100 protein-coding genes, 1 pseudogene and 2 riboswitches (2 of these 103 running past the window's edge) are annotated in these 114,559 nt (G+C 71.5%); of the genes and pseudogenes, 37 read left to right on the top strand and 64 right to left on the bottom strand.

Features of this window, described 5'->3' with window-relative positions; translation table 11 throughout:
• Positions 1-632 carry the 3' portion of a maleylpyruvate isomerase family mycothiol-dependent enzyme gene (locus AB0I89_RS07085; RefSeq protein ID WP_357121515.1) on the top strand. The gene continues 160 nt to the left of window position 1, outside the view, so the window shows 632 of its 792 coding nt (coding positions 161-792); the start codon falls outside the window, past its left edge; it ends in the stop codon at positions 630-632.
• A 44-nt stretch (positions 633-676) separates the two neighbouring features.
• On the opposite strand, the gene AB0I89_RS07080 is transcribed toward AB0I89_RS07085, so the two are convergent.
• The 3 genes from AB0I89_RS07080 to AB0I89_RS07070 all read right to left on the bottom strand — a co-directional run bounded on the left by AB0I89_RS07080 (position 677) and on the right by AB0I89_RS07070 (position 4,236).
• A complete protein-coding gene (locus tag AB0I89_RS07080; protein WP_357121512.1) occupies positions 677-1,876 on the bottom strand; it encodes an RtcB family protein in 1,200 nt (399 codons plus the stop codon).
• Positions 1,877-2,572: 696 nt separating this feature from the next.
• Entirely contained in the window at positions 2,573-2,737 is a 165-nt protein-coding gene (locus tag AB0I89_RS07075) for a hypothetical protein (protein WP_357121509.1), read from the bottom strand.
• Positions 2,738-2,913: 176 nt separating this feature from the next.
• On the bottom strand, positions 2,914-4,236 hold the full coding sequence (locus AB0I89_RS07070; RefSeq protein WP_357121506.1) for an RICIN domain-containing protein: 1,323 nt from the start codon (positions 4,234-4,236) through the stop codon (positions 2,914-2,916).
• Positions 4,237-4,395: 159 nt separating this feature from the next.
• Between AB0I89_RS07070 and AB0I89_RS07065 the strand changes: the two genes are divergently transcribed.
• Positions 4,396-5,583, top strand: a complete 1,188-nt coding sequence (locus AB0I89_RS07065; protein ID WP_357121504.1) for a spore photoproduct lyase family protein — start codon at positions 4,396-4,398, stop codon at positions 5,581-5,583.
• An 8-nt stretch (positions 5,584-5,591) separates the two neighbouring features.
• On the opposite strand, the gene AB0I89_RS07060 is transcribed toward AB0I89_RS07065, so the two are convergent.
• Together AB0I89_RS07060 and AB0I89_RS07055 are read right to left on the bottom strand one after the other, a co-directional pair.
• Positions 5,592-6,464: a M15 family metallopeptidase gene (locus tag AB0I89_RS07060; protein ID WP_357121501.1), complete on the bottom strand. Its 873-nt coding sequence runs from the start codon at positions 6,462-6,464 to the stop codon at positions 5,592-5,594.
• A gap of 78 nt (positions 6,465-6,542) precedes the next feature.
• A complete protein-coding gene (locus tag AB0I89_RS07055; RefSeq protein ID WP_357122178.1) occupies positions 6,543-7,562 on the bottom strand; it encodes an acetylxylan esterase in 1,020 nt (339 codons plus the stop codon).
• Between the two features lie 214 nt (positions 7,563-7,776).
• Between AB0I89_RS07055 and AB0I89_RS07050 the strand changes: the two genes are divergently transcribed.
• Positions 7,777-8,799 (top strand): LacI family DNA-binding transcriptional regulator, encoded by a 1,023-nt coding sequence (locus tag AB0I89_RS07050; protein WP_357121498.1) that lies wholly within the window; start codon positions 7,777-7,779, stop codon positions 8,797-8,799.
• Positions 8,800-8,925: 126 nt separating this feature from the next.
• Here AB0I89_RS07050 and AB0I89_RS07045 read toward each other — a convergent pair whose 3' ends face one another.
• The 3 genes from AB0I89_RS07045 to AB0I89_RS07035 all read right to left on the bottom strand — a co-directional run bounded on the left by AB0I89_RS07045 (position 8,926) and on the right by AB0I89_RS07035 (position 11,870).
• Positions 8,926-9,774: a peptidylprolyl isomerase gene (locus AB0I89_RS07045; protein ID WP_357121495.1), complete on the bottom strand. Its 849-nt coding sequence runs from the start codon at positions 9,772-9,774 to the stop codon at positions 8,926-8,928.
• Between the two features lie 91 nt (positions 9,775-9,865).
• Positions 9,866-11,098: a D-alanyl-D-alanine carboxypeptidase gene (locus AB0I89_RS07040; RefSeq protein ID WP_357121492.1), complete on the bottom strand. Its 1,233-nt coding sequence runs from the start codon at positions 11,096-11,098 to the stop codon at positions 9,866-9,868.
• 10 nt (positions 11,099-11,108) lie between these two features.
• Positions 11,109-11,870 (bottom strand): MerR family transcriptional regulator, encoded by a 762-nt coding sequence (locus AB0I89_RS07035; RefSeq protein WP_357122175.1) that lies wholly within the window; start codon positions 11,868-11,870, stop codon positions 11,109-11,111.
• Positions 11,871-12,043: 173 nt separating this feature from the next.
• Here AB0I89_RS07035 and AB0I89_RS07030 point away from each other — a divergent pair.
• Positions 12,044-14,325: pseudogene (locus AB0I89_RS07030) on the top strand (excinuclease ABC subunit UvrA).
• 167 nt (positions 14,326-14,492) lie between these two features.
• On the opposite strand, the gene AB0I89_RS07025 reads toward AB0I89_RS07030, so the two are convergent.
• The 3 genes from AB0I89_RS07025 to AB0I89_RS07015 all read right to left on the bottom strand — a co-directional run bounded on the left by AB0I89_RS07025 (position 14,493) and on the right by AB0I89_RS07015 (position 17,403).
• Positions 14,493-14,912 carry a protein-tyrosine phosphatase family protein gene (locus AB0I89_RS07025; protein ID WP_357121489.1) on the bottom strand — a complete coding sequence of 140 codons (420 nt, stop codon included), beginning with the start codon at positions 14,910-14,912 and terminating at the stop codon, positions 14,493-14,495.
• Between the two features lie 328 nt (positions 14,913-15,240).
• Entirely contained in the window at positions 15,241-15,825 is a 585-nt protein-coding gene (locus AB0I89_RS07020; protein WP_357121486.1) for a hypothetical protein, read from the bottom strand.
• A gap of 786 nt (positions 15,826-16,611) precedes the next feature.
• Positions 16,612-17,403: a DedA family protein gene (locus AB0I89_RS07015; protein ID WP_357121483.1), complete on the bottom strand. Its 792-nt coding sequence runs from the start codon at positions 17,401-17,403 to the stop codon at positions 16,612-16,614.
• An 85-nt stretch (positions 17,404-17,488) separates the two neighbouring features.
• Here AB0I89_RS07015 and AB0I89_RS07010 point away from each other — a divergent pair, with 85 nt between their 5' ends.
• From AB0I89_RS07010 to AB0I89_RS07000, 3 genes are read left to right on the top strand one after another with little or no spacing between them, the layout of a single operon-like run.
• On the top strand, positions 17,489-18,169 hold the full coding sequence (locus AB0I89_RS07010) for a carbon-nitrogen hydrolase family protein (protein ID WP_357122172.1): 681 nt from the start codon (positions 17,489-17,491) through the stop codon (positions 18,167-18,169).
• A 44-nt stretch (positions 18,170-18,213) separates the two neighbouring features.
• On the top strand, positions 18,214-18,657 hold the full coding sequence (locus AB0I89_RS07005; protein WP_357121480.1) for a VOC family protein: 444 nt from the start codon (positions 18,214-18,216) through the stop codon (positions 18,655-18,657).
• 48 nt (positions 18,658-18,705) lie between these two features.
• Complete coding sequence (locus tag AB0I89_RS07000; RefSeq protein WP_357121477.1) at positions 18,706-19,203, top strand: DinB family protein; 498 nt, start codon at positions 18,706-18,708, stop codon at positions 19,201-19,203.
• A 26-nt stretch (positions 19,204-19,229) separates the two neighbouring features.
• Here the strand turns inward: AB0I89_RS07000 and AB0I89_RS06995 are convergent, their stop codons facing one another.
• From AB0I89_RS06995 to AB0I89_RS06965, 7 genes are all read right to left on the bottom strand, one after another.
• A complete protein-coding gene (locus tag AB0I89_RS06995) occupies positions 19,230-19,874 on the bottom strand; it encodes a histidine phosphatase family protein (protein WP_357121474.1) in 645 nt (214 codons plus the stop codon).
• Between the two features lie 58 nt (positions 19,875-19,932).
• Positions 19,933-20,808, bottom strand: coding sequence for an alpha/beta hydrolase (locus tag AB0I89_RS06990; protein WP_357121471.1), 876 nt, complete (start codon positions 20,806-20,808; stop codon positions 19,933-19,935).
• Positions 20,809-20,822: 14 nt separating this feature from the next.
• A complete protein-coding gene (locus AB0I89_RS06985; RefSeq protein WP_357121468.1) occupies positions 20,823-22,277 on the bottom strand; it encodes a serine/threonine-protein kinase in 1,455 nt (484 codons plus the stop codon).
• Positions 22,278-22,370: 93 nt separating this feature from the next.
• Complete coding sequence (locus tag AB0I89_RS06980; RefSeq protein WP_357121465.1) at positions 22,371-22,565, bottom strand: hypothetical protein; 195 nt, start codon at positions 22,563-22,565, stop codon at positions 22,371-22,373.
• A gap of 2 nt (positions 22,566-22,567) precedes the next feature.
• Positions 22,568-23,611: a LacI family DNA-binding transcriptional regulator gene (locus tag AB0I89_RS06975; RefSeq protein ID WP_357121462.1), complete on the bottom strand. Its 1,044-nt coding sequence runs from the start codon at positions 23,609-23,611 to the stop codon at positions 22,568-22,570.
• A gap of 126 nt (positions 23,612-23,737) precedes the next feature.
• Complete coding sequence (locus AB0I89_RS06970; RefSeq protein ID WP_357121459.1) at positions 23,738-24,625, bottom strand: helix-turn-helix transcriptional regulator; 888 nt, start codon at positions 24,623-24,625, stop codon at positions 23,738-23,740.
• Positions 24,626-24,763: 138 nt separating this feature from the next.
• On the bottom strand, positions 24,764-25,003 hold the full coding sequence (locus AB0I89_RS06965; RefSeq protein ID WP_355050003.1) for a DUF397 domain-containing protein: 240 nt from the start codon (positions 25,001-25,003) through the stop codon (positions 24,764-24,766).
• A gap of 269 nt (positions 25,004-25,272) precedes the next feature.
• Between AB0I89_RS06965 and AB0I89_RS06960 the strand changes: the two genes are divergently transcribed.
• Positions 25,273-25,920 carry a GGDEF domain-containing protein gene (locus AB0I89_RS06960; RefSeq protein WP_357122169.1) on the top strand — a complete coding sequence of 216 codons (648 nt, stop codon included), beginning with the start codon at positions 25,273-25,275 and terminating at the stop codon, positions 25,918-25,920.
• 4 nt (positions 25,921-25,924) lie between these two features.
• On the opposite strand, the gene rox is transcribed toward AB0I89_RS06960, so the two are convergent.
• The 4 genes from rox to AB0I89_RS06940 all read right to left on the bottom strand — a co-directional run bounded on the left by rox (position 25,925) and on the right by AB0I89_RS06940 (position 29,385).
• Entirely contained in the window at positions 25,925-27,352 is a 1,428-nt protein-coding gene (rox, locus tag AB0I89_RS06955; RefSeq protein ID WP_357121455.1) for a rifampin monooxygenase, read from the bottom strand.
• Positions 27,353-27,495: 143 nt separating this feature from the next.
• The gene (locus AB0I89_RS06950; protein ID WP_357121452.1) at positions 27,496-28,434 is read right to left on the bottom strand and encodes a phosphotransferase; all 939 of its coding nucleotides are present in this window, start codon (positions 28,432-28,434) and stop codon (positions 27,496-27,498) included.
• Between the two features lie 149 nt (positions 28,435-28,583).
• Positions 28,584-29,057, bottom strand: coding sequence for an SRPBCC family protein (locus tag AB0I89_RS06945; RefSeq protein ID WP_357121449.1), 474 nt, complete (start codon positions 29,055-29,057; stop codon positions 28,584-28,586).
• Entirely contained in the window at positions 29,041-29,385 is a 345-nt protein-coding gene (locus tag AB0I89_RS06940) for a metalloregulator ArsR/SmtB family transcription factor (protein ID WP_355050007.1), read from the bottom strand. The genes AB0I89_RS06945 and AB0I89_RS06940 overlap by 17 nt, the downstream gene beginning before the upstream one ends.
• 152 nt (positions 29,386-29,537) lie before the next feature.
• Between AB0I89_RS06940 and AB0I89_RS06935 the strand changes: the two genes are divergently transcribed.
• On the top strand, positions 29,538-30,188 hold the full coding sequence (locus tag AB0I89_RS06935) for an NAD(P)H-dependent oxidoreductase (protein ID WP_357121445.1): 651 nt from the start codon (positions 29,538-29,540) through the stop codon (positions 30,186-30,188).
• Positions 30,189-30,215: 27 nt separating this feature from the next.
• On the opposite strand, the gene AB0I89_RS06930 is transcribed toward AB0I89_RS06935, so the two are convergent.
• Positions 30,216-30,707 carry a type II toxin-antitoxin system PemK/MazF family toxin gene (locus AB0I89_RS06930; RefSeq protein WP_355050009.1) on the bottom strand — a complete coding sequence of 164 codons (492 nt, stop codon included), beginning with the start codon at positions 30,705-30,707 and terminating at the stop codon, positions 30,216-30,218.
• Between the two features lie 64 nt (positions 30,708-30,771).
• On the opposite strand from AB0I89_RS06930, the gene AB0I89_RS06925 reads away from it, so the two are divergent.
• Complete coding sequence (locus AB0I89_RS06925; protein WP_357121441.1) at positions 30,772-31,287, top strand: NUDIX domain-containing protein; 516 nt, start codon at positions 30,772-30,774, stop codon at positions 31,285-31,287.
• Positions 31,288-31,336: 49 nt separating this feature from the next.
• The gene (locus tag AB0I89_RS06920) at positions 31,337-32,650 is read left to right on the top strand and encodes a hypothetical protein (RefSeq protein WP_357121438.1); all 1,314 of its coding nucleotides are present in this window, start codon (positions 31,337-31,339) and stop codon (positions 32,648-32,650) included.
• A gap of 22 nt (positions 32,651-32,672) precedes the next feature.
• On the opposite strand, the gene AB0I89_RS06915 is transcribed toward AB0I89_RS06920, so the two are convergent.
• The 5 genes from AB0I89_RS06915 to AB0I89_RS06895 are packed head-to-tail and all read right to left on the bottom strand — an operon-like array spanning position 32,673 to position 36,889.
• A complete protein-coding gene (locus tag AB0I89_RS06915) occupies positions 32,673-33,176 on the bottom strand; it encodes a DUF2267 domain-containing protein (protein ID WP_357121435.1) in 504 nt (167 codons plus the stop codon).
• Positions 33,177-33,236: 60 nt separating this feature from the next.
• The gene (locus tag AB0I89_RS06910) at positions 33,237-33,635 is read right to left on the bottom strand and encodes an NUDIX domain-containing protein (protein WP_357122166.1); all 399 of its coding nucleotides are present in this window, start codon (positions 33,633-33,635) and stop codon (positions 33,237-33,239) included.
• 57 nt (positions 33,636-33,692) lie between these two features.
• Positions 33,693-35,033 (bottom strand): hypothetical protein, encoded by a 1,341-nt coding sequence (locus AB0I89_RS06905; RefSeq protein WP_357121432.1) that lies wholly within the window; start codon positions 35,031-35,033, stop codon positions 33,693-33,695.
• A complete protein-coding gene (locus tag AB0I89_RS06900) occupies positions 35,030-35,851 on the bottom strand; it encodes a sugar phosphate isomerase/epimerase family protein (RefSeq protein ID WP_357121430.1) in 822 nt (273 codons plus the stop codon). The genes AB0I89_RS06905 and AB0I89_RS06900 overlap by 4 nt, the downstream gene beginning before the upstream one ends.
• A complete protein-coding gene (locus AB0I89_RS06895; RefSeq protein ID WP_357121426.1) occupies positions 35,852-36,889 on the bottom strand; it encodes a zinc-binding alcohol dehydrogenase in 1,038 nt (345 codons plus the stop codon).
• A 116-nt stretch (positions 36,890-37,005) separates the two neighbouring features.
• Here AB0I89_RS06895 and AB0I89_RS06890 point away from each other — a divergent pair, with 116 nt between their 5' ends.
• The 4 genes from AB0I89_RS06890 (at position 37,006) to AB0I89_RS06875 (ending at position 40,880) form a co-directional block, all read left to right on the top strand.
• The gene (locus AB0I89_RS06890) at positions 37,006-38,400 is read left to right on the top strand and encodes an extracellular solute-binding protein (RefSeq protein WP_357121423.1); all 1,395 of its coding nucleotides are present in this window, start codon (positions 37,006-37,008) and stop codon (positions 38,398-38,400) included.
• Positions 38,397-39,347 carry a sugar ABC transporter permease gene (locus AB0I89_RS06885; RefSeq protein ID WP_357121420.1) on the top strand — a complete coding sequence of 317 codons (951 nt, stop codon included), beginning with the start codon at positions 38,397-38,399 and terminating at the stop codon, positions 39,345-39,347. Before AB0I89_RS06890 ends, AB0I89_RS06885 begins: the two co-directional genes overlap by 4 nt.
• A complete protein-coding gene (locus AB0I89_RS06880) occupies positions 39,347-40,213 on the top strand; it encodes a carbohydrate ABC transporter permease (protein ID WP_357121417.1) in 867 nt (288 codons plus the stop codon). The genes AB0I89_RS06885 and AB0I89_RS06880 overlap by 1 nt, the downstream gene beginning before the upstream one ends.
• 61 nt (positions 40,214-40,274) lie before the next feature.
• Complete coding sequence (locus tag AB0I89_RS06875; protein ID WP_357121414.1) at positions 40,275-40,880, top strand: class I SAM-dependent methyltransferase; 606 nt, start codon at positions 40,275-40,277, stop codon at positions 40,878-40,880.
• A 45-nt stretch (positions 40,881-40,925) separates the two neighbouring features.
• On the opposite strand, the gene eccB is transcribed toward AB0I89_RS06875, so the two are convergent.
• A complete protein-coding gene (gene eccB, locus AB0I89_RS06870; protein ID WP_357121411.1) occupies positions 40,926-42,296 on the bottom strand; it encodes a type VII secretion protein EccB in 1,371 nt (456 codons plus the stop codon).
• Between the two features lie 126 nt (positions 42,297-42,422).
• On the opposite strand from eccB, the gene AB0I89_RS06865 reads away from it, so the two are divergent.
• Positions 42,423-43,136 (top strand): spermidine synthase, encoded by a 714-nt coding sequence (locus AB0I89_RS06865; RefSeq protein WP_357121408.1) that lies wholly within the window; start codon positions 42,423-42,425, stop codon positions 43,134-43,136.
• 240 nt (positions 43,137-43,376) lie between these two features.
• Positions 43,377-43,553 (top strand): hypothetical protein, encoded by a 177-nt coding sequence (locus tag AB0I89_RS06860; RefSeq protein WP_357121405.1) that lies wholly within the window; start codon positions 43,377-43,379, stop codon positions 43,551-43,553.
• 3 nt (positions 43,554-43,556) lie between these two features.
• Here the strand turns inward: AB0I89_RS06860 and AB0I89_RS06855 are convergent, their stop codons facing one another.
• Positions 43,557-45,359, bottom strand: coding sequence for an acyl-CoA dehydrogenase (locus tag AB0I89_RS06855; protein WP_357121402.1), 1,803 nt, complete (start codon positions 45,357-45,359; stop codon positions 43,557-43,559).
• 236 nt (positions 45,360-45,595) lie between these two features.
• Here AB0I89_RS06855 and AB0I89_RS06850 point away from each other — a divergent pair, with 236 nt between their 5' ends.
• The 3 genes from AB0I89_RS06850 to AB0I89_RS06840 all read left to right on the top strand — a co-directional run bounded on the left by AB0I89_RS06850 (position 45,596) and on the right by AB0I89_RS06840 (position 47,843).
• Entirely contained in the window at positions 45,596-46,633 is a 1,038-nt protein-coding gene (locus AB0I89_RS06850; RefSeq protein ID WP_357121400.1) for an L-dopachrome tautomerase-related protein, read from the top strand.
• 94 nt (positions 46,634-46,727) lie between these two features.
• Complete coding sequence (locus AB0I89_RS06845; RefSeq protein ID WP_357121397.1) at positions 46,728-47,108, top strand: VOC family protein; 381 nt, start codon at positions 46,728-46,730, stop codon at positions 47,106-47,108.
• A 39-nt stretch (positions 47,109-47,147) separates the two neighbouring features.
• The gene (locus AB0I89_RS06840; protein ID WP_357121394.1) at positions 47,148-47,843 is read left to right on the top strand and encodes an alpha/beta hydrolase; all 696 of its coding nucleotides are present in this window, start codon (positions 47,148-47,150) and stop codon (positions 47,841-47,843) included.
• A 192-nt stretch (positions 47,844-48,035) separates the two neighbouring features.
• Here AB0I89_RS06840 and AB0I89_RS06835 read toward each other — a convergent pair whose 3' ends face one another.
• Genes AB0I89_RS06835 through AB0I89_RS06825 form a run of 3 tightly spaced genes read right to left on the bottom strand, consistent with a single transcriptional unit; the run spans position 48,036 to position 51,518 of the window.
• Positions 48,036-49,292, bottom strand: coding sequence for an MFS transporter (locus AB0I89_RS06835; protein WP_357121391.1), 1,257 nt, complete (start codon positions 49,290-49,292; stop codon positions 48,036-48,038).
• Positions 49,289-49,885: a helix-turn-helix domain-containing protein gene (locus AB0I89_RS06830; RefSeq protein ID WP_357121388.1), complete on the bottom strand. Its 597-nt coding sequence runs from the start codon at positions 49,883-49,885 to the stop codon at positions 49,289-49,291. Before AB0I89_RS06830 ends, AB0I89_RS06835 begins: the two co-directional genes overlap by 4 nt.
• Positions 49,886-49,925: 40 nt before the next feature.
• Positions 49,926-51,518: an LLM class flavin-dependent oxidoreductase gene (locus tag AB0I89_RS06825; RefSeq protein ID WP_357121385.1), complete on the bottom strand. Its 1,593-nt coding sequence runs from the start codon at positions 51,516-51,518 to the stop codon at positions 49,926-49,928.
• Positions 51,519-51,631: 113 nt separating this feature from the next.
• Between AB0I89_RS06825 and AB0I89_RS06820 the strand changes: the two genes are divergently transcribed.
• Positions 51,632-52,156 carry a MarR family transcriptional regulator gene (locus AB0I89_RS06820; RefSeq protein ID WP_357121382.1) on the top strand — a complete coding sequence of 175 codons (525 nt, stop codon included), beginning with the start codon at positions 51,632-51,634 and terminating at the stop codon, positions 52,154-52,156.
• Positions 52,157-52,229: 73 nt separating this feature from the next.
• Here AB0I89_RS06820 and AB0I89_RS06815 read toward each other — a convergent pair whose 3' ends face one another.
• From AB0I89_RS06815 to AB0I89_RS06805, 3 genes are all read right to left on the bottom strand, one after another.
• Positions 52,230-53,738, bottom strand: a complete 1,509-nt coding sequence (locus AB0I89_RS06815) for a phosphoesterase (RefSeq protein WP_357121380.1) — start codon at positions 53,736-53,738, stop codon at positions 52,230-52,232.
• Positions 53,739-53,909: 171 nt separating this feature from the next.
• Positions 53,910-55,862, bottom strand: coding sequence for a Xaa-Pro dipeptidyl-peptidase (locus tag AB0I89_RS06810; protein WP_357121377.1), 1,953 nt, complete (start codon positions 55,860-55,862; stop codon positions 53,910-53,912).
• Positions 55,863-55,946: 84 nt separating this feature from the next.
• Positions 55,947-56,609 carry a hypothetical protein gene (locus tag AB0I89_RS06805; protein ID WP_357121374.1) on the bottom strand — a complete coding sequence of 221 codons (663 nt, stop codon included), beginning with the start codon at positions 56,607-56,609 and terminating at the stop codon, positions 55,947-55,949.
• A 367-nt stretch (positions 56,610-56,976) separates the two neighbouring features.
• Between AB0I89_RS06805 and AB0I89_RS06800 the strand changes: the two genes are divergently transcribed.
• Positions 56,977-57,939, top strand: a complete 963-nt coding sequence (locus tag AB0I89_RS06800) for an AraC family transcriptional regulator (RefSeq protein WP_357121371.1) — start codon at positions 56,977-56,979, stop codon at positions 57,937-57,939.
• Positions 57,940-58,193: 254 nt separating this feature from the next.
• On the top strand, positions 58,194-58,649 hold the full coding sequence (locus AB0I89_RS06795) for a DUF6624 domain-containing protein (protein ID WP_357121368.1): 456 nt from the start codon (positions 58,194-58,196) through the stop codon (positions 58,647-58,649).
• A gap of 30 nt (positions 58,650-58,679) precedes the next feature.
• On the opposite strand, the gene AB0I89_RS06790 is transcribed toward AB0I89_RS06795, so the two are convergent.
• The gene (locus tag AB0I89_RS06790) at positions 58,680-59,075 is read right to left on the bottom strand and encodes a helix-turn-helix domain-containing protein (protein WP_357121365.1); all 396 of its coding nucleotides are present in this window, start codon (positions 59,073-59,075) and stop codon (positions 58,680-58,682) included.
• 87 nt (positions 59,076-59,162) lie between these two features.
• Between AB0I89_RS06790 and AB0I89_RS06785 the strand changes: the two genes are divergently transcribed.
• Entirely contained in the window at positions 59,163-60,020 is an 858-nt protein-coding gene (locus AB0I89_RS06785; RefSeq protein ID WP_357121362.1) for an SDR family oxidoreductase, read from the top strand.
• A 61-nt stretch (positions 60,021-60,081) separates the two neighbouring features.
• Here AB0I89_RS06785 and AB0I89_RS06780 read toward each other — a convergent pair whose 3' ends face one another.
• Positions 60,082-60,774: a TetR/AcrR family transcriptional regulator gene (locus tag AB0I89_RS06780; RefSeq protein WP_357121359.1), complete on the bottom strand. Its 693-nt coding sequence runs from the start codon at positions 60,772-60,774 to the stop codon at positions 60,082-60,084.
• Positions 60,775-61,087: 313 nt separating this feature from the next.
• Between AB0I89_RS06780 and AB0I89_RS06775 the strand changes: the two genes are divergently transcribed.
• The 3 genes from AB0I89_RS06775 (at position 61,088) to AB0I89_RS06765 (ending at position 64,182) form a co-directional block, all read left to right on the top strand.
• A complete protein-coding gene (locus AB0I89_RS06775) occupies positions 61,088-62,347 on the top strand; it encodes an ice-binding family protein (RefSeq protein ID WP_357121355.1) in 1,260 nt (419 codons plus the stop codon).
• Positions 62,348-62,843: 496 nt separating this feature from the next.
• On the top strand, positions 62,844-63,791 hold the full coding sequence (locus AB0I89_RS06770; protein ID WP_357121352.1) for an ion transporter: 948 nt from the start codon (positions 62,844-62,846) through the stop codon (positions 63,789-63,791).
• A gap of 37 nt (positions 63,792-63,828) precedes the next feature.
• On the top strand, positions 63,829-64,182 hold the full coding sequence (locus AB0I89_RS06765; RefSeq protein WP_357121349.1) for a TraR/DksA C4-type zinc finger protein: 354 nt from the start codon (positions 63,829-63,831) through the stop codon (positions 64,180-64,182).
• Positions 64,183-64,252: 70 nt separating this feature from the next.
• On the opposite strand, the gene AB0I89_RS06760 is transcribed toward AB0I89_RS06765, so the two are convergent.
• On the bottom strand, positions 64,253-64,747 hold the full coding sequence (locus AB0I89_RS06760) for an N-acetyltransferase family protein (protein ID WP_357121345.1): 495 nt from the start codon (positions 64,745-64,747) through the stop codon (positions 64,253-64,255).
• Positions 64,748-65,155: 408 nt separating this feature from the next.
• Here AB0I89_RS06760 and AB0I89_RS06755 point away from each other — a divergent pair, with 408 nt between their 5' ends.
• Positions 65,156-66,550, top strand: a complete 1,395-nt coding sequence (locus AB0I89_RS06755; protein ID WP_357121342.1) for an enolase C-terminal domain-like protein — start codon at positions 65,156-65,158, stop codon at positions 66,548-66,550.
• An 8-nt stretch (positions 66,551-66,558) separates the two neighbouring features.
• Positions 66,559-67,254, top strand: a complete 696-nt coding sequence (locus tag AB0I89_RS06750; protein WP_355050045.1) for a FadR/GntR family transcriptional regulator — start codon at positions 66,559-66,561, stop codon at positions 67,252-67,254.
• Between the two features lie 90 nt (positions 67,255-67,344).
• Here AB0I89_RS06750 and AB0I89_RS06745 read toward each other — a convergent pair whose 3' ends face one another.
• The 3 genes from AB0I89_RS06745 to AB0I89_RS06735 are packed head-to-tail and all read right to left on the bottom strand — an operon-like array spanning position 67,345 to position 70,254.
• On the bottom strand, positions 67,345-68,154 hold the full coding sequence (locus tag AB0I89_RS06745) for an ATP-binding cassette domain-containing protein (protein ID WP_357121338.1): 810 nt from the start codon (positions 68,152-68,154) through the stop codon (positions 67,345-67,347).
• A complete protein-coding gene (locus AB0I89_RS06740; protein ID WP_357121335.1) occupies positions 68,154-69,206 on the bottom strand; it encodes an ABC transporter substrate-binding protein in 1,053 nt (350 codons plus the stop codon). Before AB0I89_RS06740 ends, AB0I89_RS06745 begins: the two co-directional genes overlap by 1 nt.
• 40 nt (positions 69,207-69,246) lie before the next feature.
• Positions 69,247-70,254, bottom strand: a complete 1,008-nt coding sequence (locus tag AB0I89_RS06735) for an ABC transporter permease (RefSeq protein WP_357121332.1) — start codon at positions 70,252-70,254, stop codon at positions 69,247-69,249.
• Positions 70,255-70,922: 668 nt separating this feature from the next.
• Here AB0I89_RS06735 and AB0I89_RS06730 point away from each other — a divergent pair.
• Positions 70,923-72,350, top strand: a complete 1,428-nt coding sequence (locus AB0I89_RS06730; RefSeq protein ID WP_357121330.1) for an endo-1,4-beta-xylanase — start codon at positions 70,923-70,925, stop codon at positions 72,348-72,350.
• Positions 72,351-72,450: 100 nt separating this feature from the next.
• Here AB0I89_RS06730 and AB0I89_RS06725 read toward each other — a convergent pair whose 3' ends face one another.
• From AB0I89_RS06725 to AB0I89_RS06710, 4 genes are read right to left on the bottom strand one after another with little or no spacing between them, the layout of a single operon-like run.
• Positions 72,451-73,605, bottom strand: a complete 1,155-nt coding sequence (locus tag AB0I89_RS06725; protein ID WP_357121327.1) for a serine hydrolase domain-containing protein — start codon at positions 73,603-73,605, stop codon at positions 72,451-72,453.
• A 3-nt stretch (positions 73,606-73,608) separates the two neighbouring features.
• Positions 73,609-74,433 (bottom strand): carbohydrate ABC transporter permease, encoded by an 825-nt coding sequence (locus AB0I89_RS06720; protein ID WP_355050051.1) that lies wholly within the window; start codon positions 74,431-74,433, stop codon positions 73,609-73,611.
• Positions 74,430-75,401 carry a sugar ABC transporter permease gene (locus AB0I89_RS06715; protein ID WP_357121324.1) on the bottom strand — a complete coding sequence of 324 codons (972 nt, stop codon included), beginning with the start codon at positions 75,399-75,401 and terminating at the stop codon, positions 74,430-74,432. Before AB0I89_RS06715 ends, AB0I89_RS06720 begins: the two co-directional genes overlap by 4 nt.
• Positions 75,398-76,753: an extracellular solute-binding protein gene (locus AB0I89_RS06710; protein WP_357121321.1), complete on the bottom strand. Its 1,356-nt coding sequence runs from the start codon at positions 76,751-76,753 to the stop codon at positions 75,398-75,400. Before AB0I89_RS06710 ends, AB0I89_RS06715 begins: the two co-directional genes overlap by 4 nt.
• 361 nt (positions 76,754-77,114) lie before the next feature.
• On the opposite strand from AB0I89_RS06710, the gene AB0I89_RS06705 reads away from it, so the two are divergent.
• On the top strand, positions 77,115-78,140 hold the full coding sequence (locus AB0I89_RS06705) for a LacI family DNA-binding transcriptional regulator (RefSeq protein ID WP_357121317.1): 1,026 nt from the start codon (positions 77,115-77,117) through the stop codon (positions 78,138-78,140).
• Between the two features lie 135 nt (positions 78,141-78,275).
• Here the strand turns inward: AB0I89_RS06705 and AB0I89_RS06700 are convergent, their stop codons facing one another.
• The 7 genes from AB0I89_RS06700 to AB0I89_RS06670 all read right to left on the bottom strand — a co-directional run bounded on the left by AB0I89_RS06700 (position 78,276) and on the right by AB0I89_RS06670 (position 88,217).
• Positions 78,276-79,952, bottom strand: coding sequence for a ricin-type beta-trefoil lectin domain protein (locus AB0I89_RS06700; protein WP_357121314.1), 1,677 nt, complete (start codon positions 79,950-79,952; stop codon positions 78,276-78,278).
• Between the two features lie 267 nt (positions 79,953-80,219).
• Positions 80,220-82,616 (bottom strand): RICIN domain-containing protein, encoded by a 2,397-nt coding sequence (locus AB0I89_RS06695; RefSeq protein ID WP_357121311.1) that lies wholly within the window; start codon positions 82,614-82,616, stop codon positions 80,220-80,222.
• A 73-nt stretch (positions 82,617-82,689) separates the two neighbouring features.
• Positions 82,690-83,541 carry a sugar phosphate isomerase/epimerase family protein gene (locus AB0I89_RS06690; RefSeq protein ID WP_357121308.1) on the bottom strand — a complete coding sequence of 284 codons (852 nt, stop codon included), beginning with the start codon at positions 83,539-83,541 and terminating at the stop codon, positions 82,690-82,692.
• A gap of 6 nt (positions 83,542-83,547) precedes the next feature.
• Positions 83,548-84,738 carry a substrate-binding domain-containing protein gene (locus AB0I89_RS06685; RefSeq protein ID WP_357121305.1) on the bottom strand — a complete coding sequence of 397 codons (1,191 nt, stop codon included), beginning with the start codon at positions 84,736-84,738 and terminating at the stop codon, positions 83,548-83,550.
• 10 nt (positions 84,739-84,748) lie between these two features.
• Positions 84,749-85,726, bottom strand: a complete 978-nt coding sequence (locus tag AB0I89_RS06680; protein ID WP_357121302.1) for an ABC transporter permease — start codon at positions 85,724-85,726, stop codon at positions 84,749-84,751.
• Between the two features lie 2 nt (positions 85,727-85,728).
• Positions 85,729-86,703, bottom strand: a complete 975-nt coding sequence (locus AB0I89_RS06675) for an ABC transporter permease (RefSeq protein ID WP_357121299.1) — start codon at positions 86,701-86,703, stop codon at positions 85,729-85,731.
• The gene (locus AB0I89_RS06670) at positions 86,700-88,217 is read right to left on the bottom strand and encodes a sugar ABC transporter ATP-binding protein (RefSeq protein ID WP_357121296.1); all 1,518 of its coding nucleotides are present in this window, start codon (positions 88,215-88,217) and stop codon (positions 86,700-86,702) included. Before AB0I89_RS06670 ends, AB0I89_RS06675 begins: the two co-directional genes overlap by 4 nt.
• A gap of 524 nt (positions 88,218-88,741) precedes the next feature.
• Here AB0I89_RS06670 and AB0I89_RS06665 point away from each other — a divergent pair.
• Positions 88,742-92,302 (top strand): ThuA domain-containing protein, encoded by a 3,561-nt coding sequence (locus tag AB0I89_RS06665; protein ID WP_357121293.1) that lies wholly within the window; start codon positions 88,742-88,744, stop codon positions 92,300-92,302.
• A gap of 84 nt (positions 92,303-92,386) precedes the next feature.
• Here AB0I89_RS06665 and AB0I89_RS06660 read toward each other — a convergent pair whose 3' ends face one another.
• The 8 genes from AB0I89_RS06660 to AB0I89_RS06625 all read right to left on the bottom strand — a co-directional run bounded on the left by AB0I89_RS06660 (position 92,387) and on the right by AB0I89_RS06625 (position 100,471).
• Positions 92,387-93,358 (bottom strand): aldo/keto reductase, encoded by a 972-nt coding sequence (locus tag AB0I89_RS06660; protein ID WP_357121290.1) that lies wholly within the window; start codon positions 93,356-93,358, stop codon positions 92,387-92,389.
• Positions 93,355-94,233 carry an amidohydrolase family protein gene (locus AB0I89_RS06655; protein WP_357121287.1) on the bottom strand — a complete coding sequence of 293 codons (879 nt, stop codon included), beginning with the start codon at positions 94,231-94,233 and terminating at the stop codon, positions 93,355-93,357. The genes AB0I89_RS06660 and AB0I89_RS06655 overlap by 4 nt, the downstream gene beginning before the upstream one ends.
• A complete protein-coding gene (locus AB0I89_RS06650; protein ID WP_357121284.1) occupies positions 94,230-94,991 on the bottom strand; it encodes an SDR family NAD(P)-dependent oxidoreductase in 762 nt (253 codons plus the stop codon). Before AB0I89_RS06650 ends, AB0I89_RS06655 begins: the two co-directional genes overlap by 4 nt.
• On the bottom strand, positions 94,988-96,016 hold the full coding sequence (locus tag AB0I89_RS06645; protein ID WP_357121281.1) for an alcohol dehydrogenase catalytic domain-containing protein: 1,029 nt from the start codon (positions 96,014-96,016) through the stop codon (positions 94,988-94,990). Before AB0I89_RS06645 ends, AB0I89_RS06650 begins: the two co-directional genes overlap by 4 nt.
• A gap of 137 nt (positions 96,017-96,153) precedes the next feature.
• Positions 96,154-97,389, bottom strand: coding sequence for a mandelate racemase/muconate lactonizing enzyme family protein (locus tag AB0I89_RS06640; protein ID WP_357121278.1), 1,236 nt, complete (start codon positions 97,387-97,389; stop codon positions 96,154-96,156).
• Position 97,390: 1 nt separating this feature from the next.
• Positions 97,391-98,218 (bottom strand): carbohydrate ABC transporter permease, encoded by an 828-nt coding sequence (locus AB0I89_RS06635; RefSeq protein WP_357121275.1) that lies wholly within the window; start codon positions 98,216-98,218, stop codon positions 97,391-97,393.
• On the bottom strand, positions 98,218-99,198 hold the full coding sequence (locus AB0I89_RS06630; RefSeq protein WP_357121272.1) for a sugar ABC transporter permease: 981 nt from the start codon (positions 99,196-99,198) through the stop codon (positions 98,218-98,220). Before AB0I89_RS06630 ends, AB0I89_RS06635 begins: the two co-directional genes overlap by 1 nt.
• A gap of 4 nt (positions 99,199-99,202) precedes the next feature.
• Positions 99,203-100,471: an extracellular solute-binding protein gene (locus AB0I89_RS06625; protein WP_357121269.1), complete on the bottom strand. Its 1,269-nt coding sequence runs from the start codon at positions 100,469-100,471 to the stop codon at positions 99,203-99,205.
• Between the two features lie 151 nt (positions 100,472-100,622).
• Here AB0I89_RS06625 and AB0I89_RS06620 point away from each other — a divergent pair, with 151 nt between their 5' ends.
• Positions 100,623-101,393 carry a FadR/GntR family transcriptional regulator gene (locus AB0I89_RS06620; protein ID WP_357121266.1) on the top strand — a complete coding sequence of 257 codons (771 nt, stop codon included), beginning with the start codon at positions 100,623-100,625 and terminating at the stop codon, positions 101,391-101,393.
• 406 nt (positions 101,394-101,799) lie between these two features.
• The gene (locus AB0I89_RS06615) at positions 101,800-103,608 is read left to right on the top strand and encodes a family 43 glycosylhydrolase (protein WP_357121263.1); all 1,809 of its coding nucleotides are present in this window, start codon (positions 101,800-101,802) and stop codon (positions 103,606-103,608) included.
• 152 nt (positions 103,609-103,760) lie between these two features.
• Here AB0I89_RS06615 and AB0I89_RS06610 read toward each other — a convergent pair whose 3' ends face one another.
• Positions 103,761-104,756, bottom strand: a complete 996-nt coding sequence (locus AB0I89_RS06610; protein WP_357122163.1) for a ribonucleotide-diphosphate reductase subunit beta — start codon at positions 104,754-104,756, stop codon at positions 103,761-103,763.
• A 50-nt stretch (positions 104,757-104,806) separates the two neighbouring features.
• Complete coding sequence (locus tag AB0I89_RS06605; protein WP_357122160.1) at positions 104,807-107,134, bottom strand: ribonucleoside-diphosphate reductase subunit alpha; 2,328 nt, start codon at positions 107,132-107,134, stop codon at positions 104,807-104,809.
• 193 nt (positions 107,135-107,327) lie between these two features.
• Positions 107,328-107,542: riboswitch (cobalamin riboswitch) on the bottom strand.
• A 186-nt stretch (positions 107,543-107,728) separates the two neighbouring features.
• Positions 107,729-107,802, top strand: a riboswitch (cobalamin riboswitch).
• A gap of 58 nt (positions 107,803-107,860) precedes the next feature.
• Between AB0I89_RS06605 and AB0I89_RS06600 the strand changes: the two genes are divergently transcribed.
• The 3 genes from AB0I89_RS06600 to AB0I89_RS06590 are packed head-to-tail and all read left to right on the top strand — an operon-like array spanning position 107,861 to position 109,451.
• On the top strand, positions 107,861-108,064 hold the full coding sequence (locus AB0I89_RS06600; RefSeq protein ID WP_357121260.1) for a CbtB domain-containing protein: 204 nt from the start codon (positions 107,861-107,863) through the stop codon (positions 108,062-108,064).
• Positions 108,055-108,858 carry a CbtA family protein gene (locus AB0I89_RS06595; protein WP_357121257.1) on the top strand — a complete coding sequence of 268 codons (804 nt, stop codon included), beginning with the start codon at positions 108,055-108,057 and terminating at the stop codon, positions 108,856-108,858. Before AB0I89_RS06600 ends, AB0I89_RS06595 begins: the two co-directional genes overlap by 10 nt.
• Positions 108,855-109,451, top strand: coding sequence for a histidine phosphatase family protein (locus AB0I89_RS06590; RefSeq protein ID WP_357121254.1), 597 nt, complete (start codon positions 108,855-108,857; stop codon positions 109,449-109,451). Before AB0I89_RS06595 ends, AB0I89_RS06590 begins: the two co-directional genes overlap by 4 nt.
• Positions 109,452-109,719: 268 nt before the next feature.
• Here AB0I89_RS06590 and AB0I89_RS06585 read toward each other — a convergent pair whose 3' ends face one another.
• Positions 109,720-114,559, bottom strand: the 3' portion of a protein-coding gene (locus tag AB0I89_RS06585) for a GH92 family glycosyl hydrolase (RefSeq protein WP_357121251.1). Its footprint extends 785 nt past the window's final position; only the last 4,840 of its 5,625 coding nucleotides appear in the window; the start codon falls outside the window, past its right edge — the gene reads right to left on this strand; it ends in the stop codon at positions 109,720-109,722.

Below are 114,559 nucleotides of genomic sequence, written 5' to 3'. Positions count from 1 at the left end.
AGATCGGCCTCGCGGGGCTGAACGCCTCCATCGAGGGCACGCCCGCCCCGGACGGCGACTTCAACCGCGGCGTGTGGCAGCGCTGGGACGCCATGTCCCCCGAGGAGCACGCCGCCGGCTTCCTGGCGTCCAACGAGCGTCTGGTCGAGGCGTACGAGGCGCTGGACGCCGAGACCCGCGAGACGCTGCGGATCAACCTCGGCTTCCTGCCCGACCCGGTCGACGTCGCCACCGCCGCCCGGTTCCGGCTCAGCGAGTTCGCCCTGCACCAGTGGGACGCCGAGGTGGCGTTCAACCCGTTCGCGGCGGTGACGCCGGAGGCGGTGCCGCTGCTCCTCGATCAGATCGGCGGCATGCTGAGCTGGACCAGCCGACCCAAGGAGCTGGCCGGCCGGGAGGCGACCCTGCTGGTACGGCTGCGGGACCCGGAACGGACGTTCGGGCTGCGGCTGGGCGAGCAGATCACGCTCACCGACGCGCCGGAGCAGCCCGACGGTGAGCTGTCCCTGCCGGCCGAGGCGTGGCTGCGGCTGGTGGTCGGCCGGCTCGGGCAGCGTTACACCCCGGATGGCGTGCGGGTGAGCGGGCCGGTGACCCTGGACGACCTGCGCCGGGTCTTCGTCGGCTTCTGAGGAGGTCCGCGCGGGCCGGTGCTCCCGGCCCGCGCGTACCCTCGTCAGCCCTTCACGCAGACGACCTGCTTGAGGTGCGCGACCACCTCCACCAGGTCATCCTGCTGGGCCATCACCTCGGTGATGTCCTTGTACGCGCCGGGGATCTCGTCGACCACCCCGGCGTCCTTGCGGCACTCCACGCCCGCGGTCTGCGCGGCCAGGTCGGCGGTGCTGAACGTCCGCTTCGCCTGCGCCCGCGACATCCGCCGCCCGGCACCGTGCGACGCGGAGCAGTACGCGTCCGGGTTACCCCGACCCCGCACGATGTACGACCCGGTCCCCATCGACCCGGGAATGATGCCCAGGTCACCCCGGCCGGCCCGGATCGCGCCCTTGCGGGTGACCAGCACGTCGACGCCGTCGTAGCTCTCCTCGGAGACGTAGTTGTGGTGGCACGAGATGGGCTCGTCGTAGCCGACCTGCGGGAACTGCTCGCGCACCACATTGCAGAGCAGCGCCAGCATGACGGCCCGGTTGCGCCGGGCGTACTCCTGCGCCCACCACAGGTCCCGCCGGTACGCCTCCATCTCCGGCGTGCCGGCAAGGAACACGGCGAGGTCCCGGTCGGGCAGGTCGGCGTTGTGCGGCAGCCGCCGGGCCACCCCGATGTGCCGCTCGGCCAGTTCCTTGCCGATGTTGCGCGACCCGGAGTGCAGCATCAGCCAGACCCGGCCCTCGTCGTCGCCGCCCTGCTCCAGGCAGACCTCGATGAAGTGGTTACCGCCGCCGAGCGTCCCGATCTGCCGCTGCGCCCGCGTCTCGAGCTGCGCCACCCGAGGGTCCAGACCGGCGAAGCGACCCCAGAAGTCGTCCCAGCCGGCCTGCTCCAGCCCGCGGACCCGACGCGGGTTGACCGCCTCGGGCCGCTGCGCGAAGCCGACCGGGATGGTGGCCTCGATCGCGGACCGCAGGCCGCCCAGGTCGTCCGGCAGGTCGGCGGCGGTCAGCGAGGTGCGCACCGCCGACATGCCGCAGCCGATGTCGACGCCGACCGCAGCCGGCGAGACGGCCTGTCGCATGGCGATCACCGAACCGACCGTCGCGCCCTTACCGAAGTGCACGTCCGGCATCACGGCGACACCCTGCACCCAGGGCAGCGCGCCGATGTTGCGCAGCTGCTTCGCGGCCTGCGGCTCGATGGCGTACGGGTCGGTCCAGACCCGGACCGGCGCCCGGGTCCCGGCGAGCGGGGTGAATCCCATGATGGTCTCCTTCTGTCGTGCGGGTGACCGATATCGATCATGCGCCGGGCGGCTGTGGTCCGGCGGCGGTACGGGGATACGAGAAGGCCGCCCGATCCCGGTGGGGATGGGCGGCCGGCGGACGCGCTACGCGTCGGCGTCACCCCGGCCCGGTGCCCCGCAAGGGGTTGCAGGCAGTGGTCGTGGCTGTGGTGAGGAGATAACCGCCGGCAGGAAGCAGACGCCGGGCGGCGTCGGTGCGGACGCGTCGCGACACGGCGTACTCCCCTCGTGGTTGCTCTCGTGGTTGCTCTCGACCTTGCACCGGTGACAGTAGGAGGATGGCGGCACGTCCGCAATGGATATCTCCGTGGGCGCGGCACCGGCGGGCCTGGCGGGCCTGGCGGGCCTGTCACCCGCAGGTCCTGTCGAGCTGCCCCAGATGTGGGGCGGCACCGAGCGACCGGCCCCGCCACCCAAACCACCGTCTGCCAAGCGGACCGGTGCCCGCGACCCGGACCGGCGGCCGGCGAGCAGATGGGCACCCGCCACGGCGACGCCGCGCCCGGCTGCGCGGAGCGCGCCCGGCTGCGCGGAGCGCGCCCGGCTGCGCGGAGCGCGCCCGGCTGCGCGGAGCGCGCCCCATTTATGGGGCAGCTCGACAGGGGCACGACACAGCGAGCGGCCCACCGGGCCGGCCCTCGTCGCTAGGCCCGTTCAGGTGTCGTAGCAGCCGTCCCACGGCGGGGCGAACCCCAGCTCGTCGGGGAGGAACTCGGCGTGGTCGTCGCCGTCGTACTCCTCGGACCAGTCGACCAGCCCGAACGCGTGCCCGTCGACCTCGACCCGGAACAGGCGGATGGCGAAGACCCGACCGGGCAACGCGTCCAGACACCCGGTGAGGCGGGCCTCCGCCCGGTCGATGGAGGCGTCCTCGTGCTCGCTCGCGCCCCTGCGGCGGTACCAGTCGTCTTCGGCTCCGGCACCGCCGGTGAGGGTGGCGGTGACGGAGCCGAAGAACTGTCGGGAATCGCCATGGCCGCGAGGCTATGGCCGACCTACGACGCGGACACCAGCCGGAACGACTGCGCCGCGGTGCCGTTGCAGGTGTACTGGATGAGCTGGACGCTGTCCGCCGTGGATGCGCCCGGCACGTCCAGGCACTTGCCGCTGCTGCGGTTGACCAGGCGGTAGTAGCCGCCGCCCTCGGACTCCGCGCGCCACTGCTGGTTGACGCCGCCGCTGTAGGACCAGAGCTGGATGGGGGCCGAGTCGGCGGTCGACCGGTCGGTCACGTCGAGCACCTGCGCGCTGTTGTTGCGGTTGTTGACCCGCAGGTAGCCGTCGCTGGTCGGGACGAACTGGTACTGCTGGGCGGTGCTGTTGTTGCAGGCGTACTGCTGGATCGCGGTGCCGTTCGCGGTGCCGGCGGCCCGCGCGTCCACGCACTTGCCGCTGCCCCGGTTGACGACGGTGTGCCAGGCGGTCGGGGAGATCGGGCCGGCGCTGCCGGTCGGGGTGGGCGTCGGGGTCGGGGTCGGCGACGTGCCGACGCCGGCGAGCCAGTGCAGCCCGTCGATCAGCAGCTTGTTCTGCTGGGCGCTGTCGAAGGTGGACGACAGGCCGGTCTTGGTGCCGTAGTCCATCCTGTTGTGCCCGAAGTTGGCGTAGATCATCTTGTACTGCCGGTTGCTCCAGACCAGCGGGTAGTAGCCGCTGTACCAGGACTGGTTGGGGTCGGTCCCGACCGGGAAGCTCGACGGGTCGACCGAGGCCAGGATGTCGATGTTCGAGTTCTGCCGCAGGTCGTTGCTCCACGAGTACCACTCGCTGAACGACGACGAGAACGTCGCCGGCAGGTTCCGGGTGGCCGCGTGGGTGCGGTTGTCGACGCGCATGGTGACCCGGGTGGGCAGCCAGGTGTTGGTCCGGAACGAGCCGGAGCCGAGGAACGTGTTGTAGTACCAGCTCCAGCTCGACGGGTTGTCGGTCCACGCGCTGACGTGGAAGCCCATCCACGCCCCGCCGTTCTGCATGTACTGCTGGAAGGCGGGGCGCTGGGCGGCGGGCGGCGCGTCGTCCAGGAACATGACGACCTTGTACTGGGCCAGGTTGGACGTGTTCAGCAGGCTCCAGTTGTTGGTGGCCTCCCAGGAGAAGCCGTACTGCGCGGCGGCCTGCGGGAACCAGGCGCGCGCGTCCTTGATGAAGTCGATGTGCGCGTCGTCCCAGGTGCCGTTGTAGAAGGCCAGGACCTTGAACGTCGGCGCGGCCTGCGCGCTGCGCGCGACGCCGAGACCGACGCCGGCGGTCACGGCGACGACGAGCGCGACGAACACCGACAGGATCCTTCTGGTACGGGAGGAAAGTTCTGCGATCACCTGATCGTCCCTTCGGTGGGGACGCGCGCCGCCGCGTCGTCGTAAATCTGTTCACAAGGTTTACAGATAGACGAAAGGTTATGCTTTTCCGACGTGCGGCGTCAATCGCCAGCCGCGTCGATCGGGTGGGATTCCTGCGGTAGCGGGTACTCCGGCCCGATGACCAGCCCGGATGCCGTCGACGTCGACAGGCCGCTGGCTGTGGACGTGCCCGCCGCGACGCACGACGCCAGCGGCGAGCGGGTGCCGATCCGCGACCTGGCCGCCCTCGCCCCGGAGGCGCGACCCGCGCGCCGGTGGACGCCGGGCCGGGTGGTGGCCACCCCCGCCGCCCTGGACCACCCGCACGGACAGCGGATCGTCGACCGGGTGCAGGCGCTCGGCATCGAGGTGGAACGGCTCCGATCCAATCGACTCAGCGGAGTACGCGGGCAGACCGACCGCGAGACCTACGCGCGGGCCAAGGCGACCATGGCGATCGTGGTGAGCCCGCCGTCCCGGCGCGACCTGCAACCCATCGCGCCCAGCGCCGACTGGCGCGTCGACCTCGCCGAGGGCTGCCCCGCGCACTGCCAGTACTGCTACCTGGCCGGCTCGCTCTCCGGCCCGCCGGTGACCCGGGTGTACGCGGACCTCGACGACATCCTCGCCGGACTGACTCCGTACGCCGGGCGCGGCACGGTGACCAGCCGCGACGCGCGTCGCGCCGACGAGGGCACCACGTTCGAGGCGTCCTGCTACACCGACCCCCTGGCGCTGGAGCACCTGACCGGCAGTTGGCAACGGGCGGTGCGGCACTTCGCCGACTGGGACGCCCCCGTGCAGTTGCGCTGGACCACCAAGTACGCCGACGTGGACAGCTTCGTCGGCCTGCCCCACCACGGCCGCACCCGGGTCCGGTTCAGCGTCAACTGCGCCCCGGTCAGCCAGCGGTTCGAGGGCGGCACCGCCCGGGTGCCGGACCGGCTCGCCGCCCTGCGCCGGCTCGCGCTCGACGGTTATCCCGTCGGGCTGACCATCGCGCCCATCATCGCGCTGCCCGACTGGCGCGAGGCGTACGGCGACCTGCTGGACCAGGTCCGCGCGGCGGTCGACGGGGTACCGGAGCTGGACCTGACCGCCGAGCTGATCACCCACCGGTTCACGCCCGGCAGCCGGGAGGTGCTGCTCGGCTGGTACCCGCGTACCCGGCTGGAGATGGACGTAGCGGCGCGCAGCCGCAAACACGGCAGGTTCGGCGCGGTGAAGTACGTCTACCCTCGGGACACGATGGCCGAGCTGCGACGGTGGTTCACCGACGAGCTGACCGCGCGGATACCCGCCTGCCGTGTCCTCTACTGGACCTGAGCCGGGTCTCAGCCGACCGACGAACGGGCGACCGGCGCGGCGAAGAACGTGTCCGGGTACGGCTCGTCGCGCAGGCGGTAGTGCCACCACTCCCGGTCGTAGTTCACGAATCCGGCGTCGGTCATCAGCCGTCGCAGCAACCGCCGGTTGTCCCGGGCGGTCCCGGTGATCCGGGGGTCGTCGGTGTGCGCTCGGGCGTCGAAGCAGTCGAAGCCCGTACCCATGTCGATGGTGTTGTCCGCGAAGCGCTGCGCCCGGGGCGCGGTGCAGGCCACCAGCGACTGGCCGGGCCGGTACGGAGGTTGGCTGGCGGCGGGCTCGTCGACGAGGGTGAGGTCCATCGTGCTGCCCCGGCTGTGCGCGGTCGGCGCACCGATGTAGCCGTCGGCGAAGAGCCTGTCCTTCGCCAGGTCCGGGTAGAACTCGGCCTTGGTCTGCTGCTCGCCGGGACGCTTCGACCAGGCGACGAAGTCGTCCACCGCCGGCTGCGGGCGGTAGCAGTCGTACACCTTGAGGCTGTGGCCCCCGGCGAGCGCGGCGTCCTGGACCCGACGCAGCGCCTCGGCCGCCGGCCGGGTGAGCAGGCACAGCGGTTCGCGGTAGCCGGCGATCGGCCGGCCCACGAAGTTGTGCGCCGTGGCGTACCGGATGTCGGCGTGGATGCGCGGGTCGACGTCGGTCAGCACCACAAAATTCGGCAACTCGCCCGCGCCCGGCGGGGTCGCGCTCGGGCGGGCGGTAGGGCCGTCAGGCGTCGGTCGAGGGCTCGCCGAGACCGGGGTGGCGACCGTCGGCGTGGGGCGCGGCGGCGAGGAGCAGCCGCCGAGCGCCGCGGCGAGCGCGAGTACGGCGACGCCACCCAACCGTCCTGACCTGCGCACAGGTCCTGTTTACCAAAGGCGGTCGGTGGCGCGCGGCGGATCGGTCGGGGCGTCCCGCGCCCGGTCCAGCGGGCCCGCTCAGTCGCCGGACGTCAGCGGAACCGGGTGGACGCCGACCCTCGTCGCCTCGGGCGTCTCGACCAACTGCGCGGCGAGGAAGCGCAGGGCCGCCTCGTCGTCGTCGATACCCCCGGCCTCGTGGCCGTTGTAGCGCCACACCGACAGCTCGGTCGGTCCCGCGTGGGAGTTGTGGGCGGCGTAGACACCCGAGGGCGGCACGATGTCGTCCATCAACGCCACCGAGTAGCGGGTGGGCCGGCGGCAGCGCCGCGCGAAGTTGACGCCGTCGACGTACGACAGGGTCGTCAGCGTCCGCTCCTCGGCGTCGCGGTGGATCGCCAGGTAGTCACGGATCTCCCGGTACGGGTGGGCGTCGGTGACCACCACGGCGCGGGGAATGTCGCACAGGAACGGCACGAGGGCCACCACCGCCCGCACACCGGGGGCCAACGCGCCGGCCGCGAGCGCCATGGCCCCGCCCTGGCTGTGCCCGAGCACCGCCAGTCGGGTCGGGTCGACCATGGGCAGGGTACGGGCGGCGTCCACGGCCCGTACCGCGTCGGTGATCAACCGTCGGTAGTAGTACGTGCGTGGGTCGGCGATGCCCCGCGTCGCCACGCCGGGCGCCTGCGCGCCGGTCGCGCCCAGGTCCGTCGTGTCGCCCCGGCTCCAGCCGGAGCCCTGCCCCCGGGTGTCCATCTGTAGATGGGTGAACCCGGCGGTCGCCCAGAGCAGGTTCTCCAGCGGGTGCCCACGCCCGCCGCCGTAGCCCACGTACTGCACGACGGTCGGCAGGGCGGTGCCGGTGCCGTGGGGAACCCGGAGCCAGGCCCGTACGGGCTGTCCGGCGAAGCCGGGGAACGTCACGTCGTACACGTCGATGGCGGTCAGACCGGTCACCACGGGTTCGAGCCGGACCGGCCACGCCGCGTCGCGCGCCTGGGCGAGCGTGCGCGCCCAGAAGTCGTCGAAGTCGGCGGGCTCGCGCACCACGCCGCGGTACTCGCGTAGCTGCTCCTCGGGCAGGTCCGTGTACATGGCGTCCTTGTCTGTCACGTGGGACGGTACGCCGAGACGCATCCGACAAATTACCGGAACATTTCCGCAACTCTGCCGAACGCTATGACCGACCTGGCGTGTCGTCAACCCCCCTCGGTGAGGCAAGATGACCCGAGGAGCGGGCGTGCCGTTCCGGGACACGGGACGGGCGACGCGGGCGGTGGCCCCTCCCGGAGCGGTGAAGGAGACACGGGTGGACGCGGACGACGGACGCAGGGTGACCATCACCGCGATCGCACGGGAGGCCGGCGTCTCGGTGCCGACCGTGTCACGGGTGCTCAACGGCCGGTCCGATGTGGCCCCCGACACCCGGGAACGCGTCGAGGAGCTGTTGCGCCACCACGGCTACCGGCGCCGCAGCAGCCGCAGCGTCCGCCGCGCCGGCCTCGTCGACCTGGTCTTCAACGACCTGGACAGCCCCTGGGCCGTGGAGATCATCCGGGGCGTCGAGGACGTCGGGCACGGCGCGGGTGTCGGCACCGTCGTCTCCGCGATCCACCGGCAGCCCACCGCGGCCCGGCAGTGGTTGCAGAACCTGCGCACCCGGGCCACCGACGGGGTCATCTTCGTGACGTCGCACCTGAGCCCGCCGCTGCACGCACAGCTGCGCCGCCTCAACGTGCCGGTGGTGGTCGTCGACCCGGCCGGCGTGCCGGCCATGGACGTGCCGACCATCGGCGCGACCAACTGGGCGGGCGGGCTCGCCGCGACCGAGCACCTGCTGGCGGTCGGCCACCGCCGGATCGGATTCGTGGCCGGACCGACACATCTGCTGTGCAGCCGGGCCCGCCTCGACGGCTACCGGGCCGGGCTGGAGGCCGCCGGAGTGCCGGTGGACGACGCGCTGATCTACCCGGGCGACTTCTACCACGCCTCCGGCTTCGCGGGCGGCACGGCGCTGCTCGACCTGGCCGATCCGCCGACCGGCATCTTCGCGGCCAGCGACCAGATGGCGTTCGGCGTCTACGAGGCCATCCGCCGCCGAGGGCTGCGGGTCCCCGACGACGTCAGCGTGGTGGGATTCGACGACCTGCCGGAGGCCCGCTGGGCGTCCCCGCCGCTGACCACCGTCCGGCAGCCCCTGGTGGAGATGGGCCGCCTCGCGGCGCGGACGGTACTGCGGCTGGCCCAGGGTGAGGGCATCGACTCCCCCCGGGTGGAGCTCGCCACCGAACTGGTCGTCCGGGACAGCGCCACCACGCCGTCGACCGGGTGACCCACGTCGTTCCAACGGCCTGAACCGGGTCGGATACCCGGTTCCACCGCTACCGGTCGGGCTCCCGGAAGTTCCGGCAACCGGTGGCGCGGTGAGCGGCCCTCGCCGCCCACCGCGCCCAGCGGATCAGTGGTGGTGTGCGCGTACGGCCCGACAGATGGTCACCGGCAGGGCGGGCGCGCCGTCGACCGGCGCGGGATCCTCGGCCGTCGGCGCGACGCCGCCGGCGGCGACCCGGTCCAGCGTGTCCAGCCCGGCCGCGTCGACCGTCCCGAAGATCGTGTAGTTGGGCCGCAGCGCCGAGTCGGCGTACACCAGGAAGAACTGGCTGCCGTTGGTGTCCGGACCGGCGTTGGCCATCGCGAGCACGCCCCGCGCGTAGAGCCGCCGTACGCCGGTCGGGTCGGTGGGCGCGGGCGGCAGGTCGGTGGGCAGCTCGTCGCGGTACCGGTAGCCCGGTCCGCCCTCGCCGGTGCCGGACGGGTCGCCGCACTGCAACACGCTGAGCGTGGGGTACGCGGTGAGCCGGTGACACGGGGTGCGGTCGTAGAACCGCTTGCCGACCAGGTGCAGGAAGCTCTGCACCGTGCACGGCGCGGCAGCCCGGTCCAGGGTCAACCCGATCGGCCCCTGGTTCGTGGAGAGCGTCACGCGGACGGTGCCCCGGTCCGGCGGGCGGCGCGGGTCGGGTGGCAGCGGCACGGGTCGGGCGGCCGGCTCGTCGGGCGTCTCGGTGTACGCGCACGGGCCGTGCGTGGTGCGCGGCGGGCGGTCAGCGGCGGGCGGCGCCGGAGCGTGCGCGACGCTGGCGACGCCGGACGCGTCGACGGTCGCGCCCGGCGCGGCCAGCGCGGTGACCGAAGAGCCGACGACCAGCGCCGCGGCGATCACCGTCACGCCCGCGAGACGGGTCAGCGCACGTACCGACGGGCGGGGTGCCGCCGCGCCGGAGGGCGTTTCGCGTTCACTCGACACAGGGATCCTCCTGGGACTCGCGCTGCCAGAAAGACCGGAGTCTATGGATGCCGGAGCCGGTTGTCGATCGCTGCGGCCGGTTGCCGACCCGTCAGGACAACCGGCGGCGGCGGTGCCACAGCAGCCCACCCAGCAGCACCAGCACCCCCGCGCCACTGAGCGCGGAAACCGACCAGAGCCAGCCGGAACCGGTGTGCGCCGGACCGCTGGCCGCCGCCGGGCGGGGCGGACCGGGCGCGGCCAGCACGGACGGGGTCGCCGAAGGCGTGGCGGTCAACTCTCCCGGCTCGACCAGGCGACCGACGCCGACGTCGCGGGGCAGCGAGAAACCCCAGTCCAACAGGGCCGCGCCCTGCTCCCAGCCCCGCTTCGGCGTCGGCTCGGCACCCAGCAACGTCACCACCAGCCGGCGACCGTCGCGTTGCGCCGCTCCGACGTACGTGTGCCGCGCCAGGTCGGTGAAGCCCGTCTTGCCGCCCAACGCGCCCGGGTACCGGTAGATGAGCTGGTTCTCGTTCTGGATCTGGAACCCCTTCGTCCGCTGTGCCGGCTGCGCGGGGATCGTCGCCAGGTCGGTGAGCGCGTACCGGCGGAACGTCGGCTGCGCGAAGCAGGACCGGGCGATCAGCGCCAGGTCGTACGCGCTGGTGAACTGGCCCTTGCCGTCCAGCCCGGACGGGGTGACGGCATGTGTCTGGAGCGCGCCGAGGTGGTGCGCCTGCTCGTTCATGGCGCGCACTCCCCCGGCCGCGCCGTCCGGGCCACCGCCGAGACGGGCCAGCGCGTTCGCCGCCTCGTTGCCGGAGTTCAGCAGCAGCCCCAGCCAGATCGTCTCGATCGTGTAGCGGCCACCCTCGACCAGGCCGACGGCGGACGAGCCGGGCTCGATGTTCATGTCCGCCGCGGTGACGGTCACCGTCTGGGCGGGGTCGAGTCGGGGCATCATCGTGGCCGCCAGCAACAGCTTCTGGACGCTGGCCGGGGTGCCGTACTCGTGCGGGCCGCAGCCGCCGAGCACCTGGCCGGAGTCGAGGTCCGCGACCAGCCACGACGTGGCAGTGATCGCCGGTGGCGCGTCCACGCCGGCCGGCACGACCAGGCCGCTGGTCGCCAGTCCGACGCCGCCGACCACCCGAGCCTCGGGCACGGTGGGCGGGGGCGACGGGCGCGGCGGCCGGGACACCGTCGGGGCCGACGCCCGCGGACACCGCACGGCCGGCGGGGCGGCAGCGGTACGCGTGGCCGCCGCCGCCGTGCCGACAGCCGGCGCGGAAGCGGGCAGGACGGCAGCCGCCGTGACCGCCAGCAGCGCAGCAGCTCTCATGTGCCCGACCCTAGCCAACAAGATCGCTCGGCGGGAGCGGTTGGCCGCTCGACCATCCGGCGGCGGACCGCTCCACCAGGTAGTCGTGCAACGCGGCACTGCCCCGCAACCGCCGCAGGCTGCGGGCGTGCAGGTCCTGCTCACGACGGGCCAGCTCGGCGCGTACCCGCTGCGCGCTGCCGGTGGTGCGCAGCTCGCCCAGCACCGCCTCGATGATCTCGAACGGGTACGCGCCCCGACGCAGGAGCGCGACGACCTGCGCGGCGCGCAGCTCGGTCTCGTCGTACACCCGGTAGTTGGTGCCGGGCGCGCGGCCCGGCCGCACCAGGTCGCGCGCCTCCCACAGGCGCAGTTGCGAGGTCCGCACGCCGACCAGCGCCGCCACCTCGCCGATGCGGACACCACGGCGCTGGGCCGGCCGGGTCGCCGGCGGGTTGGCCAGCACGGTTTCGAAGGCACCGAGCACCCGGCGGATGTCGGCGCGTTCGCGGTCCAGTTCGGCATGGCCGCCGTCGAGCGCCGCCAGGGCCGCCGGCACGTCGCCCCGGTGCACCGCCGCCATGATCTCCCGGGTACGGCCCCAGCCGTGCCCCTCGGCCAGCCGGCGGGCCACGGTCAGCGCGCGGGCGTGCGCGGTCGTGAAGATCCGGTAGCCGCTCGCGGTTCGCCGCACCGGCGGCAGGACGCCCTCCTCGACGTAATTGCGCACCTGCTGCACCGAGATCCCGACGGTGGCGGCGAGGTCCACGGCTCGCAGGCGATCCTTCGGCATGGCCTCCACCGGGCAACCGTACCGCTTGTCATGTGATTTGAGACTTTCCCGTCCTTAAGTCACAGCCGCACGCTCGATTGTTCGTCAAACCCTCTCTGTGAGGATTAATGAGACAATTTAATGCGTCCCGTGCAGGGCGGGGTCGTTCTGCCATCACTTCGTGAAGGGTTCGCATGTCGCAGCCAGCAAGGTCCGCCGCCGACAGCCACGACATGATCGAGGTACGCGGAGCGCGGGAGAACAATCTCGCGAGCGTCTCGGTCGACATCCCCAAGCGCCGGTTGACCGTCTTCACCGGTGTCTCCGGGTCAGGTAAATCGTCGCTGGTCTTCGGCACCATCGCCGCCGAGTCCCAGCGCATGATCAACGAGACCTACAGCGCGTTCCTCCAGTCGTTCATGCCGAACCTCAACCGGCCGGACGTCGACTCGCTGCGCAACCTCAGCGCCGCCATCGTCGTCGACCAGGAACGGATGGGCGTCAACTCCCGCTCCACCGTCGGCACCGCCACCGACGCGTACGCCATGCTGCGGATCCTCTTCAGCCGGCTCGGCGAGCCGTCAGTCGGTGGCGCGGGCGCGTTCAGCTTCAACCTGCCCGAGGGCATGTGCCTCACCTGTGAAGGACTCGGCCGGGTCTCCGACCTCGACGTCAACGAGCTGGTCGACGTCGAACGCTCGCTCAACGACGGCGCGATCACCGCGCCCAACTTCGCCGTCGGCTCCTGGTACTGGCAGACCATCGTCGGCTCCGGCCTGTTCGACCCCGACGCCAAACTCCAGGACTTCACCCCGCAGCAGTGGGAGGACTTCCTGCACAAGCCAGCCACGAAGATCAAGGTAGGCAGCAACAACTGGACGTACGAAGGGCTCGCGGTCAAGGTCAAGCGGCTCCTCCTGGCCAAGGACCGCGAGTCGATGCAGCCGCACATCCGCGCCTTCGTCGACCGTGCGGTCACCTTCACCACCTGCCCGTCCTGCGCCGGCACCCGGCTCAACGCCGCCGCCCTGTCGTCACGGATCGCCGGCCGCAGCATCGCCGAGTGCTCCGCCATGCAGATCAGCGACCTGGCCGCGTTCGTCCGGACCATCGACGACCCGGGGGTCGCCCCGCTGATCGGCAACCTGCGTGACCTGCTCGACTCACTGGTCGAGATCGGGTTGGGCTACCTCAGCCTGGACCGGGAGTCCGCGACCCTCTCCGGCGGCGAGGCGCAGCGGGTGAAGATGGTCCGACACCTTGGCTCCAGCCTCTCCGACGTCACGTACGTCTTCGACGAACCCACCGTCGGCCTGCACCCGCACGACATCGCCCGGATGAACGACCTGCTGCTGCGGCTGCGCGACAAGGGCAACACCGTGCTGGTGGTGGAGCACAAGCCGGAGACCATCGCCATCGCCGACCACGTCGTCGACCTGGGACCCGGCGCGGGCACGGCCGGCGGGCAGATCTGCTTCACCGGCGACGTCCCCGGCCTGCGCCGCGCAGACACGCTCACCGGCCGGCACCTGGACCACCGCGTGACCCTGCGCGACGAGGTACGCCGACCGACCGGCCAGCTCGGGATCCGCCGCGCCGACCTGCACAACCTGCGCGACGTGGACGTGGACATCCCGCTCGGCGTCCTCACCGTGGTCACTGGCGTGGCTGGCTCGGGCAAGAGTTCGCTGATCCACGGCTCGCTGCGCGGCCGGTCCGGTGTGGTGATCGTCGACCAGTCCCCGATTCGCGGGTCACGACGCAGCAACCCGGCCACCTACAGCGGGCTGCTCGACCCGATCCGTACCGCCTTCGCCAAGGCCAACGGCGTCAAGGCCGGGTTGTTCAGCGCGAACTCCGAGGGCGCCTGCCCGGCCTGCAAGGGCATCGGGCTGATCTACACCGACCTGGCGATGATGGCCGGCGTGGCGAGCGTCTGCGAGCGCTGCGCGGGGCGGCGGTTCACCGACGAGGTGCTCACGTACACACTGCGCGGCAAGAACATCAGCGAGGTGCTGGCCATGTCGGTCACCGAGGCACACGGGTTCTTCCCCAGCGGGCCGGCCCACCTGATCCTCGACCGGCTGGTCGACGTCGGGTTGGGCTACCTCAGCCTCGGTCAGCCGCTGACCACCCTGTCCGGCGGGGAGCGGCAACGACTCAAGCTCGCCATCCACCTGGCGGAGAAGACCAGCACGTACGTCCTCGACGAGCCCACCACCGGCCTGCACCTGGCCGACGTGGACCAACTGTTGGCCCTGTTGGACCGCATGGTCGACGCGGGCAACACATCGTCATCGAGCACCACCAGGCCGTGATGGCCCACGCGGACTGGCTCATCGACCTCGGGCCGGGCGCCGGGCACGACGGCGGTCGCATCGTCTTCACCGGCACGCCGGCCGACCTGGTCGCCCACGGCGACACTCTCACCGCCACCCACCTGCGCGAGTACGTCCACAAGCCCACGATGCGGTGACGGGTCGGCGGTACCCGGGCCGGGCGACTTGACCTGACGCCGCACGGAGGGCGGTCCGGGCGCCCCGGGCGGCGATGTGGGCGGGCCAGCGGCGGCCGGTGCGCGGCCGGCGCTGTCGGGTGGCCGGTGCGCGGCCGGCGCTGTCGGGTGGCCGGCGACGCCGGTGGTCAGGCGACGCGGCGCAGCCACCGCCGCTGCCAGGGTGTCTCGACCGCCTTCGGGTGGTAGCCCGCCCGGACCCAGGACACCGCCCGCTCGGCCGGCAGGTCGTCGAGGATCGCCAGCGCGGCCAGCGCCGTGCCGGTGCGGCCGATCCCGCCCCGGCAGGCCACCTCGACGCGCTCGCCGTCGCGGGCCCTCCGCAGCGCCTCGCGCAGCGCGTCGAGTGCGTCCTCCCGATCGAGCGGCACCCAGAAGTCGGGCCACCTGATCCGCCGGGATGGCCAGACCGGTTCCGGTCCAGGCGCCAGCAGCAGCGCGAAGTCGGCCGGCGGGGCGGTCGCGGCGATGCGGCGTCCCCGCACCACCGCCCCGCTGGGCAATACGAGCAACCCGGGCTGCTCGGACCAGGTCTGCGCGGCATCCATCGGCACATTGTGCCGCGAGCGCGGGCCGGTCATCGTGCCCGGTGGACACGAAAGCGCCGCCCCCGACCGTGGTCGGGGGCGGCGCCGGTGTCGGTGTGCAGGTCGCCTCTCGGCGAGTGGCGCGACGCGGCTCCAGCCGAACGGTATTCCGCGAAGGCTATGTAGGTGAGGCCCGGGGACACTGAGTCACACCGACACTGGTCTACAACCAGCCGACGCCGCCCGATGTTCCCCTCCGGCGAGGTCGTTCGGGCGACGAGTCGGGCCGGCGGTGGGGATGCCGATGGCCGGCACCCCGGGGGGCGCCGGCCATCGATGCGGTCGTGCGTCAGCTGTTCCAGTACTGGCCGACCAGGTCGGCGGCCTGCTGCTCCCACTGGGCGTACGCGTCCGGGTAGGCCGACACCTGCACGGTCTGCGCGGCCTCGGTCAGCGGCATGTCCTGCCAGCCGTCAACCTGACGCAGGCCCTTGAGGAACGCCGTCGTCGAGTACTCCGGGTCCGTGATCTGCTCCGGCGTGCCCCAACCGCTCGACGGGCGCTGCTGGAACAGACCCAGCGAGTCATGGTCGTTCATGTCGCCGAGGTGACCCAGGTTCTCCAGCTTCGACTCCTGCAGGCTCGTCGCGATCGAGATGACCGCCGCACGCTCGGGCAGGCCCGCCTTCTTCGTGGCCGCGATGATGGCCTTGGCGTTGCCGGTCTGCTCGTCGTTCAGGTCGATGTGCGACTGCGCGCCCTGGGTGCCGTGCGGGATCAGCTTGCTCGGGTCGGGCTTGTCGGCCTGCACCACGGCGACCGGCCGGGGGTCGGTGCTCGGGGCGGCGACATGGGCGATCGGGCCGGCGAAGACACCACCGGCGAACGCGAGACCGGCAACGGACAGCATGCTCTTACGGAAGATCGTGTTCATGGGGGTAGCTCCTTCGGGGGTAGGAAACACCCGCCTCACCACAGGGGAACGGCGACGCGGATGTGCGCACCTCGTCCGGCGCTGCACAAACGGGGGGTCTCGGGTCGCGGCACCAAGCGGAGCGGTGCCGGGGCGGCGTCCGACGGGCGAGGGAAGTCGCTCGTGGGCGCCGGGACCGTGTGTAACGACCGCCGGTCCGGGGTCATTCCCGGGCCCTCAGCCGTGGATCCGGAAGCGGACCCGGGGCCGTCCTGCGGTCGTTCGGGGGTCTGCAACGACCCGGTCCGGCCGACCATTCCCCGGGCGGGGTGGCCGTGGTCCTGCGATCGTCAGGGTGTGTAACGACCGCAGGTCGGCCACGATTCCGGCCCGGGGATGCACCCGGTCACACCCCATCGCCACCCGAAACCGGACATCACGCCCAAGGCGCACCACCCGGCGCTCGTCGTCGGGGCGCCCACGGCGACGCCCACCGGCAGCCGCAGGTGAGCGTGCCATGGGCCGGTCCGCCGCCACCCTGTCCACCTGGCGTCCCCTTGCGCTGTTCGGCTGTCCGTCGGGCGGCTGCGGCGGGGCATGGCCGTTGTGGGCTGTGATGCCGGTGAGTCATCAAGATGACTCACCGGCATCAACGCCGCAGGAGTGGTCGCCGCCCCCTGGCATCGGAAAGCTGCCGGGTCGCACCGCACCGGACCGGACCGCACCGGACCGGACCGCACCGGACCGCACCGCACCGGACCGGACCGGACCGGACCGGACCGGAGACATCGTGCGGGAGGCGATGGGCTAGCGCTCGTCCGAGGCCCAGGAGGCGCCCCGGTAGAGGGTGCCCCGACCGTCGGGATCCGGCGTTCCCGCCGGGGGCGCACCGCGGCGAGACAGAGCCGGGTCCGATTCGGGGTTTCGGGCGGCGCGGCGGGCCTTCAGCACCCGCGAGCCGACGAACCAGGCGACGGCCGCGACGCAGACGACGATCACGACGTTCTGGAGGGTGCCGACGTAGCCCTCGACGAGGTGCCAGTTGTCACCGAGCAGATAGCCGGCGAGCACGAAGGTGGTGTTCCAGATCAGGCTGCCCAGCGTCGTGTAGAGCAGGAAGGTCCGCACCGGCATCCGCTCCACCCCGGCCGGAATGGAGATCAGGCTCCGGAAGATCGGGATCATCCGGCCGAAGAACACCGCCTTCACGCCGTGCCGCAGGAACCACGCCTCGGTCCGGTCGACGTCGCTGAGCTTCACCAGGGGCAGTCGGGCCACGATGACACGCATCCGGTCGCGGCCCAGGGACGCGCCGATCAGATAGAGCGCCAGCGCGCCCAGCACCGAACCCAGCGTGGTCCAGAAGATCGCGCCGACCAGGCTGATCCGACCCTGCGCGGCCACGAAGCCGGCCAGCGGCAGGATGACCTCGCTGGGGATCGGCGGAAACAGGTTCTCCAACGCCACCGCCAGACCCGCGCCGGGCCCGCCGAGCCGTTCCACCAGATCGCTGACGTACCCGACGATCCCGCCCTGCGGCGGTTCGGCCGCGGCGGCGGGGGTTCCGGTGGCGAGGACGGCGTGCGACGTTCGAAGCATGCCCACACGTTACGAAGCGATCCTGAGAGCCAACCGTGAGGCGGAGACCTCGCAGGCAGCCACGGACGGGCCGGCTCGCGCTCCGTTGCGGCTCGCCGTGGCGCAGCCGCTGTGCGTACCCCTGGATGTCGGGGAGAACGCGCGGGCGCACGCCGACGCGGTCCGCGCGGCGCGCGCCCGGGTGGTGGTCTTCCCGGAGCTGTCCCTGACGGGGTACGAGTTGCAGGGGCCGGTCGTGCCGATGGACGACCGGCGGTTGACGCCACTTGTCGACGCGTGCGCCGAGGTTGGCACGGTGGCGTTGGCCGGCGCGCCGGTGCCCGGAGACCACATCGGAGTGCTGGCGGTGACCGGTGACGGGGTGACGGTGGCGTACCGGAAGATGTGGCTGGGCGGCGTGGAGGCGCGGCGGTTCCGGCCGGGCGACGCACCGGGCGTGCTCGACGTGGACGGATGGCGGATCGGGCTGGCGGTCTGCAAGGACACCGGTGTCGCCGGGCACGCGCAGGCGACGGCGGCCCTGGGGATCGACGTGTACGCGGCGGGCGTGCTGGAGTCGGCCCGGGACGCCGCTGTGCCGGACGTGCGGGCGCAGCGGATCGTCACGACGCACCGGGTCTGGGTGGCGATGGCGAGCTTCGCCGGGTCGACCGGCGGCGGTTACCGCGAGGCGGCCGGCCGCTCGGCCATCTGGACACCGCACGGTGATGAGGCCGCGCGGGTGGGCACGACACCGGGCGAGTGGGCCGCGACCTCAATCCACTGAGCACACCGGCGTTTCCTGTCGTACCGGTGCGGCAGGATCGGGCGATGAGCGCGATTCCCCCTCGACTGTCCGTGATCACCCTGGGCGCCTGCGACCTGGGCCGGCTGCGATCCTTCTACCGGTCCCTGGGCTGGCCGGAGCTGCCCGCCAGCGACGACGGCTGGTCGGCGTTCCTGCTCGGAGGCGTTCTGCTCGCCCTCTACCCGCTGCCCGAGCTGGCGGCCGAGGCGGCACCGGGTGTCGCCGATCCGGCCGGTGGCTGGTCCGGCGTGACGCTGGCCTGCAACGTCGACGACCGCGCGGGGGTCGACGCGGCCTTCGAGGCGGCTGTCGCGGTGGGGGCGTCGGTCGTGGCAGCGCCGACCGACCGTTCGTGGGGTGGCCGCTCGGCCTACATCGCCGACCCGGAGGGCAACCGGTGGGAGATCGCCTGGGCGGGTACGGCGGTCTTCGACGAACGCGGCGCGCTCGTCTCGTTCGGCGGGTGAGCCGTGCCGTGGTTGATCCCGGGCGACGCCCTTGACATGCTTCGGTCCATGACCGTTTTCCCGCCCACCTTCGCCGACGACGTCGTCGACCAGCCAGCCCAGACGCAGATCGAGGCGTTCATCGACGAGCATCGCCGCGCGCTCAACGAGGCCCTGGACGGGCTGACCGAGGAGCAGGCACGACGCTCGCTGGTGCCGTCGCGGACGACACTGCTGGGTCTGGTGAAGCACGCGGCCTTCGTGGAGAAGGTCTGGTTCGACGAGGCGATCACATGCCGGTCGCGTGCCGAGATCGGCATCCCGGCGACGCCGGACGAGTCGTTCATCCTCGACGACGGCGACACCATCGCCAGCATCCAGCAGGCCCACCGCGAAGCGTGCGAGGCGTCGCGCCGCGCGACGGCCTCGCTGGGTCTGGACGACGTGCTGCACGGCAACCGGCGCGGCCCGCTGCCACTGCGCTGGATGTACCTGCACGTCCTGCGCGAGTTGGCGCAGCACTGCGGGCACGCGGAGATCCTGCGCGAGCAGATCCTGCGCGACTGACGCGCCGACCGTCCGATGTGGACGCGTCAGAGCGCCAGCCGACCCGGGACGGTGTCCCCGAAGCGCCGCAGGGTCCAGCGGGCCGGCGGCCAGCCGCCGGTGTCGTGGTCGGTGACCCACTCGCTGATCGACGCCGGGGGCACCTCCAGGTCGAACGCCCGGAAGATGGGCTGCGCGGCGAGCGCGTGGAAGGCGCCCTCCACGGTCTCGCTGTGGCCGACCAGGACCACGGTGCCGCCCCGGTGCCGGTGCGCGATCTCCATGACGGCGCGGCTGACGCGGACGACCAACTCCGCCCAGCTCTCGTTGCCGTCCTCGAACGGGCGGAAAACTCCCCCACCGGGCACCGCGTGCTCGGTCCGGAAGCGGGCGACCGGCAGCCCGTCGGCGTACGGCGGGGTGTGCCAGGTGCAGAGGCCGCAGTCGGCCAACGGCCGGACGCCGAACGCCGCGGCGATGGGCTGCGCGGTCTCGACGGCGCGGCGCAGCACCGACGAGTACACCGCCACCGGCCCCTCGACGGCGTAGTCGTCCACGAGTCGCTTGGCCAGCCGGTCGGCCTGGTCGTAGCCGAGCGACGTCAGCCCCCGGCACCCGTGCGGGCCGCCCACGATCCCGTCGACCTGATGGACCGACTCACCGTGACGCACGAAGATCAGCCGTGTTCGCATCGGCCCATCATGCCAGCGACGTCCGCGGATAGATCAGCCGTCCGGACGGACGATGGCGTCAGTCGGCGTCCAGGACCTCGCGCAGCCGCGCGGCGAACTCCGCCGGCTTGCCCGCGTATCCGTGCTCGTCGCCGAGGAAGCCGCCGTGGTGACTCGGGAACACCACGGCCTCCTGGCCGAGGAGCGCCGCCGTGCCGAGGGCCGTACGCGCGGTGTAGGTGCCCGACGACTCCGCGCCGACCGCGATCACGATGCGGCTCGACGCGGCGGTGAGGACGGCCGCGTCGGGGCGGTAGTCGGTGATCGCCCATGAGCTGTTGGACAGCAGCGGATCGTCGCGGCTGCCGTCGTCCTCGGTCGGCAGGCCGACCATCGCGGGGTCGGGGGCGGGCTGGGCGAAGTAGGCGTCGGTGAACTCGCCCTGCCACGACGTCATCGCGATGAAGGCGGCCATGCCGGCGCCGAATCCGTTGGCCTGGTACGCCTCGTAGAAGGCGTTCCGAGCGCGCTCGGCTGCGGCGGCGTCCGGGAGCACCGCGTTGATCGGCGGCTCGTGCGCCACCAGCGTGACGACGTCGTCGGGGTGGGTCGCGACGAGTTCGAGCGCGGTCACCGCGCCACCGCTACTGGCGAACACGTCCACCGGACCGGCGGCGAGGGTCTCGATGAGCAGGTGCAGATCGGCCGACTGCTGCTGTGGCGTCTGGTCGGACCGGCCGTCGCTACGGGTGCTGCGACCGAGACCGCGCGGGTCGTACGTGATGACGGTCCGGTCCGTCAGGTGCGGGGCGAGCGCGCCGAAGCCCTCCGCCGTCATCGGCTGGCCGATGAGAAGCAACGCGCGACGCCCGCCGGTCGGAGGCAGTGGACCTCGGACGTCGTAGACCAGGTCAGCGCCGGGTACGGCGAGGCGGTGCGTCTGCGTCGTCGTCATGCCGGTGAGACTACTTAGTCGTTGGCGCGATCGGCGGGTAGCTCACGGGTCTGGGCCAGCAGCGCGTCGAGCTGGACGGCGGTCTGCCGGGGCAACCGGTCACGGTCCACCAGTTCGGCGATGGTGTTCCGCAGGTCGGCGATGCGCCGCTCGCGGTCCCGGGTCCGTCGGTTCACGTCGGCGAGGTCGTCGCGCAGGTCCTCGGCGGTTCTGCGGTCGACGTCGCCACGGGCCACCGCCGCGGCGAGCACCTGGTCGAACTCGTCGCTGACCTGCCGGAAGCTGACCGGCAACCCCTGCCCGACGGACGACGGCACGGCGCTGCTGGGGCGGGGCGACGGGGAGGCCGACGTCGCCGGCTTCGGCGACTGCGTCCGGGGCGGGGGCGCCGTGGTGGAGGGCGACGACGGGCCGGCCACCGGCCCGGGGCCGGACGTGTCGGGTGCGCCGATGCCCTGGGTGAGCAGCGCGCCGAGGCCGACCAGCACGGCGAGGCCGGCCGCGACGGCGAGCGCCACGGGCCGGCGCGGACGGCGTCGGACCGGCGCGGACACGACCGGCGCTGGCCGGGCGGCCGAGCGGTCGATCAGGGTCGGCGGGTGGGCGGCCGGGACGATCCGGAGCAGCTCGGTGGGGGGCTCGACCGGCTGGCCGGTGCCGAACCGTCGGGCGAGCTGTGCGGCGCTGGGCCGCCGGGCCGGGTCGGCGGCGAGGCAGGCGAGGGTCAGCTCGGCGATGTCGGCGGGTAGGCCGGGCACTCGCAGCGGAGGCACCGGCGTGCCCCGCTGGTGCACCTCGATGGCGTCCTCCCAGCTCTGTACGGGCAGCGGCGCCGCGCCGGTGAGCATGCGGTAGAGCACCGCGCCGAGGGCGTACACGTCGCTGGCCGGGTCGGGCGGACCGGCGGCGAGGCGCTCCGGGGCGAAGTACGCGGGTGTGCCCATCACCGGCTCGCCGGACTGGCTGTCGAGCCCACCGAGCGCGGCGATGCCAAAGTCGAGCACCTTGGCCCCGGTGTCGGTGAGCATGACGTTGGCCGGCTTCACGTCGCGGTGTACCACCCCGATGCGGTGCGCGGCGGCCAGCGCGGCGGCGATGTGCCCGGCCACCCGGACCGCCTCCGGCCAGGGCAGCGGGCCGGAGCGCAGCCGGTCGGCGAGGTTGTGGCCCTCGACCAGCTCCATCACCAGGTACGGGACGACGACGCCGCTGGCCAGGGTCGCCTCGGCGTAGTCGTACACCTGGGTGACGTGCGGGTGGGTCAGCCGGGCGGCCGCGCGGGCCTCGCGCCGGATGGTGGCCCGCAGGTGCGGGTCGGCGGCGAGCTGGCCGGCGAGTACCTTGATCGCCACCGGCCGGCCGAGCACGTCGTCGTCGGCCCGCCACACCTCGGACATGCCGCCGAGACCGATCCGCTCGTGCAGCACGTAGCGGTCGTGGAGGCGGAGGGTGGGGGTGAAGGGTGACATGGCCAGACCAGTCTGCCCGGCGAGTGCGCGATCGACCACCCTACGTGTCCGGACCGGCACCGTTCGTCCCCGGAGTGCCGGAATGGGCGGTGATCAGGAGCAGCGGGGCACCGGCCGAGGCTGGATCCGGTCGGCGAGCCGGCGCAGGGCGACGGCGGTCAACTGCCGGGTCGGGGCGAGCAGCGGCCGACGGACGCGCTCGACGACGACCGGGGCGTCCGGTCGGGCCGAGGTGACGTGGCGGTTCATCGCGTCCAGGGCGGTGACGTATCCGGTCGGGAATTCCATGGTCAACTCCTGACATGAGGTCCGGTGGAGGCCCGGACGACGAGTTCGGTGGGTAGCAGCACGTGACCCGCGGCAGCGTCCGTGGGTGGGTCGAGCAGCAGTTCGGCGGCGATCCGGCCCTTCTCCTGCGCCGGCTGCCGGACGGTGGTGAGGCCGGCCGCCGCCGCCTCGGGGACGTCGTCGAACCCGGTCACCGAGACCGGCGGGTGGGTGCCGCCCGGTCGCCGGGCCAGGGCGTCGAGCACGCCGAGGGCGAGCACGTCGGCGCCGGCCAGCACGGCCGTGGGCGGCTCGGGCCGGTCGAACAGCCCGGCGACGGCGGCCGACGCGGCGTGGCCGCTGTTGCCGGGGGCGTTGAGCAGTATCAGCTCCGACCAGGCGACGCCGACCTCGGCGAACGCGTCGGCGAAGCCGGCGAGCCGGCCACGGGTCGTCGGGTGCCGGGCGTGCTCGAACCCGGCCAGGGTCACCGGACCGGCGGGCGCGTCGGGCAGGACGGAGTCCACGAGCAGGGCGACCCGCCGGTGGCCGAGACCGGCCACGTGCGCGGCGACGCCGCGCGCGGCGGCCCGCTCGTCGATGCCGACGAACCGCTCGTCGGCGGCGGCGTCGTCGCGTACGGCCGTGCTGACGTACGGCAGGCCGCGCGCCCGGATGACGTCCAGCGCCCACTCCTCGTCGGCCACGCAGTACACGCAGAAGCCGTCGACGGCGGCATTCTCCACGGCCCGCCGGGCGTCGGCCTGCGCCTGCGGCAGGGGCACGAGCAGCATGCTGGTGCCGTGTCGCTCGGCCGCGACGCCCACGCCGGCGAGGAAGCGGACGGCGAAGGGGTCGGTGAAGGCGTACGACAGCTGCGACGTGAACAGCACCCCGATCGAGCCGACGAAGCCACGGCGCAGGGAGCGGGCGGTCGGGTTGGGTCCCGGGTAGCCGAGCTGGCGCGCGGCGGCGAGGATGCGCTCGCGCAGGGCCGACGAGAGCTGGTCGGGGCGACTGTAGGCATTGGACACGGTGCTGCGGGAGACACCGACGGCGTCCGCCACGGCTTGCAGTGTCGGCTTCACTCGACGCCCCTCTGTATCGATTCAGACTGGATCGATACAGAGACTAGCCCGCCACGTCGGCAACGGTCAATGCGAATGAACCCGCGCGCGCCCCTCAGGGCACCGTCACCGCGGGTAGGTCTCCTCCAGCAGCCGGCCCAGGATCTCCGGCGTACGCTCCGGCGGCTCCGCCTCGACGCAGAGCCGCTCCATGGCCACGGCGTAGTAGTCGAGGTCGTCGCGCTTGTCCAGGTAGAGGGCGCTGGTCAACTGTTCGATGTAGACGATGTCGGGCAGCTCCTGGTCACCGAAGCGCAGGATGGTGAAGGCGCCACCGGCCGCCGCGTGACCACCTGCGGCGAAGGGGATGACCTGAAGTCGGACGGTGGGCGACTTGGTCGCCTCGATGAGCGCGGTGAGCTGGCCCCGCATCACCTCTGGACCGCCGATCGGCCGGCGCAGCGCCGCCTCGTCCACCACGGCCCAGAGCAGCGGCGGCTTGTCCCGGAGCAGCAGTTGCTGACGCTGCATCCGCAGATCCACCCGGCGGTCGATCTCGGCGACGCCGGCGCCGCCGTGCCCGAGCAGCACGACCGCCCGGGCGTACTCCCGGGTCTGCAACAGGCCGGGGACGAACTGCACCTCGTAGCTGCGGATCAGCGCCGCCGCCGCCTCCAGGCCCAGGTAGGACTGGAACCAACTGGGCAGCACGTCGCCGTAACGGTGCCACCAACCGGGACTGTTGGCGTCCCGCGCGAGCTTGAGCAGCGCGTCGCGCTCCCCCTCGTCGCTGACGCCGTAGAGGGTGAGCAGGTCGGAGACGTCCCGTTCCTTGAAGCCGACCCGGCCCAGCTCCATCCGGCTGATCTTCGACTCAGAGGAGCGGATCTCCCACCCGGCGCCCTCCCGGGTCACCCCGCTGGACTCCCGCAGCCGACGAAGCTGGGCGCCGAGCAGCATGCGCAGCACGGTTGGCCCGGTTGTCGGGCCGCCCTCGGCGGGAACCATCGTCACGTGCGGACCTCCGGATACCGACCACGTGGCCGGGCACCGAGCCCGACCGACGTGTAAGCATGCCATGGACCGACAGTGAGGTGAACTCCTCCGGACCGGCGATTCAGTCCCATCGCTGGGACCGCCCGGCGCGGCCCTTCAGTTGATCAGATGGTCGAAGTCCCCGTCGCGGGCGCCGAGCACGAAGGCGGCGATCTCGTCCACTGTGTAGATCAGCGCCGGACCTTCCGGATGACGCGAGTTGCGGACGGCGATGCCGGCCCCTCCCGGCAGTTCGGCGAGTTCGACGCAGTTGCCGCTCGGGTTGCTACGGCGACTCTTCTGCCAGGTCAGATGGGGCAACTGAGGGATCGGAACGCCATTGGGTGGCTGCTGCATGAGAGGCGTCTTTCTGCTCACGAGCCCGCCGGTGCCCGTGGGAGGAGCGGTGACGCGGCGAGGGTGCGGTATCGGGGTCGGGCCGTATGCACGTGCATCTGCTATTGCATCTGCACCGGATGGCGAGCATGATAACGCACGTGATCGGTGCTTATCCGTTCACTTTGCGTTACCCCGAGCGGGGTGATGACCAGGGAAAACTGACACCGACGCGGCAGGCGCGCCGCGCAGACCGGAGGCGGGAGGCGGTCGCGGCGATGGGAGGTCTCCTGCCGGATCCGATGAGCGTTGCCTCCGGCGTCTGTGCGGCGGGTGCCCTGCTCTCCTCCTGGCAACTGCGTCGCCGCGCCGTACGCGCCGAGGCCGAGATCGAACACCTCCAGGCCGAGCTGGCCGCCGAACGCCACGCCGCCAGCCACGACCCGCTCACCGGGCTGCCCAACCGCCGCGCCTTCTACCGTCTCGCGGCCGCCCTGCTCACCAACGCCGACGGTGAGCCGCTGATCGCCATCGTGCTCGACCTCGACGACTTCAAGCAGATCAACGACCGGTACGGGCACGCCGCCGGCGACCAGGTGCTGATCAGCGTCGCGGAACGACTGGCCGGGTTCGCGGGCGACAACCTCGTCGCCCGCCTCGGCGGCGACGAGTTCGCGGGGCTGCTCGCCAGCCCGACCGTCGACCGACGCTGGATCGAGCACGCCACCCGACGCCTCAGCGAGACCGTCGCCGCGCCGATCCGGCTGACCGGGTGCAGTGTCCGGGTCACCGCGTCGGTGGGGCTCGCCCCGGTGACCTGTCCGGCCCAGCTCACCGACGCGCTCAGCCGCGCCGACGCGGCCATGTACCAGGCGAAGAGCCTCTCCGGCCCGCGGGCGCCGCGACAGCTCGTCGACAGCGCCCGCTTCGTGGAGTAGCGGCTCAGGTGGCGCTCGCGCCGAACCACCGGCGCAGCTGACCCACCAGGTCGGTCTGATCGTCACCGACCCACGCCACGTGGCCGTCCGGACGCAGCAGCACACCGGGTACGTCGAACCCGTCACCGACGTCGACGACGTGGTCGACCCGGTCCGCCCAACCGGCGGCCGAGAGGCGACCGGTCGCGTCGAGCAGCAGCCCGCGGCCGGCGCGCATCAGTTCGTAGAGACGTCCCCGGGTCAGCCGGACGTCCCGCAGGTGCCGCCCCAGCAGCTCGTGACCCGCGCCGAAGTCGTAGCGGACCCCGATCGCGGTGACCTTCTCGATCAGGTACCGGTTCACGTCCTCGAAGTCCATCAGCTCCGCCAACAGGTGGCGTACCGCCTGCGGCCCCGGATCCGGTGACAGCAGGAACATCTGCGCACGGGTGTTGACGAGGACGTCGGCGGCCACCGGGTGCCGCTCGGCGTGGTAGCTGTCCAGCAGCCCGTCGGGCGCCCAGCCGGCGACCTCGGCGGCCAGTTTCCAACCGAGGTTGACCGCGTCCTGGATGCCGAGGTTGAGGCCCTGCCCGCCGGTCGGTGGGTGGATGTGCGCGGCGTCGCCGGCCAGCAGCACCCGGCCGACCCGGTAACGCTCGGCCAACCGGGTCGCGTCACCGAAGCGGGACAGCCAGCGCGGCGAGTGCACGCCGAAGTCGGTGCCCGCGTACGCCCGCAGTTGCTGTTGGAACTCCTCGATGGTCGGCGGGACATCGCGGTCCTCGGCCACCCCCTCGGCGGGCACGAGGACCCGGTACACGCCGTCTCCGAGTGGCCCGAGACCGAAGCGGAGGTGGGTCCTGCGCACCTCGGCGACCACGTCCGCCACCGTCTGCGGGGATACCCCCACCTCCATCTCGCCCAGCAGCGAGTCGACCCGGCTGGGTTCACCGGGGAAGTCGACGCCGAGCAGCCGACGGACCGTGCTCCGGCCGCCGTCGCAGCCGACCACGAAGCGCGACCGCAACCGCGTCCCGTCGGCCAGCTCCACCGTCACCCCGTCGTCGTCCTGGCGCAACCCGACCACCTCGCTGCCGCGCCGGACCTCGACGCCGACCTCCACGGCGTGCTCCGCCAGCAGGCGGTCCGTGGTGGTCTGCGGGATGCCGAGGACGTACGCGTGGGCACTGTCGAGGCCGCCCGGCGGCGGCTTGGGGATCGCCGCGAAGTAGCCCCCGAGCGGATGCCGCGTACCCAGGGCGAGGAAGCGCTCCAGCAGTCCGCGCTGGTCCATGATCTCGATGCTGCGCGCGTGCAGGCCGAGGGAACGGACGAAGCGGGTCGGCTCGGCATCCCTTTCCAGCACGACAACGCGTACGTCGTGCAGTCGCAACTCACCGGCGAGCATCAGACCGGTCGGTCCGCCGCCGGCAATGATGACATCGATCACGATTCCCCCCGATTTTCCCAGGTTTGGGCTTCGGGTGACGATTCTGCGGCACGACGGGGGTCTTGCCGCAAGACCCCGGGTGCGATATACGTTAGAGGTGGCAGGGAGCCGGATCCCCCTGCCGTTTCGCGTTTCCGGGCCGCTCAGCGCCGTTCGTCGAGGTCACGCAGCGCGGTGTCGGCGAGGGTGACCAGGCCGACCGGCGACACGAGCCCACGGACGATCCGGGCGGCCGTCGCGCGATCGTCGGGGCCGCCGGTGGGGTCCAACGCCTGGCGGGTCCAGTCGCTGAGGTCGTCGAGCGCGCGTACCGCGAGGAACCAGGCCAGCCGCGCCGCGTCGATGTCGACCGCGCCGTACCCGGCGAGCACGGCCCTCTCCTGCCCGGGGGTGATCGGCGCGAAGGCGAGCACCCCGCCCACGACGAACATCAGGTCACACTCGCGCGGGGCGAGCACGGCGTCGTCCCAGTCGATCAACCAGACCTGGCCGTCCGGGCCGAGCAGCAGGTTGCCCAGATGGGGATCGCCGTGGCAGACCACCGCCGACCCCGACCGGTGGGCGGCGAGTCGCTCGACCCCGGCGAGCAGGGTGGACACCCGGTCGGCGTTCGCCGCCCAGCGTGCCGCCAGGTCGGCGACCAGCGGATCGCCCGAGTCGACCTGGTCACGGAGCCGTCCGGCCACGTCCCTGGTCGCGGCCACAATCGAGGGGTACGCGTCACCGCCGCCCGGTAGCAGCCGTTCCAGTTCGCCGGTCACCGGGACCGCGTGCACGGCGGCCAGCAGTTCCCCGTACGCACGCCAGTGCGCCTCGCTCATCGGGCCGTCCAGCGCCCGCAGGTCGGACACCCACGGGACCACGGAGAGGCGTACCCCGTCACGCTCGGCGTACAGCCGCCCGGCACGGGTGCGGACCGGCGCCGCGACCCCGGGCACGCCCCGCTCGGCCAGGTGCGCGGCCACGATCAGGCCGGCCGGCGTACCGCCACCGCTGACCTTGACGGCATACCGCCCACCGTCGCCCGTCCCACCCCGCCACAGCCGAGCCCGCACATCAGCCCCGTGCGGGATTTCGTCCACAACGGACAACCGAAGCCCAAACGCCTCCTCAACCCACTCCACAACCCCCACACCCCACACCCCACACCCCACCCTTGTTGATCAAGAGGTTCGCGTCACGATCGGCTCGTATTCTGACGCGAACCTCTTGATCAACGTGGTCCGGTCCGTCAACGCAGGGTGGACAGGTGCCGGTCTAGGGCCGCGTACGACTCGGCGGTGCCCTGCGCCATGCCGGCCTCGACCATGCCGTCTCGCTGGGCGGCGGTGTCGAAGCGAGTGGTGCTGGTCAGCAGCGTGCCGCCGTTCAGCTCGGTGAAGACAAGCGTCTCCACCGCCACCTGGCCGGGCATGCCCTCGAACTCGAAGGTCTGCACGATCCGCTCCGGCGCGGTGATCTGCCGGAACTCACCCCGGAAGGCGTAGTCGTTGCCGTCCGGAGCGTGCTCGACGATGCGATAGCGGCCACCCTCGCGGAAGTCGATCTCGACGTCCGCCGGATTGCCCCGGCACCACCATCGCTTGAGGTGCTCGGCCTGGGTGTGCGCGGCGAAGACGAGGTCTCGCGGGGCGTCGAACGAACGGACCATCGTGATGTCCCGCTCGGAGGACACGTCGACCGTCAGGTCACGGGTCTCGGTCATGGCTGGTCTCCTTCAGGTCGTGTAGATAGTCGTCGAGGGCGTCGTAGCGTTCGGCCCAGAGCCGGCGGTACTGGTCCACCCACTCGGCGACGGTGCGCAGCGGCGTCGGATCGAGGCGGCACCGCCGCCACTGGGCGTCGCGGGTCCGCACGATCAGCCCGGCGCGCTCCAGCACCCCCAGGTGCTTGGAGATGGCCTGGACGCTGATCGGGAACGGCGCGGCCAGTTCGTTGACCGTCGCCTCACCGGTGGCGAGCCGGGCCAGGATGGCGCGGCGGGTCGGGTCGGCGAGCGCGCCGAACACGGCGCTGACCGGGTCCGCTGTCATGTCGCTTTCAACCACCTAGCTAATTAACCGACAGGTTGAATCTACAGCTCGACCGCCGACTGTCAACGGTTTCACCGGACCAGGACCGTGATTCGACCCGACACACGGGTACGGGGAGAACAGCCCGATACGACCGACGAGAGGAACCCCTCGTGGTGAGCGTCCGCGCCCTGGTACTCAACTGCACCCTCAAGCCGTCGCCGGCCCCCTCCAGCTCCGAGCAACTGGGCCGGGAGGTGCTGGCCGAACTGGCCCGTCAGGGCGTGGACGGCGAGATCGTCCGGGTGGTCGACCACGACGTGCGCTTCGGGGTGTCGACCGACGAGGGCGACGGCGACGGTTGGCCCGCCATCCGCGCCAAGCTGCTCGACGCCCAGATCCTCATCATCGCCACGCCCATCTGGCTCGGCCAACCCGCGAGCGTCACCAAGATGGTCCTCGAACGCCTCGACGCCGAGCTGTCCGAGACCGACCACGAGGGACGACTGCTCACCTACGGCAAGGTGGCCGGCGTCGCGGTCGTCGGCAACGAGGACGGCGCGCACCACACCATCGCCGAGGTGCAGGGAGCGCTCAACGAGGTGGGCTTCACCGTCGCCGCCGTCGGAGCGACCTACTGGGTCGGTGAGGCCCTGCACAAGGTGGACTACCGCGACGCCGGCCCCAAGACCGACACCACCGGCCGCACCACCAGGGCCCTGGCGCTCAACAGCGCCCACCTGGCCCGGTTGCTCGCCGAACAGCCGTACCCGCCGCCGGACGCGCAGGGCGCCGCGGTCGGTCCGAGCCGCGAGCCGGCCTGACGGTCCGTCCGGCCGCCGAGGGTACGGTCAGCGCCAGCCGTAGCCGGCGCGCAGCGCCTGCCCGACCCGGTCGAACCGGGGCCGATCCAGCACGGCGCCCTCGCGGCGGATGCTGTCCTCGCGCATGGTGAGCACCCGGTCCAGCCGGACCCAGCTCGGCCGCTTGTCCCGGTCCCACTCGCCGGGGCCGAGCGCGAACCAGTGCCGCTGCCCGTCCCGCTCGCTCTGACTGGACAGCATCAGCCCGAACAGCGTCCGGCTGTGCCGCCCCACCACCAGCACCGGGCGGTCCTTGCCCTGGCGGGGGTCGTCCTCGTACGGCACCCACGTCCAGACGATCTCACCCGGGTCGGCCTGGCCGTCGACCTCCGGCGCGTAGCTCAGCTCACGCCGCTGCAACGCGTTCACCTGCCGGGGGCGGGCCACCCGCGCCGGAGACGGCCCGGTACGCCGGGGCGACGGAATTGCCGCGCCCACCCGGGAGATGCGTTGCGCCACGTTCCTCAACAGACCAGCCACGGCGGGCAGCCTACCGGCCCCCGCGCGGTCCCCCGGAGCCGGAGCGCTGCGGCAGACTGAGCCGATGGACCAACTACCCGACGACCTGCCGATCCTCGAACGGCGCGCGGTGCGCGTGGTCGTCATCGACGACTCCGACCGGGTGCTGCTGTTCCACACCCGCGACCCGGACCACCCTCGGCTCGGCACCTGGTGGGAGCTGCCCGGCGGCGGCATGGACCCGGGCGAGACGTACCGCGAGACCGCGGTGCGGGAGCTGCGCGAAGAGACCGGCATCGTCGTCACCTCCGACCAGGTGGGCGCGCCGACCTGGCGACGGCGGGCCAGCTTCCTGCACCGCCAGTTGCGCCACGTTCAGGACGAGGTGATCGTCGCCGTACGACTGACCGGTCCCGGCCCGGACGTGGACGAGACGGACCGACTCGACTACGAGCGGGAGGACTACTTCGGCTTCCGCTGGTGGCCACTTGCCGACGTGGTGACCAGCGCCGAACGCTTCTATCCCGGTCAGCTCCCCCGGCTGATCACGCCCCTCCTTGCCGGTGAGCGAATCGACGAGCCGTTCGAGCTGTGGTCGTGACCGGGCTGGTGCGGATGCCGGACCGGGTCGCGCCGGGCAGAGTGGAGGCATGACGACCGACCTGCACGGCCCGCTGTCCGCGTACGCCGAACGGCTGCACGCCGCCATCGGCGATCGGCACCACGTCGCCTCCCCGCTCGGCGCCTGGCTGCTGCTCGCCGTCAGCGCCGCGACGACCGAAGCCGCCCAGGCGACCGGCCTGCACACGGCCGACGCGGACGCGGCGAGCGGGCCAGAAGCGGTAGCCGGGTCAGACGCGGCGGCCCGGTACGCGACGGGCGAGGGGCTGGCGGCGGCCCTGGGCACCGACCTGGCCAGCGCGGCCGACGTGGCCCGCACGCTGCTGGACGCGCCGCACCCGCTGGTCGCGTCCGCCACGGCGTTGTGGCTGCGAGCGGTTCGAGGAGTCGACGAGCCGGCCGGATGGCGGGCCACGCTCCCCGCGACGACCGAGGTCGGCCCGCTCCCCGACCAGGCCGGCCTGGACGCCTGGGCGCGCGAGCACACCGACGGCCTGATCGAGACGTTCCCCCTGAAGGTCCGACCGGACGTGGTGTTCGCCCTGGCCAGCGCGCTCGCCACCCGGATCTCGTGGGCCGAGCCGTTCGACGTCACCGACGCCCGCGCGCTGGGTCCCGGTAGCGCCTGGGCGGGCGACCTCCGTCAGGCGTTGCGCAGCCCGAGCCACGGGCACCAGGGGGCCATCGTCACGACCGAGCGGGCCGGCGACGTGATCGTGCACGCCGCCCGCGCCCAGGCAACCGACGGCGCGGGGCTGGTGGTCCTCTCGGTGGCCGCCGCGCCGCACGTGCCGGCGGGCGATGTGCTCGCCGCCGCGTACCGACTCAGCGTTGGCGCGGCCGACGGCGCGCAACCGACGGGTCGGCGGTCACTGTTCGACCTGCCGCTCGGCGAGACCCCGCTGTGGACGCTGCGCGAGGAGCGGGTCCGGACCCGCGCGCGCGACGGCCGCGAGGAGCGGCATCAGGCGGTACTCCCCTGCTGGTCGGCGCGGAGCGAGCACGATCTCATGGCCGCGACGCTGGGCTTCGAGGCCGCGGCCGGCACACTGGCTCGGGCACTCGGCCAACCGGTCCAGGGCTTCGAGGCGGGTCAGGTGGCGATGGCCCGGTACGGCCGGTACGGGTTCGAGGCGGCGGCGGTGACCGGGATGTTCGGCACGGTCAGCCTGCCCCCGGAGGGAGTCGCCCGTACTGCCGAGCTGCGCTTCGGCCACCCGTACGCCGTGGTGGCCGTCGCCACCGACAGCAGGGCCGACGGGACCACCGGCCCGTGGCACGGGGTGCCGGTCTTCTCCGCCTGGGTCACCGAGCCCGAGGAGCTGCCCGACGCCGAGAGCTGACGCCGTCGATCCGCACTGGATATCACCAATCGCTCGTCGGCCAGGCGGGATCGGGCTCGCTCCCGTCGCGGGGCAGTCGGGCCACCATCTCGTGGAACTCCCGTACGGTCACCGCCTCGCGCAGGGTCGCGAAGACGGCGCCCGTGCCCAGCCGTGCCGTGGCCGCGTCCACTCCGGCACGCTGGCTCACCCGGCGCAGGAAGTCCACCGGACCGGCGTCCATGGGTGGCGGCGTGGCCGGCCCACCGACGTCGAGGCCCACACCCGTGTCGAGCGCGTCGCCGCCGGTAGTGACGGCCGGGGCCGGGTCGGTCGGGTGGGCATCCGGCGCGAAGTCGTACAGGTAGCCGTCGACCTGGTCGGGGAGGTGCCCGGCGGGGTCGGGCGCGGCACCGGTGACGCGTTCCGCCATCGTGGTGAGCACCGCGCGGGCGAGAGCGGCAGCCTGCCCGGTCGGTAGGCCGGAGCGCCGGGACACCGCGTCGATGAAGTGCCCAAACCCGTCGCCGCCCGCGCTGTCGGTCACGCCGGGGCGGTTACCCGCGCTCGACGGGGGCAAACAGCGCCGCAAGCGGGCCAGCGACAGTCAGCGCAGCAGGTCGGCGGCCGACAGGTGGTCGAAGATGAGCTGATCCACCGGGGAGGTGCGGTGCCGGTCGGCGTACCCGAGCCAGGCCATCTCGGCGATCTCGCTGGCCGGCCGCAACCGTCCCCGGTATCCGGCCCGGTAGCAGGTCATGCGCACCGCGACGCCGGCCGCGTGGCCGTGCGCCTGGGCGGTGAACGTGCCCAGGTGCGTCGCCCCGCGCACCTCCACCTCGACGCTCAGCTCCTCACCGATCTCCCGGCGCAGGGTCTCCAGGTCGCTCTCCCCGGGCTCGCGCTTGCCGCCGGGCAGATACCACACGTCCTTGCCCTGCGACCGGGTGCTCAGCACCCGCCCGTCCTCGATCAGGATCCACGCCACCTTGTCGATCTCGCGCACGCCGCCTCCCGCCTCGCTGGGAGCGCGCACGCTACCACCTGACGCCGGCGGGAACATTCACGCGGCGAGCAGGTCGAGCAGGAGCGCGGCGGTCCAACCGAACGCCGGTGAGCCCAGCCCGGCCCCCGTGTCGGGATGGAAGTACTCGTGGCAGCCCGCGCCGGCCACCAGATCGATCATCGAACGGCGAAGGCCGGCGGCCAGCTCCGGGTGACCGTGGACGGTCAGCCCGCGCCGCACCAGCCAGCCGATGTTCAGCCAGCTCGGCCCCCGCCAGTAGCGCAGCGGCTCGAAGTCGGGCGCGGTGCGGTCGTAGCTGGGCAGCGGCCGATCCATCCGTTCGGCCACCCCGAAGCGCGCCGACGTCGCCTCGACGACGAGCGCGTCGACCTGCCGGGCAGGCAGGTTGGGCAGCAGCAACGGCGCGAGCCCGAGCACGGTACGCGCGCCGACGAGCCGGCCGGCGCGCAGGTCGCGGGGCTGGAACGTGCCGGTGACCGGGTCGTACAGCCGTCGTACCAACGCCTCGGTGACGCGGTCCGCGCGGACCCGGTGCGGGCCCGGGTCGAAGCCGGTCAGCCTGGCGATGTCGGCCAGCGCGTGCTCGGCGGAGCCGAACGCGGCGTTGAACAGCGGGCACTCCACCAGGAACGGATGGTCGTCGGCCAGGTGACGGTCGGCGTAGCCGTGGTCGCGGTAGGCCGCGACGATCGCCAGGTAGCGCGCGTAGTCCAGGTCCGTGGGGCGGTGCGCGGCGTCGGCGTGCGCGGTGTCGTGGCGACGGTACGCGCGCATCACGGCCGCCTCGGCGTGGACCGCGGCCATCGGCTCGTCCCAGGCGGGGCTGTTGTCCAGACCGGACTCCCACGGGTGTACGACGCACACCAGCCCGTCGCCGGCCACATCCCGCCACTCGGCCAGATAGCGCTGCTGGGCGACCAGCGCCGGGTAGAGCCGGCGCAGCGCGGCCAGTCCACTCTGGTCGGGCGCCCGCCGATAGGCCAGCAGCGCGGCGAGCGCGTGCACCGGCGGCTGGACGAGGCCGGAGGTGTCGACCCCCGGTGCGCCCGGCACGTCGGCCGAGCGCCACAGGTCCGGGCCGGGGAAGTACGCGCCGACCCGCAGCGCCGGATTGAACACGATGTGCGGTACCCGTCCGTCGGCCCACTGCGCCCGGAACAGACTCGCCAGCTCCCGCCAGGCCCGCCCGGGCCGGACGTGGGCCAGCCCGATCGCGATGAACGCCGAGTCCCAGCTCCACTGGTGCGGGTAGAGCGTGCGCGACGGCACCGTGTGGTCGTGCTCCCAGTTCACGTCGAGGGTGGCGACGGCCAGCCGGCTCAGCCCGGCCGGCTCGGCCGTACCACCGATGCGGGCCGGTACGGCGTCGGCGGTCATGCGGCGGCCCGGCGGGGCAGCGCGTGCCGCAGCACCGTGACGGCCTCGCCGAGGGCGCGGACGGGGTCGCCGCGGAGCCGGCACTCGAGGGACAGCCAGCCCCGGTAGTCCAGCTCCAGCAGGGTCCGTACGAGCCCGGTCCAGTCGAGGTGCCCGGCGCCCGGCTGGTACCGGTTGGAGTCGCTGACCTGCACGTGTCCGAGGTACGGGGCGGCGGCCCGCAGCGCCCGGTGCACGTCGTCCTCCTCGATGTTCATGTGGAAGGTGTCGGCGACCACCCGGACCGAGGGCAGCCCGAGGGCGGCGCACAGGGCGACCGCCTCGTCGAGCCGGTTGACCATGTGGTCCTCGTACCGGTTGAGGGGTTCGAGGAACAGGGTGACCCCCTCGGCCCGAGCGTGTTCGCCCAGCTCGCCGAGGGTGTCCAGGAGCACCTGCCGGTCGCCGGCCGGCGGGCGTGGCGGCTCGAAGGGCGGCAGCCGCCGGGAGAACATCCCCCACGCGGCCGGGGTCATCACCCCGATGCCGCCCAGTTCGGCGATGACCGAGAGCTGGGAGCGCAGGTTGCGGACCGCGTCGGCGGACCGGTCGGGGTCGAAGTCGCCGATGAAGTGGGTCATCTCGACGCAGACGGTGGGCATCACCACGCCGGCGGCGCGGGCCCGGCGCAGCTCGGGCAGGCGGCGGGCGAACGCGAGGTCGCCGCGACCGCGCAGCTCGATGCCCTGGTAGCCGAGCGCGGTGGCGAGGGCGTACTTCTGGATCAGGTTGGTGCCCGGCAGGAGTTGTTCCTGGCAGGCGAGCGCGATGGTGGTCATCTAGAACCTCAACACCACTTGGAGGACGTCACCGGCGCCGCGGTCGAGCAGCGCGAGGGCGTCGGCGACCGCGCTGGCGTCGACGATGTGGCTGACCAGCGGCAGCGGGTCGACGCTGCGGTCGGCCACCAGCTCCATGAAGGTCTGTGCCACCCGGTCACCGGTCCACCGGCCGGCCATGCCCGGCGCGGGGGTGGGCCCGGAGACCTGGGCGGCCACCATCTGGATGCGGTTGTGGTGGAACTCCTCGCCGAGGCCGAGCCCGTCGGCCTGGCCCTGGTAGAAGCCGGCGGCCACGACCCGGCCGGCGTGGGCGGTGGAGCGGATCGCCTCGTGCAGCGCCGGGTACGCCCCGGACAGCTCCAGGCAGACGTCCGCGCCCCGGCCTCCGGTGGCCTCGCGCAGCACGGTGGCGGCGGACCGGACCTCGGCGTCCACGGTGGTCCGTGCGCCGTAGTGGGTGGCGTGGGCCAGCCGGCCGGGCACCCGGTCGACGGCCACCACCCGGGCGCCGGACAGCGCCGCGAGGCGGGTGGCGAGCAGCCCGATGACGCCCTGCCCGAAGACGCCGACCCAGTCGCCCAGGTGCAGGTCGCCGGCGAGCACGGCGGTCAGCGCGATGGCGCCGGGCCGGGCGAAGACCGCGGCGAGCGGGTCCAGCCCGACGGGCAGGGGTCGGACCGCGTCGGCGGGGAGCACGGCCTCGGCGCGGTGCCCCCAGATGCCCCACACGAGCTGACCCGGATGCCGGTCGGCGACCTCCGCGGCCACCTCGACGACCTCGCCGACCTCCTCGTAGCCGAAGCCGACCAACGGGTACGGCACGGGGGCCTGACGGGGGACGAACATGCGGGCGGTGTCGTCCCAGTCCTTGCGGAGCCGGGGATTGCTGCCCCGGTAGAGGGTCAGCTCGGTGCCGGCGGAGATGCCCGAGTAGCAGGTGCGGACCCGGACCTGGCCGGGACCGAGCGAATCTGGCGGGCAGGGCTCGAGACTGATCTGTCGAGGCCCGGCGAGGGAGACCACCCAGTTGCCCATGTGTCACATCCCGGTAGCACTGGGCTCCAGGATAGCCAAAAAATAGCCATATGTCTTGCTATTGATCAATCGAAGGTGTTGGATCCCTCTTGTACCCTTCGAGAGGAGTGCCACCGATGTCAGCACCTCCGAGGCGGATACTCGCCACCACCCTGATCCTGGCACTGGCCACGTCCACCCTGCTGGCCTGCGGAGACGACGGATCCGACAGCAACAGCAAGAAGATCACCGTGTGGAGCCTGGAGGACGTCGCCGACCGCGTCACCGCCACCAAGGCGATAATCGCCGACTTCACCGCCAAGACCGGAATCCAGGTCGACCTCGTCACCGTCAACGAGGACCAGTTCCCCTCGCTGATCGCCGCAAACGCCGCCGCCGGCGAGCTGCCCGACGTGGTCGGCTCGGTCTCGCTGGCCGGCATCCGTACGCTCGCCGGCAACGAGCTGCTGCACGCCTCGGCGAACGCGGAGGTCGTCGACGCGCTGGGCCGGCAGACGTTCTCCCCCCGGGCGTTGGAGCTGACCTCGGACGACGGCAAGCAGCTCTCCGTGCCCAGCGACGGGTGGGGGCAACTGCTCGTCTACCGCAAGGACCTGTTCGACGCCGCCGGCCTGCCCGCCCCCGACACGTACGAACGGATCGCCGCCGCCGCGACGAAGCTGAACACCGGCGGGGTCGCCGGCATCACCGCCGCCACCTCGGCGAGCGACGTGTTCACCCAACAGACCTTCGAGCACCTGGCCCTGGCCAACGGTTGCCAGCTCACCGACGACTCCGGCGCCGTCACCCTCGACTCCCCGCAGTGCGTCGAGGCGTTCCGCTTCTACGGCGACCTCATCCGCACCAGCTCCGTCAAGGGCGCGCAGGACGTGGACACCACCCGGGCCACCTACTTCGCCGGCAAGGCGGCCATGGTGATCTGGTCGCCGTTCATCCTCGACGAGCTGGCCGGGCTCCGGAACGACGCCAAGCCGACCTGCCCCCAGTGCCAGGGCGACCCGGCGTTCCTCGCCAAGAACAGCGGGTTCGTCACCGCGATCAAGGGTCCGAACGGCACCGAACCCGCCCAGTACGGCGAGATCAGCTCGTGGGCCGTGCTGGACGGCGCGGTGACCGACCCCGCCAAGTCCTTCGTGGAGTTCATGCTCGGCGACGGTTACCCGCGCTGGTTCGGCATGTCCCCCGAGGGCCGCTTCCCGGTGCGTAAGGGCACCCCCGCCGAGCCGGAGGCGTTCCTGACCGCCTGGACCACCAGCCCGGCCGGCGTGGACACCAAGAAACCCCTCACCGACGTGTACGGCGACGACGTGCTCGCCACCCTGCGCCGCAGCCCGGACACGTTCGGGCGCTGGGGGCTCAGCCAGGGCCAGGGAAAGCTGGTCGGCGCGATGCTCGGTGAACTTCCGGTGCCCAAGGTGCTGGCTGACCTCACCGCCGGCAAGTCCGACGCGGCGGCCGCCGCCGGTCGGGCCAAGAAGGACGTCGAGGCGATCAAGGCGGGCGTCAATTGACCACCACCGCGCCCGGCCGCTCCCCCACCGAAGAGCGGCCGGAGCGGGCGCGTCGTCGACCGCTGACGCTGCGCCGCCGAGAGTCCCGCGCCGGGCTGGCGTTGGTCGCGCCGACCCTGCTCGTCACCATCGTCGTCATCGGCATCCCGATCGTCTGGACCGTGGTGCTCGCCTTCCAACGGGTCCGGCTCGCCACCCTGCGCAAGACCGGCCTGTTCGGCGAGCTGACCCTGGACAACATCGACCGGGTGCTGCACACCCCCGGCTTCGCCGACACGCTGTGGGTCACGCTGCTCTACAGCGTCGGCGGCACCGTCGGGTCGATCGTGCTCGGCCTGGTCGCCGCGCTCGTCGTCCGCCGGCCGTTCCGCGGTCGCACCCTGGTACGGGCCTCCATGCTGCTGCCGTACGTGGCGCCCGTGGTCGCGGTGACCTTCGTCTGGCAGGTGATGCTCGACCCGCAGCTCGGCATCGTGAACCACTGGGGGCAGCGCCTGTTGGGCTGGGACGCGCCGGTGCCGTTCCTCACCCAGGAGTCGACCGCGCTGGCCACGGTCATCACGTTCGAGGCATGGCGGTACTTCCCGTTCGCGTTCCTGTTCCTGCTGGCCCGACTCCAGGCGGTGCCCGGCGAACTGGAGGAGGCCGCCCGCGTCGACGGGGCCACCCCCACCCAGCGGTTCCGGCACATCCTGCTGCCGCAGCTCCTGCCGGTGATCGCCCTGCTCGGCGTGCTGCGCTTCATCATGACGTTCAACAAGTTCGACGACGTCTACCTGCTCACCGGCGGGGCTGCCGGCACGGAGGTGGTCAGCGTCCGGGTTTACGAGTTCCTCACCGCCCGTACCGACGTCGGGGCCGCCGCCGCGCAGGCGGTCGTGCTGGCCGTGGTGCTCATCGTGTTCGTGCTGATCTATCTGCGCTTCTTCGGACGGAGGGTCGGCTGATGGACCGGGACATGGTCGAGACGGTGAGCCTGCGCTGGCTGCGCCGCCTGGTGATCGCCGCGTTCCTGGTGGTCACCGTCTTCCCCTTCTACTACATGCTGGTGCTCTCGGTACGCCCCATCGAGCGGCTGCTGCTCGACCCGGGCGCGCTGGTCGTCGGCTTCGGCGAGCTGACCGTGGCCACGTACGCCGAGGTCCTCAAGGCCACCGACGACGGCGGCCAGGGATTCCTCACCTTCATCCGCAACAGCGCCCTGGTGGCGGTCGCGGCGACCGTCCTCACGCTGCTCGTCGCGATCCCCGGCGCGTACGCGGTGGCCCGGCTGCGGTTCTTCGGTCGGCGGCAGGTCGACTTCCTGTTCCTGGCGGTCTACCTGTTCCCCTCGATCGTCATCGCGATCCCGCTGTTCGTGGTGTTCAGCCTCGCCGGGCTGCGCGGTTCGCTGTTCGGGCTGGTGCTGGTCTACGTCTCGCAGACCCTGCCGGTATCGGTCTACATGCTGAAGAACTACTTCGAGACCATCCCGGTCAGCCTGGAGGAGTCCGCGGCCATCGACGGCGCCGGCCGGCTCGGCATCATCCGCCGGGTCAGCCTGCCCCTCGCGATGCCGTCGATCATGGCGGTCGCGCTCTACGACTTCATGATCGCCTGGAACGAGTTCCTGTTCGCCCTGCTGTTCCTGGTCGACAAACCCGACCGCTGGACGGTGTCGCTCGGCCTGTCGCTGCTCTCCGACGGCGTGGAGGTGCCCAAGACGGTGCTGATGGCCGGGTCGGTCGTCCTCACCCTGCCCATCGTGATCCTCTTCTTCGCCAGTGAACGGCTGCTGACCGAGGGCCTGACCAGCGGCGCGGAGAAGGGCTGAGCCGCCACCGATCGGCGCACCCGCCAGCCCGGCCCCGGCCGACCCGGTTACCGTGGGCCGTATGGCCAACCCGACCCGCTGGGCGACCGACACCGGTCCGGAGCACTCGCAGTGGTACGTCGACCGGTTCCGCAAACTCGCCGCCGAGGGCGCCGACCTGGCCGGCGAGGCCCGACTGGTGGACACCCTGATCGAGCCCGGGTCACGGATCCTCGACGCCGGCAGTGGCACCGGTCGGGTCGGCGCGGCCCTGGCCCAGCGCGGGCACACCGTCGTCGGGGTGGACGCCGACCCCGTCCTGGTGGAGGCCGCCCGCGCCGATCATCCCGGTCCGCGCTGGCTCGTCGCCGACCTGGCCGACCTGGACCTACCGGCGATGGGAGAGGGCGAGCCGTTCGACGCCGCCGTGCTCGCCGGCAACGTGCTCGCGTTCGTCGCCGTCGGCACCGAGCCGGAGGTGCTGCGCCGCCTCGCCGGGCACCTACGCCCGGACGGCGTCCTGGCGGTGGGCTTCGGCACCGAACGCGGTTACCCGCTGACCGCGTTCGACGCCGACGCGGTCGCCGCCGGGCTGCGCCTCGAACACCGCTTCGCCACCTGGGACCTGCGCCCGTGGCGGGACGACGCGCCCTTCGCGGTCAGCGTGCTGCGCCGGCCGGCAACCTGACGCCGGGGCAACGTCGGGACGGGGCGGCGAACGGCCCGAGCGGCGTCAGGACGGGGCGGCGACGGCCCGCGCCGCGGCCGGATCGAGGGTCGCGCCCGCCGGCACGAGACTGACCAGGCCGGCGGGCAGCCGCACCGGTCGCACGTCGCGGTACCCGAGCATCGGCAGCACCTCCCGGTCGGCCAGCACGTACCGCCGGCCCAGATCGGTGACCACCGACACCGCCCCACCGGACGCGCCGGGCGCCGCGGCGGCCTCGACCACCGCGCCGCCGCCGGGCTGCACCACCACGTGGTCGGCCAGCGCCGCGCCGCCGGACGGCGCGGTCCGCGGAACGGCCGCCAGGTCCGGCAGGTGTACGCCCCAGCGCACCTCGCCCGCGTCGTCGTCGCCGACGCGGGTGCAGATCGCCGCCTCGTCGGTGGCGGCGAGCCGGGGCGGGGCGGGCGGCGGAGCGGTCGGGCCGCTCGGGGCGAGGTCGGGCATCGTGGGCAGCGCCGCGAACCGACCCAACGTCATCGGCTCCGACTCCCCCTGCCCGGTACGGGCCAACAGCAGCCCGGCCTGCAACTCGGTGATCCCGGCCAGCCCGTCGTCGAGCGCCACCGCGTACTGCCGGCCGCCGCCGGAGTTGCGGACCAGGTAGACCTGCCCGATGGTGGCGCCCGGCACCCGGGCGGAGGGCCGGCCCTCGCCGGGCAGCGGCGGCGGGGCCAGGTCAACCCCGGCGGGGAGGGCGTTGAGCAGTGCTGGCGCGACGGGCACCGCCCGTGTCCGGGTGGTCGCCAGCGCGGCCAGCACCCGGTTGGGATCGCGGATCAGGTAGCGACGCTGGTGCCACACGAGGTGCAGGTCGCCGTCCGGATGGCGGAGCAGCAGCGCCTCGTCGCCGAGGGGCCGGCCGCCGTCGGGGTCGACGCCGATGAGCAGGGCCGAACGGGAGTCCGCGCCGGCCGTCGTCGAGCAGACCGTCCAGGGCGACTTCGCGAGGCGACCCGGCGCGGGCAACGAGTCCGGCGCGTCGGCGATGCCCAGTGGCAGGCCGCGCGGCACGCCGTCGATCGACCGCCGGGAGACCAGTACCGTCTTCGACCGGTCCGCGCCGACGATCAGCAACGCCGAGGCGTAGTTGAGCACCGGGTGCAGCTTCTGCTCGCGGTACACGAACCGGGCGCCGGACTCCTTCTCCACGATCACCGCGCCCGGGTCCCGCCAGCGGGTGCCACCACCGGCGAACAGGCCGTACAGCGCCGCGCCCCCGAGCCCGATCACCGCGACGAGGACGCTGGCCAGGCCCGCGCCCGCCAGCCGTCGGAACGGCGACTGGGCCGGGTCGGTCTCCCGCATCACCAGCGCGGCGACCGCCCGCTGGACGCTGAACTGGTAGGAGTGCAGCTGATCCTGCCGCGACGGCATGGGGTCCCTTCCGCTGGTTCGACCGGGCACAGGATATGCGCTGCGTCGATGTCCCGTGGACCCTGCGTGGCGGGGCGGAACCCGGTCGGTACCATTCGGGGACGAATCCGGCGGCGAGAGGGCACCGTGGGCGCGCGTTTCGAGGAACTGGCCTGGCGGGAGACACCGATCGGCGCGATCAGCCTGCGGCGGCGTCGCGACCCGGCGCTCCAGGTCGAGGTGTACGAGGTCAAGCTCGACGACGAGTACCTGATGTCCAGCCTCTTCCCCGTCGCCGAGATCGAGCTGGCCCGCCTCGGCCTCGCCGAACTGACCGGCGACACGCTCGACGTGGTGGTCGGTGGCCTCGGACTGGGCTATACGGCGTGCACCGCGCTGGCCGACCCACGGGTACGGGCGCTGCTGGTGGTGGAGGCCATCGAGGACGTCATCGACTGGCACCGACGAGGGCTGCTGCCCTTCGCGGCCGGGCTGGCCGAGGACCCTCGGACCCGCTTCGTCCGGGCCGACTTCTTCGCCGCCGTGGCCGGCGACGAGGGGTTCGACGCCGAGGCCCCCGGGCGGCGCTTCGACGCGGTCCTCCTCGACGTCGACCACTCGCCGCGCAACGTCCTGCACCCGAGCCACGCGCCGTTCTACACCCCGGACGGCCTCCGTCGGCTCGCCGCGCTGCTCCGTCCGGAGGGTGTCTTCGCGCTCTGGTCGGACGACCCACCGGACGACGCGTTCACCGCGGCGCTCGGGAAGGTGTTCACGACCGTACGGGCGCACGTCGTGCCGTTCGCCAACCCGCTGACCGGTGGCCAGTCCGCCAACACCGTCTACGTCGCCCGGCGCTGACGCGCCCTCGCCCTCGCCCTCGCCCTCGCCCTCGCCCCCGCCCTCGCCCTCGCCCTCAACCCCTCGCCGATCTTGCAGATTCTGTTGGTGATATGCGGGCCGAAGTCCTTTTTGCCGGGACAGAAAGTGCAAGATCGCGCAGGGGTGGGCGTCCGGGGGGTGTTTGGGTTTCGCGGGGGCGGGAAGGTGGGGCCCGGGGTCGCCGCATCTCGCGCCGCGACCGAGTTACGGGAGGTCGCGATGCGTGCCCTGCTCTGGGTCGTCGGCGTGGTGGCTGGCGTGCTGATTCTGCTCGGGCTGATTCTCGAGGCCGTCCGCTGGCTGATCATCATCGGTCTGATCGCGCTGGTGATCGTGATCGTCCTGGGTGTGGTCAAGGGGCGGCAGGCCATGCACCACCAGGGCCGTCGACGGTGACGGTCAGAACCAGTCCGCGCGCATGTCGAGCGCGGAGCGGTCGAGGCTGTCCAGCAGGTCGAACTGGGGTCCCGTGCGGGGCAGTTCGACGCTGAAGAAGTAGCGGGCGGCCTGCCGCTTCCCGGCGTGGAAGGAATCGGCGCTTCCGGTGAGCGGCAGCGCCAGCACCTGTTCGAGCCAGATCCAGGCGATCACCACGTGCCCGACCGCCTCGAGGTACGCGCTGGCGTTGGCCAGGGCGACCACCGGATCGCCGCCGGCCCAGAGCCGCCGGGTGACGGTGGTGATCCGTCGCACCGCCGTGTCCAGCCGCTCGGCCAGTTCGGCGGCCTCGCCGCCGGCCACCCGCGCCCGCGCGACGGTGTCCCCCATCGTCTCGGTCAGCAGGAGCAGGCCCGCGCCGCCGTGCATGGTCATCTTGCGCCCCAGCAGGTCCAGCGCCTGGATTCCGTGGGTGCCCTCGTGGATCGGGTTGAGCCGGTTGTCGCGGTAGTGCTGCTCCACGTCGTGGTCGCGCGTGTAGCCGGCGCCGCCGAGAACCTGGATGGCCAGGTCGTTCGCCGCCAGGCACCACTGCGACGGCCAGCTCTTGGCGATCGGGGTGAGCACGTCCAACAGCAGGTGCGCCCGCTCGCGGTCCGCGTCGGTCGGCGCGGTCTTCTCCTCGTCGAGCAGCCGGGCGCAGTAGAGCACCAGGGCCAGCGCCCCCTCCACGTAGCTCTTCTGGGCCAGCAGCATCCGGCGTACGTCGGGGTGGTCGATGATCGGCACCTGCGGCGTGGCCGGGTCCTTCGCGCCGACCGGTCGGCCCTGCGGCCGTTCCCGGGCGTACGCCAGGCTCTTGAGGTAGCCGGTGTAGCCCAGCGCGGTGGCGCCGGCCCCGACGCCGATCCGGGCCTCGTTCATCATGTGGAACATCTGGGCCAGTCCCTGGTGGGGCGCGCCGACCAGGTGGCCCACCGCGCCGGGCTGGCCGCCCGGGGTGTGTCCGCCGTCGCCGAAGCTGAGCAGCGCGTTGGTGGTGCCCCGGAACCCCATCTTGTGGTTGAGCCCGACCAGCGCCACGTCGTTGCGCTCCCCCAGCGAGCCGTTCGGGCCGACCAGCACCTTGGGTACGACGAACAGCGAGATGCCCCTCACCCCGGGCGGGCCGCCGGGTATCCGCGCCAACACCAGGTGGACGATGTTCTCGGCCAGCTCGTGGTCGCCACCGGAGATCCACATCTTGGTGCCGAACAGGCGGTACGTGCCGTCGGGCTGCGGCTCGGCCCGGGTGACGATGTCAGCCAGTGAGCTGCCGGCGTGCGGCTCGGACAGGCACATGGTGCCGAAGAACCGGCCCTCGAGCATCGGCCGGACGTAGGTGTCGACCTGCTCGGCGCTGCCGTGAGCCAGCAGCAGGTTGGCGTTGCCCAGGGTCAGCAGCGGATACGCGGAGGTGGCCACGTTGGCCGCCTGGAACCAGGCGAAGCAGGCCGCGGCGACGGCGTGCGGCAGTTGCAGACCACCGACGGAGTCGTCCATCGCGGCGGTGAGCAGGCCCGTCTCGGCAAAGCTGCGCAGTGCCGCCTCGATCTGCGGGATCGTCCGCACGCGGTTCCCGTCGATCGTGGGCTCGGCGAGGTCGGCGGCCCGGTTGTGCGGGGCGAACTGGTCGGTGGCCACCCGCTCGGCGAGGTCGAGGGCGTCGTCGAAGGTCTCCCGGGAGTGCTCGGCGTAGCGGGGACGCTCGACGAGGTGCGCCACCCGCAACCAGTCGTGCAGCAGGAAGTCCAGGTCACGGCGGGAGAGCAGGGTGGACGGCACGGAACTCCTCGGCAGGGCTGGGGTGTGTCGGCTCGGGGCGGCGGCCCGGCGTCGCCCGGTCCCATCCTGACCGATCAGTCGGGAGCGCACCACCGGCGGCCCGGGGCGGTGTGGCCGGCGTACCCGACCCGGTGGCGGGGGCGGTGTTTCGCCGGGGCCGGCACGGGGATACCGCGCCAACGGTGGCGGACCATCGACGGTACGGCGGTGTCGCCCGTCGGGTGAGGAGCGGGCCGATGTCCATGCTTCCCACCGAGGAGGATCCTCGGTTGACACCGGTACTCGTCGAGGACCGGGTCTGCACGGGCGTGACCACGCTGCGGGGGCGCGTCTTCCTGAGCTACCCGTCGGCGGACGGGCCGGGTGTGCAGGTGGTCGAGGCGCTGCCGGACGGCCGTCGCAACCCGTACCCGGACGCCGCCTGGAATGCGCGGGACCAACCGCCGGACGGGACGTTCGTGCACGTCAATGGATTGCGCGCCGGCCCGGACGGTCGACTGTGGATCGTCGACTCCGGGTCGCCCCAGCTCGGCGGCGACCAGGTGCCCGGCGGGGCGCGGTTGATCGTGGTCGACGTGGACGGCGACCGGGTGGACCGGGTCTACCACCTCGACGGCGCGGTGCGTCCGCACAGCTACGTCGACGACGTCCGGTTCCACGACGGCACCGCGTACGTCACCGATGCCGGCGCGCCCGGCCTCGTCGTCGTGGATCTCGACTCGGGCGCGTGCCGACGGGTGTTGGACGGGCACCCGAGCACGGTGGGCAGGCCGGTGGTCGCCGACGGCCGGGCGCTGCGGGATCCCAGCGGGGCCGAGGTGTGCCTGCACACCGACCAACTGGAGGTGTCGCCGGACGGTCGGTGGCTGTACTACCAGCCGGCCTCGGGTGGGATGTCCCGGATCGGCACCCGGTGGCTGGACGACCCGACGCTGTCGGACGAGGAGTTGGCCCGGCGGGTCGAGCCCTGGTCGGACACCCCGAGCACCGGCGGCACGGCCATCGACGCGCGCGGCACCATCTACGTCAGCGATGTCGAGAGCCGCCGCATCCTCGCGGTGGGGCCGGACCGCAGCGTGCGTACGCTCGTCGCGGACCCACGCCTGAACTGGGTGGACGCGATGTGGCTCGACACCGACGGGCAGCTCTGGCTGCCGGCGGCCCAACTGCACCTGACGGCCGGGTTCAACGGCGGGCATCCGGCCGTCGCCTACCCCATCCGGATCTACCGGATGCCGGTCGACGCCGGCCCGCCACCGACGGACCACGCCTGACGGCGATATTCCCTCCCTACCCGCTGCCGGCCCAGATCGCCGCTCACCTCGGCGCGACCAGCACAGGGTAGGAATCGTCGATATCCTGCCTCGCATGCATCGAAGCCGTGTGTACGCGTTGCTCATCGACGCGCCCGAGGCGGAGGCCGCGCGGGCGGCGGAGTTCTGGTCGGCGGCCCTGGGCGTCGGCACCCGGTCCCACCCGGAGGAGCCGCAGTTCGTGGGGCTGCACGAGGCGGTGCCGGGCCTGGTCACCGCCGTCCAGGCCGTCGACGACGCGCCGCGCTACCACCTCGACATCGAGACCGACGACGTGGCGGCCGAGACCGCCCGGCTGGTCGGCCTGGGCGCCACTGAGGTGACGCGGTGGATGGAGTGCCGCATCCTGCGGGCGCCCGGAGGGCACCTGCTCTGCGTCCTGCCGGTCGAGAGTCCACCCGAGGTGTTCGACGCCCAGGCCCGGACCTGGTCGTGACGCGCGCACCTGTCGCAGGGCCGCAGTAGGGTTCCGGCCATGGCTGATCTGGTGTTGGTGGCAGGAGCGTGGCTGGGGTCCTGGGCGTGGGACGAGGTGACGCCGCCCCTGCGGGCCGCCGGCCACCAGACCTTTGCCCTGACCCTCTCCGGTCTCGCCGAGAGGCAGGGAGTGCCGGCCGGCCAGCAGACCCACGTGCGGGACATTGTCGACGAGATCGAACGCCGCGACCTGCGCGACGTGGTGCTCGTCGGGCACAGCTACTCGGGCATCCCGGTGGGGCAGGCCGCCGAGCGGATCGGTGACCGGTTGACCCGGGTGGTCTTCCTCGACTCGGAGGTGCCGGTCGACGGCGGGTCGTTCGCATCCGGCTGGTGGCAGGGGCAGGCGGCGTTCGAGTCGGTGCTCGCCGCCAACGGCGGCGACTGGCCGCCGCTCGCCCCAGCCGAGTTCGACGGTCAGGGTCTCACCGACGAGCAGATCGCGCGGCTGGTCAAGGGCGCCACCCCGCATCCGGGGCGCACGCTGACCGAGCCGGCCGTGCTGAGCGGTTACCTGGGCGACCTGCCGGCGACGTACGTCAAGTGCCTGCTCGACGGGCCCGAGCCCAACGACACGGTGGCGGCGCTGCTCGCCAGCGAGCGCTGGCGGCTCCTCACGATGGCCACCGGCCACTGGCCGATGTTCTCCCAGCCCGCCGAGTTGGCCGCGCTGCTCGCGGCGGAGGCGAGCTGACCGGCGGCCGGTGCGGCACGCCGTCAAGGTCGGCTCGGGGGCATCGGTGCCATGAGCGTGATGCCTGTGAGTCATCAAGATGACTCACAGGCATCACGCCTCGGGAGGCAGTTGCCTCCAGTCAGGAGCGGCACAAGCCGGGCGACGGCCAGCCAGGAGCGGCACAAGCCGGGCGACGGCCAGTCGGGACGGTCACGGCGTGACGGTGTCGAGGGTCCTGATGTGGCGCACCGGGGACGCGAGCAGCCACAGCACGGCGAGCACACCGCCCACTCCGGCGACGACCAGGGTCGGCCGCAGTCCGAGGGTGGTGCCGAGCACGCCGCCGACCAGCGCGCCGAGCGGCCGGATGCCGTAGTTGACGGCGCTGTACGCGCCCGCTCGACGACCCCGCGCGTCGTCCGGGGTGACGGCGGCGAGCAGGGCGTTGAGGTTGACGTCCATCAGCATCACGCCGACGCTGGACACCAACTCGATGGCCGCCAGCATGGCCACCTTCGCCCAGGTCGGGCCGTTGATCAGCGCCGTCAGCGCGAGCGGGGCGGGGAACACCACCGCGCCGATCATCGCCGTACGACCGAGCCCGATGGCGCGCGAGATGCGGGGTGCCAGGGCCGCTCCGGCCAGGCCACCGAGCGCTCCGACGCCGAACGCGACGCCGATCGCGCCGGCCGACAGGCCGAGTTGACGGTTGGCGTAGAGCACCAGCAGCGCCGACGCGATGAAGGTGAAGAAGTTGACGGTGCTGGTGCAGCCGAGCGCGGCGCGCAGCACCGGATGGCGCAGCACCAGCGCCATGCCCTCGCGGACCATTCCGAGGGTGGACGTCTGCCGTGGCGGTGGCGGGGGTTCGGTGACCGGGATACGACGCAGCAGCAGCGCGGACGCGAGGAAGGACACCGCGTCGACGAGGATCGCCACCGGCGCGCTGAGCGCCTGGACGAGTCCTCCGCCGACGGCCGGGCCGACGATGAACGACAGGGACCGGCTCACGCTGAGTTTGCTGTTGGCCTCCACGTACGCCGAGCGTGGCACCAGGGCGACGAAGAACGCCTGCTGCCCCAGGGCGAACAGCACCGCTGCGGCGCCGGTGAGCAGCGCCACCAGGTAGAGCTGGGTCAGGGTGACCGCGCCGAACAGGTACGCCACCGGGAGGCTGAGCAGCACGACGGCGCGGACCAGGTCCGCGATGATCAGGAGGCGGCGTTTGTGGGTGCGCTGGTCGACCCACGCGCCGAGGAACAGGCCCAGCAGGTTGGGTAGCCAGATCAGCGCGGTGAGGACACTGGCCTGCACGGGCGTCGCGGCGAGCAGGGCAACGGCGATCAGGGGCAGGGCCAGCTCGCTGATCCGGTCGCCGAACGCCGTGATCGTCTGACCGATCCAGAAGGTACGGAAGCGCCGGTCGCGGTGCGGGGCCGGTGCGGCCGGGGCGTCGACGGCGGTCATGACGCGGACGGATCGTCGGCGACCTCGGGCAGCAGGTAGCGCAGCATCCGGACGACCTGCGCGCCGGCCGGGGGCGTGTCGTCGTCCTTGCGCCGCACGTACGGGGCGAGCAGCTCCTCGATCGCCTCTTCGAGGTGCCGCAGTTCGTCCGCCGTGGCGACGAAGCGGGTGTCGGACACCCCGGCGAGCCCGCGCCACTCGGCCTCCAGGCGGGGCTCGTCGTGCAGCAGCCACTGCTGCGGCGTCTCCGCGATCCGCGCGAACATCTCGCCGCGGAGCTGCCGCGCCGCGGCCTGCCCCTCGGCGTCGTCCGGCAGGCTGAAGCGGAACCCGCGGGCGGTCGCCTGCCACCAGCGCTCCCGCTTGCTGGTGCTTCCGTCGGCGTCGGCGACCAGGCCGAACGTCGCGAGGTGGCGCAGGTGCCAGCTCACCACCGACGGCGTGGCCCCGACGTGCGGCGACAGCCCGGTGGCGGTGGACGGGCCGTGTCGCTGGAGCCGGTCGAGGATGGCCAGGCGGACGGGGTGTGCCAACGCCCGCAGGGCCTGCGGCTCGGTGATCTCGAAATCCCCGTACGGATTCTTGAGAGACATGTTTCGAAAGTAGTCTCTCAAGTCCCTCCGGGCAACCCGGTCAGCTCACCCCCAGGCGAGCGAGCGGCTCGACCAGTTCCCGCTCCTCGTAGCTCAGGTGCGACAGCAGGGCGTCGGTCAACAGGTTCACCGCGGCGCGCAGCTCGGCCAGCCCGTCCGGCGCACCGACGTACGCCACCAGCGCCTTGTCGACGCCCTCCAACACCTCGTGGATGACGTGGTGCTCCTGCTCCAGCCGGTCGACGACCGGGCGCAGCCGCGGGTCGGCCTGCCGCAGGCGCGGAAAGAGCGCCTGGTCCTCGATGGTGTGGTGGGTGGTGACGATGCGGCAGTAGGACTCGCAGTACGCCCCCAACGTCCACCGGTTCTGCCGCATGGTCATCGTGTTGATCTGCGACCGCGCCGCGCCGGCGTCGATCTCGCCGGCCGCCACCTGCTCGATCAGGTCGTGGATCTGCGCCAACTCGGCGCGCAGCCCGTCGTGCACCTGCACCAGGTGCTGGCCGGTGGCCTGCTCGTGCGCGGTGTAGGTGCGGGTGGGATCGGGCGTCGGCCCGGTGGGGCGGGCCGCCTCGTCCCAGACCTTCCGGTCGCTGAGCCGGCGGCCGTCATCGGGTGTCGGCACCACCGCGAAGGCGCCGGCGCTCACCCGCGCCCGGCCCCGCGGCGCGGGGGGCGCGACGACCGCCGCCGGCTGCGTGTCCGCAAGGACCTCGGCGGGGGTACGCACCGACGCGGCGTCCCGGTCGCGCTCGGTCGCCACCAGTTCACGCACGGCGGGCGCCACCTCACCGGCGAACCGGCGCAGGTCGTCGGGGTCGTCGCTGGCCAGGATGAACGTGCCGATCCCGTCCCCCAGCGCCAACTCGGTCAGCTCCCGCACCCACTGCTCGACGGGTCCGTGCAACGGGCCACGGCCCACCGTGGAGAAGGTGCCGGAGATGTTGAGCAGCCGGCGGACGTCGGCGGGTGAACGGCCGGCCTCGTGCGCCGCGTCGTCGATGACGGCGTTGCCCCGGGCCAGGTCACCGGGTTCGAGGTAGCCGAGCGAGGGCAGCCAGCCGTCGGCCCGACGACCGGTGAGCGCGAGCATGCGTGGCTTGTACGCCCCGAGCCAGATCGGCACCGCGTGGGCGGGGGCCGGACCGCGCTTCGCGCCGATGACCCGGTGGAACTCGCCGTCGACCCGCACACCGCCGCGTGCCTGCGCGTCCCACATCTGCCGGAGGACGTCGATGCCCTCCTCCAACGCCCGGACGCCCTGCCCGGGGGTCAGCCGCCGCCCGCCCATGGCCTCGATGGCATCCCAGAAGGCGCCCGCGCCGAGGCCCAACGCGACCCGACCTCCGGTGAGCAGGTCGAGGCTGGCGACGCTGCGGGCGAGCACGGCGGGTGGGCGCAGCGGCAGGTTGGTGACGTTCGCGGACAGGTGCACCCGGTCGGTCCGGGCGGCGATGAAGCTCAGCAGCGTCCAGGTGTCCAGGAACCGTGGCTGGTACGGGTGGTCCTGGAAGGTGACCAGATCCAGCCCGACCTGCTCGGCCAGGACGGCGAGCCCGACGGTGCGGTCCGGGTCGTCGTTGCCGGGCGTGGTGAACGAGCCGAAGACCAGGTCGTGGCCGTAGTCGCTCATGTGCGAGCCTCCTGTCGTACGCGCCGCGTCGCGCGATGCGTCGCGACGCCAACCTTATGTCAGACAGAACATCTGTTGCCAACATGGTCTGTGACTTCGGCTATCGTCGGGGTATGACGGGTGCCACCGACCGGCCGGACCGGCCCGATCCGCTCGACGACGATCTGGGCTGGATGCTGGGGATCGTCTTCCGTGGCTACGTCCGAGCGGCCGAGCACGCGCTGACCGATTTTCCCGGCGGCCCGCGCGGCTATCAGGTGCTCACCGCCTCGGTCACCGGCCCGGGTCGCAATCAGGGCGCGATCGCCGAGGAGTTGGGGATCGACCGCACGGTGCTGACGTACCTGATCGACGACCTCGAACGCCCCGGCTTCGTGGCCCGGCGGGCCGACCCGTCCGACCGGCGCAGCCGACTGGTGGACGTCACCGACGCCGGGCGGGCGGCCTGGGAGCAGCGGCGCGAGGCGCTACGACGGGTGGAGGCGCACCTGTTGGGGTCGCTCACGCCGACCGAGTCGACGACCCTGCGCACCCTGCTGCAAAGAGTGGCCTGCTCCACCCAGGCCACCGACCCCCTGCGCAACCTCTGCGAAGCGGTAACCGAAATCCACCCCGCCCCACCCGCAGAACGGCGTTGATCAAGAGGTTCGCGTCAGGATTCAGGCCTGCGGTGACGCGAACCTCTTGATCAACAGGGAGGGTGGGGCGGGATCAGCGGACGTGCACGAACACCGGGTTGGAGTAGAACCACAGGTCGTCCCACGGGCTCTCGAGACCGTCCGCGAGGGGCTCGGCCTCGTCGGTGCTGGTGCCGCGCACCCGGGCGTACGTGTCGGCCTCGACATTGCGCAGGGTGTGCCGAATGACGTAGTCGTGACCCTGCCGACGCCAGTCGCGCGGGCCGAACCGGGCCACCACCTTGGTGGTGGGGTTGGTGTCGGCGTCCAGGTTGGCGCTCGGTCCGGTGATCTGCCCGACGATCAGGTCGACGCGGCGGACCTCCGGCCGGTCGCCGTTGCCGTTCACCCCGTCCTGCGGGCGGAACCGGATCTCGATCTCGACGTCGGTGCGGCTGCGACGGTTGACCGTGATGGTCTCGCCGACCTCAGCCGTCTTGCCCTGCGACGTGGCGGTCACGTCGAGGCTGCGGATCAGGTCGCCGGTGGTCACCCAGATCCGGCCGTTGCGCAGGCCGTCCATGATGTCGCCGTAGTCCTGGCGCGCGTACACGTAGGTCTTGCTGTACTCCCCCGGCCAGAAGTCCGAGCCGCCGCGCGTCCAGTGCACGTGCGAGTCGGACGTCGCGGTGATCCACCAACGCCGACCCTCGCCGAGGAGCGAGTCCCAGAGGCCACCGACCCGTGCGGTCATCTGGTCGAAGCCGCCGTAGGTGGGGTGGTTGCCGTACCCGCCGCGCTTGCCGCCGTTGAGCGGACCGGCCTGGTGACCGGGCGCGCCCTCGAAGCCGATGTACACGTCGGGCGCGGCGTTGTTGCCGTTACGGAACTCGCGCGGGGTGTCCTGGCCGTAGACGCCGAGGCCGGGCGCCGAACGGGAGGCGTGGTGGGCGATCACCAGCGGCTTGTGCGGCATGCCCCGGGCGACCTTGAGGAACTCCACCATCTTGGCCTCGGTGTCGCGGGCCGGGTCGGTGGGGAACGCGTCGTACTTGGCGAAGCGGCTCTCCAGCTCGAAGAGCTGTTTCGCCTCGTCGTCGTGGCGCGGGATCATCAGCGTGTGGTGGTCCAGCGAGGGCGCGTCGAACTCCATGCCCCAGAACTGGAGCACCTCGGGGACGAGCTTGCGCGAGCGCAGCAGGTCGGGGTACGCCTGCTCGATGTTGACCTTCGAGTGCGTCGGTCCACCGTGGTCGGTGCACATCGCCCAGGTCAGGCCGAAGTTCTTGGCCATGATGGCGTTGGTGACGATCGGGTAGACCGCGTCCGCGCCCTTGTGGAAGACGATCGGGCTCCGGGTGGTGTCGAACTCGCCGCTGTACTCGGAGTGGACGTGGTGGTCACCCGCGCGCCACGACCGGTTCTTGACGCCGCCCCGGTCGCCCTCGTCATCGCCGGGCCGGCGCTCCTCGTCGGCCCACGCCGCGCCGCCGCCCACCAGGGGACTCGCGGCGGCCAGCGTCGCGCCGACACCCGCGTACTTGACCAGCTTGCGCCGCGACAACTGCGCGCGCTCGACCTCTTCGGCTTGCTTGTCTCTCACGTCAGAGCCTCTCCTCGATCAAGCGAATGCTCTTTCGATCAAGGAGCCTCGAAGAGGTCGGTGAACGCCCGCCGTACGCCGGACGGGTACCCGGTGAACTCCCTGGCCGAGCCCGTTGAAGGGCACGGCGGCGCGGGCGCTGGGTGACGAAACGACAGCGGGGCGACAGGATCAGGGGCGTTGGCGCCCCCGCTCCACGCGTGCCGATTCGGCCGTCGACGGCGCGGCGGGCGCGGTGACCACCGTCGGCGCGACGTCGACGGCCGGCAACCCGGTCCGACCGGCGACCGGCAGGACCAGTTCGCTGCGCCCGAGGTCGACCCGGACGGTCGCGTCCCGGTCCTCGGCCATCGTGAACTCCGGGTCGCTCTGACCGAGCACCAGGCCGAGGACGTGCCCGGCCGGCACCACCGCGTCGTACGCGTTCAGCGGCACGGTGACCGTGTACCACCGGTCCGCCCGCAGCGGCGTGGTGAACCGCAGCGAACGATGGTGCGCGGCGTCGAGCCAGCCCCGGGCCAGCACCGCGTGGTCGGAGACCTCGGTGATCTCCTCGGTGTCGTGGTAGCAGGCGTCGTCGGCCTGGGTGGACGCACCCCAGCAGGACTCGGTGTCCAACGTCCGCACCGCCCCGAACCAGCTCCGCTCGGCGGTGCCGTAGTCGACCAGGCGGGCGCTCAGCTGCGTGGTCGGCCGATCCACCCGGACGCGCAGTCGCACCGACGCGCTGCCGGAGATCCGCAGCGCAGTGTCCAGCGGAGCGGAGAGGAAGACCAGCCGGCCGGCGGTCGCGCTGTTCGGCTCGGCGACCACCGCGTCCTCGGTCAGCGCCTCGTCGACGTACTCCCGCTCCTGGCCCGGCCGCGCGGCGCGGCCGCCGAGGGTACCGGTGACGCCGTCCCCGACGCCGAGGTGAACCCGCATCTCCCGGGTGCCGGGCGCGGGCCAGTCGCGCTGCGTCGTCCACCTGCCGGGGGCGGTCTCCAGGTCGACCCGCGGTTCGTCCATCACCCCGTTCGGCAACCCCTGCAACCAGTAGTCGAACCAGCGGTGCAGGGTCGCCACCCACTCGGCGCGTCGCACGTCGAACGGATCCTGGTGGCCGGCCTGGGAGAGCCACAGCTTGCGGGGTACGCCCCGCTCGGCCAACTCCTGCCACCAGCGGGCGAACTGGTTCGTGGTGACGTTCAGGTCGTTGAGACCGTGTGCCACGAAGACACTGGCCCGCACCCGGTCGGCCGACGGCCGGTAGTCGCGCTGCGCCCAGAACCCGTTGTAGTCGCCGGTCTGCTCGGCGCTGTCCGCCCGCAGCCGGGCGAGCACCGCCGCGCAGGCGGACTGGGGGCGGCTGCTGACGTCCGAGTGCAGCCAGCCGGGATAGTCGGTCGACACCAGCGTCCCCTGGTATCGCATGTAGTCGTACCAGCTCGAGATGGCCGAGACCGGCACGATGGTGGCCAGGCCCGGCACGCCCGTGGCGGCGACCCCGTTGGCGACGGAGCCGTCCCACGACTTGCCGATCATGCCGACCCGGCCGGTGCTCCAGCCGGCGTCGACCGGTCGTCCGTCGGCGGTGTACGCGCGGACCCGGCCGTTGAGCCAGTCCACCACCGCCCTGGCGCTGCCCACCTCGACCGGGCCTCCGACGTCCTCGCACCCGGTCGAGCGGGCGGTGCCGGCAAGGTCCACGGCGAGGAAGGCGTAGCCGCGCGGGACGAAGTAGTTGTCGTAGAACAGGGGCACCGAGGCGATGACGCCGGACGCGTCGTACGCCTTGAACTCGCCCTCGTTGCCCCGGCCGCAGCAGAGGTAGTAGGGCGACGCCTCCATGATGACCGGTACCCGGATCCCTGCGGCGGCGGCCTCCCGGGGCCGGACGATGTCCACCGCGACCCGGTCGCGGACGCCGTCGCCGTCGCTGTCGGCGCGGGTCTCGACCCAGACGCTCTCCCGGATCGCCCTGGCATAGGAGTAGGCCGGGACCGTACCGGTGCCGACGACGTGGGGTGGGGTCGGACGGTGCCGGTCGGTCGGGTCGGCGGTGGCGGGCGCGGCGGCGAGCGCCGCGACCAGTAGGCCGGCCAGGGCGGCGGCGCTTCGTGCGCGGGTTCGGGCGGTCGGCATCGGTGTCCTCCCGGGTGCGGCGCGTCCAGGACATTCCATCGTATCGATGCCTCTTTGCCCAGTGGCCACGGCGGCGCGCCGTCCTCAGATCCGGGCGCGGGGCAGCCAGCCCAGGAAGCGGTGTCGCGCGTTGGGCAGAGGCAGCGTCGGCAGGTCCTGGGCGGCGGCGACGAGGCACGAGCCGAGGTAGACGGCGAGGGAGGCGCGCGCCCCGCCGAACTCGGCGAGCAGTTGGCTCTGCTTGGTCGCGCAGGGCCACTCGCGGCCGCAGCCGGTACACGTCCAGCTCGGCGGGTTGGGCAGGTGCTCGGGGAGCTTGGCACGGCGATAGCGGCCCACGACGCTGTTGTCCGCGCGGACGTCGCGTCGCCGGCGCTCGGGCCCTTCGTTGCGTCGTCCGGGTGGCCGGGCGGCGGGCAGGTAGCGCCGGACGGTGCCGAGGAGCGCCCCGACGCGTACCAGGGCGTCCGGCCCGACGTGGTGGGCCAGCAATGCCGTGAGCAGGTAGTGCCCGAGCAGGTCGAACGAGTCGCGGTTGAGCCGTAGGTCACGGCACAGGTCGACGAACTCGGGCGTGGTCAGCGGGACGCGGTCGTCGAGCGCGCGGCGCAGCACCTCCCGCAGCGCGACGCCGAGGCTCATCAGCGCGTCGCCCTCGCCCAGTCCCAGGCTGTCCTCGTCCGCCACCCGCGCCAGCGCCTCGGCCACCGCCAACCGTACGACGCGGTCCGGATCGGTACCGTCCAACGACTCACCCCCGCCTGTCGGCCGGATCTCCGGCTGTGGCCCGGACGTCGGGACGCCCGGGGGATCATGAACAAGATTTCGCTGCCGCATCGGAGGCGACTAGGACAGCGGGCGCAGGATCGCCGCGTGCGATAGCCGGAAAGCGAAGTCGGCTCGGCAAAACGGCGGATCGACGGACGTGCACGGCCGGTTGCCGTATGGTGGAATTCCCATCAATGGATATGTGATTTGCTGGGAATGACGCCACCACCACCGCCGAACCCGGTCGGCTACGCGCCGCGATCACCGGCACGTGCGCCCAGCCACGTCCCGACCCCACCGCCGGCCCCGATCCGACCGGCGGTCTCCTCTCGGACGGAGACAGCGGATGACGTCACCAGTGCAGGCCCGAGCATTCGAGAGTCACGACCCGGCGGCCATCCACCGCTTCCTGGCCAGCACGTACACCGCGGACCTGCGTATCCACGCGGGCGAGACCGGCTACCACCTCGTCCACCAGCGCGTCGACGCCGGGCCGTTCGCCCTCGCCACAACCGGCCAGAGCGCCCATCTCGACATCGAGGTGGGCGACATCGACGGGCTGATCGTCTGCCGTACCCGCAGCGCCCTGATCAGCCGTACCGCTCAGGGAGAGACCCACCGCTTCGGCCCCGGCGACGTGTTCCTGACCAACCGGCCGGGCGAGCCGTTCAGCCTGCGGTGGGAACCCGGCGAGGTGGAACTCTGCGTACTGGACCTCGGGGTACTGAGACAGGTGGCGACCGCCACGCCGGCTCGGCGGCCCGGCCCGATCCGTTTCACCGACCTCGGCCCCGTCGACGCGACCCTCACCCGGCAGTGGCGACGGACCACCAGGTACGTGAACGACGTCGTCCTGAACAGCCCGACCGCCAGCGCCCAGCCGCTGGTGATCGGCAGCGCCGCCCGCATGCTCGCCGCGGCGGCGCTCGCGATCTTTCCCAACACGGCGTTCACCGACGAGACCGCCCGGGACCGCCACGACGCCAGTACCGCGACCCTGCGTCGCGCCATCGCCTTCATGGAGGAGAACGCCGACCGGGACATCGGCGCCGCCGACATCGCCAACGCCGCCGCGGTCTCCCTGCGCGCGGTGCAGCTCGCCTTCCGTCGCCACCTCGGCACCACACCGATGGCGTACCTGCGCCGGGTCCGGCTCGACCGGGCGCACCACGACCTGGTCCGGGCCGACCCTCGACGGGAGACCGTGTCGGCCATCGCCAGCCGTTGGGGGTTCGCCAGCCACAGCAGGTTCACCGCCTGGTACCACGCCAGCTACGGGGTGCCGCCCCGCGAGACGCTGCACGCCTGAGGTCGCCCCGGCGCGGACCTTGTGAACACGTCCTGGTGGCGACGAAAATCGATGCTGTGAGGCTTCCGTCGAGGTTCGCCCGGCCGCTTGTGTGCCTGCTGCTCCTCACCGGCTGCGGCACCTCGCCCGGGACCACCGACGGCCCTACGGGCGACCCCCCGCCCCCGTCCCCGTCCCCGTCCCCGTCCCCGTCCCCGGCAACCTCCGTCTCCCCCGCCGCCTTTGACAAGGCGCTGCACGACGAGTTGATCGCGATGCTGGAGCGCGACCAGGCCGACCGTGCGGGCACCCCGCAGACCGAGTCCGACCAGGCGCGCACCCTCCGGCTGAAAGAGATCATCCGTACCCACGGCTGGCCGACCTTCGCTCTCGTGGGCGAGGACGGGGGCAACGCCGCCTGGGCCATCGTCCAGCACTCCGACCTGGACCCCGCCTTCCAACAGGAGGCGCTGGACCTGCTGCGCGCGGCCGTCGCCGCCCGCCAGGCGTCGCCGGGCAACCTCGCCTACCTCGAGGACCGCGTCGCCGTGGCCAAGGGCGAGCCCCAGGTGTACGGGACACAGATCCGCTGCGGGCCGGACGGTCCCGTCCCGGCGACCCCGATCAGGGACGAGCCGGGCGTCGAACGCCGCCGCGCCGAGGCTGGCCTGCCCACCCTCGCGAGCTACCTCGCCGAGATGACCACGATCTGCGCCCAGGACACCAACTAGGCGGGTGCCCGTCCAGCGCGTGACGGCCCCTCAGGGCCGCTCCCGCTCACGGGCGGCCCGCACCTCGGGCACCGAGGCTTCCAGCAGGTCGGCGAGGCCACGGAGCTGCTCGGCGACCCGGACACCGAGCGGGGTGAGCGTGTACTCGACGCGCGGCGGGATCGCGGTGAGCACCTCGCGGGTGAGCATTCCGTCGCGCTCCAGCGTCTGCAGGGTCTGGGAGAGCATCCGCTCGCTGACCCCTTCGATGCGCCGCCGCAGGGCGTTGAACCGGTAGCTGCCCTCGCCGAGCGCGAGCAGGGCGAGCGAGGCCCACTTCGACGTGACGTCCTCGAAGGCGGCACGGGAGGTGCAGCTCCGCGCGAAAACATCGCTGACGAATTCCTGGGTAGGCCCCGCCGGGTCGTGGGCCGGCACGTCGGTCACGTCACCAGCCTACCCGAGGCTTACTCAACGACTTGTGCTGTAGATTCGTAAGTGCTTACTAGAAGTAACCGCTTATCGGAGGTCCCCATGCCCACCTATGCCGTCACCGGCGCCACCGGCCGCCTCGGCCGGCTGGTGATCGAGCACCTGCTCGACGCCGGTGTGCCCGCCGCCGAGATCGCCGCCGTCGTCCGCAGCCCGCAGAAGGCCGCCGACCTGGCCGCCCGCGGCGTCGAGATCCGGCAGGCCGACTACGACGACCCCTCGACGCTGCCCGGCGCCGTGGCCGGCGTACGCCGCCTGCTGCTCATCTCCGGGGACACCCCGGGGCAGCGGGTGCCCCAGCACACCGCGGTCATCGACGCCGCCCGGCTCGCCGGGGTCCAGCGCCTGGTCTACACCAGCATCCTGAAGGCCGACACGACCACGAACCCGCTCGCTCCCGAGCACAAGGCCACCGAGGAGGTGCTGGCCGCGTCGGGCCTGTCGTACACGGTGCTGCGCAACGGCTGGTACACCGAGAACTACACCGATCAGCTCCCGCAGTACCTGGCGAGTGGCACCATCCTCGGCGCCACCGGCGGCAGCAAGGTCTCGGCCGCTCCCCGGACCGACTACGCGGCCGCCGCCGCGGCGGCGCTGACCCGGAACGAGGGCGGCAACACGGTCTACGAGTTGGGCGGCACCGCGTTCACCTTCGACGAGCTGGCCGACGCCGTCACCGAGCTCACCGGCACGACTGTCGTGCACCGGGACATGTCGACCGCCGAGCTGGCCTCCGCGCTGCGGAACGTCGGGCTCGACGCCGGCACCGCCGGGTTCGTGGCCGCCCTCGACCACTCGATCGCCATCGGCGAGCTGGCCACCGACAGCGACGACCTCAGCCGGTTGATCGGTCGACCCACGACCGAGCTCCGCGACGCCATCCGCGCCGCGCGCGCCTGACTCGGGCCCGGGTTCGTTGTGCCGGCGGGCGACGGGGGCACGCCCTCCGTCGCCCGCCCGTTCAATCGGCGGACGCCGGCGTCAGCAGGCCGGTCAGCAGGCTGCGCAGCGTCCGCTCGAAGAGGTCCGTCGGGGGCGTCGGCGGCCCGACCCGGCCGAGGGCCGCGACGAGATGTGGGTACGCCCCGAGGTCGACGCCCGCGAAGCCGGGTGACCCGGCGGCGGCCTCGCTGCGGGCGAACAAGCTCACCACGCCGGTCAGCACGGCGATCGCCTCGAACTTGGCGCTGACGGCGCAGCGCACGGGTTCCAGGATCCGGATGCAGTTGTCGAACCAGGCCAGACTCTCGGGACCGACGCCCGACGGCCGTTGGATCACGTCCACCAGCCACGGGTGGGCGCGGAACAAGCCCAACTGCCGGCGGGCAACCAGCAGCATCTCGTCCCGCCAGTCGGCCTGCTCCGGCGGGTACGGCCGCAGCTCCCCCACGACACGGTCGGTCATCAGGTCGAGCAGGTCGTCACGGGACGACAGGTAGCGGTAGAGCGATCCGGCGCCGGTGCCCAGCGCCGCGGCGACGGCCCGCATCGACACCGCGGCGAGCCCTTCGGTGTCGGCCAGGGTGATCGCCGCCGCGACGATCGCCTCCCGGCTGTGCGTCGGCGCGGGGCCACGGGTTCCCCGTTCGGGTCTGGCCCAGATCGGCTGCCGACCGGCCTCGCGGTCTCCGGACCTCCTGGCTGCGTCGGTCACCGACCCACTCTAGAGCCGCTGACGGGGTCCGCCCGGCAGGCACCGCGCGGGGTCGCGCGGCGGGCCACTCCTTAGGCGGGGGTTTCTCGGGCCGGGACCCGACCGCTACCGCTACTCCCAGAACCGACGAATACGAATACGAATGTCAGTCCGATCGGACAGATCGGCTTGGGCTATTGTCCTAATTATCCCTCATTGGACCATTTGACGTGATGTGGTGGTCAGCGCGCTTCATCGGCGTCATTCAGGCCGTATCACGCAGGACGCCACTCGTTGGACGTCTCCTGCGAGTAGTACCCACGGAGGGTGTTCTGTGACAGCTAAACCCAAGAATTGGCTACGGCGGCGGGTGGTCCTGCCGTCGCTCGCGACTGGCGCAGCCGCCACGGTGGCAGCCAGCCTGCTGCTCTTCAGCTCGACCGCAGCAAACGCGCAGGAAGCACCGGTCAACCTGGGGACGGCGGCCGACTTCTCCGTCCTCGCCGGAGCGGAGCCCACCAACACCGGCCCCAGCTTCCTGGCCCAGAGCCTCGGGCGGTTCCCCGGAAACACCGCGTCCGGCTTCGGAACGGCCACCATCGGCGGGGAGGTGCACCTCGGCGACGCGGTCGCGCTCCAGGCTCAGAGCGACCTGACCACCGCCTTCAACGACGCCGCCGGCCGGACCCCGTTCACCAACCTCCCGGCGGAGCTGGGTGGCAACACACTCAACGAAGGGGTCTACCGGATCGGGGCCGCCCAACTGACCGGAACGTTGACGCTCAACGGCCAGGGCGACCCGTCGGCCGTGTTCATCTTCCAGGTCGACTCCTCGCTGACGACGGCGTCGAACAGCAGCGTCGTCCTGACCAACGGGGCGTCGGCCTGCAACGTGTTCTGGAAGATCGGCAGCTCGGCGACGATCGGCACCGGCACCACCTTCGTGGGCACCATCATGGCTCAGGCCGCGATCACGATGGCCACGGGCGCGACCCTCCAGGGCCGCGCGCTGGCGCGCACCGCCGCCGTCACCCTCGACACCAACGTCATCAGCGCACCGAACTGCGCCGGGCCGACGGGCCCGCCTGGACCGACCGGCCCACCCGGGCCCACCGGCCCGTCCGGCCCGCCCGGCCCGTCCGGCCCGCCCGGCAGCCCCGGAGCACCGGGTAGCCCTGGTGCACCCGGCAGTCCTGGCGCACCCGGCAGCCCCGGCGCACCCGGCCCGTCCGGCGCACCCGGCCCGTCCGGCGCCCCCGGCAGCCCCGGAGCACCGGGCAGCCCCGGAGCACCCGGCAGCCCTGGAGCACCGGGCAGCCCTGGCGCACCCGGCAGCCCTGGCGCACCCGGCAGCCCTGGAGCACCGGGGAGCCCTGGAGCACCGGGTAGCCCCGGCGCACCCGGCAGTCCTGGCGCACCCGGCAGTCCTGGCGCACCCGGCAGCCCCGGCAGACCTGGTGGGGGCGGCGAGCAACCCATCCTGCCGGTCACCGGCGGCGGTGCAGTCCCGGCCATGACCGGCGTCGGAGGTGTGATGGTCGTCCTGGGCGCGGTCGCGTTCTTCCTCGCCCGGCGTCGCCGCCTGGAGTCCTGATCGGTGGGCCCGGCCGGTGTGATCCCGGCCGGGCCACCTCCCGTTGTCGGCCCGCTCCCCACCAGGGGCGGGCCGACGACGTGTTCGCCATGGACCGTCAGCCGGTGAGCCCCAACTCGCGCATGAGGGCGTCCTCGCGCTCGTGCGGGAGGTAGCGCAGAACCTGTGGCGGTCGCCGTCGCAGCGCGCCAGGTCGGTCTGGGCGAACTGCGGGCTGCCGGCCCTGCCCTGCGGCGTCGCGAAGTCCAACGTCCACTCGGTCGGTACGAGAACGTACCTTCGGTGCGAGATCGAGAACGTCCAGGACCGTCACCTGGGCTCCGGTAAGCCCAGCTGTCAGTCGTTCCAGGCCACCGTCACTATCACCGCGCTACGCCAATGGTTGTGGACCTTTGAAAACGCGGCCTAGGGTGGTCGCCATGCTTCCGCGCCGCCACCACGACCAAGGGTGGGTCCTGGCGGTGACCCTGGCACGCTCCGACAGATCGGCCGCCTGGTGAGCGGTGCGCCCGCTCCCGCGCAGCGAGGTGATCGGTCACGCCCCGACCGTCGCCGGCCCACGGTCGCCGACGCCTGCGCGCGGCTCGCCCGGTCGCGTCCCTTTGAGATCGGCATCGTCGTCGTCATCCTCGCCAACGGGATCGTCCTCGGTGTGGAGACGTACGAGGGGCTGTTCCCCGCGAGCGGCGCGCTGCACGGGCTGGAGCTGTTCTTCCGCGCCGTCTTCACCATCGAGATCGGCGTCCGGTTGGCCGCGTACGGCCGGCGTCCACAGGACTTCTTCCGGCACGGTTGGAACGTCTTCGACTTCCTCGTGATCGCCGCCATCTTCGTTCCGGGCCTGCACGGCGACGCGGCGCTGTTGCGCGTGGTGCGGGTCGCCCGGATGGTCCGGCTGGTGCGGTTCTCGCCGGGCCTGCGGACCATTGTCTCCGCGCTGTGGCGCAGTCTGCCCGGCGTCACCGGATTCCTCGCGCTGGCCGTGGTGACGCTCTACGTGTACGGGATGGCCGGCTGGCTGATCTTCGGCGACCGGTATCCCGACGAGTACGGGGACATCGGCAGGTCGTTGCTGACGCTGTTCGTGCTGCTGTCGCTGGAGACGCTGCCGGACCTCATCGAGCAGGGGCTGGCCATCTCGCCGTGGACGCTGCTCTACTACGTCAGCTACGTGGTGATCACCGTCAACCTGCTGCTCAACATCCTCATCGCGGTCATCGTGAACTCCATGGAGGAGGCCCGTCGTCTGGAGATGACCGAGCGGTTGGCCCCCGGCTACGACGAGGACGGTGACGGCATCCCCGACGAGGTGGACCGCATCGCGCTCACCCAGCGGCTGGACGACCTGCGCGCGGTCATCGGCGAGTTGGAGCGGGAGTTGCGGATCGACCGGGAGGACGCGCACGGCCGGCCGCATCGCGTCCAGGTGCGCTCCGAACGCTGACCCCGCGATCGTTCCCCGCGCGTAGCGTGGAACCGTCATGGACACCGACCCCAGCGCGATTCGTGCGGATCTGCACCGTCGACGCGACGAGACCACCGCCGAGATCGCCGCGCTCGAGGGCGACCTGCGGAGCCTGTTCGAGGCGTCCCGGTCCTCGAACGCCGACGACGAACACGACCCCGAGGGCAGCACGATCGCGTTCGAGCGGGCACAACTGAGCGCCGTGCTGGCCGCGGCCCGTCGACGCGTCGCCGAACTGGACGAGGCGCTGAGCCGCGTCGCGGCGGGCACCTACGGCGTCTGCGAACGGTGCTCCCGCCCGATCCCCGCCGAACGGCTCGCGGCTCGCCCGTCGGCGCGTACCTGCGTCGCCTGCGCCAGCCGACGGTGACGGTGGCGACGCCCGCGGACCCGGTGCCCGGCGGACGCCGCGGGGGTGTCCGCGCACGGACGGGTTCCGGTCAGACGACGGTGGGACTGCGGCGTTCCAGCAGCACGACGTCACGCCAGCGGTCGCGGTGGCGGCCGATCCGTTCGCGTACGCCGATGACCCGGAAGCCGGCCCGGCGGTGCAGGGCCAGGCTGGCGGTGTTCTCGGGGAAGATGCCGGACTGGATCGTCCAGATGCCGGCGCCCTCGGTCGAGGTGATCAGCGCGTCGAGCAACAGCCGGCCGACCCCGCGCCCCTGAGCCGCCGGGTCGACGTAGACGGAGTGCTCGACGACGCCGGCGTAGACCGGACGGCTCGACGTCGGCGTGACGGCGACCCAGCCGAGGACGAGGCCGTCGGCGACCGCCACGAACCGGTGCGCGGCGATCCGGCTGGCGTCGAACGCCGCCCAGGTCGGTGCGGTGACCTCGAAGCTGGCGTCGCCGCCGTCGAGGCCGAGTTGGTAGATCGCCAGGACGCGGTCCGCGTCGCCGGGGCTCATCGGTCGCAGGGTCGTCTCGGCCACGGGTGGGCTCCGATCTTCTCTCCATGGTGTCGCGGGTCTGGTGTGTCAGACAGTTGTACCGTGCGGGGACACCGGCCTTCCGCCGCGCTCACCGGCGTCCCGCACGTCCCGGCGTCCGCTCGTCGAAAGATGTGATGTATCGATTCGATGGTGGCAGCTCGCCGCGTCGGTTCAACCGGCCGCGATTGTGAACGTCGAACCTTCCCAGCAACTCGCAGGTTCCCTTACCGCAACCGGACCGCAACGGCGTGAGCCGCCGCGAGCAACCGGCGCGGTCCGTCGCGGAGAGCGCGAGGAAACGTTGGATGTCTATGCGTATAGGCCCCACGGCGTCGTTGACGCATCCAAACCGCCCTCCGTATACTCCGAATGATCATCTGATCTTTAGCCGAGCCGGGCGAGGAGCGCATGCCGCAGATCACTGGCGTCACCGTCGAGGACGTCCGCTTTCCCACCTCGCTGACCGCTGACGGGTCCGACGCCATGAACAAGGACGGCGACTACTCGGCGGCCTACGTCATCCTGCACACCGACGGCGTCGACAGCGCCGGCGTACCGCTGGCGGGTCACGGCCTCACCTTCACCATCGGTCGGGGCAACGACATCGTCGTGGCGGCGGCGGCCCACCAGGCCCACCGCCTGGTCGGCCTGGACGTCGCCACGATGGCCGCCGACATGGGCGCGGTCTACCGCCTGCTCACCTCCGATACCCAGCTGCGCTGGCTCGGCCCGGAGAAGGGCGTCGTCCACCTGTCCCTGGCGGCCGTGCTGAACGCGGCCTGGGATCTGGTCGCGCGACTGGCCGACAAGCCGCTGTGGCGGCTGCTCACCGACATGTCCCCCGAACAACTCGTCGACATCGCGGACCTGCGTTACCTGTCCGACGCGCTGACCCGGGACGAGGCGCTGGCCATCCTGCGGGCACAGCAGAGCACCAAGGCCGACCGCCTCGCCGAGCTGGCCCGCACCGGCTACCCGGCCTACACCACCTCGGCGGGCTGGCTCGGGTACGGCGACGACAAGCTGCGCCGGCTGTGCCAGGAGGCCGTCGACTCCGGCTACGGTTACGTCAAGCTCAAGGTGGGCGCCGACCTCGACGACGACATCCGCCGGTGCACCATCGCCCGGGAGATCCTCGGCCCGGACCGCAACCTGATGCTCGACGCCAACCAGGTGTGGGACGTCGACCAGGCCATCGAGTGGGTCAGGGCGCTGGCCCGTTTCACCCCACTGTGGATCGAGGAGCCGACCAGCCCGGACGACATCCTGGGCCACGCGGCCGTGCGCCGCGCCGTCGCTCCCGTCGGCGTCGCCACCGGCGAGCACTGCCACAACCGGGTGATGTTCAAGCAGCTCTTCCAGGCCGAGGCCATCGACTTCTGCCAGTTGGACACCGGCCGGCTGGCCAGCGTCAACGAGATCGTCGCGGTGCTGCTGCTCGCCGCGAAGTTCGGCGTCCCGGTGTGCCCGCACGCGGGCGGCGTCGGGCTCTGCGAGATGGTCCAACACGTGTCGGTGCTCGACTACGTCGCGGTGTCGGGGGATCTCACCGGCCGCGTCACCGAGTTCGTCGACCACCTGCACGAGCACTTCACCGATCCGTGCGTCATCCGGGACACCGGTTGGGGCAGCGGATACGTCCTGCCCGACGCGCCCGGCTACTCCACCCGCATGCACCCCGAGTCGATCGAACGGTACCGGTTCCCGGACGGCCGCTACTGGGCCTCGGCCGAGGCGGCTACCGTGTCATCTCCGGAGCCGTACGTCATCGCGGGTGGAGCCGCCACCCCCGCCGGCCGCTAGGAGGTGTCATGTCCCGCACCGACGAGGTCGTGAACGGCATCAAGCGGATGATCCTGGAAGGGACGTTCAAGCCCGGGGACCGGCTGCCCATCGAGAAGGACCTCGCCGAATCCCTCGGCGTCTCGCGGGGCTCGCTGCGCGAGGGGATGTCCGCGCTGTCGATCCTCGGCATCGTCAACATCCGCCAGGGTGACGGCACGTACGTCACGAACCTCGACGCGCCGCAACTGCTGGCCCCGATGGGCTTCGTGGTCGACTTCCAGGGGCAGGGCGACGGACGGCACATCCACACCGTCCGCCGTCTGCTCGAATGCGAGGCCGCCCGGTTGGCCGCGACCAGGATCACCGACGAGGCCCTGGCGCAGGCCGCCGAACTGCTCGACGAGGCGGCCCGGATTGCCGGCCGGTCACCGCAGGACCACGAGCGCATCATGGAAATCGACATCGCATTCCACCGGATCATCGCCGCACACGCCGACAACCCGGTGCTCATCGGCTTGATCGAGGCGTTCGCCGGGCGCACCCTGCGCGGGCGGCTCTGGCGGAGCCTGCACGAGGAGGGCGCGGACCGGCGTACCCACGACGAGCACGTGGCGATCCTGAAGGCCCTCCGGGCGCGCGACCCGGAGCGGGCCCGCACCCGGATGGCCAACCACCTGATCGGTGTGGAGGAGTCGCTCCAGGGGTTGCCCGACGAGGGCTGACCGGCGCCGTCGACTGATCGCCCGCCCGTGCCGCTCGTCGGTGACACCGTTCCCGGTGCACCGCGCGCGCTCACGGGCGGGCGACCCCCGTCACCGCTCGTCGCTCTTGCTTCCGGTCATCGCCGCGACCAGATCGTCGGTGCTGACCTCGTCGGCACGCAGCCGAGCCGCCCGCCGGCCGAGACGCAGCACCTCCACCCGGTCGGCGATCTCCAGAACCTGCGGCATGTTGTGGCTCACCAGCACCACCGACATGCCCGCCTCACGAGCCCGCCGCACCACGTCGAGCACCCGCTCGGTCTGCACGACGCCCAGCGCCGCGGTGGGCTCGTCGAGGATGACCACGTTCGTCGCCCAGATGATCGCCCGCGCCACCGCGACGCACTGCCGCTGCCCGCCGGACAGCATCGCGATCGGCGTGGTGACCCGTGGGATCCGTACGCCCAACTCGTCGAGGGCCACGGCTGCGCCCTGGCGCATGGCGCGCTTGTCGAGCAGCCCCAGCCGACCGAGCGGCCCGGACCGCAGGATCTCCCGCCCGAGGTAGAGGTTGGCGGCGACGCTGAGGTCGTCGGCGACCGCGAGATCCTGGTAGACGGTCTCCACCCCCGCGCGCCGGGCGTCCACCGGAGTCGAGAAGTGGACCGGGCGACCACCGACCCGGATCTCGCCCTCGTCCGGCGCGTGCACGCCGGAGAGCGTCTTGACCAGCGTGCTCTTGCCGGCGCCGTTGTCACCGATGAGGGCGACGACCTCGCCCCGGTGGACCGTGAAGTCGGCGCCGCGCAGCGCCTCGACGTGGCCGAACCGCTTGACGATCCCCCGGGCTTCGAGCACCGGCGGCTCCTCGGGAGACCGCCGCTGGTCGTTGTCGGTCGTCGGCGCGGAGGTCGTCGCCATCACTGCACCGGGGGGTTGGCGCAGCTGGGCTCGAGCACCGCCTTGATCTCCGGCGAGTCGATGTTCTTCTTGGTGACGAAGGTGACGCCGGTGTCCGCCGACGCCAGCGGCGCCTTGTCCCGGAGGTGCTTGACCATCTTGTCGACGCCGAAGTAGCCCATCTTGAAGGGATTCTGCACGACCAGCGCCGAGATCTGGCCGTTGCGCAGTCCGGCGATCTCGTCCGGGGCGGCGTCCCAACCGATGATGACCACCTTGCCGGACTTGCCCGCCGCCTGGATGGCCTGCGCCGCGCCGAGCACGCTCGGCTCGTTGGCGGCGAAGATGCCGGCGAGGTTGGGGTTCGCGGTGAGGATGTTCTCGGTGACCCGCCGCGCCTCGTTGACGTCGCTGCGGCTGGGCTGCTGGCCGACCAGCTTGAGGTTGGGGAACTGCTTGAGGCCCTCCTTGAAGCCGTCGACCCGCTCGGTGTTGGTCTGCGAGCCGGGCTGGAACTCCACCAGCGCCACGTCGTGGTTGCCGGGGCCCAGCTCGGTGGCGAGCAGCTTGGCCGCCTCGACGGCCGAGGCCTTGTTGTCGGTGGCGAAGAGCGGCACGCTCGACGGCTGCGGGCTGGTGCCCGAGTCGATCATCGCGACCGGGATGTTCGCGCCGATCGCCTGGTCGGTGGCGGGTGCCAACGCGCGGGAGTCGGTGGCCGCGTAGACGATCCCGTCGACCTTCTTGGTGACGAAGTTCTGGATCAGGTTGACCTGACCCTCGACGTCGGTCTCGGTGGTCACCCCGTCCCACTGGACGGTGACGTTGCCGGCGCGCTGCGCGGCGCACTCGGCGCCCGCCTTCACCGTGTTCCAGTAGTCGGCCCCGACGGCCTTGGGCACGACGGCGAGCTTCAGCGGCCCGGAGGCGTCCTTGGTCGCGCCGTCGCCTCCGTCGCGGACCTCGACTCCGCCGCAGGCGCTGAGCAGCGCCGCCGCCGCGGCGGCGGCGAGGACGGCCTGCGCGCGCAGGAGGTGACCCCGGGGACGTCGGCGGATGGTGGTGTGTGCCATGGTGTGCGTCCTTCCTCTGGTGAGCTGCGGGAACGGCAGATCAGCCCCGTGACTCCAGCCGCCGACGGCGGTACTGGTCGAAGTAGACGGCAGCCCAGATGATCAGGCCGACGATCACCTGCTGGTAGTGGATGCTGATGTCGAGCAGGACGGCGCCGTTGCGGACCAGGGCGATGAGGAAGGCGCCGATGATGGTCCCGACGATCCGGCCCTGCCCGCCGAACAGGCTGGCGCCGCCGATGACCGCGGCGGCGATGACGTCGAGTTCCAGCGAGATGCCGTAGTTCGGCTGCCCGGAGTTGACCCGGGAGGCGGCGATCATGCCGCCGAGGCCGACCAGGACACCCGCCAGGACGTACACGTAGGTCAGGTAGCGCCCCACCGCGATGCCCGAGCGGCGGGCGGCCTCCAGGTTGGAGCCCATCGCGTAGGTGTACTGCCCGAAGCGGGTCTGCGAGAGCAGGAAGGCAACCCCGACAGCGACCAGGGCGGTGATCACGACCGCGAACGGAATGCCGATGATCTCGCCGTTGCCGAGCAGCTGGAACGACTTGGGCAGCCCGTAGACGCCGACCGCGCCGGTGATGATGAAGACCAGGCCCCGCCCGACCGACATCGTTCCCAGCGTCGCGATGAACGGGGGTATCCGGGCGACGGTGACCAGCAACCCGTTCAGCAGTCCCGCCAGAGCGCCGACACCGATCGCGACCGCCGTGGCCGCGAGGAGCGGAAAGCCCAGGTCCCGTACGACCATCGCGCCGGCCACGCCGGCGAGCGCGGCGACCGAGCCGACCGACAGGTCGATTCCCTTGGTGATGATGACCATCGTCTGGGCGGCGGCGATGATGGCGATCACCGCGGTCTGCGCGCCGATGTTGAACAGGTTGTCGGCCGTCAGGAAGTAGGGACTGGCGAAGCTCAGCGCGACGAACAGGACGACGAGCGCGGTCGCGGCGGTGAACTCGGACAGCGCGTGGGAGATCCGCTCGCGCAACCAGTCGTTGAGCGCGCCGCCGTGGGCCTGGTCGGTCGCCTCGACGGCGCTCATCGCCGGGCCCGGCCGTCGTCCACTGTGTCTCGCCCGGCTCGGCACGCGCCGCCGCCGGTGATTGACGCTCTCGCTCGCAACCGGACCTCCCCAGGAAGTCACGCACGGGCCACGCCCCGTAGCGCCCGCACGATAGATCAGATGTTTGCAATGATCAGGCGTTACCTTGCCATGGTCACACTCGTGTTGCCAAGGTCTTACCGGCATGTTGTGGCATCGTTATTCGCACCTCGGGCACGATACGTCCGACCAAAAGACCCGCTAACCGTGTCCGGTCCGGGACGGCGACCGACGTCGTCAACGGAGGGGTCTGCCGCACGGCCACCGGTCGCCTTGAGCATGTTATCGATAACATGCTATGTTCCGCCAAGGAGTCGAGGGCACGTCCCTCCCGTTCGGAACCACCGGCACCTCGAAGGGCATCGGGTCCCACGACCCGGTCGACGGCCGGTGAGCTGTCCGAGCCACACCTGTCCGGCGTACGTCATTCCCGCGTCCGCGCACGCGGCAGTCCATTGTGACGTTTACCCCGCAGGCAGCACCGTTGTCGACCCGTCGGACCATCCCGGGCACCGCCGAATCTCGCCCCGCACGACCCCCGGCAGCCCTTCGCCGATCGGGCCGCCCGACCTCGACTCCGCCGCCACCATTTGTCGAAAGGCAGGACCATGGACAAGATCCCCGACGAACGCACACCGCGACCCCTCCTCCGGGGCCGTCGGGTGCTGGTGCCGCTCGCGGCCACCCTCGCGGCGGTCGCCGCGACGGTGGCGGTGACCTCGGCCGCCAACGCCGGCACCACGCTGGGCGCCTCGGCGGCCGAGAAGGGCCGCTACTACGGCGCCGCGGTACCGGCCTTCAAGCTGTCCGACAGCCAGTTCGCTGGCATCGTGAACCGGGAGTTCAACCAGCTCACTCCCGAGAACGAGATGAAGTGGGACGCCACCGAGCCGCAGCAGGGCCGGTTCAACTACAGCGGCGGGGACCAGATCGTCGCCCACGCCCAGTCGCACGGCATGATCGTCCGCGGCCACACGCTGCTGTGGTACCAGCAGCAGCCGGGTTGGGCGCAGGGCATGTCCGGCACCGCGCTGCGCAACGCCGCCATCAACCACGTCACCCAGGTCGCCACCCACTACCGGGGCAAGATCTACGCCTGGGACGTGGTGAACGAGGCGTTCGCCGACGGCGGCAGCGGCGGTCGACGCGACTCGAACCTGCAGCGCACCGGCAACGACTGGATCGAGGTGGCGTTCCGGGCCGCCCGCGCCGCCGACCCGGGCGCCAAGCTCTGCTACAACGACTACAACACCGACGGCATCAACGCGAAGTCCACCGGCATCTACAACATGGTCCGCGACTTCAAGTCCCGCGGCGTGCCGATCGACTGCGTCGGCTTCCAGTCCCACCTGGGCACCTCGGTGCCGGGTGACTACCAGGCCAACCTGCAGCGCTTCGCCGACCTCGGCGTCGACGTCCAGATCACCGAGCTGGACATCGCCCAGGGCTCCAACCAGGCCAACGCCTACGCCCAGGTGACCCGGGCCTGCATGGCCATCGCCCGCTGCACCGGCATCACGGTGTGGGGCGTACGGGACAGCGACTCGTGGCGCAGTAACGACAACCCGCTGCTGTTCGACCGGTCGGGCAACAAGAAGGCGGCGTACACCTCCGTCCTCAACGCCCTCAACGCGGGCACCGGCACCCCGACCACGCCGCCGCCCACCACCCCTCCGCCGACCACTCCCCCGCCGACCACCCCCCCGCCCACGACGCCGCCGCCGACCACTCCTCCGCCCACCGGTAGCGGCTGCACCGCCTCGGTGTCGCTGAACTCCTGGAACGGTGGCTTCGTCGCCACGGTCAAGGTCAACGCCGGCTCGACGGCCGTACGGGGTTGGTCGGTCCGGATCACGCTGCCCTCGGGCGCCGCCATCACCAACACGTGGAGCGCGCAGGCCAGCGGCTCCTCGGGTGCGGTGGACTTCCGCAACGTCGACTACAACGGCCAGATCGGTGCGGGCGGCAGCACGGAGTTCGGTTTCCAGGGCACCGGCGCCGGTCCGTCCGCGACTCCTACCTGCACCGCGAGCTGACCCGTCCCCTCTCAGCTCACCCCCTGAGCGCCCCCGGGGCCGCGCGGACCACCGCGCGCCCCGGGGGTGCTCGCCGTCATGGGGGTGCGCCTACCCCGCGTCAGGCGTCGAGGCAGGAGCGGACCGCGGCGGTGAGCCGGTTGGCGCGCTCGTCGCCCGCGCCGTACATCTGGTTGACCACGTAGCCGAACCCCACCTCGTGGTACGCGTCGGCGAAGGCGAGGTTGCCGCCGGCCCCGTCGTGGCCGAAGCTGCGCTCCCCCAGCAGCGGCCGGGCCGGCTCGGAGTGCAGCAGGAAACCGGTGCCCCAGCGCTGGCCGGTGTCGGGCGGGCCGTGCCGTTGCTGGCCCCGTGAGCGGACGACGACCGCGTCGTCGACCGAGGCCCGGGTGAGCAGGGGTCCATCGCCCACGTCGGACACGCAGGCCGCGTAGAGGCGCGCGAGGCCGTCCGCGGTGCTCACCGCTCCCGCGCCCGGAATGCCGGCCGCCTGGATGTCCGGGTCGTTGAAGCTGACCAGACCGTCGGCGTCGGCGGGGAAGGCGAACGCGCCGCCCATGGTGATCCCCCGTTCGGCGACCGGGTCGACGAAGGGATCGGCGTCCGGTGGTGGGGCCAGATTCCAGGCGACGCCGTCGCGCTCGGCGGCGGGCAGCCCGAGCCAGGTACGCAGTCCCAGCGGGCCGGCGACGGTGTCGCGGAAGTACGCGCCGGGGAGCTGACCGGTGACGCGGTGGATGACCTCGCCGACGAGCCACCCGTAGGTCATCGAGTGGTAGCTGTGCGCCGTACCCGGCTCCCACAGCGGGGTCTGCGCCTCGATCGCCGCGATGACCGGATCCCACGCGAGCACCTCGTCGAGGGTCAGCGGCCGGTCCAGCGCCGGCAGGCCGGACTGGTGGGTGAGCAGCCACCGTACGGGGATGTCGGCCTTGCCGTGCTGGCCGAACTCCGGCCAGTAGCGCGTCACGGGCGCGTCGAGGTCGAGGCGCCCCTGCTGGGCGAGCAGGTACGCGCAGATCGCCAGGACCCCCTTGGTGCAGGAGAAGACGACGACCGGCGTGTGCGCCGTCCAGGGGCGTCCGGTGCGGGTGTCGGCCAGACCGCCGTACAGGTCGACGACCTTGCGACCCCGCACGTAGAGGGTGACCGCGGCGCCGACCTCACCGCGGAGGGTGAAGTTGTCGCGGAACGCGTCGGCGACGCGCCCGTAGCGCTCGTCGACGTCGCCGTGGATCTGCGGCTGCGTGGCCACTGCCTATCCCTTCAGTGAGCCCTGGATCAGGGCCTTGATGAACTGTCGCTGGAAGATCAGGAACACGATGAGGGTAGGTGTGAGGATCAGCAGCGAGCCAGCGCACAGCAGCACCAGGTCGGTGCCCCACTGGCCCTGGAACGCGCCGAGCGCTCCGGCCATCGTGCGTTTGGTGGCGTCGTCGACCAGCACGATCGCGAGCAGGAACTGGTTCCACGTCCAGAGGAACATCAGGATCGTCAGCGACGCGATGGCGGGGCGGGCCAGCGGCACCTGGACCCGCCAGAACAGCTGCCAGGTGCTGCTGCCGTCCACCCGGGCGGCCTCGGACAGCTCGACCGGCACGTTGGTGAAGTGGGCGCGCATCCAGAACACCGCGAACGGCATGTAGAGGCCGATCAGCGGCAGGATGATGGCCCACCGGGTGTTGAGCAGACCGAGGTCCTGCATCTGGTAGTAGAGCGGGGTGACGACGGCCTCGAAGGGCAGCGTGAGGCCGAGCAGCAGCAGACCGAAGACGAGCCGGCCGCCGGGCACCCGCAACTGACCCAGCCCGAAACCGGCCATGGTGGCGATGAGCACGGACACCGGTACGACGCCCGCCACGATGAGCAGGCTGGAGCGCAGCAGTGCGCCCATGTTGGCGGCGGTGAACGCGTCGGCGAAGTTGCCCCACTGCGGGTCGGACGGCCAGGCCAGACCGTCGGGCACGGTGCCGCGCGGTTGCAGGGCGGCCGAGAGCATGCTGACGAACGGCAGCAGGGTCACCAGGATCAGGGCGATCAGGAAGACCCGACCGGTCAGCTGCTCACGTCGGCTCAGGTTCACGGCTTCTCCCCCCGGGTCAGTCGCTGGATCGGCAGCACGAAGGCCAGCACCAGAAGCATCAGTACGACCGCGAGCGCCGAGGCCAACCCCACCTGACGCTGCGAGAAGGCCAGCCGGTAGATCTCCAGACCGGGGACGGTGGTCTGCAGTCCCGGTCCGCCGCTGGTGGAGATGTAGACGATGTCGAAGCTGGCCAACGCGGCGATGATCGTGACGGTGAGGCAGACCCCGATCTCCTGACGCAGGCTGGGCAGGGTGACCGCGAGGAACTCGCGGACCGGCCCCGCGCCGTCCAGCCGGGCGGCCTCGTAGAGCGCCGGATCGATCTTGCTCATGCCGGTCACCAGCAGGATCGTGCAGAGGCCGAGCAGGACCCACGCCCCGATCACCCCGACGGCGGGCAGCGCCGTGTCGAAGTCGCCCAGCCAGGCGCGGGCCACGCCACCGAGCCCGACGGCGCGCAGCACCTGGTTGACCAGACCGTTGGTCGAGAGCAGCCAACTCCACGCGATGCCGGCCGCCACCAGGGGAATGACCTGGGGCAGGAACAGGATCGTCCGGACCACGGTGCCGAACGCGCCGGTGGTGATCCGGCGGACCACGCTCGCCACCAGCAACCCGAGCGCGACCGGGATGAGGCTGAAGAAGACGATCAGGATGATCGCGTTGGAGATGATCTTCAGTAGGTCGCTGTCGGTGAAGACCGTGACGTAGTTGTCCAGGCCCGCCCAGCGGGCGACCCCGATCCCGTTCCAGTCGTAGAGCGAGTACTGGACGGTCAGGGCGAGGGGCCGCAGGACGAAGACCGCGTACATCACGAAGGCGGGCAGGACGAACAACCAGCCGGTCCCGGCCGCGCGTGCCCACCGGCGTCGGTGGGCCCGCGCGGACGCGGGACGGGCGGGACGACCCACGGACGACGCCCGGCCGTCCCGCCCTGGTGGTGCGCTGCCGAGGGCAGACGTCATCGGGACAGTTCCTTCTCGTACTCGGCCTGGACCGCCTTGACGTACCCCTCGGGCGTCTGCTGGCCGGCGACCAGCTTCTGCATCTCGGGCGTGATCGCGGCGGCGAAGATGCCACCGGTCGCGTTCGCGGTGAAGTCGACCGCGCCGTTCTCGGCCCCGAGCTGCTGCGCCGCCTTGAGGGTCTCGGCCAGCACGGTGTTCGGGGCGGCGGCCGGCACCGGAAGGTCGCTCGGGCCACCCGGGCTGGACCCGCCGACCGTCACGGCGATCTCCCGCGCCTTGGCGTCGGTGTGGACCCAGTTGAGGAAGAACGCGGCGGCGTCCGGGTTCTTGGCCTTGGCGGAGACCCCGAAGGTGTTGGGGGCGGACATCGCCACGTGCTTGGCGCCGGCCGCCTCGCCGGGGAACAGGAAGAAGCCCACGTTGCCGGCCATCGTCTTGTCGAGGTTCGCCGACTCCCAGTCGCCGTTGAACATGAACAGACCGTTGCCCTGCTGGAACTGCCCGACCATGCCCGCGTAGTCCAGGGCGTTGGCGTCCTTGGTGAAGTAGCCGGCCTGCGCCCACTTCTGGATGGTCTGGGTGGCCTTCAGCGCGGCCGGCGTGTCGAAGGTGGCTCCCGGCTTCTGGAAGATCCAGTCGGCGACCTGCGCCGGGTCGCCGAACTGGTTCTGCAGCGCCTGGTGCGGGAAGTTGATGCCCGCGGTGTTCTTGTTGAACTGCATGATCGGCTGGACCCCGCTGGTCTTCGCCTTCGCCAGCACCTGCTCGAACTCCGCGACCGTGGCCGGCGGCTGGGACATGCCGACCTGGGCGGCCAGCTTTTTGTTGTAGAAGACTCCGGTGACGCTGTAGCCGAGCCCCATGCCGTAGAGCGATCCCACGCCCCGCGTCTCGTCGCCGACGCGCAACTGCACGAGCTGCGAGGCGGGGAACTTGTCCCAGCCGTACGCGGTGACGTACGGGTCGAGGTTCTTGAGCAGGTCGTCCTTCACGAGGTCGACCATCGTGGGAAGCCGGATGATGTCGGGCGCGTTGTCCGAGGCCATCACGCGGGGGGCGTTCTCCACGATGACCGTGAACTGGTCCTCGCGGATATTGAAAGTGACGTTCGGGTGCTGCTTGGAGAACTCGTCGGCCAGCGCCTTGGCCAGCGGGAAGCCGGTCTCCGCGTACATCTGGAGGGTGACCGGCCCGGTGCCCAGGTCCGTCTTGACGGCGGCGTCGGGCCCGGCGGTCGACGACCGGTCGGCTCCGGGCGCGCTGCACGCCGTGGCGGCGAGCCCCAGCACCAGCAGCGGTCCGAGGACCAGCGCGCCGCGTCGCGGGAATGTCGTCAGCGTTTGTGCCATGTCATGACTCCTATGTTTCCTCCGCGCGTCCCACGACCCACGGCCGCGCGACGGCTCCACCGGGACCTTCGCGACGGGCGAGCGGCCACGACACGTACGCCGTGACCATCTCGCGCCGCCGCGCTCGCGTACCGACTCAGCAAGCGACCGACGGCGTCTACCGACGCGCCAAAAGTGGCCGCTAAACTGATTTAGCAGAGCATGCGCGTGACACCGGAGGCTGTCAAGGACAACCTGGCAACGGTCCGGAAACATCGGGTTCACACCACGCCCGACCCGACCGGGGCCGGGCTCCGTGCGCCGACGCATCATGATGGGCGGGAGCGGGAGCCCGTGGCGCCGCGCCTGATTCGGAGGACAGATGGGCCGCAACAGAGCAACCCTGGCCGACGTCGCACGGCGGGCCGGGCTGTCCAAGACCGCCGCGTCGATGGTGCTGAACGGCAGGGAGGGCACCCGGCTCTCGGCCGAGGCACACCAGCGCGTGTTCGCCGCCGCCGAGGAGCTGGGCTACCGGCCCAACCTGGCGGCACGCAGCCTGCGTACCCGCAAGACGGCGACCATCGCGTTCGTCTCCGACATCGTCGCCACCACCCGCTTCGCCGGCGGCCTCATCCGCGGCGCGCTCGACGCGGCCCGGGAACGCGACCACGTGCTGCTCATCACCGAGACGCAGGGCGATGCCACCTTCGAGCAGTACGCCATCGAGGCCATGCTCGACCGGCAGGTCGACGGGGTGATCTACGCGGCGATGGCCACCCGGCGACTCACGGTGCCCCCCGCCATCCTCGGCGGCCCGGTGGTGCTGCTCAACGCCACCAGCTCGGACAATCTGCCCTGCGTGCTTCCCGACGACGACCGGGCCGGTCGCGCGGTCGCCACCGCCCTGCTGGAGTACGGTCACCGCGACGCCATCGCGCTCATCGGCCGCAACCGGATCAAGGAGGGCGACCAGGAGATCTCCCTCGCCGCTCGGGCCCGCCTGCACGGCATCCAGCAGGCGTTGAGCGACGCGGGCGTCACCCTCCTGGCGGAGTCCTTCTGCACCGAGTGGCTGCCCGAGCACGGTTACGCCGCCACGCGCGCCCTGCTGAACCGAACCCAACGGCCAAGCGCCATCATCTGCATGAACGACCGGCTGGCGTTCGGCGCCTACCAGGCACTCGGCGAGGCGGGCCTGACCGTCCCGGACGACATCTCGGTGATCTCGTTCGACGACGATCCGATCGCCGCCTGGCTACGTCCCAGCCTCGCAACCACCGCGCTACCGCACGAGCAGATGGGGAGGCGCGCGGTCGAACTGCTCCTGGATGGCGGGGCCGCCGAGCGGTCGCTCGTCGCGATGCCGCTGCGCCGACGCCGGTCCCTCGCGCCTCCCGCCTCCTGATCCGGGCACCCCCTCCGCGGGCGGGCCCGTACCGGCACGCGCCCGCGCCCGGCGCGGCGGGGCCGGACGACGACAGGTCCGGGCCGGGGCCGTGCCGCCCCGGTCCGGACCTGTCGAGCTGTCAGCGCGGTGTGGCTAGCGCCGGGTCCAGCGTTGGTTGGAGGCCCCGGTGCAGGTCCACAGGAGCACCGTGGTGCCGTTGGCCGTCGCGTTGTTGTTGACGTCGAGACAGAGGCCCGACGACGCTCCGCTGATCGTGCCGTTCGAGTTGAACGTCCACCGCTGGTTGGCGCCGCCGTTGCAGTCCCAGATCTGGACCTTGCTGCCGGCGCTGGCGTTGGTGGGCGCGTCCAGACACTTGCCGAGCGCCTGGAGGGTCTGCCCGTTGGCCGTCCACCGCTGGTTGGCGGCCCCGTTGCAGTCCCAGATCACCGGCTGGGTGCCGTTGGTGGTGTTGCTCTGCGGGACGTCCAGGCAGCGGCCGGAGGCAACGCTCGACAGCGCGAAGGAGGTGGTCGGCGGCGGCGTGGTGGTCGGCGGCGGCGTGGTCGGCGGCGGGGTGCTGGTGTCGCCGCCACTGACCCGGTACACCACCGTGCCGTGCGCCGGAACGCTGGCGGAGATGGAGCCGGTGCTCGTGCTGGTGGTGTTGCTCCAGGCGTCCACCAGGTTGAAGGAGCTGCCGGACTTGCCGACGGCGGCGGCCGTCGTGGAGATCGTCGTCGTCGAACCGCTCTGGTTGAACAGCGCGACCGCGACGTCACCGTTGGCCAGCCGCTTGGCCAGCACGCGACGGGTGCCGTCGAACGACACCTGGCCGGCCTGCAAGCCCAGGGCGTCCTGGTTGATGCCGATCAGGTTCGCGTTCTTGAGGATCGTCTGCGTCGCGGCGTTCATGTTGCGGACGTCGTTGCCGGCGATCAGCGGCGACGCCATCATCGCCCACATCGCGAAGTGGCTGCGCATCTCGGTGTCGTTCATGCCGCCCCGGCCGACCTCCATCATGTCCGGGTCGTTGAATCCACCCGGGCGCGCGTACGAGGCCAGCGGGACGGTCACGTTGATGATGTTCTGGATGCCCATCGGGTAGCCGTTGGTCTGCCCGGTGTCCCACGCGTTGGTGATGTCCTCGGTGGTGCGCCACATGTTCGCCACGTCGCCCCAGTTGCGCTGCGGGCCGGTCTTGGCGTGGATGCTGTTGGAGTTGATGCTGTAGACGATCGGCCGGCCGGTCGCGGCCAGCGCGTCGCGCATCTTGGCGAACGTGGTGACCTGGTCGTTGATGCTGCCGTTCGGGGAGCACCAGTCGTACTTGAGGAAGTCGACGCCCCAGGCGGCGAACTGCCGAGCGTCCTGCGCCTCGTGGCCCTGGCTGCCGGTCGCGCCGGGGTAGCTGTTGAAGTACTGCGCGCAGGTCTTGTCGACGGGCACCTGGTAGAGACCGAACTTCAGCCCCCGGGCGTGCAGGTAGTCGCCGAGCGCCTTCATCCCGCTCGGGAAGCGGGTCGGGTCGCCCTGGAGGTTGCCGGAGCTGTCGCGGTTCGGGTTGAACCAGCAGTCGTCGACCACGACGTACTGGTAGCCCAGATCGCGCATTCCGTTGCTGACCATCGCGTCGGCGGTCTGCCGGATCAGCCCTTCGTTGATGTTGCAACCGAAGGAGTTCCAGCTGTTCCACCCCATCGGGGGTGTCCGGGCGACGCCGTTCTCCAGCGCCTGGGCCCCGGGTGCCCGCAGGCCCACGAGGGCGGCGGCCACGAGGAGCCCGGCCGCCGCTGCCCGCCCCCAGTGACGGGCTCGGATTCGCTTCATTCGGGAGCGTCCTTTCGGTAGTGCCATCCACGGGGGACGGCAACCCGGATGAGGCGGGCACCGTCGTGTGCGCGACCACTGTTAGCGTTAACAGCAGACGCCGGTCATATTACGGAGCCGTTTCGTCGAATTCAACTACTTCCATGTCTCGACGTGTCGGCGAGCGGACCCACCAGGGCAGGCGCAGGCCCCGTCGGTCACGGATGACCGACGGGGCCCATTCCCGCCGCAGACGGCCGGGGTACGGCCGGTCGGGGCGAGCCCGCCTCAGCTACGCAACTGCCACTGCTGGTTGGTGCCGCCGTTGCACGACCAGAGGATGAGCTTCGTGCCGTTCGCCGTTGCGGCGCCGTTCGCGTCCAGGCAGAGGCCCGACTGCACGCCGGTGATCGTGCCGTTGGCGTTGACGTTCCACTGCTGGTTGGCCTGGCCGTTGCAGTCCCAGATCACCACCTTGGTGCCGTTGGCGGTGCCGGCACCGGAGGCGTCCAGGCACTTGTTGCCGTACACCATGAGCTGCCGGCTTGCGGTCACCGTCCACCGCTGGTTGGTGGCTCCGCTAATGCAGTCCCAGAGCTGGGCCTGCGTGCCGTTGGTGGTGACGGATCCGCCGATCTCGGCGCAGCGACCCGACTGGACGCCCACGATCTGCCCACTCTGCGGGTTGGTGCTGCCGCCGCCCTGGACGCCGGCCGCCGCGATCACGGACTGCGCGCCCGACGGCCAGTTTCCGTTGGAGACCGTGACGTTGCTGTTGACCACGTTGCCCCGGTCGCCGTTCGTCACGTTGGTGCTGCCGTTGGTCGACCAGTTGTTGGTGACGGTGAAGTTGCCCATGTTCTCCGCGTAGTAGTAGTTCGCGGTGGCCCAGGTGCCGGTGGAGGAGAACACGTTGTTGCGGGCGGTGTAGTAGCGCGAGCCCTCGTCGAAGTAGAGCCCGAACCAGCCGTTGGTTCGCAGGCAGTAGTTCTGGTTGATGGTCCCGCCCGGGTTCGCCGAGAGCGTGTAGATGCACCCGCCGTCGGTCATCTGCTGCATCACGTCGTGCACGTAGTTGCCGATGACCTGGTTGTTCGACGCGGTCGTGGCCGTGGAGTAGCGCGGCTGGTAGTTGTAGAGGCCCCGGTTGGCGTAGTGCTGGCTGCCACCGGCGTCGTTGGCGCCCCAGCCGTAGCCGACGGACAGCCCGGTGTACGGCATGTTGTAGACCTCGTTCTGCGAGACCAACGAGGTGCTGACGTAGGTGGTCAGGATCGACACCACGCCCCGGTACTCCACGCCCAGGTCGTGCACCCGGTTGTTGCTGATGGTGACGTTCCGGTTGACCATCCGCTGGTCGCCGGGGTGGTGGGCGTCGGCGCGCACGCCGCCGACCACGATGCCGCCGGCCGAGTTGCGGGCGATCTCGGAACGGGTGACCGTGATGTTGCTGGTACCCAGGCCGACACCGCTCGCGTGGGCGTTGGCGTCGTTGCCGATGCCGATGGCCGTCTGACCCAGGTTGACGAACTGGGAGTCGCTGAAGGAGATGGTGTTGGCGGCCGACACCTGCACGGCGGCGGGCATCTGGGCCCAGCTCGGCCGGGTGGCCTCGAACAGCGGGCAGCCCTCCTGGCAGGAGGTCAACGCGTCGGACGGGCGGGCCCAGGTGCCGACGATGTGCGCGCCGGTCTGCTGGTCGGCGAAGCCGTTGCTGCTGCTCGGGCCGAGCCAGCTCGTACCGGTGAAGGTGATGCCGCTGAACGAGATGTGGTGCGCGGGCGCGTCGTACGTGCCGCCCACGTTGACCAGCGACTGGAGCTGCGGCAGCTCCACGGTGACGCTGTTCATGTTCTGCCCGGCGAGCGGGATGTAGTTGAGCTGCCCGCTGCCCGGGTTGAGATACCACTCCCCCGCCGAGTCGAGGAACTCGTACGCGTTGGCCAGGTAGAACGGGCCGGCCCGGTGCGGACGGGACAGGGTGTCGAAGCCGAACGTGTTGTTGTTCCAGGCCGGCTGCTGCATCGTCAGGAAGTTCCCGCTGATGCTCTGCACGGGCGAGTACCGGTCGGTGAACGAGCCGACGCTCTCCACCTCGACCCGGCTCTGGTTACCGACGTTGTTCAGGTAGCTCAACGCGCTGTTGCTGAACCGCATGCCGGTCGTGGTGAAGGTGAAGTCGGCGCGGTTGACGGCGGTACGCGCCCGGGTGGCGATGGCGCCGTTGACGTAGAGCTGGCGGCTGTCCAGCCCGGTGGGGACGCTGGCTCGCCAGATGTTCTTCGCGGAGTCGACAAGCGACCAGCCGGTGACCGCCCGCGCGCCGCTGATCGTCGGGTGGGCCGAGGCGGCCGCCCGCCAGATCACCTGGTAGCCGTTGGTGCCGGAGTCGGCGGCGGTCAGCCGCAGCGGCGAGGTGAGCCGGTACACGCCGTCGGCCAGTTCGACGACGATGTCGCCGGACATGGAGCTGTTGAGCGTCCGGACGGCGGCCTGCGCGCCGGCCAGCGAGCACGGCTGGCTGGCGGAGCAGGTGCTCCCGCCGCCGGACGGGGACGCGTAGAGGGTGGTGGTCGCCGCGGCGGCCGGTGTGGCCGAGGCGGTGACGGCGACCATTGCGGTCAGTGCCGCCGTGGCGGCGCCGGCGAGGAGCCGGCGCGCCACGGCGATGGATGAGACGGACACTGGACGGTCTCCTGGGGGGGTAGAGGTGGGGTGGTGGGGTTAGCGCTAACAACATGGGCGTGCCGACGCCCGGTCAGGCGACGACCTTGCGGAGGTGGTGCAGGCCGTCGACGGCGAGGCGGTCCTGGGTGGGGGCCAGGGGCCGCCAGATCGACGCCGCGGTGGCGATGGTGGCGTTGTCGGACGTGAACGACTCGATGCAGACCGCGCCCCGGTAGCCGGTGCCCCGCAGGACGGAGAAGAAGCGCGGCCAGTCGAAGTGGTCCGCGCCGGGAGCGCCCCGATCGGTGCCGCTGACCTGGACGTGCTTGATGTGCGGACCGGCCAGCGCGAGGGCCGCGTAGGGGTCTGCCTCCTCGATGTTCATGTGGTACGTATCGATCATGATGCCGACGCTCGACGGCAGGCCGTCGATCGCCTCGATCGTCTGCTCGACGGTGTTGAGCACGCTCGTCTCGTAGCGGTTCAGCGCCTCGACACCGATGCTCACGCCACACTCGCCGGCCCGGTTGGCGACCGGCGCGAGCGCCCGCCGGAAGTCGGCGTAGCAGGCCGCGCGGGCCGCCGCCGACATCCGCCAGGTACGCCCGACGGCCGCGTACACCGGACCGCCGACGCAGGGCGCGCCGACCGCCGCCGCGCTCGCCACACACCCCATGAGGTACGCGACGGTCGACTCGACGACGGCCGGCGGGGCGTCCACCAGGTCCCGCCCGGGCGGGGTGACCGCGCAGACCCCGGCCGCGGCGAGGCCGTGCTCGGCCAGCAGGTCCCGCGTGCGGACGGGATCCCAGTCGCCGGGCTGCTCGATCGGCAGTTCGACCGCGTCGAACCCGAACGAGGCGATCCGCGGGATCAACCGGGCGAGGGCCTCGTCGTCGACCGGCGAGGCCCACACCCAGGGGTTGACGCCAATGGCGTACACCGCAACCTACTTCCAGCGCTGGGGGTAGCCGGGCAGGTCACGGCAGCCGCACATCGCGTAGTGCAGCGGCGGCATGCTCGCGTCGAGGTACTGGTCCAGGTTGTCCTGGGTGATCGTGGGCTGCGGCAGCTTCCACGGGCTGGACACCTGCTTGCCGTCCAGGATGTCCAGCGCGGCGACGATCGGCGTCCGCCACTGGTACGTCGGGTAGGTCGGCGCGATGGCGGTGAGCTGCTTGTCCTTCCAGAGCTTCAGGAAGTCGAGCTGGTCCTCGCCGTTAATCGGCGGTACGGGCTTGCCGGCGTCCTGGAACGCCTCGACCGCCGCCACGGCGACCGCTCCGGCGTCCATCCAGACCCCGTCGATCGTGCCGTACCGCTGGATGTAGTCGTTCACGATCTTCTTGGTCTTGGCGGGGTCGCCGTCGGTGAACTCCACGCCCACGACGTCGACCTTCGCCTTGTCCAGCGCGATCTTCGCGGCCGACCAGCGGGTCTCCAACACGTCGACCCCGGGCAGGATGCGCAGCGCCAGCAGCTTGCCGCCGGGCTTCATCTTCTGGCTGACGAACTCCGCGCCGACGTGGCCGAAGCCGTAGCCACCCACCGGGTTGATGAACGTCACCGGGCAGGTCGTGTTGACGCCCCGGTCGAAGACGACCACCGGCAGGCCGGCCTTGCAGGCGGCCTCGACGGCCGGGGTGAGTGTGGCGGTGGTGTTCGGCGACACGATGAGCGCGTCGCAGCTCTTGCCGAGCAGATCGTTGATGTCGGCGATCTGCTTCTGGTCCTTGCCCTCGGCGTCGACGTGCACGAACTCGCTGATGCGGGACTTCTGCGCCTCGACCTCGGCCTGCATGGTCTTGAAGCCGACCTGCCGCCACGGGTTGTTCAGCGCCGCGTTCGAGAAGCAGATCTTGTGCGGACCGGCCTTCTTGAACTTGGCGGTGTCCACCATCTTCGGGTTGAGCACCTGCTCCCACGGCTTGTCCGCCGGGCCCGTAGGGGCGGCGTCGAGCAGGGCCAGCTCGTTGTCGTAGTCGGCCTGCACGAAGAACTTGGACTGCTCCCCGGTGCCGGACCCCGCGGCGGCGGACGCGCTGCCGGACGGGGACGCGGTCGGCTCGTCGGTGGCGCATCCGGCGGCGGCCAGCGTCAGCACACCGGCCGCAGCCAGGGCGGTCATGGATCGTCTCATCGAATCACCTTTATCTTGAGGAGGAGGAACGCGAAGCCGAGACCGCCACGGCGAGCAGGATGATCAAGCCTTGGACGGTCGATCTGAGGGCACCGGAGACGCCGGTGAAGTTCATCAGCGCGAAGAGCGTCTCGAGGGTCAGTGCGCCGAGCATCGCCCCGACGACCGAGCCGCGACCGCCGCCGAGGGCGACCCCGCCGAGCACGACGGCGGTGATCGCGGCGAACTCCAGGCCGACTCCGGCCTGGAACGACACACCGCTGTACCCGCCGAGCAGGATCGCCGCGACCGCCGCCGCGACACCGCTCAGCACGAACGCGATCGTCTTGGTGAGACCGACGCGTACGCCGCTCAACTCGGCGGTGCGCGGATTGTCCCCGACGGCGACGAGCGTGCGGCCGAAGTCCGAGCGGGTCAGCACCACGGCGATCGCGGCGACGACCACCAGCACGAGCAGCGCGTACGGGATCCGGCCGAGCAGCGGCACGTCCTCGATGGCCCGTCGACCGAACCGACGGAACTCCTCGGAGAGGCCGCCCTTCGGTGCGCCGTCGGACCACAGGTAGACGGCGCCGACGAGGATCAGGAACATGCCCAGGGTGGTGATGAAGGAGGGCACCCGCAGCACCGTGGTGACCAGACCGTTGACCAGCCCGACGAACGCGCCACCGACGAGCAGCAACGCGACCACCGGCCAGGTGCGCGACGGGTCGCTGTCGATGAGGCGGGCAGCCACGACGACCTGCGCCGTGACCAGGGAGCCCACCGAGAGGTCGAACTCCCCGCTGACGATCACGAAGTACTGACCGGCGGCGAGCAGGATGATCGGCGCGGAGCGACCCAGGAACGACATCAGCGACCCGGGGGCGAGGAAGTCGGGTTGCACGAACGCGATGATGATCAGCAGCACCGCCAGGAGCGCGGCGATCGGCGCGATCCCGTCGAGGCGGATCCGGAGGGTGAGCGGACGGCGCTCGGCGACCCGCATGGTCAGGACCCCGCCTTTCGCATGGCCCGTCGGGCGTAGACGGCGACCGCGGCGATGATGATCACGCCACGGATCACCTGCTTGAAGAACGCGTCGACCTCGAGCTGGTTGAAGACCGCGTCGATGCTGGCGAGCAGCAGCACGCCGCCGATCGTGCCGAGGACGCCCCCGCGCCCGCCCGCGAGGGCGGTGCCACCGAGGACCACCGCGGCGATGGACTCCAGGTCGTAGAGCCCCTCGGTGCCCACCCGCGGGGCGCCGGAGCCGAGCCGGCTGGCCAGGTAGACGCCGGCCAGCCCGGCACAGAGGGAACACAGCACGTGGGCCGTGACGAGGACCCGGTCGTTGCGGACGCCGGAGAGCCGGGCGACCTCCGGATCACCCCCGACGGCCACCAGGTGGTGGCCGAACCGGGTACGCGAGAGGACGAACCAGGCCGCCGCGGTCACCGCGAGCAGCAGCAGGAAGGACACCGGCACCGGGCCGACCCGCTGGTAGCCGAGCGTCCGGACGAGAGCGGGCGCGCTCTCGCCGGCCGGGCCGTCGTAGCCGTTGTCGAGGTAGCCCTTGAGCAGCAGTCCGACGCCGAGGGTCGCGATGAACGCGTTGATCCGCAGCTTGGTGACGAGCAGCCCGTTGAGCAGTCCGACGCCGGCGCTGACCGCGAGCGCCAGCCCGATCGCCGGAAGCAGGGCGCCGTCGCTGCCGTTCATCGCCTCGGCCGCCACCAGGGTGCTGAGGCTGATCACGAACGCCACGGAGAGGTCGAGCGACCCACCGAGGATGACCAGGGTCTGCCCGACGGCGACGAGGCCGAGGCCGGCGGCGACGTGCAGCAGGCTCACCGTCGTCGACTGGTTGAAGAGCTGACCACCGTCGAGCATGACGATCAGCCAGCCGACCACGAGGGTGAGGGCAAGGGCCACGTACACGCCCGGCACGGCACGGCGGGCGGGACGCAGCGACAGGGCGGTCATGAGACAGCCTCCCGGACGGTGGTGGTGCCGACGGCCAGGGCGACGACGTCCTCCTCGGTCGCGCCGGCGGGCAGCTCGCCCGCGATCCGACCGTCGCGCAGGACGACGATCCGGTCGCTCATACCGAGCAGCTCCGGCAGCTCCGACGAGATCATCAGCACCGCCGCGCCGTCGCTGGCGAGGCGGCGGACGAGGTCGTGGATGGCGGACTTCGCCCCCACGTCGATGCCCCGGGTCGGCTCGTCGAAGATCAGGATGCGCGGGCTCAGCGCCAGCCAGCGGGCCAGCACGACCTTCTGCTGGTTGCCGCCGGAGAGGAAGCGGATCTCCTGGTCGTCGCCGGCCGAGCGGACCTCCACGGCGGCGAGCAGCTCGCGTACCCGTGCCGTGCGGGCGGCGCGACCGGACCGTGTCGCGAAGGCGGCCCGGCTGGCCAGCAGCGCGTTGTCGAGCACCGATTGCCGTGCCACGATGCCCTCGCCCTTGCGGTCCTCGGTGACGTACGCGATGCCGGCCCGCATGGCGGCGCGCGGCGAGCGCAGCCGCACCGGTTCGCCGTCCAATTCGACGGCGCCGGTCGTGAACGGCGCCACGCCGAAGAGCGCCCGAGCGAGCGCGGATCGTCCGGAGCCCTGTAGGCCGCCGACGCCGAGCACCTCGCCGGCGCGCAGCTCGAGGTCCACTCCCCGCAGCTTGCGGTTACCCCCGTCGCGGACGGTGAGCCGTACCGGCCCACGGTCGTCGGGACCGGCCCGCTCGGGGTAGTAGCTGGACAGCTCGCGGCCGACCATGTGCCGGACCAGCTCGTCGGCGGTCGTGCTCGCGGTGTCCACCGTGGTCACCCGGCGACCGTCCTTGAGCACGGTGATCCGGCTGGACAGGTCGAAGACCTCGGTGAGCCGGTGCGACACGTACAGCAGACCGATCCCGCGCTCCTGGAGGCGGCGTACCAGCCCGTAGAGCAGTTCGACCTCCTGGTCGGCCAGCGCCGCCGTCGGCTCGTCCATGATGAGCAGTCGCGCGTCCAGGGCGAGCGCCTTGGCGATCTCGACGACCTGCTGCTGGGCGACGCCGAGCCGCCCGACCCGGGCGTCGGCCGGCAGGGCGGTCTCGCCGATCGAGGTGAGCAGCTCGCGGGTGCGGTCGAGCATCGCGCGGCGGTCGACCAACCCACGCCGGACCGGTTCGTGGCCCAGGTAGACGTTCTCCGCGACGGTGCGCTCGGGCAGCAGGTTGAATTCCTGGTGGATGATGCCGACGCCGGCGCGCTGGGCATCACGGGGGCCGTGGAACGCGCGCGGTTGGCCGGCGAACTCGACGGTGCCCTCGTCCGGGGCGTACCCGCCCGAGACGATCTTCATGAGCGTCGACTTGCCGGCGCCGTTCTCACCGACGACGGCGTGCACCTCGCCCGGCGCGACGTCGAGGTCGACGCCCTCGAGGACGCGTACACCGAGGAACGACTTGCCGATGCCCCGCAGGGCCAGCAGCGGTGCCGGTGGTGGATCTGACATCCCGATAGCCCTTACAGATAGTAGTCATCGACGAGGTCAGCACAGCCGCCGGTAGGCCGTTCGACGCGCTGAGTGACGCACTTTCGCAGCTTGCTGAAGAACTTGCGTTTTTATGGTGCAAACATTTCCTTGACATCGAGGAAACATCACACGTATGAAGATAGATGTTTGGATGCGGGTCCGCAATCCTCGATCTGCGGCGACAGCCAGGCCCAGCACTCGATCGGCACGAGTGCGGGCATGGACCGGTCAGGCCCGACTACCCCTACCCGGGGGTAACATCAGACGCTCGACGTTATATTGACAGTCCTCAATGGATGATTCATCCTGACCTCGCAGACCATGGACGAGATCACAGCCCACATCACGCTGTGTGACATCCAGCGGGGCTGACTGCCGTCTCGGCGTACGGCACGACGACCGCGACCAGCACACCCGTGGCTCTCGCGCGCCCAGGCACGACCTGACGCGCTGTCGGCCCGTGCTCGCAATCGCCAGTTGCCCGCCCAAACCTAGGAGACGGCATGCGTCGCCCCACAATGATCATTGGATTGATCGTCGGCCTGTTGGTGGCCCTCGGCCTGGCCCCGCCAGCGTCGGCCGCCCCGGCGTTCCGCGCCCTGTTGTTCACCAAGACCGCCGGCTACCGGCACGACTCGATCCCGGCCGGGATCTCGATGATCCAGCAGCAGGCCGCCGCGAACAACTTCGAGGTGGTGGCGACCGAGGACGCGAGCGTCTTCACGGCCGCCAACCTCGCCACCTTCGACGTCGTCATCATGCTCCAGACCTCCGGCATGGTCTGGACCTCGGCCTCCCAGCGCCAAGCCATCGAGGGCTACCTCGCCAGTGGCAAGGGCATCGTGGGCGTGCACAACGCCACCGACATGGGCATCGAGTCTGAGTACCCGTGGTGGGACCAGATGATGAACGGCGGCGCCCACATGCCCGAGCACTCCCCCGGAGTCCTCGCCGGCACCGCCATCGTCGCCGACAAGCAGCACCCCTCGACGGTCGGCCTGCCGGACCGCTGGAGCCGCAGCGAGGAGTGGTACAACTTCGACTCCAACCCGCGCGGCAACGTGCACGTCCTGGTGACCGCCGACGAGCGCACGTACAACCCGGGCTCGCGGGCGATGGGCCCGGACCACCCGATCTCGTGGTGCCGCAACACCGGTGGCGGACGGGTGTGGGCCACCGCGATGGGCCACGCCATCGACTCCTACAGCGAGACCTACTTCCGCAACCACGTCCTGGGCGGCATCAAGTGGGCCGCCGGCAACCTGCCCGGCGACTGCGGCGGCACCGTCTGGGGCAACTTCGAGAAGCGCACGCTCGACGACAACACCGCGGACCCGATGGCGCTGTCCGTGCTGCCGGACGGTCGCGTCCTGTACGTCCAGCGGGGTGGCCAGGTCAAGATCTTCAAGCCGAGCACGAACAGCACCGTCACCGCCGCCACGCTGAGCGTCTACACCGGCGGTGAGGACGGCCTCACCGGCGTCGCGATAGACCCCGCGTTCGCCAGCAACGGATACGTCTACCTGTACCACTCACCAGCGAGCAGCTCGACCGACGTCAACCGGGTGTCCCGCTACACGCTCTCCGGTGACACGCTCAACCTGTCCACCGAGGCCCGGATCATCGACATCCCCGCGTACCGGGACCGGACCTTCGCGGAGCCCGGACACACCGGCGGCTACATCGACTTCGGCCCGGACGGCAACCTCTACATCGGCACCGGCGACGACACGCCGCCCAACCTCGACCCCAACTGGCAGGGGTACGCCCCGCTGGACTGGCGCTCGGGCAAGTCCAACCTGGACGCCGCCCGCTCCGCCGGTAACACCAACGACCTGCGCGGCAAGCTGCTGCGCATCAAGCCCTCGGCCAGCGGCGGGTACACCATCCCGACGGGCAACCTCTACCCCCAGGGCACGGCGCAGACCAAGCCCGAGGTGTACGCCATGGGCTTCCGCAACCCGTTCCGCTTCTCGATCGACCCGGTCACCGGCTGGGTCTACCTGGCCGACTACGGGCCGGACCGCAACCCGCCGACGACCAACCGCGGCCCGGAGGGTCTCGTCGAGCTGAACGTGATCAAGACGGCCGGCAACTACGGCTGGCCGTTCTGCCACGGCAACAACCAGCCGTACGCGCCGTTCAACCCGGACACCGGTGTGGTCGGGGCGAAGTTCAACTGCAGCGCGCCGGTCAACAACTCGCCCAACAACACCGGCCTGGTCAACCTCAAGCCGGTCGTCTCGCCGAACATCTGGTACGGCTACCCGGCCTCGACGACCTTCCCCGAGCTGGGCTCCGGCGGGTCGGCCCCGATGGGCGGCCCGGTGTACCGGTACAACGCGAACAACCCGTCGGCGACGAAGTTCCCGCCGTACTACGACGGCGTGCACTTCTTCTACGAGTGGGCCCGCAACTACGTCAAGGAGGTCCACTTCGACTCCTCGACGGCGGTCACCCGGACCAACCCGTTCCTGCCCGGCGGCAACTTCAACAAGCCCATGGACATGGAGTTCGGCCCCGACGGTTCGCTGTACCTGCTGGAGTGGGGCTCGAACTTCGGCGGCGGCAACAACGACTCCGGGCTCTACCGGATCGACTACATCCAGGGCGGCCGGTCACCGATCGCGAAGGCCGTCGGCACGCCGACCAGCGGCAGCGCCCCGCTGACCGTCCAGTTCAGCAGCGCCGGCACCAACGACCCGGACCCTGGCAACACCCTCAGCTACCAGTGGACCTTCGGTGACGGTGGTACGTCCACGGCAGCCAACCCGACACACACCTACACGACCAACGGCGACTACACCGCACAACTGAAGGTCACCGACAACACCGGCAAGACCGGCTTCGCCAACGTACAGATCACGGTCGGCAACACCGCCCCGGTGGTCACCATCAACGTGCCCCCCAACGGCGGCATGCTGAACTTCGGCGACAAGGTCTCGTACACGGTCAGTGTCTCCGACCCCGGCGGCGCGGCCATCGACTGCACCAAGGTGTTCGTCAACCCGGCCCTCGGCCACGACGACCACGCCCACGAGACCACCGAGTACCCGGGCTGTTCGGGGACCATCTCCACCGACCTGCTCGGTGGGCACCCCGAGGGCGCGAACCTGTACTACGTGCTCAACGCCCGCTACACCGACAACGGCGGCTCGGGTGGCGGCTCGCCGCTGACCGGCTACGCGCAGGCGATCCTGCAGCCGAAGCACAAGCAGGCCGAGTATTTCAGCAGCCAGTCGGGCATCCGGGTCGTCGACCAGAGCGCCGCGGAGAGCGGTAAGCGCGTCGGTGACATCTCCAACAACGACTGGGTAGCGTTCAACCCGATGAGCCTGTCGAACATCAGCACCGTCAGCTACCGGCTCTCCTCGCCCAGCGGCGGCGGAAGCATCGAGCTGCGGGCCGACTCGCCGACCGGCACCCTGCTGGCCACGACGTCGGTGCCCAGCACCGGCGGCTGGGACAACTACCAGTCCACGGCGGCGACGAGCGTCGCGGCCCTGTCCGGGACGCACACCCTCTACATGGTGTTCAAGGGCAGCTCGTCCAACTGGTTCGACCTCGACGCCTTCACCTTCGGCGGCAACGGCGTGGGGGTGCCCGGCGGCAGCGACCCGGGTACCGGTGGCGTGGCCGGGAAGACCTGGACCCTCACGGCCCAGCACAGCGGCAAGCTGATGGACGTCAGCGGGGTCTCCACCGCCGACGGCGCCCAGGTCGTGCAGTGGGCGGCCACCGGGGGCAACAACCAGAAGTGGCAGGCGGTGGACGCCGGCGGCGGCGCCGTCTACCTCAAGGCGGTGCACAGCGGTAAGTGCCTCGACGTCGTCGGCGGCTCGACCGCACAGGGCGCCTTCCTGCAACACACCACCTGCAACAACTCCAACCAACAGAAGTTCACCGTGACGGCGACCGGCACCACCGGGGTCTACACGGTCAAGAGCGCGCTGAGCGGGCTCTGCCTGGACGTCAACGGCGCCTCGACCGCTGACGGGGCCCGCCTGCTGCAGTGGGGCTGTCACAGCGCCGCCAACCAGCAGTGGCGGTTCACCCAGGTCTGATCACCGGACCTGGCGCGAACGAAGCGCCGGCCACCCGCTCCTGACGACGGGTGGCCGGCGCTCCGGCTTTTCAGCGCCGCGCCGTCAGCGGAGCAGTCCGGCGTCGCGCAGCGCCACCCACAGCCGCTCCGGGACGTCCGCGTCGAAGCGGCGCAGGGTCTCGGTCACCTGGGCCTCGTCCCGCAGGCCGACCACCGTCGAGACCACCATCGGGTGCCGGCGGACGAACGCCAGCGCCGCCTGGGGCAGCGTGACGCCGTACTCCTGGCAGACCGCCGCGATCCGCCGGGCCCGTTCGATCACCTCGGGCGGCGCCTGCTGGTAGTTGTAGGTCGCGTCGGCCGGCGGCTGGTCGCGGGCCAGCAGCCCGGAGTTGTAGACCCCGGCGATCACCACGCCCACCCCCGCGGCCTGCGCGGCCGGCAGCAGGTCGTCGGCCGCGCCCTGTTCGAGCAGGGTGTAGCGGCCGGCGCACATCACCACGTCGATGTCGGTCTCCCGGACGAAGCGGGCCAGCATCGCCGACTGGTTCATGCCGGCGCCGATCGCGCCGACGACCCCCTGGTCACGCAGCTCGACCAGGGCCGGTACCGCCTCGGTCGCCGCCTGCTCCCAGTGCTCGTCCGGGTCGTGCAGGTAGACGACGTCCACGCGGTCCAGGCCGGTGCGGTCCAGGCTGGCCGCCAACGACCGCAGGACGCCGTCGCGGCTGAAGTCCCAGACCCGCCGGTGGTCGGCCGGCACATCGAACCCCTCCGGGTCGCGGTCCCGCGCGCCCTCGGGCGAGGGTACGAGCAGCCGCCCGACCTTCGTCGACACCACGTACTCGTCGCGGGGCCGAGACCGCAGCGCCGCCCCCAACCGCCGCTCGGACAGGCCGAGACCGTAGTGCGGCGCGGTGTCGAAGTACCGGATGCCGGCGTCCCAGGCGGTGTCGACGGCCGCCGCGAACTCCTCGTCCGACGTCCCCCGGTACAGGTTGCCGCCCTGCGCCGCGCCGAAGCCCAGCGTGGTGAGGCGTACCCCCGGTCGCCGGGGCAGCTCCCGGCCCGTCACGGCTCCCCCAGCCCGTACGCGCGGGCGGCGGTCTCCCGCCAGATCGACGCCTGCTCCGCGTCGGCGAGCGGTTCCAGCAGATCGGCGAGGACGCCGACCCACCGGGTGTAGGAGCTGGCGAGCAGGCACACCGGCCAGTCGGAGCCGAACATGAGCCGGTGCGGTCCGAACGCGTCGAGCGCGTGGTCGATGGCGGGGCGCAGGTCGGCAGCGGACCAGGACGAGCCGTCCACCTCGGTCACCAGGCCGGAGAGCTTCGCGGTGACATTCGGCTCGGCGGCGAGCGCCCGCAGGTTGGCGGGCCAGTCGCCCAGGTCTCCCCTGCCGAGCGACGGCTTGGCGAGGTGGTCCAGGACGAACGACACCTCGGGCAGGTCCCGGACGAGCCGCGTGGCCGCCGGCAGTTGATGGTCGCGGACCAGCAGGTCGTAGGCGAGACCGGCGGCCCCGACGGCCGCGATGCCCCGCCGGACGTCGCGCCGGTCGAGGTACGCCGGGTCGGGCTCGGACTGGACCAGGTGGCGGATGGCGACCAGCCGCTCTCCGCCGCGGGCGGCGCGCAGCCGGTCGAGGCGCTCGTCGATGTCGTCGGCGGCGAGGTTGACCCAGCCGACGACGCCGCCGATGAGGGGATCGTCGGCCGCGATGCCCAACAGGTGTTCCGTCTCCGCCACGGAGGCGATGGACTGCACGACGACGGTCTCGGTGACCCCGGCGGCCCGCGCCGCCGGAGCGAGATCCGCCGGGGTGAAGTCGTTGTCGATGGCCGCCATCGTGTCCGGGTCGATCCACGGTTGCGGGTGCCGGGCGCGGACCCAGAGGTGGTGGTGCGCGTCGATGATGCCGGGACGCCCGGTCGGCGTGGGCCCGGTCATCGGCCCAACCATCCGCCGTCGACGGGCAGGACGGTGCCGTGCACGTAGTCCGACGCGCTGGCGGCCAGGAACACGGTGGCGCCGGCCAGGTCGTCGGCACGTCCCCACCGGCCGGCCGGGATCCGACCCAGGATGGCGTCGTTGCGTACCGGGTCGTCGCGCAGCGCCTGGGTGTTGTCGGTGGCGATGTACCCGGGCGCTATCGCGTTGACGTTGACGCCGTGTCCGGCCCACTCGTTGGACAGCGCCTTGGTCAGCCCGGCGAGGCCGGACTTGGCCGCCGTGTAGCTCGCGACGTTGATGCCGCCCTGGAAGCTCAGCAGCGAGGCGGTGAAGATGACCTTGCCGTGGCCCCGGTCGACCATCCGCCGGCCGATCTCCCGGGTCAGCACGAACTGGCTGGACAGGTTGACCTGCACCACCCGGTCCCACATCTCGTCGGGGTGCTCCACGGCCGGCGCCCGGGCGATCGTGCCGCCGTTGTTCACCAGGATGTCCACCGGCGCGACCGCCTCGGCCTCCTCGGCCAGCCGGTACACCGCGGCCCGGTCGCCCAGGTCGGTCCGGATGGCGGTGAACCGACGACCGGCGGCCTCGACGCGCCGTTGGACCTCACTGCCCTCCGGTTCCAACTGCGCCGACACCCCGATGATGTCCGCGCCGGCCAACGCCAGGGCCTCGGCCATCGCCAGGCCGATCCCCCGCCGGGCCCCGGTTACCAGGGCGGTCCGTCCGGTCAGGTCGAACAGGACGCTCATCGCTCCTCCTCCCGCCAGTCGAGCAGCACCTTCATGACACCTCCGCCGGACTCCAGGGCCGTGAACGCGTCCGTGACGCCGGCCACCGGGAGCACCCGGGAGATCAGCTCCTGGGCCGGGATGACGCCCGCCGCCACCAGCCGGATCGCCTCGACGACGTCCTCGCGCCGGTACAGCCGCGCGCCCAGCAACTCCAGTTCCCGCCAGAAGAAGCGGTGCAGGTTCACCGGACGTGGCTGCGGGTGGATCGCCACCATCACCAGCCGGCCCCGGGTGGTCAGCGCGTCCACCGCCGTGCCGACGCCGGCGGCCGAACCGGACACCTCGAACGCGACGTCCGCGCCCGCGCCGCCGGTCCGTTCGTTGACCAGCGCCACCACGTCGGTCGGCCCCGGGTCGACGGCCTCGATGCCGATGCCCGACGCGACTCCGCGCCGGAAACCGTCCGGTTCGACGAGCAGGACCTGGGCCCCCCGCTCACGGGCGACGGCGGCGATGAGGACGCCCACCGGGCCCCCGCCGACGACGACCACGTGCTCGCCGGACGCCACCTGCGCCCGGCCGACGTCGTGCACCGCCACGGCGACGGGCTCGACGAGCGCCGCGCGGTCCAACGGCAGGTCGTCGGGGAGCGGCAGCACCAGGTCGGCCGGCACCGTCCAGGACGACTGCATCGCGCCGGGCGAGTCGATGCCGAGGAAGTCCATCGCGTGACAGATGTGCGAGTGGCCACGACGGCACGCCGGGCACTGCCCGCAGGCGCGCGTGGGCATCACGGTGACGGGCTGCCCGACCCGCAGATCGGTCACGCCGTCGCCGACCGCGGCGACGCGCCCCGACATCTCGTGTCCCAGGACCGCCGACGCGCCGACCCGGGCGTCCATGTCGCCGTGGAAGATGTGCAGGTCCGTACCGCAGATCCCGGTGTACGCCACCGCGATCCGTACCTGGCCGGGGCCCGGCGGTTCCGGTGCGCGGTCCTCGATCCCGAGGTCCCGTGCTCCCTTGTAGACAACTGCCTTCACTGCTGCTCCGTCTCGACGTGGTTGGTACGTACGGTGCGGGTGACAGGGCGGCCGGAGCCGCGTCCGCGGTGTCGGCGCCACGGACACGGTAATCATCCGACCAATTGCGGTCCAGTGCGGTTACGGTCCGTGCCGTCTCAGTGCCGCAGCGGCGCCACGTCGTTCGGGGACGTGACCGCGTCGACGAGCAGGGCCTCGACCCCGGCCGGCACGGCGGCGACCGGGTGCTCGGCCACGGCGAGCAGCCGCTTGCCGGCCCGCTCCGGACGGACGTTCGGGCTGTCGGCGGTCGGAGTGCCCGGACGGTGTCCGGCGGCCGCGATCGCCGCCTCGTCCACCCGTACCCCGAGGCCGGGTGTCTCACCCAGGACGAACGCGCCGTCCTCGACGTGCAGGTCGAGGCCGATACCCGTCGGTGGTCGGAGATCCTGCAACTCGCTGACCAGGTGGTTGGGCACAGAGGTCGCGGCGTGCAGGAGACCGACGGGGATGTTGCCGATGGGGCTGACCGGTAGGTCGTTGGCGTGCGCCAGCGCCGCCACCCGCAGGAAGTGGGTGACCCCCCAGACCGCGGCCGTCTGCACGATGTCGACCGCGCCCGCCGCGATCAGCGGCCGGTACTGCTCCAGCCCGGTGAGGTTCTCACCGGTGGCGATCGAGGCCCGTACGCCCCGCCCCACGGCGGCCAGGCCCTCGGCGTCCCAGCGGCGGACCGGCTCCTCGATCCAGATCAAATCGAGGGTACGTTCCAACTCGGCCACGTGGCGCACGGCCTGCTTGCGCGACCACGCCTCGTTGACGTCGAGCATCAGGCCCGGCCGTCGGCCGTGACCGGCCTCGGTCAGCACCTCCCGGACCAGGCCGAGCCGGTGCCGGTCCCGCTCGATGTCGAGACCGCCCTTGAGCTTGGCGGCCCGCAGGCCGTACCCGGCATAGACCTCGTACTCCGCGACCAGTTCGTCGTCGGTCAGCCCGATGTCGAGACCGGAGGCGTACGCGGGAACGCGCCGGTCCCGCCCGCCGAGCAGGCGCCAGAGCGGCTCGCCGGCGATCTTCGCCTTGATGTCCCACAGGGCGGTGTCCAGCGCGCCGATCGTCCCGAACACCAGGCCGGCGTGCCCGGCCTTGAACGTCTGCCGCAGCATCCGGTCGTACAGGGTGGACACCGCGCGGGGATCTTCCCCTTCGATGGCCGGGAAGATCTTGTCGATCTCCACGTGCGGCCCGAGGCCGATGCCGTCGATCCCCTCGTCGGTCTCGACGATGGTGATCGGCAGTGTCGTCACGCCGTCGGGGAACACGCCGTTGGCGTCGCCGACGGGTCGGCCCCACTCCTGGACCGTCGTCAGGGTTCGATACCCGGTGATGCGCATGTCAGCCTTTCGTGGAACCAGCGGCGACGCCGTCGGCGATCTGGCGCTGAAGGAACAGGTAGACCGCCAGGACCGGGATCGCGGCGATGAGCACCCCGGAGGCGAAGGTGGGAATGTCCTCGGAGTACTGCCCCCGCAGCGAGGTCACCCCGACCATGAGGGTCCGGTGGTCGGCCGACGGCATCAGCAGCAGCGAGATGAGCACGTCGTTCCAGCAGAACAGCGTGTTGAGGATGCCCACGGACAGCAGCGCCGGAGCGCCCAGTGGCAGCATGATCCGCCGGTAGACGCCGTACACGGTGTTGCCGTCGATCCGGGCCGCGTCGACGATCTCCGCCGGGATGGTGCGGTAGTAGCTGGTCATCAGGAAGACCGTGAAGGGCAGGAACTGCGCGACGTACGCGAGGATCAGTCCCGGGTACGTGTCGACCAGGCCGCTGTCGGCCATCACCCGGGCCAGCGGCACCATGATCACCTGGAAGGGGATGAAGAGCGCCGCGAGGCAGCCGATGAACAGCGCCGTCGAGCCCCGGAAGCGCAGTTGGCTCAGCGCGAAGCCGGCCATCGACCCGAACAGCAGCAGCAGGAACACCGCGCAACCCACCACGAGGATGGAGTTGGCGGTGTACCGGCCCATGCCGACGCTGGTCCACGCCTTGGTGATGTTCTCGAAGTGCAGGGAGTCCGCCAGACCGAAGCGGTCGAGGATGTACTCCCGGCGGGTCTTCATCGCGACGTTCGCCGTGAACAGGAGGGGGTAGATCGTCGCGACCGCGAGGAGCCCCATCGGGATCACGAGCATCCATCTGCCCAGTCGGACGCGGGACATCAGTCCTCCCTCCCCGCGCGTCGGAGCAGCTTGAGCTGGAGCAGCCCGACGACGAGCATGATGACGAACAGAACGGTGGACGCGGCCGACGCGAGGGCCGGTCGGTTCATCCGACCCTGCTGGATCCAGATGTAGTACTCCGGCAGGTAGGTCGAGCCCTCCGGACCGCCACTGGTCATGACGTAGAGCAGGCCGAACATGGACGTCAGCATCCCGATCATCGTGGTCACGAAGACGAACTGGATGGTGCGGGTCAGGCTGGGGATGATCACGTGCCAGATCACCTGGGCCAGGGACGCGCCGTCCACCCGGGCGGCGTCCAGCAGGGCCGCGTCCAGGGTCGCGAAGCCCGCGAGGAAGACGACCAGGGCCATTCCGAAGGTCGCCCACACGTGCACACCGACGACCGCGAACATGGCGACGTCCGGATCACCGAGCCAGTCCACCGGCCCGATGCCCACCGTGGACAGGACAACGTTGACAGGACCGTCAAACGAGAGCAGCAGATTGAAGATCGCGCCGACGATGACCGGGGACAGCACGGCCGGGAAGAAGTAGACGCTGCGGTAGAACCGGTGCCCCGGCACGCGCAGGTAGATGAACGTGGCGAGTAGACCCGGAATGGCCACCGCCACCGGCAGGAGCAGGACCAGCAGTCCCACGTTGCGCAGCGCCTGCTGGAACAGCGGATCCTGGAGCAGGTGGACGTAGTTGTCGAAGCCGACCATCGCCCCGTCGCGGTCGCCGTCGCCGGTGAAGGAGAAGTTGACACCGAGCGCGAGCGGGTACAGCCGCAGCAGCACGAGGATCAGGACGGCCGGGGCGACCAGCACGAAGGGCGCCAGTTGCTCGGCGCGTCGGCCGCCGGCGGCGCGCCGCGAGACGGCGCGGTCGCGAGGCGGCGGTGCGGAGGGCGGGACCCCGCCGGCCCGCCCGGCCGAAGCCGAGCGGACCGACGGGAGCGACTTGCCGATCGTCACGAGATCAGCCCGCCGTGTCCGAGGCGGCCATCTGCTTCACGACCTCGTCCACGCTGATCGAGCCGCTGAGCAACTGCTGCGAGAGGCGGCCCATCAGGTCGAGCGACTTCGAGGAGAGCGCCACGTGCACCGCCGGCTTGCCGGTCTTGAGCGCGGAGACGATCGTGGTGACGGCCGGCCCACTCGCCGACACGTCGATCGTCGTGTCCGCGGTGATCGCGCCGGCGTTGGCGTAGAACGCCTTCAGCGCCTCGGTGGAGCTCAGCGAGCGCACCAGGTCGGCGGCCACCTTCGGGTCCTTGGTCCACTTGGCGACCGCGTACCCGATGCCGCCGTCGTACGGCAGGCTGGGGGTCACGCCGCTGGTCACCGTCGGGGCCATCATCACGCCCAGCTTCTCCGGCGTGATGAACTCGTTGAAGTCCTTCCAGTGCCCGATGTCGGACATGAGGCCGATCATGTGGGCGGCCTTGCCGGACTGGAACACGGCGAACGCGTCGTTGAACAGGGCGGTGGAGTTCGCGCCGTCGTTGTTCAGCTTGGCGGTGCCGGTCTCCTTCCACAGCTCGAAGAGCCGCTTGACGTTCGGCGACTTCCAGTCGCGCTTGCCGGCGATCCAGTTGTCGTATTCCTGCGGGGTCAGCACGCCCGATGCCATGGCCGACAGGAAGAACTGGATGCCGTAGCCCTCCTTGTTGCCGACGGAGAAGCACTTGGCGCCGGTCTGCTTGGTGATGACACCGCAGTTGGCGACGAACTCCTGCCAGGTCGTGGCGGGCTTCGCCGGGTCGAGACCGGCCTTCTCGTAGAGCGTCTTGTTGTAGTAGATCGGGTGGCCCTGCAGCGTCACCGGGGAGGCGTACGTCTTGCCGTCCTTCGCGAACGCCTCCCAGCCGGCCAGCCGCTGCCGGTCCTCGCCGACGTACTCGTCGAGCGGCTGGAGCGAGGCCACCCGGTCGCGGATCTGGCCGCCACCGTTGAACAGGATGACGTCCGGCCCCTTGCCCGACTGGAGGGCCGCGCCCAACAGCGTGTAGTACTCCTCGAACGGCTGGGCGACGAACTCGACCTTGACGTCCTTGTGCTTCTTGGCGAAGTCGGCCTTGGCCTTCTCCACGTACTGGGCGGAGCTGGCCTCGCCGGACTTCCAGTCCCAGACGACCAGCTTCTTGTCCGAGCCTTCGGACGATGAACCCGAACCTGTCGCGCTTCCACAGCCTGTCAGGGCCAGCCCTGCAACGAGGACCGCGGACCACACTGCTCGTTGCTTCATCGTTGCTCACCTTCATATGGGGAGTGGCCGAGACGCCGGCCGTCGATGCAAGATTGACGAGAACGTAACTCGTATGACGTCTGACGTCAACGGTTGCCCGTACACTGGGGCGGACTTGTGGGCCCGCTCCCGCGGCCACGCGGAGGTGAACGTGACGACATCGAACCAGTCGGCCGTCAACGGCACGGCGACACCGAACTGGACGCGTCGCCCGACGAATCTGGCCCAGGCGATCACGGCCGAGTTGGTGACCCGCATCGTCCAGGGAGCACACCCCTCGGGCACGCCACTGCCCCCCGAGCCGGTGCTCTGCGAGACCTTCTCGGTGAGCCGCACCGTCATCCGGGAAGCGGTGAAGATCCTGCAGGAGAAGGGGCTCGTGCAGGTCCGCCAGGGCAGCGGAACGCTCGTCACCCCACCCTCGTCGTGGGACATGCTCGACGAACTCGTCCTCGCGGCGACCATCGCCGAGGACGACACCCTGGCGATCCTGGACGACCTGGTGGTCACCCGCCGGGTGCTGGAGTCCGACATGGCCAACGTGGCCGCCCGCCTCGCCGACGAGGCGGCGATCGACCGGCTACGCGCCCTGGTGGACCGCATGGACGAGCTGGTCGACGACCACGTCACCTACCAGGAGCACGACCGCGCCTTCCACGACACGGTCATGCAGGCGTCCGGAAACCGCATCGCCCGGGGTGTCGTCCGGTCCCTGGAGAGTCAGGTCGTCAACACCGCCCGGTACATGGGTCAGCCCGAGCGGGCCATGTGCGTGGCGTCGAACCAGGGGCACCGGCGCATCTACGAGCGCATCGCCGCCCACGACCCGGACGGCGCCGCGCAGGCGATGTTCACGCACATCACGGAGGCGTGGCTGGTGCGCCGCAGCGGACCGGGGAGCCCCACCCGGTTGCAGCGCTGACCGCTCCGCCGACCCCTGGTGCGACCCCACGCCGACCCGTCCGTGACGCCGGCGAGAAATCCAGGTCCATCCATCGCTTGAGAATGTTAGCGATAACAGACTACCCTCGGGCCGCAGAGGCGAAGGGCACGCTTCACCGCTCCACTCGATCCGCCGAGGTCGATGGAGTAGTGCATGACCAACGCCCGCTGGTGGGTGACCGGGCCTCCCCTCAGGGACGTTGACCACCGCCGTCGACGTACGGCGGGCCGCCGCACGCGGGAGCCAGGGTGGACACCCGAGCCCCTCCTGCCGTGCTCGCGGCACCGCCGCCGCCCCACCCGAGCGACCCGCGACGACACCCGCGACACGCCGCCAGCGCACGCGGCGGGCCGCCCACCCGTCGTGACCCACCCTGGAGGTACCGATGCACCCCACACCGCCACCACGGACCAAGACCCGGCTCCGGCGCGGTCTCGCCTGGCTCACGAGCCTGCTGCTCGTCTCGACGCTGATGCCGGCCACGGCCGCCCGCGCGGACAACCCCATCGTCCAGCACATCTACACGGCCGACCCGGCGCCCCTGGTCCACAACGGACGCGTCTACCTCTACACCGGCCACGACGAGGACGGCTCCTCGTACTTCACCATGAAGGACTGGCGGGTGTGGTCGTCGGCCGACATGGTCAACTGGACCGACCACGGCTCGCCACTGAGCCTGGCCACCTTCAGTTGGGCGAGCGCCAACGCGTGGGCCGGTCAGGTCGTCGCCCGCAACGGCAAGTTCTACTGGTACGTGCCGGTCACCGCCCGAGCGACCAACTCGATGGCCATCGGCGTCGCGGTCGCCGACAGCCCCACCGGGCCGTTCCGGGACGCCATCGGCCGCCCCCTGGTGGGCAACGGCGAGATCGACCCCACGGTCTTCATCGACGACGACGGTCAGGCGTACCTGTACTGGGGCAACCCGAACCTGTGGTACGTCCGGCTGAACGCGGACATGATCTCCTACAGCGGCAGCGCCACCAAGATCCCGCTCACCACCGCCGGGTTCGGCGCCCGCAGCGGCAACGCGAGCCGGCCCACCCTCTACGAGGAGGGCCCCTGGGTCTACAAGCGCAACGGCACCTACTACAACGTGTTCGCGGCGGAGTGCTGCTCCGAGTTCATCGGATATTCGACCGCCACCGGCCCGACCGGCCCGTGGACCTATCGCGGCACGGTCATGCCCCGCCAGGGCGCGAGCTTCACCAACCACCCGGGAGTCATCGACTTCAACGGCGGCTCGTACTTCTTCTACCACAACGGGGCGCTGCCGGGCGGTGGCGGTTACACCCGTTCGGTGGCCGTGGAGAAGTTCACGTACAACACCAACGGCACCATCCCGACGATCAACATGACCACGACGGGCGCGCCGCAGATCGGCACGCTGAACCCGTACGTGCGGCAGGAGGCCGAGACCATCGCCTGGGGCTCCGGCATCGAGACCGAGCCGGCCAGCGAGGGCGGGATGAACGTCGGGTGGATCGAGAACGGGGACTACATCAAGGTCAAGGGCGTCGGCTTCGGTACGGGCGCGACGTCCTTCTCCGCGCGGGTCGCCTCGGCGACGTCGGGCGGCACCATCGAACTGCGCCTCGGTAGCCCCACCGGCACCCGGGTGGGCAGCTGCGCGGTACCCGGCACGGGTGCGTGGCAGACGTGGCAGACCGTCTCCTGCCCGGTCTCCGGCGCCACCGGCACCCAGGACCTGTACCTGCGGTTCACGGGCGGCAGCGGCACCCTGTTCAACCTCAACTGGTGGCAGTTCCAGGCCAACGGCACCACGCCCACTCCGACGCCCACCCCGACGCCGAGTCCGACCGCGGACCCGACGCCCACGCCCATCCCGACGCCCACGACCACTCCCACGCCGACGAGCCCGGCCGGGACGTCCTGCGCGGTCACCAACGCCGTGGTGAACACCTGGCAGGGCGGGTTCGAGGGACGGCTGACGGTCACCAACTCCGGATCGTCGGCGCTCAACGGCTGGCGGGTCACCTGGACGCTCGCCAGCGGGCAGACGGTGTCCCAGGTCTGGAACGGCACCCTCACCCAGTCGGGTAGCCAGGTGACCGTCGCGAACGCCGCCTACAACGGCCAGCTCGCGCCGGGAACCTCGACCACCGCCGGCTACCTCAGCTCCACCACCTCAACCAGCCCTCCGACCACCACCCCCACCTGCACCCCCGCCTAACTCCCCCGGGTTCCCACCCCCAAAAACACCCCCACCCCATCCCCACACCCGTCCGCCGCCGACGTCGATCATGAAGTCAATGCCCCCGACACGCCGATAGGGAGCAACAACTTCATGATCGACGGGGCGGGGCCGGGGGTGGGGTGGGGGTTCTAGAAGTCGTCGTCGAAGGCGACCGTGCCGGTCACCCCGACCTGGTACGCCGACACCCGCCGCTCGAAGAAGTTGGACAGCTCCTGCACGTCCTGCAACTCCATGAAGGCGAACGGGTTGGCCGACCCGTAGTGCGGCGCGATCCCGAGCTGGGCGAGCCGGCGGTCGGCGACGTGCTGCAGGTACTGGCGCATGTCCGCCAGGGTGAGGCCGGGCACCCCCTGGCCCACCAGGTCCTCGGCGAACTGGACCTCACACTCGACCGCCTCGGTGAGCATCCGGCGGACCTGGTCGGCCAGGTCGTCGTCGAACAGATCGGGCTCCTCGGCGCGTACGGTGTCGACGACGTCGAACGCGAACGCCATGTGCATGGACTCGTCGCGGAACACCCAGTTGGTCCCCGACGCCAGCCCGTGCAGCAGGCCACGGGAGCGCAGGAAGTAGACGTACGCGAACGCGCCGTAGAAGAACAACCCCTCGATGCACGCGGCGAAACAGATCAGGTTGAGCAGGAAGGTCCGCCGGTCCTCGCGGGTACGCAGCTCCCGCAGGTCGTGCAGGGAGTCGATCCAGCGGAAGCAGAACTCGGCCTTGCGACGGATCGACGGGATGTTCTCGATGGCGGCGAAGGCTGCGAACCGCTCGGTCTCGTCGGGCACGTACGTGTCGAGCAGGTTCAGGTAGAACTGGACGTGCACGGCCTCCTCGAACAGCTGCCGCGACAGGTAGAGCCGGCCTTCGGGGCTGTTGACGTGCTGGTACAGGTTGAGCACGAGGTTGTTGGCGACGATCGTGTCGCCGGTGGCGAAGAACGCGACGAGGCGGCTGACCAGGTGCCGCTCGGCCGGCGACAGACGGTCCAGGTCGGCGAGGTCGGCGTGCAGGTCGACCTCCTCGACCGTCCACGTGTTGCGGATGGCGTCCCGGAACCGGTCAAAGAAGTGCGGGTAGCGCATCGGACGGAGAGTCAGGTCCATCCCGGGGTCGAGCAGCATGTGCGTGGTCCTCGCGTCGGTGGTGCTGTCCGTGGTGGTGTCGGCGACGGTCACTGGCACGCCTCGCACGACTCGGGGTTCTCCAGCGAGCAGGCCAGCGCCTCGGCGTCGACCGCGACGGGGAGGACGGGCGGCACCGCGCTGACGGTGGCCTGCTGGATCCGGGTGGCCGGCCGGGACCGCAGGTAGTAGGTGGTCTTCAGACCGGTCTTCCAGGCGTACAGGTACATCGAGGAGAGCTTGCCGATGGTGGGCGAGGCCAGGAACAGGTTCAGCGACTGGGACTGGTCGATGAACGGCGCGCGGGCGGCGGCCAGGTCGATCAGCGCCCGCTGCGGCAGCTCCCAGGCGGTACGGAACAGCTCCCGCACGTCGGCCGGCAGCTCCATGACGGACTGCACCGAGCCCTCGGCCCGCTTGATCGCCGACCGGATCTGCTCGGTCCACAGACCACGAGCCTTCAACTCGCGCACGAGAGCCGTGTTGACCTGGAGGAACTCCCCCGACAGCGTCTCGCGCTTGAACAGGTTGGACACCTGCGGCTCAACGCACTCGTAGCAGCCGGCGATCGACGCGATCGTCGCGGTGGGCGCGACCGCCACCAGCAGCGAGTTGCGCAGCCCGTACTCCCGCACCCGCTGACGCAGCGCGGTCCAGCGCGCGGTCTGCGTACCCTCGACACCCCACAGGTCCGGTTGCAGGCGCCCCCGCGCGGCCCGGGTCTGCGCGAACGCCGGGTGGGCGCCGAAGTCGCGGGCCAGGTCGGCGGACGTCTCCAGCGCGGTCAGGTACAGCTCCTCGCTGATCCGGGTGGACAGCTCCCGCGCGGCCGGTGCGTCAAACGGCAGCCGCAGCGCGAAGAACACGTCCTGCAGCCCCATCAGCCCGAGCCCGACCGGCCGCCAACGGGGGTTGCTCGCCGCCGCCTGCGGGGTCGGGTAGTAGTTGATGTCGATGACCCGGTCGAGGAACGTCACCGCCGTACGCACCGTGGCGCGCAGCCGTTCCCAGTCGATGCCCTCATCGGTCAGGTGGGCGGCGACGTTCACCGAGCCAAGGTTGCAGACTGCGGTCTCGTCGTCGCTGGACACCTCGATGATCTCGGTGCAGAGGTTGGAGAGGTGCACCGCGTTGCCCGGCTCGGCCGTCTGGTTGCACAGCCGGTTGGCCGCGTCCTTGAAGGTCATCCAGCCGTTGCCGGTCTGGGCCAGGGTCCGCATCATCTTCCCGTACAGTTCGCGGGCCGGCAGCTGCCGCACGTAGCGGCCCTGCGCCTCGGCGGCCCGGTACGCGGCGTCGAACCGCTCGCCCCACAGATCGGGCAGTTCGGGCACCTCGTCGGGGTCGAACAGCGACCACATCTCGTCGGCCTCGACCCGGCGCATGAACTCGTCCGGGACCCAGTTGGCCAGGTTGAGGTTGTGCGTACGCCGGGCGTCCTCGCCCGTGTTGTCCCGGAGCTGGAGGAACTCCTCGATGTCCGGGTGCCACGGCTCCAGGTAGACGCAGGCCGCGCCCTTGCGCCGCCCGCCCTGGTTGACCGCCGCGACGCTCGCGTCCAGTGTGCGCAGCCACGGCACGATGCCGTTGGACTGCCCGTTCGTGCCCCGGATCAGCGCGCCACGGGACCGGACCCGGGAGAACGCGATGCCGATGCCACCGGCGAACTTGGACAGGTTCGCGACCTGGGCGTAGCGCGCGTAGATCGAGTCCAACTCGTCGCGCGGCGAGTCCACGAGATAGCACGAGGACATCTGGGTGTGTCGGGTGCCGGAGTTGAACAGAGTCGGCGAGCTGGGCAGATAGGCGAGGCTGGACATCAGCCGGTAGAAGTCGACCGCCTCGTCCGGCGTACGGGACAGGCCGCAGGCCACCCGCAGCAGCCAGTACTGCGGCGTCTCCAGCACCAGCCGGGTGGTGGGGTGACGCAGCAGGTACCGGTCGTAGACGGTGCGCAGGCCGAAGTACTCGAAGCGGCGGTCGCCGTCGGGGTCGACAGCGTCGTCGAACGTCTCCGCGTGCGCGGCGACGAACGCGGCGGTCTCGTCACCGATCAGACCCTCGGCGTGGCCGGCCCGGATCGCCGCGCTGAACGAGGTGATGCCCTGGCGCCGCACCTCCTTGTCGACGTAGCCGGCCAACAGCCGCGCGGCCAGGCGCGAGTACTGCGGCTCCGTACCGATCATCTCGGCCGCCGTCTGGATGGACAGCCGGTCCAGCTCGGCGGTGGTCGCGCCGTCGTAGAGGCCGCTGATCGTGCGGGTGGCCACCCGCATCGGGTCGACCTCGGTCAGGTCGTCGGCCCACCGCTCGACCGCCCGGACGATCTTGTTCACGTCCACGGCCTCGGTGCCGCCGTCGCGCTTGCGCACCTGCATCGGGGTCCGCCGCGCGGCCTCGCCGCTGACCGGGACCACCTGGGTGACTGTCACCACTCACTCCTCGGGAGTTCGAGACCTCAAGGGCCCTCGGACGCGGGGAGACGGACGCCGTCGACGCCACGCCAGCGGAGGCGTGGGTGAGGTGGCGTCAGCCGTTCCGCGCGGCCTCGGACCGCCGCGCACCCGAGGGTCGGGTACGCGGCGCGCTGGCAGGTCTTCGGACTCGCGGGCGCGACCGGGCCGGCCCGGTCACCTACTGGCCGTCGCTTCCCAGGCCGATGGCCCAGTGCTGATGACGGCTGTCGTTCCCACTCACCGCTGCGGGACAGTCCCGGACTTGCACCGGGTTCCCTCTTGCCTCGACCACTCGCGAAGAGTGGCCGAACCAGCTGCGGTCGACACCATATATAGGGGCGAGCACGTTTGTCACACCCCACATCTCGGGTCCCGGCGTGTCGCGCTCGACGATGACGGTCCTCGTCGATCGGCTCGGAGCCGACCGACGGGCGGTGACGCCCCGACCGTCGCCATCGGCTTGACCGAGGCGAACCGGCACCGATACGGTCGACCCACTATCTGCGGCGACGCGAGGGAAGCCGGTGAGAATCCGGCGCGGTCGCGCCACTGTGAGCGGCCCCCAGCCCGGGGGGCGCGAGCCAGGACGCTCGGTCGTCCGCAGCCTTGCGATGGGGACGCGTCATCCCCGAGGAGGTTCGTTCACGCATGTCCAGCTCCACGTCCAGCCAGCCGCTGGCGCACCCCGCTGTCCCGACCCGTCTCCTCTGGACGGTCCTGGCCACCGTCGCCGTGCTCGCCCTGCTGGCCTACCTCGTCGCCTTCGATCAGGGGGCGGTCTCGCGCAGCGGGATGTATCTGCACGAGCTGATGCACGACGGCCGGCACCTGCTCGGTGTCCCGTGCCACTGAGCGGCACCGGCATCGCACCCACGTTCGTCACGGTCCTGCTGCGCGGGCTGCTCGCCGGCCTGGTGGCCGGCCTGCTCGCCGGGACGTTCGCCTACGTCGTCGGCGAACCACACGTCGAGGCGGCCATCGCCATCGAGGAGGCGGCCACGCACGCGGAGGCCGCCGCCGACGGGCACCAGCACGCCGAGGCGGTCGCCGACGGGCACCAGCACGGCGAGGAGGCCCTGATCGGCCGCAACGGCCAACGCGGCGGCCTGTTCCTGGCCATCGGCCTGTTCGGCGCCGCCATGGGCGGCCTGTTGGCCAGCGCGTACGTCCTGCTGGCCCGTCGTCGTCGGCGGACCGACGACGACGGGCGGTCCGGGCTGTTGCTGGCCGGCGGTGCGCTGCTCGGCGCGGTGATCGTGCCGTTCCTCAAGTACCCGCCGAATCCGCCGGCCGTCGGCGACCCGTCCACCATCAACCAGCGCACGGTCACCTACCTGCTGATGGTGGTACTCGGCCTGGTCGCGGTCTGGTCCGGTTCGCTCGGCTACCGGTCGGTGGGTGAGCGCGCGCCCGTGTGGCTGCGGGCCAGCGCGGCGGTCGGCGGTTTCCTGCTGGTCACCGTCGTGTCCTATGTGGCGCTGCCGTCGTTCCAGGAGGTCCCCGGCGACTTCCCCGCGACGCTGCTGTGGAGCTTCCGCCTCGCCTCGCTCGGCACCCAGATGGTGCTGTGGACCGGGATAGGCCTGCTCTTCGCCGCCCTGATGCACCGCCAGCGCGCGGTCGCCGACGCACGACTGGCCGGGTGAGCGCCACCAGCCTGCGGCTGGTCGCCCACGGTCACACCGCCGCCCTGCGGCAGGCCCGGTTCGGCGGGAACGACAGCCTGGACGAGGGCGGCCGGCGTGCCGCCCTCGCCCTGTCCCCCGCCGCTGCGGGCCGTCGCGCAGGCGACGCGGTGGCATGCCTGTCCAGCCCCGCGGCGGCGGCCGTCGAGACCGCCGAGGTTCTCGGGCTCGCGCCCACCGTCGAGGCGGCCCTGGCCGACTGTGACTACGGCGACTGGTCGGGCCGGTCCCTCGCGGAGATCGCCGCGACACGGCCGGACGCGCTGCGCGAATGGCTGTCCACGCCGGACGCCGCGCCGCACGGCGGTGAGTCGATCCTCGCGGTACGCCAGCGCGTCGGTCGGTGGCTGGACGCGCAGCGCGACGTCGGCCGACGGGTCACCGCCGTCACGCACCCGCTGGTGATCCGGGTCGCGCTCGTGCACGCCCTGGATCTGCCGCTGGCCACGTACCGGCAGTTCGACGTCGCGCCGCTGGCGATCGTCCGACTCACCGGCCACGGCCCGAGCTGGCAGTTCCGCCTGGACGCGGCGCCGGCACCGGCGAACGGGTGACGAGGGTCTACCACGGCTCCTGTCGAGCTGCCCCAGATCCGGGGCAGCGAGGTCGGCGGGCAGTCGCGCGACCCGCGTCTCGGAGCCGAGATCGGGCGGCTCAGAGCTGAGATCGGGCGGCCCGGACGGGTGTCGGGCAGGCCTGGAACGCACGCCCGGCGGGCCTGGAACACAGGGCCCGGCGGGCCTGGAATACACGCCCGGCGGGCCTGGAACGCAGGTCGGGCGGGCCGTGAGGAACGGCCCGCCCGACTGATGTGCTTCCGGCTTACTTCGTGACGGTGACCGTGAACGGTCGGGACACCGTCGCCTTCGAGCGGGACCCGGACAGCGTCACGCTGGTGACCCCGGGCTCCGTCGCGTCCGGGACGCCGACGGTCCCGCCGGCGACGATGCCGTCACCGTTCGCGCGTACCGTGCCGACACGACGGCCGTCGCCGAGGCTGACCGTGATCTCCTCGTTCGGCGCGAAGCCGGAGCCGTCGACCGTGATCGACGTGCCGCGCGGCGCGGACGGCGTGGGCAACGACAGGCGCGGCTGGTAGGCCGGGTCCGTCGAGCCCACGGTCACCTGCACGGTTGCCGTCGCCGGCGTACCGGAGGACGCGCCGGTGGCGCGTACGGCGTACCGCCCCGGTGGCGTGTCCCCGGAGGTCGCGACGGTCGCGCGGACCGTGCCCGTCGCGGACGCCGAGACCGTCACCTCGCGGGTCGTGCCGGCCGCGAGGCCCACCGTCACCCGCTCGCCGGCGGCGAACCCGCTGCCGACGACCGTGACCGCGTCCCCAGCGGCGACCGACTGCGTGCCGGACACCGCGAGGGTGGTGGCCGCCCCGGCCCGCCGGACGGTCACGGTGAAGCTCGCGGTGCTGCTGGACACCGTGTCCCACGCGGTGACGCGCACCGTGTAGGCGCCCGCACGGGCGTAGGTGTGCCGGCCGCTCAGCGCGCCGTCCGCACCGATCGTGGCGTCGTCCGGAACCGTGCCGTCACCCCACTGGACGCGGGCGTGGTAGCCGGTCGGGTCGGGAAGACCGCCGGTCACCGATCCGAGGTTCGCCGTGAGGACCTGCCCGGCGTCGACGCTCTGGTCGCCCGGGGCGGCGGTCACCAGCGCGGCGGCCGGCGTGCCGTCGTCGGCGACGGCGAACACGTGGATCCGGCCCGCCGAGCGCGGGTCGCCGGTCTGCGTCGGCAGGGTCACCGAGACCAGCGTCCTACCCGCCGGGATCTGGTACGGCGTGGTGGCGAACAGGAACGGCTGGGCGCCGTCGCGGCTCGTGCCACTGAGCCGGTACGCGGACTTCGCGACGACGATGTTGCCGTAGGACGGCGTCCCGTTGGCGTTGCCGCCCAGCGTCCAGTCACTGAACTGGATCGGAATGCTCGCGGTGCTGCCGTCGCTGAACGTCGCCGTGCCGGTCGTTGCCTGGTTGCCCTGCGTACCGGCACCGATGAACGAGATGCTCTTGGCGTCGGCCGGCAGGCGCAGCGCGATCGTCGCGCCGTTGCCGGTGGCGTTGTCCGGCTGCCCGGCCGGGACCTGCGGCAGGGTGAAGCCCAGCGCGGTGCCCGGCACCTGGTGCCGCTGCCCCTGGGTCACGCCGGCCGCCGCGAGGGCCGCCCGCGAGTACGCCCACGACTTCGCGTCGCAGTCCGCCGCGAGGGTGCCCTCGTCGCCGACACACACGCTGTCGAACGCCGCGGTGAGGCCGGAGTTCGCCGCGTACGCGACGTCGACGCCGACCGTCACCGAGCCCTGACCGACGCCGTCGGTCACCGTGACGCTCGCCTGGTGGTAGCCCGGCGTGGCGTAGGTGTGCTCGCCGCTGACGCGGTAGACCTCCCGGGAACTCAGCGTCAGGGTGCCCTCGGTGGCCGGTGACCCGTCACCCCAGTCGATCGTGGCCCGGTAGTCGTCGGCGACGCCACCGGTGACCGTGGCCAGGGCCACCGTGGCGGGCGCGCCGGAGCGGGCGTGCACGCCATCGGTGGCGGTCACCGTGATGTCACCGCCGCCCAGGTCGAGGTCGCCCCCGGCGAGCAGCTCGATCTCGGCGAGGGTCGGCTGGGCCGCGCCGACCGTCTTCGTCACGACGAGGCGGAACTGGGAGTACCGTCCGGGCTTGTCGATCCGGAACGGCCGGGTCTGGTTGCGCCAGCGGAACACCTCGCCCGCCCGCGCGTCCAGCGTGCTCCAGGTCAGGCCGTCGGTGGAGCCCTGCAACCGCCAGTCCGCCGGGTCGCCCACGGTCGCGCCGGAGGTGATGGTGTAGTAGGTCGGCTTCTGCCGTCCGCCACGGCTCGTCCAGCCGATCTGCGGCGTGCCCGACGACGTCGTCAGCTGGGTGGTGGACGAGTCGTCGAACAGCGTCGACGCGTCCGGACCGCCGCTGACGGTGGCGGTGCCGAGGCCCGGCCCGGTGACGTCCTGCAACGGCTGCGGTACGGCGTCGCCCCTGGTCAGCGACGGGGGTGTGGCGTCGCGACCGGTGCCCCACGACGACGGGTTCGGTCCCATCTGGAAGTCGATGGTTCCGCCCCTGGCGAGCGCGGACACCTCGACGGAGACGTCGCGCTGCTTCTTGCCGTTGACCTTCACGCTCTGCACGTACACGTTGCGGTTGTTGTTGTTCGCGGCGTTGACCACGATGTCGCCGGTCGGGCGGTGGACGGTCATCCGGGTGAACTGCGGCGAGCCGATCGCCCAGTGGGTCGACCCGGCCTGCAACGGGTAGATGCCCAGCGAGCTGAGGACGTACCAGGCCGACATCTCGCCGTTGTCCTCGTCGCCCAGGTAGCCCTGACCGATCTCGCTGCCCACGTAGAGACGCCGCAGGATCTCGCGCACGGCCGCCTGGGTCTTCGCCGGAGCGCCGGCGACGTCGTACAGGTACGGGATGTGGTGCGACGGCTGGTTGCTCATGCCGAGCTGTCCCATCCGCACCGCGCGGGCCTCGATCATCTCGTGGATGACGCCGCCGTAGCCGCCGGGGTGGTCGGCGTTCTCGGGCGTCGCGAAGAAGGTGTCGAGCTTGTCCCGCAGCGCCTTCTGCCCGCCGTACAGGTTGATCAGGCCCTGGGGGTCCTGCTGTGCGGTGAACGCGAAGTTCCAGCCGTTGGTCTCGGTGTAGACGCCACCCCAGTCCAGCGGGTCACCGGCGAGGAACGTGCCGGCCGCGTCGCGGCCCTGGAAGAGCTTCGTCTTGGCGTCGAAGAGGTGGACGTAGTTGCGGGCCCGCTCCAGGAAGTACCGGGACTCCTCCTTGAGTTGGTCGCGCCGCGACTTCGGCGTGGCCGGGTCCTTGGCGAGCGCGGCGGCCATGTTGCCGATGCCGTAGTCGTTGATGTACCCCTCCAACGCCCACGACACCGACTCGCCGGTGCTGGTCGGCGTGTAGCCGAGGAACAGCGACGTCTCGATGCCCTTGCGGCCGACCGCGCCGCGTCCGGACGCGACGGTCGCGTCCTTCACGGCCGCGTCGTACGCCGCGAGCGGGTCGGGCAGCTTGACCCCGGTGAGGTACGCCTGCGCCAAGGCCACGTTCGCGCTGGTGCCGGTCATCAGGTCGGCGTAGCCGGGCGACGACCAGCGGGCGATCCAGCCGCCGTCGCGGTAGTGCTGGACGAACCCGTCCGAGATCTTCGCGGCGACGTCCGGGTAGAGCAGCGAGTACGCGGGCCACACCGTGCGGTAGGTGTCCCAGAACCCGTTGTTGACGTAGATCTGCCCGTCGACGATCTTCGCGCCGGTCCGGGTGGCGGTCGACGTGCCGGTCGGCGCGGACACCGGGCTGGCGTACTGCCAGTGGGGGGCGGCGGCGGTGCCGGTGTTCTCCGACTGCGAGTTCGGGTAGAGGTTCAGCCGGTACAGGTTCGAGTACATGGTGACGAGCTGCGTCTCGGTCGCGCCCCGCAGCTCGACCCGGCCGAGGCGGTCCTTCCAGGCGGCGGTGGCGGCGTCGCGGATCGCGTCGAAGGTCCGGCCGGTCACCTCCAGGTCGAGGTTGCGACGGGCCTGCTCGACGGAGAGGAACGAGGTCGCGATCCGCATCGTCACCTGACGATTCGCCGAGACGTCGAAGGTCGCGGACGTCGCCGTGACGGCTGCCGGCGCGCGGTCGAACTCACCGGACACGAACATCCGGCTACGTCCGGCCGAGAGGCCGCTTCCGTTGTCGACCCAGCCGGTGAACGTGCTGTCGGTACCGAGGGTGAAGGTGCCCTTGGCGAAGACGAGACTTCCGGTCGACGGTCCCGGCCCGAAGGTGAACCGCATGATGCCGGCGTGGTCGGTCGGCGTCATCTCGGCGACCAGGCCGTTCTGTAGCGCGACCCGGTAGAGGTCCGGCCGTGCGGTCTCGTCGTCGTGCCGGAAGGCCAGCGCCCGACTGGCGGGTGCTCCGGTGAGGGGGCCGTCGCCGGCCACCGGCATCACCGACATCTGGTTGCGGTCGCCCATCCAGGGGCTGGGCTCGTGGGAGATCGCGAGGCCCTGCAAGGTGGGCAGGTTGGCGGCGTTGTTGGCGCGGTGGTAGTCGTACTCCCAGGAGTCCGAGGTCGCGTCGGTCACCGGGGTGAAGAAGTTGAACCCGTTGGGTACGGCGGTGATCGGCAGGTTGTTGCCGCGCGAGAACCCGCCCGTGGAGTTGGTGCCGCGGCGGGTGTCGACGTAGTTCGTCAGCCGGGAGCCGTCGATCGTCGCCGGGTTCGGAGTCAGTTCGACGTCGTCGAGCCACCCCTGGAAGAGGGTCTCCTCGGTGGCCTGCGGGTCGTCGTACGCCAGCAGGACGCGGTCGATCGTCTTGCCGCGCGCGACGGCGCCGACGTCGGCGCTGACAGCGTTCCACTGGTCGGCGAAGAGCACCTTCGAGGCGCCCTGCCCGGCCGGGGTCAGCGGGTTGCCGTGCTGGTCGACGGCCGAGCGTCCACTGAGGTAGCTGCCGTCGGTGAAGTGCAGGTCGACCGAGGCGTAGGTGGACGGGTAGCGGGCGTCCTGGCCGGTGAACTCGGGGAAGATCCGGTACGACAGGCGGGTGTTCGGCCCGACCGGGATGTCGACGTCGAACAGCTTGTTCGTCGCGTACGAGCGGCCACCGGTCTGGGCG

This window comes from Micromonospora sp. NPDC049801 (assembly GCF_040656575.1).
Taxonomy (GTDB): Bacteria; Actinomycetota; Actinomycetes; order Mycobacteriales; family Micromonosporaceae; genus Micromonospora.
The sequence above is the reverse complement of the archived record's forward strand: the minus strand, read 5'-3'. Positions and strand labels throughout refer to the sequence as shown.

Excerpts from the sequence above, each read along its gene's own strand:
- AB0I89_RS06605 (WP_357122160.1), bottom strand. The coding sequence starts at position 107,134 with ATGCAGGTGCGCAAGCGCGACGGCGGCACCGAGGCCGTGGACGTGAAC.
- AB0I89_RS06860 (WP_357121405.1), top strand. The coding sequence starts at position 43,377 with ATGCGTGCCCTGCTCTGGGTCGTCGGCGTGGTGGCTGGCGTGCTGATT.
- AB0I89_RS06705 (WP_357121317.1), top strand. The coding sequence starts at position 77,115 with ATGGGCCGCAACAGAGCAACCCTGGCCGACGTCGCACGGCGGGCCGGG.
- AB0I89_RS07055 (WP_357122178.1), bottom strand. The coding sequence starts at position 7,562 with ATGTACACGGACCTGCCCGAGGAGCAGCTACGCGAGTACCGCGGCGTG.
- AB0I89_RS06965 (WP_355050003.1), bottom strand. The coding sequence starts at position 25,003 with ATGCAGCAGCCACCCAATGGCGTTCCGATCCCTCAGTTGCCCCATCTG.
- AB0I89_RS06755 (WP_357121342.1), top strand. The coding sequence starts at position 65,156 with ATGCCGCAGATCACTGGCGTCACCGTCGAGGACGTCCGCTTTCCCACC.
- AB0I89_RS06685 (WP_357121305.1), bottom strand. The coding sequence starts at position 84,738 with ATGAGACGATCCATGACCGCCCTGGCTGCGGCCGGTGTGCTGACGCTG.
- AB0I89_RS06710 (WP_357121321.1), bottom strand. The coding sequence starts at position 76,753 with ATGGCACAAACGCTGACGACATTCCCGCGACGCGGCGCGCTGGTCCTC.
- AB0I89_RS06665 (WP_357121293.1), top strand. The coding sequence starts at position 88,742 with ATGCGTCGCCCCACAATGATCATTGGATTGATCGTCGGCCTGTTGGTG.
- AB0I89_RS06650 (WP_357121284.1), bottom strand. The coding sequence starts at position 94,991 with ATGAGCGTCCTGTTCGACCTGACCGGACGGACCGCCCTGGTAACCGGG.
- AB0I89_RS07080 (WP_357121512.1), bottom strand. The coding sequence starts at position 1,876 with ATGGGATTCACCCCGCTCGCCGGGACCCGGGCGCCGGTCCGGGTCTGG.
- AB0I89_RS06730 (WP_357121330.1), top strand. The coding sequence starts at position 70,923 with ATGGACAAGATCCCCGACGAACGCACACCGCGACCCCTCCTCCGGGGC.
- AB0I89_RS06735 (WP_357121332.1), bottom strand. The coding sequence starts at position 70,254 with ATGAGCGCCGTCGAGGCGACCGACCAGGCCCACGGCGGCGCGCTCAAC.
- AB0I89_RS06675 (WP_357121299.1), bottom strand. The coding sequence starts at position 86,703 with ATGACCGCCCTGTCGCTGCGTCCCGCCCGCCGTGCCGTGCCGGGCGTG.
- AB0I89_RS06825 (WP_357121385.1), bottom strand. The coding sequence starts at position 51,518 with ATGAGCGACTACGGCCACGACCTGGTCTTCGGCTCGTTCACCACGCCC.
- AB0I89_RS06800 (WP_357121371.1), top strand. The coding sequence starts at position 56,977 with ATGACGTCACCAGTGCAGGCCCGAGCATTCGAGAGTCACGACCCGGCG.
- AB0I89_RS06745 (WP_357121338.1), bottom strand. The coding sequence starts at position 68,154 with ATGGCGACGACCTCCGCGCCGACGACCGACAACGACCAGCGGCGGTCT.
- AB0I89_RS06625 (WP_357121269.1), bottom strand. The coding sequence starts at position 100,471 with ATGAAGCAACGAGCAGTGTGGTCCGCGGTCCTCGTTGCAGGGCTGGCC.
- AB0I89_RS06880 (WP_357121417.1), top strand. The coding sequence starts at position 39,347 with ATGGACCGGGACATGGTCGAGACGGTGAGCCTGCGCTGGCTGCGCCGC.
- AB0I89_RS06750 (WP_355050045.1), top strand. The coding sequence starts at position 66,559 with ATGTCCCGCACCGACGAGGTCGTGAACGGCATCAAGCGGATGATCCTG.
- AB0I89_RS06610 (WP_357122163.1), bottom strand. The coding sequence starts at position 104,756 with ATGCTGCTCGACCCCGGGATGGACCTGACTCTCCGTCCGATGCGCTAC.
- AB0I89_RS06995 (WP_357121474.1), bottom strand. The coding sequence starts at position 19,874 with ATGCGAACACGGCTGATCTTCGTGCGTCACGGTGAGTCGGTCCATCAG.
- AB0I89_RS06895 (WP_357121426.1), bottom strand. The coding sequence starts at position 36,889 with ATGGGCAACTGGGTGGTCTCCCTCGCCGGGCCTCGACAGATCAGTCTC.
- AB0I89_RS06925 (WP_357121441.1), top strand. The coding sequence starts at position 30,772 with ATGGACCAACTACCCGACGACCTGCCGATCCTCGAACGGCGCGCGGTG.
- AB0I89_RS06990 (WP_357121471.1), bottom strand. The coding sequence starts at position 20,808 with ATGACGACGACGCAGACGCACCGCCTCGCCGTACCCGGCGCTGACCTG.
- AB0I89_RS06640 (WP_357121278.1), bottom strand. The coding sequence starts at position 97,389 with ATGCGCATCACCGGGTATCGAACCCTGACGACGGTCCAGGAGTGGGGC.
- AB0I89_RS06820 (WP_357121382.1), top strand. The coding sequence starts at position 51,632 with ATGACGGGTGCCACCGACCGGCCGGACCGGCCCGATCCGCTCGACGAC.
- AB0I89_RS07065 (WP_357121504.1), top strand. The coding sequence starts at position 4,396 with ATGACCAGCCCGGATGCCGTCGACGTCGACAGGCCGCTGGCTGTGGAC.
- AB0I89_RS06830 (WP_357121388.1), bottom strand. The coding sequence starts at position 49,885 with ATGTCTCTCAAGAATCCGTACGGGGATTTCGAGATCACCGAGCCGCAG.
- AB0I89_RS06785 (WP_357121362.1), top strand. The coding sequence starts at position 59,163 with ATGCCCACCTATGCCGTCACCGGCGCCACCGGCCGCCTCGGCCGGCTG.
- AB0I89_RS06795 (WP_357121368.1), top strand. The coding sequence starts at position 58,194 with ATGCTGGAGCGCGACCAGGCCGACCGTGCGGGCACCCCGCAGACCGAG.
- AB0I89_RS07000 (WP_357121477.1), top strand. The coding sequence starts at position 18,706 with ATGACCGTTTTCCCGCCCACCTTCGCCGACGACGTCGTCGACCAGCCA.
- AB0I89_RS06900 (WP_357121430.1), bottom strand. The coding sequence starts at position 35,851 with ATGACCACCATCGCGCTCGCCTGCCAGGAACAACTCCTGCCGGGCACC.
- AB0I89_RS07005 (WP_357121480.1), top strand. The coding sequence starts at position 18,214 with ATGAGCGCGATTCCCCCTCGACTGTCCGTGATCACCCTGGGCGCCTGC.
- AB0I89_RS06700 (WP_357121314.1), bottom strand. The coding sequence starts at position 79,952 with ATGAAGCGAATCCGAGCCCGTCACTGGGGGCGGGCAGCGGCGGCCGGG.
- AB0I89_RS06890 (WP_357121423.1), top strand. The coding sequence starts at position 37,006 with ATGTCAGCACCTCCGAGGCGGATACTCGCCACCACCCTGATCCTGGCA.
- AB0I89_RS06905 (WP_357121432.1), bottom strand. The coding sequence starts at position 35,033 with ATGACCGCCGACGCCGTACCGGCCCGCATCGGTGGTACGGCCGAGCCG.
- AB0I89_RS06985 (WP_357121468.1), bottom strand. The coding sequence starts at position 22,277 with ATGTCACCCTTCACCCCCACCCTCCGCCTCCACGACCGCTACGTGCTG.
- AB0I89_RS07035 (WP_357122175.1), bottom strand. The coding sequence starts at position 11,870 with ATGCCGAAGGATCGCCTGCGAGCCGTGGACCTCGCCGCCACCGTCGGG.
- eccB (WP_357121411.1), bottom strand. The coding sequence starts at position 42,296 with ATGCCGTCGCGGCAGGATCAGCTGCACTCCTACCAGTTCAGCGTCCAG.
- AB0I89_RS06875 (WP_357121414.1), top strand. The coding sequence starts at position 40,275 with ATGGCCAACCCGACCCGCTGGGCGACCGACACCGGTCCGGAGCACTCG.
- AB0I89_RS06840 (WP_357121394.1), top strand. The coding sequence starts at position 47,148 with ATGGCTGATCTGGTGTTGGTGGCAGGAGCGTGGCTGGGGTCCTGGGCG.
- AB0I89_RS07015 (WP_357121483.1), bottom strand. The coding sequence starts at position 17,403 with ATGCTTCGAACGTCGCACGCCGTCCTCGCCACCGGAACCCCCGCCGCC.
- AB0I89_RS06715 (WP_357121324.1), bottom strand. The coding sequence starts at position 75,401 with ATGACGTCTGCCCTCGGCAGCGCACCACCAGGGCGGGACGGCCGGGCG.
- AB0I89_RS06920 (WP_357121438.1), top strand. The coding sequence starts at position 31,337 with ATGACGACCGACCTGCACGGCCCGCTGTCCGCGTACGCCGAACGGCTG.
- AB0I89_RS06600 (WP_357121260.1), top strand. The coding sequence starts at position 107,861 with ATGTCCAGCTCCACGTCCAGCCAGCCGCTGGCGCACCCCGCTGTCCCG.
- AB0I89_RS06940 (WP_355050007.1), bottom strand. The coding sequence starts at position 29,385 with ATGACAGCGGACCCGGTCAGCGCCGTGTTCGGCGCGCTCGCCGACCCG.
- AB0I89_RS06740 (WP_357121335.1), bottom strand. The coding sequence starts at position 69,206 with ATGGCACACACCACCATCCGCCGACGTCCCCGGGGTCACCTCCTGCGC.
- AB0I89_RS06810 (WP_357121377.1), bottom strand. The coding sequence starts at position 55,862 with ATGCCGACCGCCCGAACCCGCGCACGAAGCGCCGCCGCCCTGGCCGGC.
- AB0I89_RS06835 (WP_357121391.1), bottom strand. The coding sequence starts at position 49,292 with ATGACCGCCGTCGACGCCCCGGCCGCACCGGCCCCGCACCGCGACCGG.
- AB0I89_RS06615 (WP_357121263.1), top strand. The coding sequence starts at position 101,800 with ATGCACCCCACACCGCCACCACGGACCAAGACCCGGCTCCGGCGCGGT.
- AB0I89_RS06845 (WP_357121397.1), top strand. The coding sequence starts at position 46,728 with ATGCATCGAAGCCGTGTGTACGCGTTGCTCATCGACGCGCCCGAGGCG.
- AB0I89_RS07040 (WP_357121492.1), bottom strand. The coding sequence starts at position 11,098 with ATGAGAGCTGCTGCGCTGCTGGCGGTCACGGCGGCTGCCGTCCTGCCC.
- AB0I89_RS06670 (WP_357121296.1), bottom strand. The coding sequence starts at position 88,217 with ATGTCAGATCCACCACCGGCACCGCTGCTGGCCCTGCGGGGCATCGGC.
- AB0I89_RS06850 (WP_357121400.1), top strand. The coding sequence starts at position 45,596 with ATGTCCATGCTTCCCACCGAGGAGGATCCTCGGTTGACACCGGTACTC.
- AB0I89_RS06765 (WP_357121349.1), top strand. The coding sequence starts at position 63,829 with ATGGACACCGACCCCAGCGCGATTCGTGCGGATCTGCACCGTCGACGC.
- AB0I89_RS06635 (WP_357121275.1), bottom strand. The coding sequence starts at position 98,218 with ATGTCCCGCGTCCGACTGGGCAGATGGATGCTCGTGATCCCGATGGGG.
- AB0I89_RS07025 (WP_357121489.1), bottom strand. The coding sequence starts at position 14,912 with ATGGATGCCGCGCAGACCTGGTCCGAGCAGCCCGGGTTGCTCGTATTG.
- AB0I89_RS06655 (WP_357121287.1), bottom strand. The coding sequence starts at position 94,233 with ATGACCGGGCCCACGCCGACCGGGCGTCCCGGCATCATCGACGCGCAC.
- AB0I89_RS06980 (WP_357121465.1), bottom strand. The coding sequence starts at position 22,565 with ATGGAATTCCCGACCGGATACGTCACCGCCCTGGACGCGATGAACCGC.
- AB0I89_RS06945 (WP_357121449.1), bottom strand. The coding sequence starts at position 29,057 with ATGACCGAGACCCGTGACCTGACGGTCGACGTGTCCTCCGAGCGGGAC.
- AB0I89_RS07020 (WP_357121486.1), bottom strand. The coding sequence starts at position 15,825 with ATGAACACGATCTTCCGTAAGAGCATGCTGTCCGTTGCCGGTCTCGCG.
- AB0I89_RS06680 (WP_357121302.1), bottom strand. The coding sequence starts at position 85,726 with ATGCGGGTCGCCGAGCGCCGTCCGCTCACCCTCCGGATCCGCCTCGAC.